The sequence below is a fragment of the Agrobacterium sp. 22-209-1 genome (assembly GCF_053522485.1).
The window spans coordinates 1-115,343 of record NZ_JBNWCH010000008.1; the positions used below are offsets into that span (position 1 = coordinate 1).

General features: G+C 57.9%; 96 protein-coding genes and 1 pseudogene (1 of these 97 running past the window's edge). 67 read left to right on the plus strand and 30 right to left on the minus strand.

Annotated features, from left to right (window positions below):
• Together ACQZ48_RS17260 and ACQZ48_RS17265 are read left to right on the plus strand one after the other, a co-directional pair.
• The coding region (locus ACQZ48_RS17260; protein WP_448729057.1) for a type IV secretory system conjugative DNA transfer family protein at nt 1-910 on the plus strand (910 nt) is incomplete at its 5' end.
• Nucleotides 911-1,156: 246 nt separating this feature from the next.
• Nucleotides 1,157-2,107, plus strand: a complete 951-nt coding sequence (locus tag ACQZ48_RS17265; RefSeq protein WP_448729058.1) for a bile acid:sodium symporter family protein — start codon at nt 1,157-1,159, stop codon at nt 2,105-2,107.
• A gap of 51 nt (nt 2,108-2,158) precedes the next feature.
• Here ACQZ48_RS17265 and ACQZ48_RS17270 read toward each other — a convergent pair whose 3' ends face one another.
• Entirely contained in the window at nt 2,159-3,202 is a 1,044-nt protein-coding gene (locus tag ACQZ48_RS17270; protein ID WP_448729059.1) for an aldo/keto reductase, read from the minus strand.
• 184 nt (nt 3,203-3,386) lie between these two features.
• On the opposite strand from ACQZ48_RS17270, the gene ACQZ48_RS17275 reads away from it, so the two are divergent.
• On the plus strand, nt 3,387-4,292 hold the full coding sequence (locus ACQZ48_RS17275) for a LysR family transcriptional regulator (RefSeq protein ID WP_448729060.1): 906 nt from the start codon (nt 3,387-3,389) through the stop codon (nt 4,290-4,292).
• Between the two features lie 364 nt (nt 4,293-4,656).
• Here the strand turns inward: ACQZ48_RS17275 and ACQZ48_RS17280 are convergent, their stop codons facing one another.
• The 4 genes and pseudogenes from ACQZ48_RS17280 to ACQZ48_RS17295 form a co-directional block, all read right to left on the minus strand.
• Nucleotides 4,657-6,027 (minus strand): hypothetical protein, encoded by a 1,371-nt coding sequence (locus ACQZ48_RS17280; RefSeq protein ID WP_448729061.1) that lies wholly within the window; start codon nt 6,025-6,027, stop codon nt 4,657-4,659.
• A 386-nt stretch (nt 6,028-6,413) separates the two neighbouring features.
• Nucleotides 6,414-7,199, minus strand: coding sequence for a 2-keto-4-pentenoate hydratase (locus ACQZ48_RS17285; protein ID WP_448729062.1), 786 nt, complete (start codon nt 7,197-7,199; stop codon nt 6,414-6,416).
• A 4-nt stretch (nt 7,200-7,203) separates the two neighbouring features.
• Nucleotides 7,204-7,455: pseudogene (locus tag ACQZ48_RS17290) on the minus strand (fumarylacetoacetate hydrolase family protein); the annotation flags it as partial.
• A gap of 46 nt (nt 7,456-7,501) precedes the next feature.
• Nucleotides 7,502-9,265 (minus strand): ABC transporter ATP-binding protein, encoded by a 1,764-nt coding sequence (locus ACQZ48_RS17295; RefSeq protein WP_080793738.1) that lies wholly within the window; start codon nt 9,263-9,265, stop codon nt 7,502-7,504.
• Between the two features lie 555 nt (nt 9,266-9,820).
• Between ACQZ48_RS17295 and ACQZ48_RS17300 the strand changes: the two genes are divergently transcribed.
• Both ACQZ48_RS17300 and ACQZ48_RS17305 read left to right on the plus strand, forming a co-directional pair.
• Nucleotides 9,821-11,581 carry a glycosyltransferase gene (locus ACQZ48_RS17300; protein ID WP_448729063.1) on the plus strand — a complete coding sequence of 587 codons (1,761 nt, stop codon included), beginning with the start codon at nt 9,821-9,823 and terminating at the stop codon, nt 11,579-11,581.
• Nucleotides 11,582-11,585: 4 nt separating this feature from the next.
• On the plus strand, nt 11,586-13,499 hold the full coding sequence (locus ACQZ48_RS17305) for an HAD family hydrolase (RefSeq protein ID WP_142913051.1): 1,914 nt from the start codon (nt 11,586-11,588) through the stop codon (nt 13,497-13,499).
• A gap of 181 nt (nt 13,500-13,680) precedes the next feature.
• Here ACQZ48_RS17305 and ACQZ48_RS17310 read toward each other — a convergent pair whose 3' ends face one another.
• Nucleotides 13,681-15,558, minus strand: coding sequence for a hypothetical protein (locus tag ACQZ48_RS17310; protein ID WP_448729064.1), 1,878 nt, complete (start codon nt 15,556-15,558; stop codon nt 13,681-13,683).
• A 232-nt stretch (nt 15,559-15,790) separates the two neighbouring features.
• Between ACQZ48_RS17310 and ACQZ48_RS17315 the strand changes: the two genes are divergently transcribed.
• The 9 genes from ACQZ48_RS17315 to ACQZ48_RS17355 all read left to right on the plus strand — a co-directional run bounded on the left by ACQZ48_RS17315 (nt 15,791) and on the right by ACQZ48_RS17355 (nt 28,423).
• Nucleotides 15,791-17,260: a UbiA family prenyltransferase gene (locus tag ACQZ48_RS17315; protein ID WP_448729065.1), complete on the plus strand. Its 1,470-nt coding sequence runs from the start codon at nt 15,791-15,793 to the stop codon at nt 17,258-17,260.
• Nucleotides 17,257-18,594: an FAD-binding oxidoreductase gene (locus tag ACQZ48_RS17320; protein ID WP_448729066.1), complete on the plus strand. Its 1,338-nt coding sequence runs from the start codon at nt 17,257-17,259 to the stop codon at nt 18,592-18,594. The genes ACQZ48_RS17315 and ACQZ48_RS17320 overlap by 4 nt, the downstream gene beginning before the upstream one ends.
• Nucleotides 18,595-18,604: 10 nt before the next feature.
• Nucleotides 18,605-19,342: an SDR family NAD(P)-dependent oxidoreductase gene (locus tag ACQZ48_RS17325; protein WP_271359005.1), complete on the plus strand. Its 738-nt coding sequence runs from the start codon at nt 18,605-18,607 to the stop codon at nt 19,340-19,342.
• Nucleotides 19,342-20,274, plus strand: a complete 933-nt coding sequence (locus ACQZ48_RS17330; protein ID WP_080793725.1) for an NAD-dependent epimerase/dehydratase family protein — start codon at nt 19,342-19,344, stop codon at nt 20,272-20,274. Before ACQZ48_RS17325 ends, ACQZ48_RS17330 begins: the two co-directional genes overlap by 1 nt.
• 12 nt (nt 20,275-20,286) lie before the next feature.
• Entirely contained in the window at nt 20,287-21,570 is a 1,284-nt protein-coding gene (locus tag ACQZ48_RS17335) for an NAD(P)/FAD-dependent oxidoreductase (RefSeq protein WP_448729067.1), read from the plus strand.
• Complete coding sequence (locus tag ACQZ48_RS17340) at nt 21,567-21,986, plus strand: GtrA family protein (RefSeq protein WP_448729068.1); 420 nt, start codon at nt 21,567-21,569, stop codon at nt 21,984-21,986. Before ACQZ48_RS17335 ends, ACQZ48_RS17340 begins: the two co-directional genes overlap by 4 nt.
• A gap of 267 nt (nt 21,987-22,253) precedes the next feature.
• The gene (locus tag ACQZ48_RS17345) at nt 22,254-24,158 is read left to right on the plus strand and encodes a class I SAM-dependent methyltransferase (RefSeq protein ID WP_448729069.1); all 1,905 of its coding nucleotides are present in this window, start codon (nt 22,254-22,256) and stop codon (nt 24,156-24,158) included.
• Between the two features lie 269 nt (nt 24,159-24,427).
• Nucleotides 24,428-27,478: a glycosyltransferase gene (locus ACQZ48_RS17350; RefSeq protein ID WP_448729070.1), complete on the plus strand. Its 3,051-nt coding sequence runs from the start codon at nt 24,428-24,430 to the stop codon at nt 27,476-27,478.
• 30 nt (nt 27,479-27,508) lie between these two features.
• A complete protein-coding gene (locus tag ACQZ48_RS17355; protein ID WP_271359001.1) occupies nt 27,509-28,423 on the plus strand; it encodes an NAD-dependent epimerase/dehydratase family protein in 915 nt (304 codons plus the stop codon).
• Nucleotides 28,424-28,449: 26 nt separating this feature from the next.
• Here the strand turns inward: ACQZ48_RS17355 and ACQZ48_RS17360 are convergent, their stop codons facing one another.
• The 6 genes from ACQZ48_RS17360 to ACQZ48_RS17385 form a co-directional block, all read right to left on the minus strand.
• Nucleotides 28,450-29,295 (minus strand): glycosyltransferase family 2 protein, encoded by an 846-nt coding sequence (locus ACQZ48_RS17360; protein WP_448729071.1) that lies wholly within the window; start codon nt 29,293-29,295, stop codon nt 28,450-28,452.
• Between the two features lie 121 nt (nt 29,296-29,416).
• The gene (gene rfbA / locus ACQZ48_RS17365; protein WP_443387767.1) at nt 29,417-30,283 is read right to left on the minus strand and encodes a glucose-1-phosphate thymidylyltransferase RfbA; all 867 of its coding nucleotides are present in this window, start codon (nt 30,281-30,283) and stop codon (nt 29,417-29,419) included.
• The gene (gene rfbD / locus ACQZ48_RS17370; RefSeq protein ID WP_448729072.1) at nt 30,280-31,173 is read right to left on the minus strand and encodes a dTDP-4-dehydrorhamnose reductase; all 894 of its coding nucleotides are present in this window, start codon (nt 31,171-31,173) and stop codon (nt 30,280-30,282) included. The genes rfbA and rfbD overlap by 4 nt, the downstream gene beginning before the upstream one ends.
• Before the next feature lie 4 nt (nt 31,174-31,177).
• Nucleotides 31,178-32,233, minus strand: a complete 1,056-nt coding sequence (rfbB, locus tag ACQZ48_RS17375) for a dTDP-glucose 4,6-dehydratase (RefSeq protein WP_448729073.1) — start codon at nt 32,231-32,233, stop codon at nt 31,178-31,180.
• A 2-nt stretch (nt 32,234-32,235) separates the two neighbouring features.
• A complete protein-coding gene (gene rfbC, locus ACQZ48_RS17380) occupies nt 32,236-32,805 on the minus strand; it encodes a dTDP-4-dehydrorhamnose 3,5-epimerase (RefSeq protein WP_271358997.1) in 570 nt (189 codons plus the stop codon).
• A 295-nt stretch (nt 32,806-33,100) separates the two neighbouring features.
• Nucleotides 33,101-35,167 (minus strand): ATP-dependent helicase, encoded by a 2,067-nt coding sequence (locus ACQZ48_RS17385; RefSeq protein ID WP_448729074.1) that lies wholly within the window; start codon nt 35,165-35,167, stop codon nt 33,101-33,103.
• Nucleotides 35,168-35,443: 276 nt separating this feature from the next.
• Between ACQZ48_RS17385 and ACQZ48_RS17390 the strand changes: the two genes are divergently transcribed.
• The 6 genes from ACQZ48_RS17390 to ACQZ48_RS17415 are packed head-to-tail and all read left to right on the plus strand — an operon-like array spanning nt 35,444 to nt 42,287.
• Nucleotides 35,444-36,514 (plus strand): LacI family DNA-binding transcriptional regulator, encoded by a 1,071-nt coding sequence (locus ACQZ48_RS17390; protein ID WP_448729075.1) that lies wholly within the window; start codon nt 35,444-35,446, stop codon nt 36,512-36,514.
• Between the two features lie 5 nt (nt 36,515-36,519).
• Entirely contained in the window at nt 36,520-38,121 is a 1,602-nt protein-coding gene (locus tag ACQZ48_RS17395; protein ID WP_448729141.1) for an FAD-dependent oxidoreductase, read from the plus strand.
• A gap of 49 nt (nt 38,122-38,170) precedes the next feature.
• Nucleotides 38,171-39,442, plus strand: coding sequence for an ABC transporter substrate-binding protein (locus tag ACQZ48_RS17400; RefSeq protein ID WP_448729076.1), 1,272 nt, complete (start codon nt 38,171-38,173; stop codon nt 39,440-39,442).
• 10 nt (nt 39,443-39,452) lie between these two features.
• Complete coding sequence (locus tag ACQZ48_RS17405; protein ID WP_448729077.1) at nt 39,453-40,385, plus strand: carbohydrate ABC transporter permease; 933 nt, start codon at nt 39,453-39,455, stop codon at nt 40,383-40,385.
• Nucleotides 40,375-41,217 (plus strand): carbohydrate ABC transporter permease, encoded by an 843-nt coding sequence (locus ACQZ48_RS17410; RefSeq protein WP_077983456.1) that lies wholly within the window; start codon nt 40,375-40,377, stop codon nt 41,215-41,217. Before ACQZ48_RS17405 ends, ACQZ48_RS17410 begins: the two co-directional genes overlap by 11 nt.
• A gap of 17 nt (nt 41,218-41,234) precedes the next feature.
• Nucleotides 41,235-42,287, plus strand: coding sequence for an ABC transporter ATP-binding protein (locus tag ACQZ48_RS17415; RefSeq protein WP_448729078.1), 1,053 nt, complete (start codon nt 41,235-41,237; stop codon nt 42,285-42,287).
• Nucleotides 42,288-42,383: 96 nt separating this feature from the next.
• Here the strand turns inward: ACQZ48_RS17415 and ACQZ48_RS17420 are convergent, their stop codons facing one another.
• From ACQZ48_RS17420 to ACQZ48_RS17435, 4 genes are all read right to left on the minus strand, one after another.
• Nucleotides 42,384-43,121 carry an ABC transporter ATP-binding protein gene (locus tag ACQZ48_RS17420; protein ID WP_142913035.1) on the minus strand — a complete coding sequence of 246 codons (738 nt, stop codon included), beginning with the start codon at nt 43,119-43,121 and terminating at the stop codon, nt 42,384-42,386.
• On the minus strand, nt 43,118-43,963 hold the full coding sequence (locus ACQZ48_RS17425) for an ABC transporter ATP-binding protein (RefSeq protein ID WP_448729079.1): 846 nt from the start codon (nt 43,961-43,963) through the stop codon (nt 43,118-43,120). The genes ACQZ48_RS17420 and ACQZ48_RS17425 overlap by 4 nt, the downstream gene beginning before the upstream one ends.
• Nucleotides 43,950-44,780, minus strand: coding sequence for an ABC transporter permease (locus ACQZ48_RS17430; RefSeq protein WP_374638333.1), 831 nt, complete (start codon nt 44,778-44,780; stop codon nt 43,950-43,952). The genes ACQZ48_RS17425 and ACQZ48_RS17430 overlap by 14 nt, the downstream gene beginning before the upstream one ends.
• 65 nt (nt 44,781-44,845) lie before the next feature.
• A complete protein-coding gene (locus ACQZ48_RS17435; RefSeq protein WP_077983451.1) occupies nt 44,846-45,874 on the minus strand; it encodes an ABC transporter permease in 1,029 nt (342 codons plus the stop codon).
• 206 nt (nt 45,875-46,080) lie between these two features.
• Here ACQZ48_RS17435 and ACQZ48_RS17440 point away from each other — a divergent pair, with 206 nt between their 5' ends.
• The 9 genes from ACQZ48_RS17440 to ligD all read left to right on the plus strand — a co-directional run bounded on the left by ACQZ48_RS17440 (nt 46,081) and on the right by ligD (nt 58,148).
• Nucleotides 46,081-46,794 carry a FadR/GntR family transcriptional regulator gene (locus ACQZ48_RS17440; protein ID WP_077983450.1) on the plus strand — a complete coding sequence of 238 codons (714 nt, stop codon included), beginning with the start codon at nt 46,081-46,083 and terminating at the stop codon, nt 46,792-46,794.
• Between the two features lie 67 nt (nt 46,795-46,861).
• Nucleotides 46,862-47,842, plus strand: a complete 981-nt coding sequence (locus tag ACQZ48_RS17445; RefSeq protein ID WP_448729080.1) for a mannonate dehydratase — start codon at nt 46,862-46,864, stop codon at nt 47,840-47,842.
• A gap of 124 nt (nt 47,843-47,966) precedes the next feature.
• Nucleotides 47,967-49,505 (plus strand): ABC transporter substrate-binding protein, encoded by a 1,539-nt coding sequence (locus ACQZ48_RS17450; protein ID WP_448729142.1) that lies wholly within the window; start codon nt 47,967-47,969, stop codon nt 49,503-49,505.
• Nucleotides 49,506-49,782: 277 nt separating this feature from the next.
• Nucleotides 49,783-50,886 carry a hypothetical protein gene (locus ACQZ48_RS17455; RefSeq protein WP_448729143.1) on the plus strand — a complete coding sequence of 368 codons (1,104 nt, stop codon included), beginning with the start codon at nt 49,783-49,785 and terminating at the stop codon, nt 50,884-50,886.
• Nucleotides 50,887-51,073: 187 nt separating this feature from the next.
• Complete coding sequence (locus tag ACQZ48_RS17460; protein ID WP_448729081.1) at nt 51,074-53,413, plus strand: bifunctional diguanylate cyclase/phosphodiesterase; 2,340 nt, start codon at nt 51,074-51,076, stop codon at nt 53,411-53,413.
• 185 nt (nt 53,414-53,598) lie between these two features.
• Complete coding sequence (locus tag ACQZ48_RS17465; RefSeq protein ID WP_077983492.1) at nt 53,599-54,492, plus strand: SDR family oxidoreductase; 894 nt, start codon at nt 53,599-53,601, stop codon at nt 54,490-54,492.
• 42 nt (nt 54,493-54,534) lie between these two features.
• Complete coding sequence (locus tag ACQZ48_RS17470; RefSeq protein WP_173991625.1) at nt 54,535-54,822, plus strand: hypothetical protein; 288 nt, start codon at nt 54,535-54,537, stop codon at nt 54,820-54,822.
• A complete protein-coding gene (ku, locus tag ACQZ48_RS17475; RefSeq protein ID WP_448729082.1) occupies nt 54,819-55,652 on the plus strand; it encodes a non-homologous end joining protein Ku in 834 nt (277 codons plus the stop codon). The genes ACQZ48_RS17470 and ku (ACQZ48_RS17475) overlap by 4 nt, the downstream gene beginning before the upstream one ends.
• Nucleotides 55,653-55,655: 3 nt before the next feature.
• A complete protein-coding gene (gene ligD, locus ACQZ48_RS17480) occupies nt 55,656-58,148 on the plus strand; it encodes a DNA ligase D (protein WP_448729083.1) in 2,493 nt (830 codons plus the stop codon).
• A gap of 12 nt (nt 58,149-58,160) precedes the next feature.
• Here ligD and ku (ACQZ48_RS17485) read toward each other — a convergent pair whose 3' ends face one another.
• The 3 genes from ku (ACQZ48_RS17485) to ACQZ48_RS17495 all read right to left on the minus strand — a co-directional run bounded on the left by ku (ACQZ48_RS17485) (nt 58,161) and on the right by ACQZ48_RS17495 (nt 60,687).
• The gene (gene ku, locus ACQZ48_RS17485; protein WP_448729084.1) at nt 58,161-58,952 is read right to left on the minus strand and encodes a non-homologous end joining protein Ku; all 792 of its coding nucleotides are present in this window, start codon (nt 58,950-58,952) and stop codon (nt 58,161-58,163) included.
• Between the two features lie 89 nt (nt 58,953-59,041).
• Nucleotides 59,042-60,043, minus strand: a complete 1,002-nt coding sequence (locus ACQZ48_RS17490; protein ID WP_077983442.1) for an inorganic phosphate transporter — start codon at nt 60,041-60,043, stop codon at nt 59,042-59,044.
• Complete coding sequence (locus ACQZ48_RS17495; RefSeq protein WP_448729085.1) at nt 60,043-60,687, minus strand: DUF47 family protein; 645 nt, start codon at nt 60,685-60,687, stop codon at nt 60,043-60,045. Before ACQZ48_RS17495 ends, ACQZ48_RS17490 begins: the two co-directional genes overlap by 1 nt.
• Nucleotides 60,688-60,800: 113 nt before the next feature.
• Between ACQZ48_RS17495 and ACQZ48_RS17500 the strand changes: the two genes are divergently transcribed.
• Nucleotides 60,801-61,343 carry an NUDIX hydrolase gene (locus tag ACQZ48_RS17500; RefSeq protein WP_077983440.1) on the plus strand — a complete coding sequence of 181 codons (543 nt, stop codon included), beginning with the start codon at nt 60,801-60,803 and terminating at the stop codon, nt 61,341-61,343.
• Nucleotides 61,344-61,370: 27 nt separating this feature from the next.
• On the opposite strand, the gene ACQZ48_RS17505 is transcribed toward ACQZ48_RS17500, so the two are convergent.
• Entirely contained in the window at nt 61,371-62,279 is a 909-nt protein-coding gene (locus tag ACQZ48_RS17505) for a hydrogen peroxide-inducible genes activator (RefSeq protein WP_077983959.1), read from the minus strand.
• A gap of 208 nt (nt 62,280-62,487) precedes the next feature.
• On the opposite strand from ACQZ48_RS17505, the gene katG reads away from it, so the two are divergent.
• Nucleotides 62,488-64,659, plus strand: coding sequence for a catalase/peroxidase HPI (katG, locus tag ACQZ48_RS17510; RefSeq protein WP_448729086.1), 2,172 nt, complete (start codon nt 62,488-62,490; stop codon nt 64,657-64,659).
• 155 nt (nt 64,660-64,814) lie between these two features.
• On the opposite strand, the gene ACQZ48_RS17515 is transcribed toward katG, so the two are convergent.
• Nucleotides 64,815-64,991, minus strand: coding sequence for a hypothetical protein (locus ACQZ48_RS17515; RefSeq protein WP_077983957.1), 177 nt, complete (start codon nt 64,989-64,991; stop codon nt 64,815-64,817).
• A 216-nt stretch (nt 64,992-65,207) separates the two neighbouring features.
• On the opposite strand from ACQZ48_RS17515, the gene ACQZ48_RS17520 reads away from it, so the two are divergent.
• Nucleotides 65,208-66,101, plus strand: coding sequence for a helix-turn-helix domain-containing protein (locus ACQZ48_RS17520; RefSeq protein ID WP_448729087.1), 894 nt, complete (start codon nt 65,208-65,210; stop codon nt 66,099-66,101).
• Between the two features lie 117 nt (nt 66,102-66,218).
• On the opposite strand, the gene ACQZ48_RS17525 is transcribed toward ACQZ48_RS17520, so the two are convergent.
• Nucleotides 66,219-68,339 carry a TonB-dependent siderophore receptor gene (locus tag ACQZ48_RS17525; RefSeq protein ID WP_448729088.1) on the minus strand — a complete coding sequence of 707 codons (2,121 nt, stop codon included), beginning with the start codon at nt 68,337-68,339 and terminating at the stop codon, nt 66,219-66,221.
• A gap of 221 nt (nt 68,340-68,560) precedes the next feature.
• Between ACQZ48_RS17525 and ACQZ48_RS17530 the strand changes: the two genes are divergently transcribed.
• The 6 genes from ACQZ48_RS17530 (at nt 68,561) to ACQZ48_RS17555 (ending at nt 73,167) form a co-directional block, all read left to right on the plus strand.
• The gene (locus ACQZ48_RS17530) at nt 68,561-69,571 is read left to right on the plus strand and encodes an iron-siderophore ABC transporter substrate-binding protein (RefSeq protein ID WP_077983954.1); all 1,011 of its coding nucleotides are present in this window, start codon (nt 68,561-68,563) and stop codon (nt 69,569-69,571) included.
• Nucleotides 69,568-70,611 (plus strand): FecCD family ABC transporter permease, encoded by a 1,044-nt coding sequence (locus ACQZ48_RS17535; RefSeq protein ID WP_448729089.1) that lies wholly within the window; start codon nt 69,568-69,570, stop codon nt 70,609-70,611. Before ACQZ48_RS17530 ends, ACQZ48_RS17535 begins: the two co-directional genes overlap by 4 nt.
• Nucleotides 70,608-71,648 carry a FecCD family ABC transporter permease gene (locus ACQZ48_RS17540; RefSeq protein ID WP_448729090.1) on the plus strand — a complete coding sequence of 347 codons (1,041 nt, stop codon included), beginning with the start codon at nt 70,608-70,610 and terminating at the stop codon, nt 71,646-71,648. The genes ACQZ48_RS17535 and ACQZ48_RS17540 overlap by 4 nt, the downstream gene beginning before the upstream one ends.
• Nucleotides 71,645-72,469: an ABC transporter ATP-binding protein gene (locus ACQZ48_RS17545; protein ID WP_448729091.1), complete on the plus strand. Its 825-nt coding sequence runs from the start codon at nt 71,645-71,647 to the stop codon at nt 72,467-72,469. Before ACQZ48_RS17540 ends, ACQZ48_RS17545 begins: the two co-directional genes overlap by 4 nt.
• A gap of 61 nt (nt 72,470-72,530) precedes the next feature.
• Nucleotides 72,531-72,812, plus strand: a complete 282-nt coding sequence (locus tag ACQZ48_RS17550; protein WP_020009805.1) for a type II toxin-antitoxin system RelE/ParE family toxin — start codon at nt 72,531-72,533, stop codon at nt 72,810-72,812.
• Between the two features lie 55 nt (nt 72,813-72,867).
• The gene (locus ACQZ48_RS17555) at nt 72,868-73,167 is read left to right on the plus strand and encodes a HigA family addiction module antitoxin (RefSeq protein ID WP_035264270.1); all 300 of its coding nucleotides are present in this window, start codon (nt 72,868-72,870) and stop codon (nt 73,165-73,167) included.
• Between the two features lie 19 nt (nt 73,168-73,186).
• On the opposite strand, the gene ACQZ48_RS17560 is transcribed toward ACQZ48_RS17555, so the two are convergent.
• Nucleotides 73,187-74,059: a helix-turn-helix transcriptional regulator gene (locus ACQZ48_RS17560; protein ID WP_448729092.1), complete on the minus strand. Its 873-nt coding sequence runs from the start codon at nt 74,057-74,059 to the stop codon at nt 73,187-73,189.
• A gap of 134 nt (nt 74,060-74,193) precedes the next feature.
• Here ACQZ48_RS17560 and ACQZ48_RS17565 point away from each other — a divergent pair, with 134 nt between their 5' ends.
• The 6 genes from ACQZ48_RS17565 to ACQZ48_RS17590 all read left to right on the plus strand — a co-directional run bounded on the left by ACQZ48_RS17565 (nt 74,194) and on the right by ACQZ48_RS17590 (nt 80,164).
• On the plus strand, nt 74,194-75,408 hold the full coding sequence (locus ACQZ48_RS17565) for an amino acid ABC transporter substrate-binding protein (protein ID WP_077983948.1): 1,215 nt from the start codon (nt 74,194-74,196) through the stop codon (nt 75,406-75,408).
• Nucleotides 75,409-75,478: 70 nt separating this feature from the next.
• Nucleotides 75,479-76,351, plus strand: coding sequence for a branched-chain amino acid ABC transporter permease (locus ACQZ48_RS17570; protein ID WP_448729093.1), 873 nt, complete (start codon nt 75,479-75,481; stop codon nt 76,349-76,351).
• Nucleotides 76,348-77,256, plus strand: a complete 909-nt coding sequence (locus tag ACQZ48_RS17575; RefSeq protein WP_448729094.1) for a branched-chain amino acid ABC transporter permease — start codon at nt 76,348-76,350, stop codon at nt 77,254-77,256. The genes ACQZ48_RS17570 and ACQZ48_RS17575 overlap by 4 nt, the downstream gene beginning before the upstream one ends.
• Complete coding sequence (locus ACQZ48_RS17580) at nt 77,253-77,981, plus strand: ABC transporter ATP-binding protein (RefSeq protein WP_077983945.1); 729 nt, start codon at nt 77,253-77,255, stop codon at nt 77,979-77,981. Before ACQZ48_RS17575 ends, ACQZ48_RS17580 begins: the two co-directional genes overlap by 4 nt.
• Nucleotides 77,974-78,696, plus strand: a complete 723-nt coding sequence (locus tag ACQZ48_RS17585; protein WP_077983944.1) for an ABC transporter ATP-binding protein — start codon at nt 77,974-77,976, stop codon at nt 78,694-78,696. Before ACQZ48_RS17580 ends, ACQZ48_RS17585 begins: the two co-directional genes overlap by 8 nt.
• 16 nt (nt 78,697-78,712) lie before the next feature.
• Nucleotides 78,713-80,164, plus strand: a complete 1,452-nt coding sequence (locus ACQZ48_RS17590) for an aldehyde dehydrogenase (RefSeq protein ID WP_149148151.1) — start codon at nt 78,713-78,715, stop codon at nt 80,162-80,164.
• A gap of 30 nt (nt 80,165-80,194) precedes the next feature.
• Here ACQZ48_RS17590 and ACQZ48_RS17595 read toward each other — a convergent pair whose 3' ends face one another.
• Entirely contained in the window at nt 80,195-81,091 is an 897-nt protein-coding gene (locus ACQZ48_RS17595) for a choline sulfate utilization transcriptional regulator (protein WP_448729095.1), read from the minus strand.
• A 94-nt stretch (nt 81,092-81,185) separates the two neighbouring features.
• Between ACQZ48_RS17595 and ACQZ48_RS17600 the strand changes: the two genes are divergently transcribed.
• The gene (locus ACQZ48_RS17600; RefSeq protein ID WP_149148149.1) at nt 81,186-82,139 is read left to right on the plus strand and encodes a choline ABC transporter substrate-binding protein; all 954 of its coding nucleotides are present in this window, start codon (nt 81,186-81,188) and stop codon (nt 82,137-82,139) included.
• A 15-nt stretch (nt 82,140-82,154) separates the two neighbouring features.
• On the plus strand, nt 82,155-83,669 hold the full coding sequence (gene betC, locus ACQZ48_RS17605; RefSeq protein WP_173991651.1) for a choline-sulfatase: 1,515 nt from the start codon (nt 82,155-82,157) through the stop codon (nt 83,667-83,669).
• Between the two features lie 60 nt (nt 83,670-83,729).
• On the opposite strand, the gene ACQZ48_RS17610 is transcribed toward betC, so the two are convergent.
• Complete coding sequence (locus ACQZ48_RS17610; RefSeq protein ID WP_448729096.1) at nt 83,730-84,191, minus strand: hypothetical protein; 462 nt, start codon at nt 84,189-84,191, stop codon at nt 83,730-83,732.
• Nucleotides 84,192-84,268: 77 nt separating this feature from the next.
• Nucleotides 84,269-85,156, minus strand: a complete 888-nt coding sequence (locus ACQZ48_RS17615) for an AraC family ligand binding domain-containing protein (protein ID WP_448729097.1) — start codon at nt 85,154-85,156, stop codon at nt 84,269-84,271.
• A gap of 197 nt (nt 85,157-85,353) precedes the next feature.
• Here ACQZ48_RS17615 and melA (ACQZ48_RS17620) point away from each other — a divergent pair, with 197 nt between their 5' ends.
• From melA (ACQZ48_RS17620) to ACQZ48_RS17670, 11 genes are all read left to right on the plus strand, one after another.
• Nucleotides 85,354-86,820 carry an alpha-galactosidase gene (melA, locus tag ACQZ48_RS17620; RefSeq protein ID WP_448729098.1) on the plus strand — a complete coding sequence of 489 codons (1,467 nt, stop codon included), beginning with the start codon at nt 85,354-85,356 and terminating at the stop codon, nt 86,818-86,820.
• Nucleotides 86,821-86,925: 105 nt separating this feature from the next.
• Nucleotides 86,926-89,013: an ABC transporter substrate-binding protein gene (locus ACQZ48_RS17625; RefSeq protein WP_077983928.1), complete on the plus strand. Its 2,088-nt coding sequence runs from the start codon at nt 86,926-86,928 to the stop codon at nt 89,011-89,013.
• Between the two features lie 145 nt (nt 89,014-89,158).
• Complete coding sequence (locus ACQZ48_RS17630) at nt 89,159-90,166, plus strand: ABC transporter permease (RefSeq protein WP_448729099.1); 1,008 nt, start codon at nt 89,159-89,161, stop codon at nt 90,164-90,166.
• A 1-nt stretch (nt 90,167) separates the two neighbouring features.
• Nucleotides 90,168-91,304, plus strand: coding sequence for an ABC transporter permease (locus ACQZ48_RS17635; protein ID WP_448729100.1), 1,137 nt, complete (start codon nt 90,168-90,170; stop codon nt 91,302-91,304).
• 12 nt (nt 91,305-91,316) lie between these two features.
• Nucleotides 91,317-92,984, plus strand: a complete 1,668-nt coding sequence (locus ACQZ48_RS17640) for an ABC transporter ATP-binding protein (RefSeq protein ID WP_448729101.1) — start codon at nt 91,317-91,319, stop codon at nt 92,982-92,984.
• Between the two features lie 22 nt (nt 92,985-93,006).
• Nucleotides 93,007-94,380, plus strand: coding sequence for an alpha-galactosidase (melA, locus tag ACQZ48_RS17645; RefSeq protein WP_448729102.1), 1,374 nt, complete (start codon nt 93,007-93,009; stop codon nt 94,378-94,380).
• Between the two features lie 442 nt (nt 94,381-94,822).
• On the plus strand, nt 94,823-95,887 hold the full coding sequence (locus tag ACQZ48_RS17650; protein WP_448729103.1) for an HlyD family secretion protein: 1,065 nt from the start codon (nt 94,823-94,825) through the stop codon (nt 95,885-95,887).
• 11 nt (nt 95,888-95,898) lie between these two features.
• Nucleotides 95,899-98,667 carry a ribosome-associated ATPase/putative transporter RbbA gene (gene rbbA, locus ACQZ48_RS17655; protein ID WP_448729104.1) on the plus strand — a complete coding sequence of 923 codons (2,769 nt, stop codon included), beginning with the start codon at nt 95,899-95,901 and terminating at the stop codon, nt 98,665-98,667.
• Entirely contained in the window at nt 98,664-99,782 is a 1,119-nt protein-coding gene (locus tag ACQZ48_RS17660; RefSeq protein WP_416172202.1) for an ABC transporter permease, read from the plus strand. Before rbbA ends, ACQZ48_RS17660 begins: the two co-directional genes overlap by 4 nt.
• A 137-nt stretch (nt 99,783-99,919) precedes the next feature.
• Nucleotides 99,920-100,522 carry a hypothetical protein gene (locus tag ACQZ48_RS17665; RefSeq protein ID WP_448729105.1) on the plus strand — a complete coding sequence of 201 codons (603 nt, stop codon included), beginning with the start codon at nt 99,920-99,922 and terminating at the stop codon, nt 100,520-100,522.
• Between the two features lie 215 nt (nt 100,523-100,737).
• Nucleotides 100,738-100,884, plus strand: coding sequence for a DUF1127 domain-containing protein (locus ACQZ48_RS17670; RefSeq protein ID WP_077983920.1), 147 nt, complete (start codon nt 100,738-100,740; stop codon nt 100,882-100,884).
• A gap of 404 nt (nt 100,885-101,288) precedes the next feature.
• Here the strand turns inward: ACQZ48_RS17670 and ACQZ48_RS17675 are convergent, their stop codons facing one another.
• Entirely contained in the window at nt 101,289-101,729 is a 441-nt protein-coding gene (locus tag ACQZ48_RS17675; protein ID WP_077983919.1) for a response regulator, read from the minus strand.
• A gap of 380 nt (nt 101,730-102,109) precedes the next feature.
• Here ACQZ48_RS17675 and ftsZ point away from each other — a divergent pair, with 380 nt between their 5' ends.
• From ftsZ to ACQZ48_RS17690, 3 genes are all read left to right on the plus strand, one after another.
• Nucleotides 102,110-103,072, plus strand: coding sequence for a cell division protein FtsZ (gene ftsZ / locus ACQZ48_RS17680; protein WP_003521714.1), 963 nt, complete (start codon nt 102,110-102,112; stop codon nt 103,070-103,072).
• A 276-nt stretch (nt 103,073-103,348) separates the two neighbouring features.
• Entirely contained in the window at nt 103,349-104,047 is a 699-nt protein-coding gene (locus tag ACQZ48_RS17685) for a GntR family transcriptional regulator (protein ID WP_077983918.1), read from the plus strand.
• A 108-nt stretch (nt 104,048-104,155) separates the two neighbouring features.
• On the plus strand, nt 104,156-105,121 hold the full coding sequence (locus tag ACQZ48_RS17690) for a dihydrodipicolinate synthase family protein (RefSeq protein ID WP_137411157.1): 966 nt from the start codon (nt 104,156-104,158) through the stop codon (nt 105,119-105,121).
• Nucleotides 105,122-105,372: 251 nt separating this feature from the next.
• Here ACQZ48_RS17690 and ACQZ48_RS17695 read toward each other — a convergent pair whose 3' ends face one another.
• Nucleotides 105,373-106,410: an Ldh family oxidoreductase gene (locus ACQZ48_RS17695; protein ID WP_173991659.1), complete on the minus strand. Its 1,038-nt coding sequence runs from the start codon at nt 106,408-106,410 to the stop codon at nt 105,373-105,375.
• A gap of 387 nt (nt 106,411-106,797) precedes the next feature.
• Here ACQZ48_RS17695 and ACQZ48_RS17700 point away from each other — a divergent pair, with 387 nt between their 5' ends.
• The 7 genes from ACQZ48_RS17700 to ACQZ48_RS17730 all read left to right on the plus strand — a co-directional run bounded on the left by ACQZ48_RS17700 (nt 106,798) and on the right by ACQZ48_RS17730 (nt 113,825).
• The gene (locus ACQZ48_RS17700) at nt 106,798-107,604 is read left to right on the plus strand and encodes an ABC transporter substrate-binding protein (RefSeq protein WP_077983916.1); all 807 of its coding nucleotides are present in this window, start codon (nt 106,798-106,800) and stop codon (nt 107,602-107,604) included.
• Nucleotides 107,605-107,676: 72 nt separating this feature from the next.
• The gene (locus ACQZ48_RS17705) at nt 107,677-108,342 is read left to right on the plus strand and encodes an amino acid ABC transporter permease (RefSeq protein ID WP_077983972.1); all 666 of its coding nucleotides are present in this window, start codon (nt 107,677-107,679) and stop codon (nt 108,340-108,342) included.
• Nucleotides 108,343-108,354: 12 nt separating this feature from the next.
• Nucleotides 108,355-109,008, plus strand: coding sequence for an amino acid ABC transporter permease (locus ACQZ48_RS17710; RefSeq protein ID WP_142913841.1), 654 nt, complete (start codon nt 108,355-108,357; stop codon nt 109,006-109,008).
• On the plus strand, nt 109,001-109,723 hold the full coding sequence (locus ACQZ48_RS17715; RefSeq protein WP_065657687.1) for an amino acid ABC transporter ATP-binding protein: 723 nt from the start codon (nt 109,001-109,003) through the stop codon (nt 109,721-109,723). The genes ACQZ48_RS17710 and ACQZ48_RS17715 overlap by 8 nt, the downstream gene beginning before the upstream one ends.
• The gene (locus tag ACQZ48_RS17720; protein ID WP_269824344.1) at nt 109,723-110,964 is read left to right on the plus strand and encodes an NAD(P)/FAD-dependent oxidoreductase; all 1,242 of its coding nucleotides are present in this window, start codon (nt 109,723-109,725) and stop codon (nt 110,962-110,964) included. Before ACQZ48_RS17715 ends, ACQZ48_RS17720 begins: the two co-directional genes overlap by 1 nt.
• A 112-nt stretch (nt 110,965-111,076) precedes the next feature.
• Nucleotides 111,077-112,786, plus strand: a complete 1,710-nt coding sequence (lhpI, locus tag ACQZ48_RS17725) for a cis-3-hydroxy-L-proline dehydratase (RefSeq protein WP_448729106.1) — start codon at nt 111,077-111,079, stop codon at nt 112,784-112,786.
• Between the two features lie 10 nt (nt 112,787-112,796).
• Nucleotides 112,797-113,825, plus strand: a complete 1,029-nt coding sequence (locus ACQZ48_RS17730; RefSeq protein WP_448729107.1) for a trans-3-hydroxy-L-proline dehydratase — start codon at nt 112,797-112,799, stop codon at nt 113,823-113,825.
• A gap of 204 nt (nt 113,826-114,029) precedes the next feature.
• Here ACQZ48_RS17730 and ACQZ48_RS17735 read toward each other — a convergent pair whose 3' ends face one another.
• Both ACQZ48_RS17735 and ACQZ48_RS17740 read right to left on the minus strand, forming a co-directional pair.
• Nucleotides 114,030-115,052, minus strand: a complete 1,023-nt coding sequence (locus tag ACQZ48_RS17735) for a LacI family DNA-binding transcriptional regulator (protein WP_269833888.1) — start codon at nt 115,050-115,052, stop codon at nt 114,030-114,032.
• A 157-nt stretch (nt 115,053-115,209) separates the two neighbouring features.
• On the minus strand, nt 115,210-115,343 hold the 3' end of the coding sequence (locus tag ACQZ48_RS17740) for a hypothetical protein (RefSeq protein ID WP_077983909.1). 187 nt of this gene lie beyond the right edge of the window; the window shows 134 of its 321 coding nt (coding positions 188-321); its start codon lies off the right edge, out of view; it ends in the stop codon at nt 115,210-115,212.

Genomic DNA, 115,343 nt, shown 5'->3' on the forward strand with positions numbered 1-115,343 from the left:
CCTGCAGAGGCCGAGGAACGATACTACGCCATGCTGGACGCACCAGCATTGGCCGCATAACTTAAACCAAACGGTCTCCGGTAAATCCGGTGCGGTTCACACCCTTGCTCCTGAACAGTTTACAGCACTGCTCAAGCGTATGCAGCAAAGCGATGCGGCAAGAGGTCTTGTCGCTCGTGCCGCAAACCGCCACCTCGGAAAATCCGATCGCGAAGCCGCAGGTGTTCTGTCGGCAGCACAACGCCATACGCATTTTCTTGATTCACCGCGCATGACGACCGTGCTCAGTCGCTCGGATTTCCGGTTTACCGATTTGAAGCGCAGCAACGTGACGGTGTTTCTCGTTCTTCCGCCTGATCGCCTTTCGACCTATTCGCGCTGGCTGCGCCTGCTTGTCTCGCAAAGCCTGACCGAAATGGCCCGTGATCCGGCAAGGCCGGCGACACCGGTTCTATATCTGCTCGATGAGTTCGCATCCCTTGGGCATCTGGCACCAGTCGAACGCGCGATGGGTCTGATGGCGGGTTATGGTGTCCAGCTTTGGCCCATCCTCCAGGACATCCATCAGCTGCGTGCCACATACGGTCACCGCGCCGGAACTTTCCTGTCAAACGCTGGCGTGCTGCAGGTTTTTGGCGTCAACGATCATGACAGCGCCCGCCTCATCTCTGATTTGCTCGGGCAGGAAACAGTCGTGTTCCAGATAATGGCGAGAGCCCTCGATTCCGACAAGACCGGGATCTCCTATAGCCAACAGCATACCGGCCGGCCGCTACTCACCCCTGATGAGGTGCGCAATTTGCCGGCGAAAGGACAATTGCTATTCCTGGCCGGGCAGCGGCCAATTTTTGCAGAGAAACTTGCCTATTTTGCTGATCGAGAGTTCAGGGAGATGTTTGATCCAGTCTAACGGGATCCACAACGAAAAGGCAGTCCGGTATCTGCATCGGACTTTGCATGTGAGGTCCTTCGGGCTTTGTTCGCCGCAACCGGACGCGGATAGATGAGCTTTTGTCCAATTGCAGTCCCGCGGCTACGGCGGCATCGCGGCCGAGGGATCGTTTTTCGACCGCGAAGTCTAGCAACGGAGTAATGACCTTGACAGGGCACCGTAGGAGTCTAGACGGGGTCCCATGATTATATTGGGAGTATAGACATGAAAACGCTGGCAGCCGTTTCGGCTTTCGTGGGCAAGACCTTTGCCGTCTGGGTCATCCTGTTTGCCGTGCTCGGCTTCTTTTTTCCGGATACCTTCAAGCAGATAGCGCCGTGGATCGTCACGCTTCTGTCGATCATCATGTTCGGCATGGGGCTCACACTGTCGGTCGATGACTTCAGAGAGGTCGTCAAAAGGCCGTTCGATGTGACGATCGGTGTCCTTGGCCAGTTTCTGGTTATGCCGCTTCTGGCGGTGCTGCTCACCCGGATCATTCCCATGCCGCCAGAAGTCGCCGCTGGCGTCATTCTGGTCGGCTGCTGCCCGGGCGGCACATCTTCTAACGTCATGACGTATCTCTCCAAGGGCGATGTCGCGCTGTCGGTTGCCTGCACCTCGGTCACCACGCTTGCCGCGCCGCTGGTGACCCCGTTCCTCGTCTGGTTGTTTGCGAGCCAGTACCTGCCGGTTGACGGCTGGGCCATGTTCCTCAGCATCGTCAAGGTCGTTCTGGTTCCGCTCGCTCTCGGCGCCGCTCTGCAGAAGCTGCTGCCCGGTCTCGTCAAGGCCGCCGTTCCGGCATTGCCGCTCGTGAGCGTCATCGGCATCGTCTTGATCGTCTCGGCGGTGGTGGGAGGATCCAAGGCGGCTATCGCCCAGTCCGGGCTGATGATTCTTGCCGTCGTAATCCTGCATAACGGTCTTGGTTATCTCATCGGTTATCTCGCGGCAAAGGCAACGGGCCTGTCGCTTGCCAAGCGCAAGTCCATCGCGATCGAGGTGGGCATGCAGAATTCAGGCCTTGGCGCGGCGCTTGCCACGGCTTACTTCTCACCTGTCGCTGCGGTGCCGAGCGCGATCTTCAGCGTCTGGCACAATATTTCCGGCGCAATCCTCGCGAACTGGTTCTCGGGCCGTGTGGAAGCTGGCTCTGACGACAAAGCCGCCTGAAGCTCCACATCTGTCGGGCCGCCTGCGGTTCAGGCGGCCCGATTAACCCTGTTACGGCATAGTGACGGCCGGTGGATTAAGCCGGGCAAAGCCCGCTTGCCGCTGATAAGGGAAATGCGGATAGGGAGCGGCCCTCGCGCTGGCCTCGTCCAGCTGCGCCACTTGCGTGGGCGTCAGTTCCCATCCCACGGCATCGAGGTTCTGGCGAAGCTGTTCCTCATTGCGCGCACCGATAATCACTGTGGAGACTGTGGGGCGTCTGAGCAGCCAGTTGAGGGCGACCTGCGGTACCGTCCTGCCGGTCTCTTCTGCAACAGCGTCAAGCGCATCGATCACGCGGTAGAGATCTTCATCATCCACCGGCGGGCCGAAGCTGGCGGTCTCGTGCAGGCGGCTACCTTCGGGCAGCGGCGTGCCGCGGCGGATTTTTCCTGTCAATCGCCCCCAGCCAAGCGGGCTCCAGACCATTGCGCCCAGACCCTGATCCGCGCCGAGCGGCATCAGATCCCACTCGTAATCCCGGCCGATCAGGGAGTAATAGACCTGGTTGACCACATAACGCGGCCAACCGTATCGATCCGCGACGGCGAGCGATTTCATGATCTGCCAGCCGGAAAAATTCGAGACGCCGGTATATCGCACCTTGCCCGACCGGACGAGCGCATCGAGCGTCGAGAGCACTTCCTCAACCGGCGTGAAGGCGTCGAAGGCGTGGAGTTGAAGGATGTCGATATAGTCGGTCTGGAGACGGTGCAGGGCGTCATCCACCGCCCGCAGCAATCGGAAGCGGGACGAGCCCGCCTCGTTCGGCCCGTCGCCCATCGGCAGGCTGGTCTTGGTCGAGATCAAAACGCTGTCGCGCCTGCCTTTGATGGCTTCGCCGAGCACGTCCTCCGATGCGCCATTGGAATAGACATCGGCGGTATCGAACAGGTTGACGCCGGCTTCCAGACAAATATCGATCAGGCGCCGGGCTTCTGTGGCGTCTGAATTGCCCCAGTTGCCGAAAAGTGGGCCGGAGCCGCCGAAAGTTCCGGTGCCGAAACTCAAGACCGGCACTTTCAGGCCGGATTTGCCGAGATAGCGATTTTCCATGGGGCGTTCCTTCTTGCTTCGAAATGGCTGCGGGCGGGGTTCTGGCATCACCACGCTCTATCCATCCCGTCGTGATTTTGCAGATGAAGATTGCGATGCGTTTCAATCGCTGTCTGAAGATAGACGCTCGCTCTTCAATGAAATAGAATGCCGAAAATACTTTCACTTGTGAGATCAAGTCATCATGGCACGACTGGAAATCAATCGGGCAGGGGAGATGGAAATCTTCGTGCGGGTCGTTGAACTCGGCGGTTTTTCCCGGGCAGCCGCGGCGGCAAACATGACGCCTTCAGCGGTTAGCAAGCTGATCGCACGGTTGGAAGGCCGCTTGGGCGCGCGCCTGCTCAACCGTTCCACCCGGCAGCTTCAGATAACACCGGAGGGCTGCGCCTTCTATGAAAGGGCCACCCGCATTCTCGCCGATCTTGAAGAGGCCGAACGCGCCGCCGGTGAGGGCGAACAGCCTGTCGGCCGCGTACGGGTCAATACCAGTGCTTCTTATGCAGCGCATATTCTTGCGCCCATATTGCCGCGGTTCCTGACGCTTCATCCCGGCATCACGCTCGATATCGTTCAGACGGATCTCGTGGTTGACCTTCTTGCAGAGCGCATGGATGTCGCGGTGCGCGCCGGGCCGCTCAAAAGCTCAAGCCTCGTCGCCCGGAAACTCGGTGAGACGAGGATGATCATTGCTGCCGCTCCGGATTATCTGGAGCGCTGCGGCGTGCCGCAAACAATCGCCGATCTGGAAAATCACAATCGGCTCGGATTTGGTTATGCCCGATCAGTCGACGGGTGGCCGTTGCGGGATGCCGGAAAGACTGTTGTCATTCCGGCGACGGGGCGCGTGCAGGTAAGCGACGGCGAGGGCCTTCGCCGTCTTGCCCTTGCCGGTGTCGGTCTGGTCCGCCTTGCTGCCTTCACCTTGCGAGAGGATATCGCCGCCGGTCGGTTGGTCTCCGTGCTCGATCATCTCGATACGGGTGAGACGGAGATGTTTCATGCCGTTTATGTAGGCCAACGGGGACCGCTTCCGGCACGTATTCGAGCCCTGCTTGATTTTCTCGGCGAATACGGGCGGGTGAAGTGACCTTCCCGGGATATTAAAAGTGCGGCCCGGATGGAGGCGGTATACTTTTCCACCAGTTACCGGAATCTCTGGGGCACGATCAAAATCACCGATAGGATAAACATGATGGGACCGGTGACTGACAGCTTGCTGCCAACATCTGGAAGCGGATGGTCAACCCCGTTTTGGTGTATGGATGAGAAAGATTTGTGGAGCTTCCGCGATCACTCGGCAGCGCAAATTCAGAAGGCTGGGGCTGACGGAAAGGCGCACGTTATCCAGTGCCAAACCACTCTCGATCGCCTCGTGGAACTCGTCAATAATGCGACCTCCGAAGAAGCGATCGTCGTTGGTGAGTGGCCTTCCACGTGATAAAAAACGAACTCTACGGTTTCCCACCGTAGAGTTCAGCGTGCGCTTTACGAAATGCGGCTATTCCTTCGGTGACCTCATGAATACCCGGCATTCCAGCGTGAAATTGCGTAATGTTTTCCTTCGCAATTTCCTCAATGGGCTTCTCGGATGCTAAATCCTGCAAGGCCTTCGCCTGAAGCGGATTATTGTGGTTGATATACCACATTCTTGTCTCGACATTCACCTGAAAGACCCAGATTCCGATGGTTAAGAGGATCGCACCAAGCAGCTCAACTGTATACTTTGGCGCGTTCTTCGAAACGATAATCCAAGAGAGGATCGGCACGAAAATTGTAAGTACCCCATAATGGATTGCGGACCCTGCCTCCCAACCACCTTGCATTTTTGCCCGACCGTAAGAGATCGCGGCCAACAGACAGACATAAATGGCAAGACATGCAAAGACCAGCAAGTCAGCGTCATCCAATTGCCTGCGTTTGAGCCGGAACACGATCGATATGATGGCAAAGATCATGAGAGATGTGACGACAACACGGGCCAGTGTCTCGTAACTTTGCAGGAAGAACGCAAACGATCCAGTGGTTAGGCCCATGGCATAGTCCAAGAACTCATAAGCGTTCACTGAAGACTGATCCCCGCCAGCGTAAGGGGTCCATGTTGCCAAGATGTGAGACGCGACGATCAAAGGGACGGCAAAGAGAAAGACTGTACCGAACGGTTTCCTTCGCCAAATTGCCCAAGCTGTAAATGCAATGCCGGCACCTAAGGCTGGAAGAACGCCGTTCATGCCGGTCAAGCACGCGATCGTCAGACTGAAGACTGCAAGAAACGCATGCGTGTTACTCTGGCTCCGAAGCCACAATAAAGTGGCTAGGAGGAACCCGGATAAACAAAGAATGGACGAAGTGAATTGGAAGTGGAAACCCCACTGGGTGTAGCCCATACCAAAGTTTAGGAAGATGAAGGGAATGGCCACATCGCCAATCGACCTTCTGCCTCGATAAACTCTTGCCGCTTCCACGATAAACACCGTGCTTATGAGAGCCATCAAAAAGTTGACGCCGACGAGCCATCGATAATCAAACCCGGACCACGACAAGATGAAAAAGTTTGTAAGCTTTTGGATCGGGATACGGTGGTCTACCTGCTGCTGCCAAAGCCACACCCACCATTCTCGCTGCGTTGTGAATTCGAGTGGCCGTGCATAAATCCAGTCATCCACCCAAGCGTACGGTCGAAAATAGGGAAGGATGTTGGCATAAAACAAATAGGCAATCGTTATGGCCACTGCATAAGGAGCAAGCGCCAGCAGACCACTTGCCACAGGAGTTGCCTGTGATCGAAAGCGTTCCGTCGCGCCATACAAGTTACTTTTATTCATTATTGCCCCCAACAAGCAAAAAAACGTAAAAAGCCCAGTCAATTGAGAATTGAATCAAGACGCTCCTTACCATCCGTAAGCTGCGTTTTCTACTTAAATGGTGCGCGCTCCCCACATTCATAGTGTGCCAATCGCAAAACGTTTCGTGGGCTCAGGAGGACACGAACAGCACGACATCCACACGGCTCATGCTCCTGATCTAACGGCGTCGGATTTGAGCCGCAGAAGAGTTCAACGGGCATCCAAAAATGGATTTTTGGCGACAGAACACGCCTTTGACCCGCTAATCTGGGGTTCTCAGAAATTCCGATTTTTCGTGTCAAAATTCCGAAAACGGGATAAAGGCGGCCGGTCGCAGGAAACGGAATTAGCTGGAGGGCGAACGTCTATTCTCTCGGACCTGAGAGTGTGAAGGTTTCAACCGGTTCCAGCCTTATGTGCGTCTCATTGGCAATCGTGCTTGGTATCGCACCGCAGAGACTGCCTGTCGTTACGACGTTACCAGCCTTGAGCATATTGCCCCTGTTGAACGCCGAGTTGGCAAAGGCGACCAGCGGCGCAAGCGGATCGCCATTGGGATGTTTTGCCGTAGCATCGAACAGCGATACCGACCCGTCGGTGACGGTGAGCTGCGGCAGGTTTTCGCCATTTCCGGCAAAGACATCCACGATGCCTTTATCGACTTCCGGTCCGATGACGAAGCCGTGGTTGGCGAGACGATCCGCGAGAAAAAGCGGAAACGGCACCTGGTTTTTCTCCGCCAGCCTGTAGCGGAGAAGTTCAGCGCCAAGATGGACCTTGTCGATAAATGCCATCAGGTCGGCCCTCGCCAGCGGCCCCGCCGCCGCCGCAGGAATATCCGCCGAAAGCGTAAAGCAGATCTCGACCTCGATGCCTTCGGTGCCGCCATGGGGAAAAGAAGCGGCATTGGCTTCATCGACCCGCACGCAATCGAACATGGGCGCCCCGACGGCCTCGCCGTCCGGGCGGATAGCCAGTTTCCAGCCGGCAACCGGTTCTGCCCAGCTCTCAGCAAAAGCCCGCTGGACCGCCATAGCCTCTGCAAGCGTACCCGGGATGAGACCCTCCGCCTGCACCGCCGCCAGAGAAATTTTCGCCCCGCCTCGGCTCGCGGTGGTGAAGCGTTCAACCAGCTTCTCGATTGCAGTCATTCCCTCATGTCTCCTGCTGATCTCGCGCGCTGAATGCCGTCACGATTTGACGTTGTGTGCAAAGGCCATCAATGCCGAGTTCGACCACGTCGCCGGCTTTTAGGAACACGGGCGGGTTCATTCCAAGGCCGACCCCTGGCGGCGTGCCCGTGGTGATAACGTCGCCCGGCATGAGGCGCATGAAGCGGCTGATGTAAGAAACAAGCATTGCGATCGGGAAACTCATCTTGGATGTCGAGACGGCTCCTTTTCGCTGTGAAATAAAATTCGAGCGGCAATGGCCGCCCGGTTTTATTTTTGTGTCACGCGACGTCTGCGTCGAACTGGATGCTGTGAAGTCGTTTATACAGACCGTCATTCGCTAGCAATTCACGCCGGCTTCCCTGTTCGGCCACTTCACCATTATCCATCACGACGATTTTGTCGGCGCGGTTGATTGTGGAAAGGCGATGGGCGATCACGATGGATGTCTTGTTGAGCGTCAGGCGCTCTAGCGCATCCCGCACGAGAGCCTCGGACTCGGAATCCAGTGCACTTGTCGCTTCGTCCAGGATCAGGATATCCGCGTCCCGAAGCATCGCGCGTGCAATCGCTACACGCTGTCGCTGGCCGCCAGACAGGCCGGAGCCGTTTTCGCCCAGCCTGGTGTCGTATCCGTTCTGCATCTTCATGATGAAATCATGCGCATTCGCAGCCTTTGCTGCCGCTATGATCTCTTCCTCTGTCGCATTGTCGCGGCCGACGGAAATGTTGTGCTTGATCGTTCCGGAGAACAGGAATGTTTCCTGACCGACATAAGAAACGTGTTCGCGCAGGCTGGCAAAGGAAACATCGCGCAGATCCATGCCGTTGATTTCAACGGAGCCGTTCTGTGGATCGTAAAGACGCATCATGAGGTTGATGATCGTAGACTTGCCACTGCCGGAGGGACCGACCAGCGCCGTCATCTTGCCGCCTTCGAAGAGGACGCTAACGTCGTTAAGAACCGGCTGGCCGGGCACGTACTCGAAGCTGACGTTCTTAAGCTCGACATCGCCGCTTGCCTTGGGAAGCGGGACTGCGTCCTTCTTTTCGGTGAGCGTTAGCGGCGCGTCCAGCACCTGAAACATCATGCGCACGCCTATCATCCCGCCCTCGATCTGCACGCGCATCCGAGCAAGCCGCTTGGCAGGCTCGTAGGCAAGGAGAAGAGCCGTGATAAAGGCCATCAGATCGCCGGGGGAACCGCCTTTTTCGAGCACAGTGTAGCCAGAGACGGCAATTACCACTGCAATGGCAAGGCCAGACAAGGTTTCCATGATCGGGCTGGTCGCGGCTTCCAGTCTGGCTATGCCATTGGCTCGCTGCTCGACATCGGAAACCGCTTTGTTCATGCGTTGTGCCATCAGCTTCTCTAAGGAAAAAGCCTTGATGACTCGCACGCCGATGCTGGTTTCCTGGACGACGTTGACGATTTCGCCCAACGAAGCAAGTTCCGCCTCCATGATCTTTCGGACGCGCCGCAGAACGAGACGAACGCTGAAGATTGCCAAAGGACCGATAATCATGGAAATCGCGCTCAGAAGGAAATTCTGGGCGAACATCACGATGATCAAGCCGAGGAGGGAGAAGAGGTCGCGAACGAAGGATGTGACGATTGTGTCGATGACGCTGCGGGCAGCTTGGGCGTTGTAGGTCACGCGGACCAGAAGTTCTGAAGATGGCAAATTTTGGAAAAAAGAGACGCCTTGCTTGAGGAGCCTATCGTATATTTTGCGCTGCTGCTCGGCGACGATGCTATTTCCCGCTTTGCTGAGGTAATAGCTCTGAACAAAGGTAGCAAGCCCCTTCACTATGAAGATGGCTGCAACTGCAAATGCAATCTCGAGGACGACATCGAAACCTTGCTTCAGGTAGACGCTGTTGACAATATCACGCATTATCCAAGCGCTAAGAGATGTCATGCCCGCGACAACGAGCATCGCCGCGATTGCCGCAGAATACCAGCCGACGTGTTTTTTGAAATTTTCCTTAAATAGCCGCGTTAACAGCTTTTTGTCGTCTGGCGACAAAAATGATCCGATCACTGCAATATCCTTGCGAATTCAAGATAAATATCGTTCCGAAGCAAGACCTGCTCACCACCCCATGGCAAAGGTAATTGTAGTGTCACCTAGTCAGCATGTCACTCGTATTCACCTTGTTGCATCATCCATCCGCGCTGCACGGAGATTTACGGAACTCGGATCAAGATAGTTCGGCAACGACTTGCGTTTACGAGGGCGACCCCCCCATTTCCAAGCCATGTGCGGCCCAAATTAGTGGCTAGCAAATAGTCCTCCTCATTCTGTCTGTCAATATCAGCGCTTTGGCTTCGTGCGCGTGTCGTGCGCGATCATGCCTCCCGTGTTTGGCTACACAGAATCATAATGTTCACTGGATGTGAGTTTTATCATGATTCCTGTATTTATAAGTATTTTTTGGATTTAATATTATTAATCAAAAGTGTAATTAATTAAGTATTGTCTAATCTTATTATTTTTACGAAATTTCTATAGACTATAAAAATTATAATGAGTATTAGTTGATTGGATTTTTTTAGATTTGGTATTTTTGCATGTTAATGGTTTTTAAGGTGCTCCTTGAGGAATAGTTTCGTTTATAATGAAATTGAGAAATTTGGATTGAGTCCGCCTGATATTGAGGCTTTGGCGCAGAGATATTATGCGCAATGCGCAGAAGATCTTATTGTTGTCAGTATACTGAAAGCGCTTTCCGCGCGTAGGCATTTTGATCTTTCGGCAGAGCGATATCTTGAGGTTGGCGCTAATCATCCTATTGCCACAAGTGCGACATATCTTCTTTCTCTCGAATTGGGAATGAGTGGGGTCCTGGTTGAGGCAAATCCGGCGCTTATAGCCGATCTGGAAAAGGTTCGAAAACAAGACCTTGTTTTGAACAAGGCGATTATTGTCGGTGATTCAGATACCGCAGAGCTTTTCGTATCAAATCAAAATGAACTCTCGTCTTTATCGAGGCGATTTGTCGAAGATTGGCAAGATGGCGCCGTCGGATTGAAAGATGTCATCACGGTTCAGGCGTCTCGTATGAACGATGTGCTTGAGGAGTTTTTTTCAGAGCGCGCACCCTTGTATCTGTCCATCGACACTGAAGGTTTGGACCTTGACTTGCTTAAGGACGTCGATTGGGACCGCTGGCGCCCTGCCGTTGTCCAAGCGGAGCCCTCTGAACATTTTATTGAAAACAATGCTGAACTGATCTCTCAGTTGCTGGAAAGCAAGGGTTATGTGCTCGTAGCTAAGACAGCGGTCAATCTTATATTCATGGATAGCAGCCTAGCCACGAAAAATAGCGCATCTCAAGTTGACGGAGACGGAGCGGGCGCGGAAAGCGTCTCTGGCCCTACTGGTGTGGGGATTGTCACTCGGACAAAGGATCGCGCCGTACTGCTTCGAAGGGCGCTGGAAAGCGTAAAGAACCAGACATATGAAGATTGGAGACTGGTTGTCGTAAATGATGGCGGGCAGGCTGAGTCCGTTGATTGGCTCGTTGGGCAGATCTTCGAGGGAGACGCGAGAGTGAGCGTTCTTCATCATGAGGTGTCCAAGGGAATGGAGGCGGCATCAAATGCCGGACTCGCAACGTTGAATACAGAATATGCCGTCATCCACGATGACGATGATAGCTGGGCGCCCGAGTTTCTGGCTTCGATGACCTCAACCATCGCTCGTCGTCAGAAAACATTCCCGTCAATCAAAGGAATTGTATGCCGCATCAACACTGTATTTGAAACTGTTGTCGGTAATGAAATAATAATAGAGCGGGTCGAACCATTCCGATCATGGCATTCCGACAATCTCGACGAAGGTTTGCTCTCCGTTCAAAAAATGTTGGTTCGTAACCAATTTCCTCCAATTGCATTTATGTTCAACTTACCCTCGGCTCGAGAGATTGGGCTTTTTGAGGAGAGTCTGCCTGTTCTCGGTGACTGGGATTTTCACTCGCGTTTTCTTCTCAAGCATGATGTTTGGGTGGTCCCTGAGTTTTTGAGCTTTTACCATCATCGGGTTTCATCGACGGGAGCGTTGGGAAATACGGTGCATGCCGGTGCAGATCGACATCGTCTTTATAACCAGAAAATCCGTAACGACCTCATACGCAAGGTCGCCGGACAAAATGGGGAAAACCGGATGGCGATCACAATTCCGATGGAAGTACAAGAGCTTACGCAAAACGAATTCAATCATGTTCTATGGCGATTGTGGCAAATGGAAGAGGCTGTAAAAAGTCTTCGGTACGAGCGTCCTCGTTGGCGTCAGACTATTTCCCGTTCGTTCCGGCGGTGGAGAAACCGCGTTCTCGGTCGTGCGATCGAAGGATAAGTCCATGTATGATTTGGTGACATTCGATATTTTCGACACGTTGGTACATCGTAAATTGCGTGCGCCTGTAGATGTATTTGAAGCGGTGCGCATAGCGGCGCTGCAGAATAATATCGCCCTTCTCAACCACGACATTCTCGCTTCATTTAGCCACCATCGTATGCGGGCAGAAAAGGAAGCACGAGATATTTTTGCTGCAGCCTCTAACGCTGAAGGTGAAATCAATCTCGATGAGATTTACCATCGTTATGAAGTGCTCAGTGGATGTGGTTCCGAGCTGAGGCAATTACTCCAAATGAAGGAGCTTGAGCTGGAAAAAACATTCCTTTTTGCCAGTAAAAAAGGTCTGGATATTTTCGAAGAACTCCGAAAAAAAACAAAAAAGATCGCATTCATTTCGGACATGTATTTGCCATCGTCATGGCTGAAGGAGATGCTTGAAGAGAAAGGATTTCCGAACCTGCGCGATATTCCTGTTTTTGTTTCGGGAGAACTCAGGAAAAGCAAGCATAGCGGATGGATATACCCGGAAGTTAGAGCCAGACTAAACATTCCTCAAGACGCGAACTGGTTGCATGTCGGCGATAACGATTGGTCCGATCTCAAACAGGCAGAGAAGTATTCAATCAAAACCCGTTGGGCGGATTGGGCGAAAGTCGATAATCAACGAATGCTTTGTGCTCGTCCGCGAAGTGACTATGTGATCAATAGCGTGATCGAGTTTCTTGCCATGCCGCAGTCGCAGCAGTTCGTGCCCCAGGACGACTATGAACGTGTTGGGTACCGGACATTCGGACCGTTGATTTTCGGATTCATGCTGTGGCTGTGCGCAAAAATTCGTGAATCAAAAGTCGAGCGGGTTGCTTTTGTCGCCCGAGATGGATGGCTTCCCCACCATTTGTTTGAAAATCTAAAAAAGGACGTGGGCTTGGACCACATCTCGAGTTCCTACGTGCATTTTTCTAGGCGTGTCGGTCATCAATTCGGAATACGAGAGTGGGATACTGAAAAGACTTGGGCGCCATTTGCAGGCAAAGTCTCTCGGCCAATAGAATATTCCCTTGAGACCGTTGGGTATGATGTAAGAACTATACCGCACCTGCTGGACCAATTCGGACTGACTGGTAGTGGGCCGGTTTTACATGAGAAGATTCATGCTGGACGGGATATGCTTGCCACAACTTTCGAGATCGGACTTAAAGCGGCCTCCGACAGGCGACGTAAATTCCGTCCGTATTTCGATCGTCATTTCTCCCCGGGGGTGAAAACGGCGCTGGTCGATATTGGCTGGAATGGTAATATTCAGCGTTACCTGTTGGGGACGCTAGATCAGAGTTATTCGAAAGAAGACTTTATCGGACTTTATTTGGGACTCCACTCATCCGCGACGACCAATCGAGATCTTGGGTTTTCGATGCAGGGCTGGTTGTCCCATTATGGCAGTCAGCCTGATATCCAAGAGTATCTTCAGTCCGGCGGTGTGGAACTTCTTGAATTCGCGTTGACCGCGGACCATGGAACGACGTTAGGTTACGAAATGACCGATAATGGCGAAATCGTTCCCAAACTCGAGGATATTCTGCCAGAGGAGCGAGACTATCGCGAGAAGGCGATGAAAGTACAGCAAGGCATAAAAAAATTTGTAGAGGATAACCGGTATCTTCTGAAAATCTATAGTCCTGCGGTGATTTCGTCACCAGCTTGGGCGGCTCCTTTCCAGCGGCTTGTTACCAATCCCCAGCAAGACGAATTGGATTTGCTCGCAGGACTTTCCCATTCCGACACTGCTGGCGTTACCTCGACGCGACTTGTCCTTGCGGCCCGACAGCCCGACAATATTCGAAAATCGAAACGACAGATGCGTTTAGCGAGAGATAACGCATTTTGGAAGGTCGCTTTTGATCGATTGAACAAGTGAAAATGATTGCCGGATGCAATATTTGCGTCATTGGCAGAATGGCATTGTGTGGCGACCTCGTGACAGAGGCGCCACAGCAACCCTGGCGGTGATGGTGCTTGACGACCGCCAAAAGCGCCGGACGTCCAGCAGTGAGTGAGAAATCGGTCCGTCAGTCTGTCGCCGATATTGGAAGTTTTTTCTAATGAGTGAGGCGGCAGATGTTTTTGACGTCTCCTCGCGAACGAATGATCACAACATCTTTAGTGTCCTGCTCGTGCTGAAGCGGAACCAAGGCTGAAAACCCGCTCAAATTTTCCGGCGGCATTTTCAATTGCGAATTAATCTCGTCTCTAGGGGTTCTCAATGCCTCGACATATAGTGGCTGTCCATTGGATCCTGGGAGTTGAATGTAAACCCGTTCGCGAATTTTCTTGTCGCCATCAACCGGGATAACCCACCCCTCCAGCCTGGCAACACGAGCACCGTTTTCCTCCGTGATCTCGTTGATATCAATCGCACCGTGGCATTCCATGGAATTAGCGCCGTCAGCCTTGAAAGCTGTTCCCGGGAAAGCGATTTTACAGCCGTTAACAATAGCAGTATTCCATTGTTTCCGCGCGACAAAATTAGTGAAAAGAGCAGGGTTCAGAGTATCGTTGCCGCAGAAGACAAAACCGCCAAGCTGGTCTGCATCGAGGTATTTTTCAGGATGCATCAAAACGTCATCGGTTTGCGTGAGCCAGCCGGGAATCGTAAAAGATTTACGCTCTGCGAAATAGGAGAATGTCGAGCTCCAGTCATTACCCAGTGCGATAAACTGCCCACCTTCTGTGGTGGCATTTTTAATCGATTTCCCAACCGCGATGTCGCGATCATAGCTGCTAAATTGTTGAGATATGGCCGGGTAGTATTTTATTCCGAAATAGACGTAGTTTGACGCCAAGATAAAAAGAAAAAATCCTGTGACTGCTTTAGGAGCGTGATTGTAGAACGTTCCAAGTGCCAAGGCTGCGGCAAATAGAAGGAAAGCAAGGTTGGCCGTCTGATAGTAGGTGTGCACTATATGCAGATTGGGGAACATAAAAAATGGCAGGAAACCAAGGGCAAGCGCGATGCAAAATAGCGTCAGCTCGGTTCTTCGACCGTTCTTCTTGCACCATATTGGAAAGTAGATGAACAAGCCCAGCCCAACGACAGCACCGAGATTTCCGACGAACATCCGCAGCAGAATGACTTTATCGTAGATCGTAGGTTCAAATCTCTGAGCCAGCGTGCCCCAGTTCCAGGAGTTCAGACGAGCGGATGTCAGATACTCGCCGAGTATGTTCAGCGATTTCTGGTCGTCGGTAAATTTTACCCACACGTAAGCGACTATGACGGGAATCAAGAAGCCGAAAACGGGGACAGCAAGTACTTTTAATTTGAAGAGCGATTTAAATCGTTCCGCCTGACGCAGGGTCACATAAGCATAGATCAACGCCGCCACGATCATCACGGGCAATGCCGTCGTTGACTTCTGCAGCAAAGCGAGCGTCGCACACAAAAGCAGAAATGCGTTGCAACGGATGCTAAAACCATAGCGCATGCCGAGTGAAAAATAGTATAGAAACGCGATGGTGAAGAAAAGCACCGTTGTCTCGATCATGAAGGACCGTCCCCAGTACAAATATACGGGGGATGAGAATAGTAAGGCCGAAAATATATAAAATGTCTCGCGCTTAAGCTTAAATATTCTAAATATTCCAGCGACAGGCCAGAGGCATGCTAGTAAAAATAGATAGCTCACAAGCCGGCCAACGGCATCAAGCGACAGGTTAAATGTTTTCGCTATTAAGGCTACTATCCCTTGGTAAAGCGGAAACTCAAACGGTATGGCCCAGGGTTTTCCACCTACCGGCGTTTGATAAGCGAGGGCGAATCCTTCCTTAATAAACCAGTAAGACGTTATAGCGGTCTGCGTCTGACGAAACGCATACATATCGAGCGGCTGTTGAGTTAAGTAATAAAGCGAAAAAAAGGCAGATATACACAGTGTGGCAAGTGCTATTAGCACCAGACGTTGATTGATGATTTTCATTATAAAACTTCTGCCTCTGCTTCAAACTCGCTGAGCTATCCCGTTTGGGCCGAAAATTGTCAAGCTGGTTGCATACCGGTCGGTTATGGGTTGGCGATGTCATATCTACGCCCGCAGCGTTGCCAGGAAAGGGTCTGCTGGCGCATTTCCAATTCTGCAAATGAGCGGATAGCAATGGCATGGTTATTTTCGTATAGGCTGTAGCGACGCGACGTGAGAGAGCAAGGGCATTATGAGTTTAAACCTTCCATCAGAGAGACAGAGTTCCAAAGCTGACGAGGCCCGGTCCGCTTTACCCATTGTCGTTGATTTGGATGGAACGCTTCTTTTATCGGATACGCTTTATGAGGCCGCGGCACTCTCATTGTTCCGAAAGCCTTTCGCACTGCTGTCGGCGCTGCCAACCCTTTCACGTGGCCGCCATGTCCTTAAAGCCTCCATTGCTAAACACTTGGATCTCACTTCGCTTGTTTTGCCCTTCAGGGAAGATCTAGTGAATTGGCTGCGCCAGAAAGCAGGTGAGGGGCACGCTCTGCATTTGTGTTCTGCCGCAGACCAGTCGATCGTTGATGTTGTTGCAGCGAAGGTTGGAATATTTGATTCCGCAGTTGGATCCAGTCAGAGCAACCTGAAAGGCCCTGCTAAAGCGAGCTATCTGGCCTCGCGTTTTCCAGAAGGGTTCATCTATGTCGGCGATAGCAATGCGGATTTGTCGGTTTGGGATGCAGCGGATGCGATAGTTTTGGCTGGTGCGAGTAGCGGCGTTGCTGCAAAGGCCAGGAAGCTGAACAAACCCGTGATTGCCGAGTTTTCTACCGCGCCTCTCGGTGTAAAAGAGTTTTTGAAGGCGATTCGTGTCCATCACTGGACAAAAAACGTTTTGATTTTTGTTCCGCTAATTCTCGCTCACCAATGGTCAAACGTATCTTTGATTGTCGAAACGCTTCTCGCGTTCATTTGTCTGCTGGCGGTAACCTCTGGTACGTATCTCTTGAACGATATTGCCGATCTGCATGCAGATCGACAGCATTGGTCGAAACGCAGCCGAGCTATGGCCAGCGGCCGCTTGTCGATCAGATCGGGCTTCGTGCTTGCAGTAGCACTTATTTTCGCGGGCTTTCTTGCGGCAGGTCTGCTTTCGTTGCAATTCGCTTCAGTGCTTTTGGGTTACTTTGTTGTCACAGGCGCCTATTCACTTGGGCTTAAGCGTATTCCTCTGCTCGATACGCTGATAATCGGCCTCCTCTTTACATCACGTGTGGTGATGGGCGCTGTTCTGTTAGAGCATTCGCGTCCGGCTTGGCTTCTGACATTTGCTGTTTTCTTTTTCTTTTCCCTCGCCGTTGCGAAACGCCATACCGAGATTGTTCGTGCGTCCACCAGCGGCGCCGCGAGCCTTAAGAGCAGAGGTTATGAGGTAGGGGATGCGCCGCTCACACTTTCGCTCGGCGTGAGTGCGGCGATGGCGTCGCTTGTCGTTCTGGTTATTTTTATCCTGATGGAAATGCTGGCGGGCAATGACTATGCGCGTCCAGAATTTCTATCCGCCATTCCTGTCCTGTTGTCGATATGGCTAGGCCGTATTTGGATATTGGCTCACAGGGGGAGGATGAACGACGATCCCGTCAGTTTCGCCATCAGGGACAATGTAAGTATCGGTCTCGGCGCGGCCATTGCGATCGTTTTTCTGGTGGCGTTATGAGCCGTTTTGCGTCCGCGTTTGGAGTTAGTTCGTGGGGCGGCGTGCTCAGGGCCCGGCATATGCTGTCGCGGCCGACCTGGCGAGACGAATTGCCGTCATTGATGAATGAGGCTCTTAAGCTGGATATTCCCTTGTTAGCGTGTGGTCTGCGCCGTTCCTATGGCGATAGCGGACTAAACCCGAACGGAGGGTTGATCGACATGACTTCCCTTGACAGGGTGGTTCACTTCGATCCTGAAACAAGGCTCCTGCGTGCAGAGGCAGGTTTGTCCATCGACACCATCCTCAGGATCATTGTTCATCAAGGGTATTTTATACCTGTCACCCCCGGCACCCGTTTTGTAACGATAGCCGGCGCTATCGCAAACGACGTGCATGGTAAAAACCATCACAGAACCGGCACTATAGGCCGTTGGGTAAGGCGCATTGGCCTATTGCGATCCGATGGAGAAGAAATCGAGTTGGCGGCGGACGACACGACCGGGCTGTTCGCCGCGACCGTCGGCGGATTGGGGCTGACAGGGCTGATAACATGGGTTGAGTTGGAGGTGATACCCATCCAGAGCGCTATCATCGACGTCGAAAACATTCCATTTGGTAATACAAAAGAGTTTTTTCACCTTGCCGAGGCGAGCGAGGCAGATTTCGAATATAGCGTCTCCTGGATTGACTGCCTTTCTGGCGGAGACAGGCTGGGGCGGGGTATATTTACGCGTGGAAATCACGCAAAACTTGGTTCCCGTCTGCTGGACAGCGGCAATACAGCGTTCACCATGCCCGTTAGCTTGCCGGCTGTGGCGATGAACAGCTATTCTATTCGTGCCTTCAATGCCGCTTACTTCTACCGGGGCAGCAAGAAAAGCGGGAAAAGCAGGGCTGGTATTTATCCTTTCTTTTATCCGCTGGACTCGATCGGCCGCTGGAACCGCATGTATGGGCGGAGGGGCATGTATCAATACCAATCCGTTGTCCCTCCATCTGTGCAGGAAGACGCGACGAATGAGATGTTGAAAACGATTGCCGCGAGTGGACAGGGCTCGTTTCTTGCTGTCCTTAAGACATTCGGTTCAATCCAGTCGCCCGGACTTCTTTCGTTCCCGCGCGAGGGGACAACTCTGGCGTTGGATTTTCCGAATCGGGGAGAGACGACTCTGAAGTTGATGGATCGGCTGGATGCTATTGTAATGGAAGCTAAAGGACGGCTTTATCCCGCCAAGGACGGAAGAATGCCGGCCAGGGTATTCCAGGCAGGCTATCCGGACTGGCGTCTCTTCTCAAAACATATCGATCCGGTATTTCGTTCGGGTTTTTGGACGCGCGTGAGTCAGGATTAAAGGAAAGAAATTGCGAATTATTCTCTTGGGAGCCACTTCCTCGATCGCTATGGCGACAGCGCGTATTTATGCCGCCGAAGGCGCATCCATTGTGCTTGTCGGTCGCGATAGGGGCCGTTTGGAACAAACGTCGGCCGACTTGAGGAGCCGAGGTGCAGGGCGGGTTGAGATTGCTACCTGTGATCTCGCAACACCGCATGACGCTGCTGGTCAACTCCGGGCATTCGCCGACCAGATCGGCGGAGTCGATCACATCATTCTGGCTTACGGCATTCTGGGTGATCAATATGAGGCTGAGCGCGACGCAGAAATTGCGGAAGAGATATTGAGGGTAAATTTCAATTCCGCTGCCGCCTGGTGCCTGGCGTCTGCAGATTTGCTCGAGCGACAGGCGAGAGGCACGTTGGTAGTTATAGGATCGGTTGCGGGAGATCGCGGGCGGCGTGCCAACTATGTTTATGGTGCAGCAAAGTCTGGACTGGCCGTGCTTGTGCAAGGGATTGCGCACCGTTTCGCCAACAAAGGGCCGCGTGCTGTCTTGGTGAAACCTGGTCCGACGATAACGCCAATGACAGAGGGCATGAACAGGAACGGCCTTCTTTGGGCGCGGCCGGAGAAGATTGCGGCGGTGGTTCATGCCAGCGCGCTTCGCGGCGGGCCAATCGCCTATGCGCCGGGATTCTGGCGCTACATCATGCTGATTATCCGCAATATCCCCAGCCGCATCTTCAATCGGATGGAGATCTAATGAGAAAGATTCTTATAACGGGCGCTGCGGGTCTGGTCGGCCAAAATATAATTGCGCGCCTCAAGGGTGTCGAAGGGCTTGAGATCGTCGGCATTGACAAACATCCCAGCAACACAGCTTTGCTGCGGCAGTTGAACCCTGAGATTGAAGTCATAGAAGCCGATCTGGCCGAGCCTGGGGAATGGCAAGATGCGTTCCGGGGTGTCGACGCCGTGCTGCTCAATCAAGCACAGATCGGTGGTCTGGACGAACGCGAATTCATAGAGAACAACGTCACCGCGACGGAAAACATCGTAGCGGCGATGCGTAAGCACAAAACGCCTTATTTCGTGCATATCTCATCTTCGGTTGTGAACTCAAAAGCCGATGATTTCTACACGCGATCAAAGACGGCGCAGGAACAGTTCATCGACACAGTGACGGATATTCCGCATGTGATTTTGCGGCCTACACTGATGTTCGGCTGGTTTGACCGCAAGCATCTGGGCTGGCTTCGCCGGTTCATGGATCGCGTGCCGGTCTTCCCGATTCCTGGTGACGGCAAGTTCATCAGGCAGCCTTTGTATGTCGGGGATTTTGCGGCGATCATCATCTCTTCCATGGAGAAAATGCCCACAGGTACCTACGATATTTCTGGGCTGGAGCAGGTATATTATGGCGATCTGATTAATCTGATCCATACCACGGTGAAGCCGAAGGCCCGGATTATCCATATCCCTTACACGGTGTTCTGGTGGCTTCTTTTCGTATACGGAAAGTTGAGTTCCAAGCCACCTTTCACAACGAGCCAACTTGAGGCGCTCGTGATACCCGAAACATTTCCAGTCATTGATTGGCCGGCGGTCTTTGGGGTGGAGGCCACCCCATTGCGTAACGCAATCACCGAGACCTATCTGCACCCGACATACAGCAAGATTGTGTTGGATTTTTAGGAGACATTACCAATGAGCCGCATTGTGGTGATCGGGGCGGGGGCCATGGGGCTTGCCGCAGCACATCGCGCCGTAAATTTGGGGCACGAGGTCGATTTGATCGAAAGCGACGCGGTAGCCGGTGGAATGGCCGCCCATTTTGATTTTGGCGGATTGTCGATCGAACGTTTTTATCATTTTGTCTGTAAATCCGACGAGCCAACCTTTGCGCTGATGCGGGAACTCGGCATCGCCGACCGGATGAAGTGGCGTGGAACGTCAATGGGTTACTTCATGAAGGGGAAAATTCATCCCTGGGGTGATCCGATCTCCCTGTTACGGTTCCCGCATCTGAGCTTGATCGCAAAATTCCGGACGGGGCTTCAAATGTTCCTGACGACGAAAGCGCGCGATTTCTCCAAGATTGAACATAAGACTGCGCGCCAGTGGCTTGAACAGGGTTCGGGCAAAGAAGTGTATGGCACACTTTGGAAGCGTCTGATGGAATTGAAGTTCTACGAGCTTGCCGACGATATTTCCGCCTCCTGGATCGCAACGCGCGTGCGTCGTATAGGCAACTCCCGGCGCTCGATATTTCAGGAGGAACTTGGCTATATTGACGGTGGAAGCCAGGTCTTGGTCGATGCGCTTGTCGACGCCTATACGGAAAAAGGCGGACGCCTGCATCTCGGCGCTGCCGCCGAGCGGATAGAATGCGCGGATGGCAAGGTGGCAGGAGTACGGACGAAGGAGCGGTTCTTTCCCGCCGATGCTGTCATTTCCACCCTGCCGACGCCGTTGGTCTCCCGCTTGGTGCCAGATCTCCCCGAGGCGTCGAAAAAGAAATACGATGATATTCGCAATATCGGCGTGGTTTGCCTTCTCTTCAAATTGAAGAAATCCATCAGCCGCCATTTCTGGATCAATATCGTTGATGACACCATCGAGATACCCGGGCTGATTGAGTTCTCCAATCTTCGCCCCGTGAGCGACACTGTCGTTTATGTGCCGTATTACATGCCGACGACGAATCGCAAATGGAGTTGGACCGACCAGCAGTTCATCGATGAGGCTCTGGGATACATCAAAAAAGTAAATCCCGATGTAAGCGACCACGATGTTATCGAAGCGAAAGTTGGCCGGCTCGCCTATGCGCAACCAGTTTGCGAGCCAAATTTCTACGATAAATTGCCGCCTGTTCAGACGCCCATTTCCGGGCTCCAGATTGCCGACACTTCCTATTATTATCCGGAGGATCGGGGCATTGCGGAAAGCGTGAGGCTTGGCAGAGCGATGGCTGAAGCCGTGCCGAAATGAGATCGATTTCCGGAATGATCTCATCACCTTTTGTTCGCTTCGTGTTGTCAGGTGGTATAGCTGCCGGCGTTAATGTTCTTTCGCGGGCAGCGCTATCCACAATCGCCAGCTATTCTGCTGCAATCGTGATGGCCTACCTCATCGGTATGACGACGGCCTATGGCCTCATGAAACTATTCGTTTTCGAGGAGTCAGGTCGCCGACCTGAGGCGGAATATCTGCGCTTTGGTTTGGTGAACATGGTTGCGTTGGCCCAGGTCTGGCTCGTGAGCGTCGGATTGGCCAGATGGCTGTTCCCACTCGTTGGGTTCGGTTTTCATCCAGAGGCGGTGGCGCATGTGATTGGTGTTTTGAGCCCGGTTGCAACAAGCTACGCTTTGCATAAGCACTTCACTTTTGCCTCTAGCAAAAAATAAGAGTAACGCGAAAATTTCGACGACTCACTTGTGGCTTGGCGGCGTGGACGGATTGCCTCTGATCGCAGACAGAAGAAATTTCAATGGCACGTCAAAAATGGTGTAATTTATGGTGCCCCTCAACGCGTGCATCGTGGGAGTTTGCATCGCATGGTCGTTGCACTTGAGCTTCTTGCATCGAGTTCGGCTAGATGCCATACAGCGCTCAGGTGGCGTAGCATGCAGTGAGGGCCGCGCGGTACTCCGAGAATTTTCTGAGGGGACGAAATGGAAGACAAAAAACAACTACAAAATCTAGGCCCCCATTATCAGTTCGATCAAGAGATGGGTATCTTCAAGCGTGAGGATTATGCCGGGATTGCTTACTCCGACGGTGACGAGGCTGAGCGCCAATTAGAGAAGATAATCGCCGCAACGACCGATCTGACAGTCTTGTCGAATTGCCTTAGGGAGCAATGTGTCGATTGGACGACGACTTATCATCTCTCTCCGTTGCGGGCAAATATTCTGCGACCGTTCACTGAATCACTTTCTGGCTCCGACGTTCTGGAGATTGGAGCAGGATGTGGGGCTATTACTCGGTTCCTAGGAGAGTGCGGCGCCTTCGTGGTTGCGCTTGAAGGCTCCATACGTCGCGCCAAGATCACACGGTTGCGAACGAATGACCTTGAGAATGTGTCGGTCTTGGCCGAACGCTTCTCAGATTTTCAAACCGATAAACGCTTCGACATAATCACATTAATTGGGGTCCTCGAATACGCTTGTCTTTACTCGCCGGCTCAAGATCCTGTTGCAGAGATGCTTGGCGCGGTGCGTCGGCTCCTGAAGCCGGGCGGTCAATTGGTCATCGCAATCGAGAACCAGCTGGGGCTAAAATATTTCGCTGGTTCAAAAGAAGACCATCTAGGTCAACGAATGTTAGGAATTGAAGACAGATATGAAAGTGGCGGCGTCCGAACATTTGGTCGCGCGGACTTGGAACGACGAGTTCTGGCCAGCGGGTTCGCTGAGACAGAACTCTTTCTGCCATTCCCGGATTACAAGTTTCCTGTATCTATAATCTCATCGCGCGGTTTTGAGTTTGAACGATTTGATGCCGCCGCCTTGGCAGCCCAAAGCGTAAAACGTGACCCGCAGTTGCCTCACACCCCTCTTTTCGCTCCTGAGCTCGTTTGGCGGCAACTCGCCAAAAATGGAATCGCATCTGACCTGTCAAATTCCTTTCTGTTGTTGGCTAAGACAAATATTGATAGCCCACGGCAACAAGAAGCTCTGGCATTCCATTATTCTACGGCTAGGAAAGGTATATATTGCAAAGAATCTATATTTTTGCCGAAGCAGAATGGCGATATTGTGGTCAGGTCGAAGCGGCTGCAGCTCAAAGATGAGGTGGGGAGTGAATGGTTGTCGTTCCACCCGCAGGAAGAAGCAGAATATATTGTGGGTCGCACGCTATCCAGTGAATTTCTGGACATCGTAAACAAGGATGGTTGGGAGGTCCGCGACGTAGTAGAGTTCTTTAAATTGTATGCTTCAATAATTATTGAATTGAACAGCAACAAAACAGACGTGCATAGTGATTCAACAAATTTTGATTTTTGCGTATCTGGAACACTTTTGGACGCAGTTCCCCAAAACCTTATGAGAAAAGAGGATGGTGGCTGGTACTTCTTTGACCAGGAATGGACGGCCTCTGAAGCCGTTCCATTTACATATTTAATATTTAGGTCCATCGTAACGTTGTGTAGTCATTTAACAGTCTTAGGTCGCCCAAGTGATCCTGAAATAAGGACTTGGGGAGATTTCATAACAAAGTTATTCGGCGAACTTCAACTACCTTCTTTTAATGACTTCAAGAGCGCGCTGATTTCCCGAGAAGTAGACTTGTACGAAGTCGTGTCTGGAAAATTTTCGGGTAAGAATTTTGTCGATTTTTTGGAGGGAAATTTGCCGGTCCGCGTGGATTTGTATGGTAGAGTTGAGTATTTGACGGCTCATCTTCACGAGATTAACGGTGAAGTGTCTATACTGCGTTCGGAGGTGAGTAGGCTCAATCGAGTTGTTCTAGATGCGCAACGTCTTGCAACTAAGGTGAGTAAATTCCCGTTTTCGATGTACTTTGGCGTAAAGAAGAAATATCGGGAGATTATTCGACAAATCTCTGGAGCTTAGCTAGCTGAATTTTCTCAGGAGCGAAATAAATACCGTCGCGCGATTAGTGTGGAGATTTATGTTTTTCAGTTCTTCGCGTACTTATCAACGTGATTTCGTGAGCTGAAATTTCATCAGATTATATAAGTTCAGCGGCGGAACTTCCAGCAATAACGATCTATAACTTCAGTCGTGGTTGAGCCGGTCTCAGTGTGTCAGCGCAGCCTCGACTTGACGCGTATAATGGTTTATCCCGCCACAAGCGCTGTCACGAATTTGCCGAGGAGTACATGGTTTACGAAACGAGTTTCACCGGCGAAAGCGAGTTGTCAAGAACCGACGCGAAATTGCCGTTCGAAGTGGTGCACAGGTATTACCTAGCGAAGAATCTTGTTGGTGGTAAAGATGTTTTAGACCTCAGAAGCGGCTTGGGTTTTGGCACGTCGATTCTTGCCCAAGCCGCCCAGTCAGCTATTGGTGTCGAGTTTTCCCATGAGTTAGTCAATTTAGCGCGAGAACGTTGCGGGTTCGCAAATACCAGTTTTGAGGTGGGATCATATTCGATGATACCCTTGCCTTCGGCTTCGGTCGATGTTGTCGTCGGCTTCGATGTGCTTGAGCAGGCTGACAATCCTAGCCTATTTTTAGCTGAAGTTAAGCGCGTTTTGCGGCCTAGCGGCATATTGATCACTTCAATGTCGGACGGCGAGGAGAGCTCCGGTGAGGGATTACCAGAGGAGTTTCTCGACGGTGACGGGACCAGCAAAGAAAAGCTGGCTAAGAAGTTGGGGGAGCATTTTGGCTATGTCTCTATTCACGGCCAAAAAGTTGGCTTCGGGTCAATAATTGCTTCTGCAAGTAACTCTACACAATTTTTTTATATAGATGCAGAAACTGGCTCGCTGACAATCGGGGTTGAGGCGCCCACACACATCGTCGGTATCGCATCTGATATCCCGTTGGGCGGATTTGAAACGATTAGTTTTTTTGCCCAAGACATTGAGGTATCCGAACCAGTCCTCAAACGGATCGAAGCCGAACACGCGCAATGGGCCGAAATACTGATGAAGGACATTGATCAGATTTCGGGCAAAGTCGACGGGCTTCAGCGCAACAACTGGATGAGTCGGGCTTCTTTGACAAAGTTTCTGAAGCGTTTGATTTATACTCGTTTATTGTACGCCTTGTCGGAAGTCAGTGTCTTCAGTACTCGAAGGCGAAAACGGTTTCTGAAATCGGCTGAAAAGCGCGATCCGATGTTGCTGTCGCGTAAGGTCGATCAGTTTTGCCTCGACTATTATCAGAGGATTGCTTCAAACAGGATTATCGCGGCGAGCCGCTCCAGTATCAGCGCCCAAACAGGCGTGAGGGTGACTGCGATCGTGCCGAACTTCAATCACGCGCGGTATCTTCCTCAGCGTCTGGACAGCATCCTGGCGCAGACCTATCCGCTTATCGATATTCTGGTTCTGGATGATTGCTCCAGTGACGACAGTCGCTCGGTAATCGACGCATATGTCAAGCGTTTCCCTGAGCGTATCAGAGCTGTCTATAATACTGAAAACTCGGGAAATGTGTTCCGTCAATGGCAGAAGGGTCACTCGCTGGCAAAGGGTGATTTGGTCTGGATTTGCGAAAGCGACGATTTTTGCGAGCCGACTTTCGTTGAAAGAATGATCAATGCATTTCGTGACCCAAGCGTGATGATGGCGTTCGGGCGAATCCAATTTGCGAATAGTCAGGGAGAGTATTTTGCCGGGCTGGATCATTACCGCGAGGATAGTGAGCCAGGGATCTGGGAAGCGCGCCTGACTCGCCCGGCCGCAGAGTGGTTTCGCGGTGGCTTTGGCGTCAAAAATGTGATTGCCAACGTCGGAGGAAGCCTCTGGCGGCGTTTTGAGATTTCCGATCAGGTATGGGAAGAGGCCAGAAGTTACAAAATCATGGGCGACTGGTACCTCTATTCGGCTATCGCAGCGGGGGGGCAGATCGCATACGAGCCGAGTTCTGTCAGCTATTTCCGTATTCACGATAGCAATACATCCGGTAGCAGCGCCCAATCGAAGCCAGAATATTATAAAGAATATGCGCGACTGATGACATCGTTGAAGAAACGATGGGATATTCCAGATGGCACCCTCAAACGCTTTATCGAGGTCTGTCGCAGCGTCTCGAAAAGTGCCGGAGTCCAGGCTGAAGAATTTCAAAAGCTGGTGAATTACCAAAGCCTTAGTGCGGTCCCGCGTGAACATATTCATGTTCTGGTCGGCATTTTGGGCTTTTCGTTCGGCGGTGGAGAAATATTCCCGATTCACCTCGCGAATGCACTTCGCCGCAAGGGGATCATGGTTTCCATTCTTCAGATGCACGACGCGGACGATCATAAAGACGTGCGGCGTATGCTCGACCCTGGTATCCCTGTCTATACGGCCAATGCGGTTCGCGACATGGGGATAGATCGTTTCATCACGAATGCAGGAATCTCGGTGGTTCATTCGCATGTTGCCAATGTCGAAGGGTTCTTGCTCGACGGACAAGGCATCTCAGCGCCCTTTATTTCGACACTGCATGGATCCTATGAGGCGATGGATGTTTCGACGAGCAGGATCGACCGCTGGAGCAAGAGAATTGATAAATTCGCCTATACTGCCGATCGGAACCTGGGGCCGTTCGATAATCTTCAGATCGGTAAAGAAAAATTCGTAAAAGTAAAAAATGCGATGCCTGTTGATGAAGTAGCGTTCCCCAAAACACGTGCTCAGCTGGGTGTGGCAGAGGATGCTGTCGTATTTTCGCTTGTTGCACGAGGGGCTGAAGGCAAAGGCTGGGTAGAGGCCGTCAGGGCATATCGTTTATTGCGGGAGCGGCGACCTGATGTCCCTATGGCGATGCTTATGGTGGGGGAAGGGCCAGCCACGGACGATGCCAAGCTCTTGGCGGCGACGGACGAGACCATTCACTTCCTTGGTTTTGTTAAGGAGATCTATGGTCTCTACCGTATTAGCGACGTGGCTCTGATACCGACACGCTTTCCAGGTGAATCTTATCCCCTGTGTTTGATACAGGCGCTTCAAGTTGGGGTCCCTTGCGTGTCCACGGATGTCGGTGAGATCAAGGCAATGTCACAGATTAATGGCCAACAAGCTGGAATTATCATCGCCAACGACAGCGACAACGACCGATTTGTGAATGAATTGAGTGACGCCATGGAAAAAATCTTGGAGAAAGATGTCCGTGACGGCTTTAGAGAAAAAGCGCAAATCCTTGGAGCGACATATGATATCGATGTGCTCGTTGGTGAGTATCTCGATCATTATCGTTCTGTGCTCGCAAGGAAGTGACGTTGGCGGCAGTAAGGTGATAGGCTTTTTATGAAGATATTGGTTCTCGGCGGCGGTGGGTTCATCGGCTACCATCTTGTCGAAGATTTGGTGGGCGCGGGACACGAGGTGAAGGTGCTGGGAAGAAGCCGTCTTCCTGGTCGTCCGCTGCCGGCAGGTGTGCAGTATGTTTCGGGAGAGTTGGCTGATAGCCAGCTGATGCGCGAGCTTCTGGTGGATGTCGACGCCGTGGCGCATCTTGTCAGCGGGACGGTGCCGTCCACGGGCGATAAGGACCCCGGCAAGGATGTTGAGCTTAATCTTCTCGGAACCCTGAGCCTCCTCGAGGATATGGCAGCATGCAATGTAACCCGCATTCTCTACCTATCGTCGGGTGGGACTGTATACGGCAAGCCGCAGGAGGTCCCGATTCCGGAGGGACATATACTCGATCCGATATGTTCGTATGGCGTAGTGAAGGTTGCGATAGAGTCCTATCTTAAACTCTATGAGATCAAGGCCGGTATACGGCCTGTTGTGATCCGAGCCTCCAATCCTTACGGTCTCTATCAGGGCAACCTGGGCGTCCAAGGCATAATAGGCACATATCTCAACCTTGCCCTGAAGCACCAGCCCATCGAAATATGGGGAGATGGCTCCACGATTCGCGACTATATTCACGTCAAAGACCTTAGCAGCCTATGCGTCACCGCGCTTCTCAGTGACAGGGTCGGCGTCTACAACGGGGGTAGCGGAACTGGGACTTCCGTCCTCCACATCGCGGAAATCGTACAGGAGATTACGGGTAATCCCATTCCAATAGTCTATAAGCCTCATCGAAGCCTCGACGTTCCGGTATCCGTTCTCGACATAGAGCGGGCAAAGATGGATTTTGACTGGGAGCCAAAGATAGGTTTGAGAGAGGGGATTGCCGGCGTCTGGTCATGGTTGAAGGAACACGAATAGCGATTGCTATTACGCACTCGTTCGCTTCATGGTTGATGTTTGATAGATTCGACTGCGCCCTTGAAAAATCCGGCGGCCTTGGCCCGCCGGCGTGCTGAGAATAGAGCGCTGGGCGACATGATCAGCGCGAAGGCTTGAACGAAAGTCGAAAGTCTTGGAAGCGGCCGCCGGTGCTTGATACCGGTATAAATTCTCGATTGCGCCATATGAAACGCCTTGAGCCGAGCGATTTCGGGAGAACGGCCCGACGAGTGCCCCGCCGCATGGGAAACAAGGGCATCGCGTGCAAATACGAGTTGCCCTAATTTTGCAAGGCGCAACGATAGGTCATCATCTTCGTGATAAAGAAAGATAGCCGGATCAAAGCCATCGACCGCGTCAAATTTTTGTCTTGAAACAAAAAAAGCGGCCCCGCTCAAAACGGGAACGACGGTATCGACTGCGGGCCAGCCCTTTTTCATGTAGCGGCGGCGTGGCAATAACCAGGACCGCCGCTTGAAATATTCACTTCCGTCCGAGTTGGAAATTCGTGGATTAAATGCAACACCCGACGGGTGACGATCAATGGCCTCCAGCAAGGCTTCAATCGCGCCTGCGGTCAATCGGGCGTCAGGGTTTAAAAACAGGATCCAAGGTGTCTGCGCCACCGCCGCGCCCGCATTGCAGCCGCGGCCGAAGCCCTGATTGTCCTCCAACTGAACAATCCTGATGTTCCTACCGGCAGGGAGGTTCGCAAAGCTATTCGTTTTTCCGTTGTCGACGAGAACTATTGGTGTTTCCTCAGGCACCGTCGCGATCATCTCCGCTATGAGCGCATCACTCTTGTAGCAAACAGAGATCACCGTTACGTCCGAGAGTGACAAACTAGGCATTTTGACTCCAGAGACCAGGCGCACGATCCTGCCTCAACTTGGCAACCTTTGATGAGTTGCTGTAGCGGAAGGTGTTAATGCGGTTTTGTTCAACTCGAAGCGGAGGCATATGACAGCGCACTTACGAGGAAGCGAGTCTCCTTAGATATACGCCATAATCACCTTTGCCGGCATTTTCTGCGAGTGTTGAGAATTCGGATCTCGTGATGAAGCCTTTGCTCAGAGCAATCTCTTCCGGGCATGCAATCTTGAAGCCCTGCCGCTTTTCAAGCGTCCGCACAAACTCGCCCGCCTCGAGAAGACTGTCCGGTGTGCCGGTATCAAGCCAGGCGTAACCGCGTCCCATGATGGATACTTTCAGCTTGCCGCGCTCGAGATAGGTCCGATTGACGTCCGTAATCTCGTATTCGCCGCGTGGCGACGGTTTGAGATTGGCGGCGATGTCGACAACATCGGCATCGTAAAAATAAAGACCCGTGACCGCCCAGTTGGATTTGGGTTTTGCCGGCTTTTCCTCGATGGAGAGCGCGCGCATTTCGCTATCGAAATCGACGACACCATAACGTTCGGGATCGTTCACATGATAGGCGAAGACCGTAGCACCGTCGCTAACGCTCGTACCGGCCTGCAGAAGTTCCGGTAATCCGTGGCCGTAATAGATGTTATCACCCAGGATGAGGCAGGATGGTGAACCCGCCACGAAATCGGCGCCGATCATATAGGCCTGCGCCAGACCATCCGGGCTGGGCTGGACCGCATATTCAATGGAAAGACCCCATTTTGAACCATCACCCAGAAGGGACTGGAAAAGCGGCATGTCATGGGGGGTCGAGATAATCAGAATCTCGCGAATGCCGGCCAACATAAGCGTGGTCAGTGGATAATAGATCATCGGCTTGTCGTAGACCGGCAGGATCTGCTTCGAGACCGCCAATGTCATCGGATGCAGGCGCGTGCCGCTGCCCCCGGCCAGAATGATACCCTTCATGGCGTTTCCTTTTTGCTCTGCGCAAGAGCGGTGACCACCGCGCGCGTTGATGTTTGCCAGCTCGGCAGTTTTATACCGTAGACCTCTTCAAGCTTGCTGCAATCAAGCCGGGAGTTTGCCGGACGCCGGGCCGGGGTAGGGTATTGTGCAGTCGTGATGTCGTTGACGATCATCGACTTTCCACCGTGTTCTTCCGCGAATGCGAATATTTGTTTCGCGAAATTCGCCCAGTTCGTTTCACCTGATCCAGACAGATGAAACACCCCACGAAGAGGGGCCGAGGCATCTTCCACGAGCTTTCTTGCGATTGTTACCACCGCGGCAGCGATATCGTTGGCCGAAGTAGGGCATCCGAACTGGTCCGCAACCACATTGATCTCGTCGCGGTTCTCGCTCAGCCTCAGCATGGTCTTCACGAAGTTGTTGCCATATTCCGAATAGACCCATGCGGTCCGCAGAACCACGTAATTGTCGGTGGCCTCCGAAACGGCTCGTTCGCCTTCGAGCTTCGAGCGGCCGTAGACGGAAGTAGGGCCTGTCGGATCGCTTTCGACATAAGCGGTGTCCTTGGCGCCGTCGAAAACATAATCCGTAGAAAGATGAATAAGGGGAATGCCGAGGTCACTTGCCGCTTGCGCGACAGCCCTTGCTCCATCCCGGTTAACGGCAAAAGCGATGTCAGGCTCGCTTTCTGCCTTGTCGACGGCAGTATAGGCCGCAGCCGATACCACGGCATCGGGTTTTACCTCGCGTAGCGCCTTCAGAACAGTTTCAGGCTGCGCAAGGTCGAGTTCTGGCCGACCGAGAGCCACGATCTCCAGCTCGGCGCTCGCCAGTGCTAGAAGGGCGCTGACGACCTGACCATTTTTGCCTGTAACTGCCAGCCGCATTGACTCAGCCCTTCGTCAGAACGCCGAGGCGTTCTCCGGCGTAAACCCCCTCGCGAAGCGGCTGCCACCACCACGCATTTTCGAGATACCATTCCACCGTCTTGCGGATGCCGGTAGCAAAGTTTTCCTGGGCTTTCCAGCCGAGTTCGGTTTCGAGCTTCGTCGCGTCAATGGCGTAGCGCGCATCGTGTCCGGGACGATCCGTGACGTATTTGATGAGCTCGGCATAGGGTTTGGATTGTGGGCGCAGTTCGTCGAGAATGGAGCAGATGCAGTTCACCACATCGATATTCTTCTGCTCGTTTCTGCCGCCGACGTTGTACTTCTCGCCGGCAAGACCTTTCTGGACGATAAGCCACAGGGCGCGGGCATGATCCTCCACATAAAGCCAGTCGCGGATGTTCGCGCCGTTTCCATAGACCGGCAGCGGTTTGCCTTCCAGCGCGTTGAGAATGATCAGCGGAATGAGCTTTTCCGGAAAGTGGAAGGGGCCGTAATTGTTGGAGCAGTTGGAAATGACGACCGGAAGGCCGTAGGTGCGCTGCCAGGCCGTGGCCAGATGATCGCTTGCGGCTTTCGAAGCGGAGTAAGGCGATGAGGGATCGTAAGGGGTTGTTTCTTCGAACAAACCGTCATCGCCGAGAGAGCCGTAAACCTCGTCGGTTGACACGTGGAGCATGCGGAAATTCGCCTTGGCGTCTTCCGCAAGGCCGCTCCAGTATTGCCGTGCGGCCTCAAGCATCGTGAATGTGCCGTTGATATTGGTTTGAATAAAATCAGCAGCGCCGGTTATGGAGCGGTCGACATGGCTCTCGGCGGCCAGATGCATCACGTAATCCGGCTGGAATGTCGCGAATGCCTCATTCATCGCCACCCGGTCGCATATGTCGGCCTGGAGAAAGCGGTGGTTAGGCGCATTTTCAATGGGCTTGAGGGAAGCCAGGTTCCCTGCATATGTCAGCTTGTCTACGGTGAGAACATCCGCGCCAACCTCGCTCACGAGATAACGTACGAGGGCTGAGCCGATAAATCCGGCGCCGCCGGTAACTAGAACGCGCATCATCAGTTTCCAGTTTTTTGGTAGGTGAAATATTCAGGCAATTCGGACAGAAGAGGCTGCTTTGTATCCTTGTCGGAAAGGATGCAGCCTTCCTGCTTCGGCCAGTTGATGCCTATGGCAGGATCATCCCATTTAACGCCGCGGTCATTGGCTGCGCTGTAAGGGGCCGTCACCTTGTATGCGATGACCGTGTCGTCCGCGAGCGTCATGAAGCCATGGGCAAACCCTGCCGGAACCCACAACTGTTCGCCATTTTCGGGCGAAAGCTCTACAGCGGCCCATTGCCCGAAGGTGGGCGATCCTGTTCTGATGTCGACAGCGACATCCAGCAGCCGCCCACGAATGCAGCGAACGAGCTTGCCCTGTGCAAACGGCTCTGTCTGGAAATGAAGCCCACGTACAGTACCCGCTTGTGCAGACAGGGATTCATTGTCCTGAACGAACTCCACGTCCGATACATTTTCGCGAAACCAGTCCTTCTTGAAAACCTCGCTGAAGTAACCCCGGCTGTCCCCGAAACGAGCTGGAGTTATCTTTTTCAAGCCTGGTATCGAGAATGCTTCTACTTGCACTATGCGGATCCTGTCTGGTCTGCCTACTCTGAGGTGATATGACTTTATCGGCAGGGACAGTCAATAACGCTTTATTGACCGCCCACACAAGAGAGATCGAATTTCGGCCGAACAGCAGGCGAAAGGCGTGTGCCAATGCCAGTTTTCATACTTTGATGATCGATGGCGGGGAGACGCCCTGAAGCTGAGCCTGCCGATATTGTCCGGCGGGCCGAAACGAGGGAGAGATCGAGTATTGATCAGGCCTTCGGTTTCGTTCGGTCGCGCGGTTTGAAAGTTGTGATTACCGGCATCCTTATTTCCACATCGCCCGCATCCGCGCGCCCACATCAATGCGGATCTGCTGCGCGCTGCGCTCGGAAGCGGCAGCCGACACCAGTGGCCAGGTTGCCGTCTCGAAAAATTGCAGCAAGGTCGCCGGGATGAAGCGGGTTCTTGCAGCGTAAACATGCCTGTCTCCCTGCTGGCTCTGGCCGCCGGTGAAGAAGCGTTGCGGCGTGATCAGCGCGAGGCTGTCCTTGGCGCGCGTCATGGCGACATAAAGCAGCCGGCGTTCTTCCTCCAGTTCCTGCGTGGTGCCGACCCCGAGATCGGAGGGGATGCAGCCGTCAACCACATTCAGGATGAAGACGGAGCGCCACTCCTGGCCTTTGGCCGAATGGATGGTCGAGAGGCTGAGATAGTCTTCGTCAAGCAGCGGCACCCCGGCCTGATCGCTGGTGGCGTCCGGCGGATCGAGCGTCAGTTCAGTCAGAAAACGTTCGCGTGACGGGTAGCCGCCGGCGATCTGTTCGAGTTGCAGCAGATCGGCCTTGCGGGTGTCTGCATCTTCGTGGATGCGCTCCAGATGCGGTTCGTACCATAGCCGCGCCTGCCCGATCTGGCCCGGCCAGTCATTCGGGGCCTGTCGCAGGCCCACCAGCATTTGCGTGAAGGCCACCCAGTCATCGCCGGTCTTCGGCGGCGGCGGAATTTCGGCAAGGGCAAGCAGCGGCTCGGGGTCTGTCGCAATCGTATCGAGAATATTGCCGGCCTTCTTCGGCCCGATGCCGGGCAGCATCTGCAGCAGCCGGAAACCGGCGACACGGTCGCGCGGGTTCTGCGCAAAGCGCAGGACGGCCAGCATGTCCTTCACATGGGCGCTGTCGAGAAATTTAAGTCCGCCGAATTTGACGAAGGGGATGTTGCGACGGGTCAGTTCCACTTCAAGCGGCCCGCTATGGCTGGAGGTGCGGAACAGCACGGCCTGCTGTTTCAGCGTCATGCCGGTTTCGCGGTTGGCGAGAATCTGGTCGATGATGAAATTCGCCTGTTCGGTTTCGTCCTTCACTGTCACGAGTTTCGGACGCTCCGGCGACTGCCGCTCGGTCCAGAGGTTCTTGGTGAACCGCTCGCGCGCCAGATCGATGACGCCGTTGGCGGCCGCAAGGATCGGCTGCGTCGAGCGATAGTTGCGGTCAAGCGTGATGATGTCGGCCGCCGGGCTGAAGGAAGCCGGAAAATCGAGGATGTTTCGCACCGTCGCCGCCCGGAAGGAATAGATCGACTGCGCATCGTCACCCACCACGGTCAACCCGCGGCCGCCGGGTTTGAGCGCCATCAGCACCGAGGCCTGCAGGCGGTTGGTATCCTGATATTCGTCGACCATCACATGGTCGAAGCGGTTGCCGATATCATCAGCCAGAATGGGATCGCTCACCATCTGCGCCCAGTAAAGCAGGAGATCGTCGTAATCGAGCACGTTCTGGACCTGCTTTGCCTCCACATAGGCTGCAAACAGCTCCTTGAGTTCGCTCTCCCAGTTGGCGACCCAGGGATAATGCTGGCGCAATATCTCCTTGAGCGGGGTCTGGGAATTCACCACACGCGAATAGATCGCGAGACACGTACCCTTTGTCGGAAAACGGCTTTCCGTTTTGGAAAAACCCAGTTCGTGCCGAGAAAGGTTCATCAGGTCGGCGCTATCTTCGCGGTCGTGGATGGTGAAATCGATGTTGAGCCCGATCTGTTCGGCATAGATGCGCAACAGGCGCGCGCCAATGCCGTGAAACGTGCCGGACCAGGCGAGCGCATCGGTCATGATTGCAGAATTCGCCCCGATAACGTGTTTGCAGATACGCTCGACCCGCCGCGACATTTCCGTGGCGGCACGTCTCGAAAACGTCATCAACAGGATGCGGCGGGGATCGGCGCCGTTCACGATCAGATGGGCGACCCGGTGGGCGAGCGTGTTTGTCTTGCCCGAACCCGCGCCAGCGATGATCAGCAAAGGCCCGGCCGTATGCCCGTCAGCGAGCCCAACGCCATGCTCGACCGCCCTGCGTTGCTGTTCGTTGAGTTTTTCCAGATAGGCAACCGCCATGCCAGCAATCCTTTAGATAACCTGCCTGTCCCCACGGATGAGAACCCTGTTCAGAGATGGCAGTCGTCGCGAAGCTCCGGCCAATGTCTGCTCGTTGTTGCAATGATTAGCAAAGACTCAAACAGCAATCCAGAACAAATGCTGAACGCGCCGTTGCGTGGTGTGAGGGGGCTGTCAGATACAGATTATCGCTTGACTCGGCGTCCCAAAATAGTGCTAATGCGCATTAGCAGCTAATACGTATTAGCAAATATCGAATGTCGGGGAGGGCATCGGTTGACTACTCACAGACGTCTCACCCAAAACGATATCGCCAAGCTCGCCGGCGTCAGTCAGGCAACGGTGTCGCTTGTTTTGAACGGTGCGCCGGCAGCGATCGCCCGCATCCCGGAGGAGACCCGGGAAAGGGTGCAGGCCGTCATTCGCCAGACAGGTTATGTCGCCGATCCGATTGCGCGGCGCATGGCCAAGGGGCTGAACCGCATCCTTGGCGTGTTCACCTATGAGCCGGCATTCCCAAGCGCGCAGGCTGACTTCTTCACGCCCTTCCTGCTCGGTATCGAAGAAGAGGCGCAGCAGCAGGCTTACGATCTTCTGCTGCTGACGAGCGCCGGTGTCGGCGATAACCGCAAGATATTTTCGGAAGGCAACAGGCTTCGGATTGCGGACGGCTGTCTGGTTCTGGGGCGCGAATTCGATCGCAAGGAACTCGCCCGGCTGGTTTCGGAAGACTATCCCTTCGTCGCGATCGGCCGGCGTGAAGATGCCGGTGGACCGGTTCCCTATGTCGGCGGCGACTACGCCGCGGGCACGCGTCAGCTCGTCGAAGACGCCATCGCGCTGGGGCACACCAAGCTTGCCTATATCGGCCCGCATGGTCCGGCAGAATCGATTGCGGATCGCTGGCGGGGTTTCAACGCGGCGCTGGGAGGCGTGACTGCGCTCGCCCTGCATATCAAGGCTGTCAACCGCCCGGCTGAGAAAATCCTCGATGCGATCCTTGAGAGCGGCGCCACAGTGGCCTTCTTCATAGAATTGGCCGATGCCGTGCGTGTCGAGGCGCTGGCGCGGGCGAGGGGGCTCGTGGTGCCGGACGCTTTTTCAATGATCGTACTCGGCAGCCATATCAGGGCCGCCCGCAGCCCGGTGCGCTTCACCTCCTATGAAATTCCCCGCGAGGAAATGGGGCGGCAGGCGACCGCCATGCTGGTCAACCGCATTGAGACCGGCAGCGCCGGAGGGCAGATCCTTCTCAAATGTGAACCGGTCAAGGGAGAGACGCTGGGGCCGGCCCCGACCGGCCCGGCAAACAAGTCCTCAGTCAACAAAACGGATGTGACGACGTGAAAGATATGCAAGCAGATATTCTCGTGGTCGGTGGCGGCCTTGGCGGCGTGGCGGCGGCACTGGCGGCTGCAAAGGCCGGAAAACGCGTGATCATGACCGAGGAATATGACTGGATCGGCGGCCAATTGACTAGTCAGGCCGTCCCTTCGGACGAGCATACTTGGGTCGAACAGTTCGGCATCACCCGGTCTTACCGGGCGCTGCGCAACGGTGTGCGGCAATTTTATCGCGACCACTATCCACTGACGGAAGGTGCGCGGGCGTGGAGCGATCTTAATCCGGGCGGAGGATGGGTTAGCCGCATCTGCGCCGAGCCGCGTGTCAGCCTGGCGGTCATGGAAAGCATGCTGATGCCCTATATCGGCGCAGGTCGCCTGATGGTCCTCAAACCCTGGCGTCCCGTCGCGGCTGACGTGGACGGCGACAGGGTTCGCTCGGTGACTGTTCGCCATCGTGACAGTGGTGCTGAAATCTCCATTTCCGCCGACTACATTCTCGACGCCACCGAACTTGGCGATCTGCTTCCGATGACCGGCACAGAATATGCCAAGGGTTTTGAGGCGCAGTCAGATACAGGCGAACCCAGCGCGCCGGCGGAAGCCCAACCCGACAATGTGCAGGCCGTCTCGATCTGCTTTGCCATTGACCATGTCGATGGCGACCAGACAATCGACAAGCCCGAGAATTACGATTACTGGCGCTCTTACCAGCCGCATTTCTGGGGCGGACCGCTCCTTGGTTTCACCGCGCCAAACCCACGCACGCTGGAGCACACCACCCGCTCCTTCACGCCCAATCCCGATGACGATCCGCTGCTGGTCGACGCCGACCAGCGCAAAGGCGGCGGCGATGAGAACCTGTGGATTTTCCGGCGCATTGCGGCGCGGAAAAACTTTACGTCCGGCTTTTACCAGTCGGATATCTGCCTCGTGAACTGGCCGATGATCGATTACATGGACGGCACGATCATCGACGTGACCGAGGAAGAAAAAGCGCGACATCTGAAGGCGGCGGCAGACCTTTCCTATTCGGTGTTCTACTGGCTGCAGACGGAAGCGCCGCGTTTCGATGGCGGGCAGGGGTTCCGCGGGCTGCGGCTGCGCGGCGATATCACCGGCACCGAACATGGGCTCGCCATGGCGCCCTATATTCGCGAGAGCCGCCGCATCAAGCCGGTAACGCGCATTGTCGAGCAGGACCTGTCCTACACGGTTCGCGGTGAAAGAGGCGCTGTCCGCTATCGCGACAGCATCGGCATCGGCATGTATCGCATCGATCTGCATCCATCCACCGGCGGCGACAACTATATCGACGTGCCGTCCTGCCCGTTTGAAATTCCGCTCGGCGCGATGATCCCTGAGCGGGTGAAAAACCTCATCCCGGCCGGCAAGAACATCGGCACGACGCATATCACCAACGGTTGCTACCGCCTGCATCCGGTCGAATGGAACATTGGCGAAGTGGCGGGAATGCTCGCGGCGCATTGCCTGGAGAATGGCCTCACGCCGCATCAGGTGCAGGAAGACGATAAGCACCTGCACGCTTTCCAGGCGCAACTGACCCGCGAGGGCATCGAGATTCGCTGGCCGGATATCGCAGCATACTAGGACGGCGGTTTGCCGTCTGATCGAACCCATCTTTGGAGGAGGACCGGGAATGAACAATCATTTTAAACTGAAATCCACGGCCTGTGCGCTTGCGCTTATCGGCTCGTTTACGCTTGGCGGTGCTGCCACTGCGCAGGATGCAGTCAATCTGCGCATGACGATCTGGAGTGCCAATGAGGCGCATCTGAAGCTCTTCAACGATATCGCAGCGGGTTTTAAAAAGGATCATCCAAATGTCAGCGTGACCTATGAGTCCCTGCCATTTGATACCTACACGACGGCGCTCACCACCCAGATCGCGGGCGGCAACCCGCCTGACATGGCCTGGATTTTCGAGACGTCGGCCTATGACTTCGTCAAGTCCGGCGCGCTCTACCCGCTCACCGACACGCTGAAGGCCGCGCCAGGCTATAATCTTGAGGAAGTCAGCGCCGGGGCCACGGAACGCTGGTCGCAGGACGGTACGCTTTACGCCTATCCGTTCTCGACGTCACCCTTTGCCGTCTTCGTCAACAATGATCTCATCAAATCCGCCGGCGCCAAAACCCCTGCCGACATGATCGCTGCCGGCGAATGGACCTGGGAAAACGCCATCGCCATGGCCTCGGCTGTCGCCAAGACCGGTAAGGGCGGGCTTGTCGTCCGCGATTTCAATTACCAGAGCTGGCAATATCTCACCTCGGTCTGGAATGGTTGGGGTGCTTCCCCCTGGAGCGCTGACGGCGCAACCTGCACCATGGCGGAAAAGCCGATGGCGGATGCCATTTCGTTCATCCACGACGCCATCTTCGACAAGAAGGCCATTCCTGGTCCCGGCGAGACGGTCGATTTCTTTGCAGGCAATGCGGCAATGACGATTACACAGATCAGCCGCGCCTCGCTTCTGCCGAAGGACAAGCCGTTCGGTTGGGACCTCGTGCCTCTTCCGAAGGGCCCTGCCGGCGAGTATGCGCTGATCGGCCAGGCGGGCATCGGCGTCATGCAGTCCGGCAAGAATGCGCAGACCGCGGCGGAGTTCGTCGCTTACATGACCAATCCGGAAAATTCCGCCAAGCTCAGCCAGTTCTTCCCTTCAGCGCGCAAGTCTTTGCTGAATGCGCAGGTGCTGAAAAAGACCAATCCGCTGCTCAGCGAGGAGCAGATTGAAAAGGTCGTCATATCGGGCATCGCGACCGGCAAGGTCATGCCCGGCCACACCGGTTTTGCCCAGATCCAGCAGATGGTGCGCTCAAACCTCGACGCGGTCTGGCGGCCGCAGGCCGATGTCGCCGGTGCGCTTCAAAAAATCTGCGGCCAGATCGGGCCGCTCTTGAAGCGCTGAGGAGGAAACGATGGCTGTCGCGCAGGAAGTTACCCGTCGTCCAGATCGCCCGGTGTCGGCGTTCTGGACCATCGCGCGGCGCGACAGCCTTGCAGGCTTCCTGTTCATTGCCCCGCAACTGATCGGGATTATCATTTTCGTGCTGATCCCGCTCGGGCTGGTGTTCTGGTATTCGCTGCATGAATGGAATGTGCTGGCCAACACCTTCACCTATACGGGCGCCCAGAACTACCGGATGTTGATGGAGGACGGCAATCTTCGTGAGGTGCTGGGCGCGACCGCGATCTTCTCCGCCGGGCTAGTCGTGTTCAACCTGTCGCTGGCGCTGCTTCTGGCCGTTTTGCTGAACCAAAAACTGGCCGGCATTGCCATCTTCAGGACCCTGTTCTTCTCGCCGGTCGTCGTGTCGCTGGTTGCCTGGACGATCGTCTGGGGTTTCCTGCTGCAGAAGAACGGCGGCATCAACGGCATGTTGCTGATGATCGGCATCGAAGGCCCAAATTGGCTGCGTGAGGAAACGACCGCGATGATTTCCGTCATCGTCGTGCAGGTCTTCAAGAATGTCGGGCTTAACATGATCCTGTTTCTGGCGGCCCTTCAGGGCGTGCCGAAGGAACTCTATGAGGCGGCCCGCATCGATGGTGCGCCCGTCTTCAAGCAGTTCCGTCGCATTACCCTGCCGCTGATCAGCCCGACGATCCTGTTGACCTCGATCATCACCATCGTCGGCTCGCTGCAGGTCTTTGCGCAGATCGCTGTCCTGACCCAAGGCGGTCCGGGTCTGTCGACAACGGTGCTGGTCTATTATCTCTACCAGCAGGCCTTCCAGTTCCATTTCTTCGGTTATGGCTCCACGCTTTCCATCCTGCTGTTCGTGATCGTCGCGGTATTGACCTTCGCCCAATGGCAGATGCGCAAAAGGATCGTCTTTTATGAAAGCTGACCTTTCCCCCCGTATGCAGGTGGCGCTCTACGGGCTGTTGTGCGTGCTGCTGATCCCCTTCGTCTTTCCGACCTGGTGGATGGTGACCTCGTCCATCAAGCCCATCAGCGACATCTTCGCCTTCCCGCCGCAGCTCATCCCGCAGAGCTATGACTGGACGACCTATTCGAAGGTCTTCGAGCTGCAGCCTTTCGTGCGGCAATACTGGAATTCCGCCTACATTGCCGCTGTAGTGACAGTGGGAACCATGATCATTTCCTCGATGGCGGGATATGCTTTTGCGCGGATCCGGTTTCCGGGTTCCAACGCCATCTTCATGATCGTGCTGCTTGGCCTGCTCATTCCGTCGGAGGTGACGATCGTGCCGCTTTTTCAGATGTTTCTGAAGGCGGGTATGGTCAACACACACTGGCCGCTCATCCTGGTGCCGATCTTCGGCGCGCCCAGTGTCTTTGCCACCTTCGTCATGCGGCAGTTTTTCGTGACGCTTCCGGGCGAGTTGGAAGAGGCGGCGCGCGTCGATGGTCTCGGGCGCTTCAAGATTTTCCGCAAGATCGCACTGCCGCTCGCCAAACCGGCGCTGGCCTCGGTCGCGATCTTCACCTTCCTGCACTCCTGGAACCTGTTCCTCGAGCCTATCGTTTTTCTTTCCAGCGCGGAAATGTTCACGCTGCCGCAGGCGCTGACCCAATATACCGACGCCTATGGCGGACCGATGTGGAATATCCAGCTTGCCGCAGCGACGCTGACGGCGCTGCCCGTGCTCATCGTCTTCGTGATTGCCCAGAAGCAGTTCGTCGAAGGCCTCGCCCATACCGGCCTCAAGGGCTGAAGAACCGGATTTAATCGATGGCTAATGTTTCCCTGTCCGACATCCGCAAAAGCTATGGCGCGGTAAAAACCATTCACGGCGTCGATCTCGACATCAAAGATGGCGAATTCGTTGTTCTTGTCGGCCCCTCCGGCTGCGGCAAGTCGACCCTGCTGCGGATGGTCGCCGGTCTCGAAACGATTACCGGTGGCGAACTCAGGATCGGCGAGCGGATAGTCAACGATCTCGACCCGAAGGACCGCGATATCGCCATGGTGTTCCAGTCATACGCTCTTTATCCGCATATGACGGTCGCCAGCAATATGGGTTTTTCGCTGGAGCATCGGGGTTCGAACAAACAGGAAATTGCCGAGAAGGTGAATTGGGCTGCCGAAATCCTTGGCCTTACCGCCTTACTCGACCGTTATCCACGCCAGCTTTCCGGCGGCCAGCGTCAGCGTGTCGCCATGGGCCGGGCTATCGTTCGCAATCCGCAGGTGTTCCTGTTCGACGAACCCCTGTCCAATCTCGACGCGAAACTGCGCGTCGTCATGCGCGGCGAGATCAAGGCGCTGCACCAGAAGCTCAAAACCACCACGATCTATGTGACGCATGACCAGGTGGAGGCGATGACGATGGCGGACAGGGTCGTCGTTCTGAATGGCGGCAGGGTCGAGCAGGTCGGCACACCGCTTGAACTTTACGACCGTCCGGCAAACCAGTTCGTTGCCGGCTTCATCGGTTCCCCCTCCATGAATTTCCTGCCTGGCGTGATATCGCAAGCCGGTTTTGAAACCGGCGGTGTGGTCCTGCCGCTGCCGGCCGCTGCCGCAGCTCTTGCGGGAAGAGGGGCCACTTATGGCATCCGCCCGGAGCACTTCGCGCTTGACCCTTCCGGCGTGCCGGCCGAAATCCTGCTCGTCGAACCGCTGGGATATGAAACGCAGGTCACCATGACGCTTGGTGGTTCACGGGTGCTCGGCGTCTTTCGCGAACGTATAGGACAGGCGGTCGGCGAGGAGATACGAATTTCACCGGCTCTGGACGGAATTCATCTGTTCTCGGACGAGAACGGCAATCGGCTGAACTGACTTTGGCGTCTGCGGCGGTTAGGAGCCGCAGACGCCGGACATGTCCGGGCAAGCCCGACCGCGCTTCAGGCGTTGCCGTCATCGCGATCGGTCATTTCAAAGAAAGCTGCTTTCGAACAGCTCGCCTGAATAGGCCGAATGGGTAATACCCGCTTCAAGGTCGGCCTTGGTCAACTCATCGACAAACACGCCGTTCTGCATCACCAGAACGCGGTCGCACATATGGGCGATCACCGCGAGGTCGTGGCTGACGAGGACAAAGGTCAGGTCGCGTTCTTCGCGCTGGTCGGCAAGCAGGTTCAGGATTTCCGCCTGAATGGAGACGTCGAGCGCGGATGTCGGCTCGTCGAGCAGCAGGATCGGCGGTTCGAGGATCAGCGCGCGGGCGATCGCCACGCGCTGGCGCTGGCCGCCGGAAAGTTCATGCGGGAAGCGCTCGGCGAAATGTGCGGGCAAACCCACCTGTTGCAGCGCGGCCGGAACCTTCGACCAGCCGTCGCCAAGCCCCATGGCGCGGATCGGTTCGGCGAGAGCCCGGCCGATGCGGTGGCGCGGGTGCAGCGAACCGTAAGGGTCCTGAAACACCATCTGGGCCAGTTTCAGTTCGTCCCGACTGCGGGTCTTGCCGACCGGTTTGCCATTAAAGCTGATGGAGCCGGTCCAGCCGGCCTCCAGCCCAGCCAGCGAGCGCAACAAGGTGGACTTGCCGCAGCCGCTTTCGCCGACGATGCCAAGGGTTTCCCCCTTGTTGACCGTGAGGCTGACGCCGCGCACGACGTGATTGCTCTTTTCCTTTACGCCGTAGACGACGTCGAGCTTGTCTACCGTGATCATCCCATCACCTCCGCATCGATTGCCTGACGATCCAGCACCTTGAGACGCCGCACCGGATTGCGGGGATCGGGCATGGCCGCGATCAGGCCCCGCGTATAGGGATGTTGCGCATCTTCCAGCTTCGTCAGCGTCTCCACGACGCGCCCGCCATACATGACCAGTACTCGTTCGCAGAAGGCCGCGACCATGCGGATGTCGTGGCTGATAAGAATAAGTCCGGAATTATTCTCGCGCACCATCTCGTCCAGCAGCAAGAGCACATCCTTGCGCACACTGACATCGAGGGCCGAGGTCGGCTCATCGGCGATGACGAGTTTCGGCTTGGCGAGCAGCATCATGGCGATCATCACACGCTGGCCCATGCCGCCCGATATCTGGTGCGGATAAAGCGCCATGACACGATCAGGATCGTTGATGCGCACACGCAGCAACATGTCACGGGCTGCATCTCTCGCCGCCTTCCCGGTCAGCGCCAGATGCAGTTCGGCGGCTTCCGCCACCTGTTTGCCGATGGGCAGCACCGGGTTGAGCGAATAACGCGGGTCCTGCATGATCAGCGCCATCTCGCTGCCGCGGATCGCGCCCATTTGCCGCTCGGATTTTGAAAGCAGCGGTTCGCCGAGAAAATCCATTCTCTCTGCCGTCACCGTTGCGCTTTTCGGCAAAAGCCGCATGGCGGCCCGGCCGGTGGTGGATTTGCCGGAGCCGGATTCACCGACGATACCGACCCTTTCTCGCCCGACATCGAAATTGACGTTGGACACGGCAGGAATGGTGTTGCGGCCAAAACGGACATGGAGGTCGCGGACCGAAAGGATGGGGGAGCTATCAGGAACGGGCATGACGCGGATCCAGAAGGTCGCGCAGCGTATCGCCGGCGATGTTGAAGGCAAGGCTCGTCAGCAGGATGGCGATGCCGGGCATGACGGCGACCCACCAGTAATCGAGCATGAATTTGCGGCCGCTGGAGATCATCGCGCCCCATTCCGGAAGCGGCGGCTGGGCTCCCAGGCCAAGGAAGCCGAGTGAAGCGGCGGTCAGGATGATGCCGGCCATATTCAACGTCAGGCGAACGATGACCGAGGGAATGCACATCGGCGCAATGTACAAAAACAGGATGCGCATCGGCGAGGCGCCATAGAGACGGGCGGCGGCGACATAGTCGGTATTGCGCACCACAAGCGCTTCCGCGCGGGCAAGACGCGCAATCGGCGGCCATGCGGTGAGCGAGATCGCAATGATTGCCGTGCCGAGACCGGCGCCCATGGCGGCCGCAAAAGCAAGTGCCAGTACGAGGGACGGGAAGGACAGGACAATATCCGTGGCACGCATCAGGATCGCGTCGGTGCGCCCGCCAAAGAAGCCGGCCATGACGCCGATGGCAAGGCCGATCGGACCGACGATAACCGAGACCGACAGCACCGTCTGGATGGTGATGCGGGTGCCGTAGACGAGTCGGCTGAAAATGTCGCGACCGAATTCGTCGGTTCCGGCCAGATGCACCCAGCTGGGAGGCTGGAGCGCGTTTTCGAGCGCCTGGCGCGCAGGATCGTAGGGTGCAATGAGTGGCGCGAAAATGGCAACCACGACCAGAATGGCCAGAATGGCGAAGCCGAACATGCCAAGCGGCTCGTCTGCGAGCTTACGAAGCGTCCGCATGGTTGTGGTCGAGAGGCGCGACAGGGCGCCGGGGCGATCAACGGTATTGTTATGCGCGATATCAGTCATCGTGCAGCCTCCCGTGTACGGGGATCAAGCGTGGTGTAGGCCAGATCGGCAAGGAAGTTGAGCAACATGAATATGAAGCCGATGACGATTGTGGCGGCGAGGATTGCATTCATATCGCCGATGAGCAGCGCATTCGTCATGTACTGGCCGATGCCGGGCCAGGAAAAAACGATCTCGGTCACCACGGCGCCTTCCAGCAGGTTGCCGTAGGAGATAGCCAGAACGGTGATGAGCTGCACGGCGATGTTGGGCAGTACATGCCGGGTTATGGTGCGTGCCGGGCTGACGCCCTTCGCTCGTGCTGCGATGACATAGTCCTGGCTGAGCTGTTCAAGGGTGAATGCCCTCGTCATGCGGGTGATGTAGGCCATGGCCATATAGGCGAGGATGATGGCCGGCAGGATGATATGCCCAAGCGCGTTCCAGAAGATTTCCGTCTCGCCCGCAAGCAGGCTGTCGACGAGCATCAACCCCGTCTTCGGCTCGACAATGCCTTCGTAGAAGACGTCGACCCGACCGGGCCCGGCGACAAGGTTAAGGTTCGCATAAAAGATCACCAGCCCGACGATGCCAAACCAGAAGACCGGTATCGAATGCCCCACAAGCGCAAAAACCCGCGCGAACTTGTCGATGAAGGTGTCGCGGAAGAGAGCGGCGGCAAGACCGAGTGGGACGCCGATGACCGTCGAGATGATGATCGCCAGCGTGGCAAGTTCGAAGGTTGCGGGAAAGGCCTGAGCCAGATCGCGGGTAACCGGGTTGCCGGTGAGGATAGCAATGCCGAAATCGCCATGCAGCAGTCCGCGCAGGTATATGAAAAATTGCTGGTAAAGCGGCAGGTCGAGCCCCAGCCGCGCCCGCATGGCCTCGTACGCCTTGGGGTCGGCAAGTTCGCCGACGATGGCACCGACCGGATCGGTCGGCATGACCCGGCCGATGATGAAGGTGATGCACAGAAGAATGAAGAGGCTGACGATCAGTTGCAGGAAACGATGTCCAAGCCCGCGCAGTGAGATCTCCGTCATTGCTGGCCGCACTTCCCTGTAAGAAAGCCGTCAGCGGCCAGGGTATTGCACGCTGCTCGCCGCAGACGCGCAATTCTCCTTTGCAAAAACTCTCGATGGTACTTCATCCCAACTCCTCCCTGAGTTAACATGAAAACATATGATGTGCGGTCATGTCATCATATGAGTAACGAAGGGATTCGTATTCTGCAAGAGGGAAGAGTGGCATGATGGGCGACAAGGCGAGGCCGCGGGAGAGGCGGGCGCAACAGATCATCGATAATCTCAGCGCAGAAATTCGCAGTGGAAAACTGAAGAATGGGGATCAGCTTCCCACCGAACCGGAGCTTGAGCGCAGCTATGGCGTGAGCCGCACCGTGGTTCGCGAGGCGATCGCGGATTTGCGTTCCGCCGGCTATGTCGTTCCCATCCAGGGCAAGGGGGTTTTTGTCAGCAACGCCAGTGAGTGGGCCGGCGTGAAGCTGACGCAAACCGAAGTCGGCACCATCGCGGAAACGCTGGAAATGCTGGAGTTCAGGCTTGCGACCGAAGGGGAGGCGGCCGCAATCGCCGCCTATCGCCGCACCGCCCAGCAGGAGGCCGCAATCTCTGCAGCGCACCGGAAAATGGCCCGCGCCATCGATGCGGGTGAAACCACCGTCGATGCCGATTATGAGTTCCATACGGCCATCGCGATCGCCACCAACAACCGCTTTTATCTGGAGGCTCTGCGTCAGTTCGGCTCGCGCTCGATACCGCGTGGGCAATTCCCGACGCTGCCGGAAACCGGTGATGCGAATTATCTTCGCAAAGTGCAGGCCGAGCACGAGGCAATCCTGCGCGCCATCGTCGAACAAGACCCGGATGCGGCGCGAAAAGCCATGCGCGAACATATGCTTGCCAGCCAGCGTCGATACAGGTTGCTGTCGGAAGCGCAATAGCATCTCGACACTCATCTTATTTCATGCGATGTCATATGATGACTTGTATGGAGAGAGGAGAGAATCGATGTATGTCGGCACCCAGGTTGCTGCGCGCGATGATGAGGATTTCAAGGTTTGGGCGCAGCTTGGCGTCAAAAATATCAATGCGGATCCGCCCGGAAAGCCCGCGAGCTGGACTTTCGAGGACTTCGAGCGTCACCGAGACAAGGTCGAAAGCTTTGGCCTCGTTCTCGACATGGTGCAATTGCCCCTGCCATCGCGGCCCATTGAAGAGGCGTCCTATCCCGATATCCTGCTTGCCGGGCCGGATCGCGACCGGCAGATCGATGCCGTCTGCACGATGATCGAAAATATCGGCAGGGCCGGAATCCCTGCGGCGAAATACAATCTCAACCTCATCGGCATTCCGCGCACGGAAATGGAGCGCGGACGTGGCGGTTCGCTCAATGAAGCCTGGCGTTGGGACAAGGCGGACCACGATGCCGCGCCGGGCCTCGCCGGCGTTCTTTCCGAAGATGAGAACTGGGAACGCATCGACTATTTCCTCGAGCGCGTGGTGCCGGTGGCTGAAAGCAACAAGGTGCGTCTCGCCTGCCATCCGCACGATCCTTATACCCCGCCGGGTTACAAGGGGGTGACACGCGTTCTCGGCACGGTCGAGGGGCTGAAGAAATTCGTGCAGATGCGCGAGAGCCCCTATCATGGTCTGAATTTCTGCCAGGGGTCGATCGGCGAGATGCTCGATAATCCGCGCGAGGAGATCGACGACATCATTCGCTGGTTCGGTAGTCGCGACAAGATTTTCAACGTCCATTTTCGCAACATCAGCGGCGGCAAGCTCTCCTTCATGGAGACATTCCCCGATGAGGGCGACATGGACATGGTGCGGTCGCTGAAACTCTATCATGAGCTCGGTTATCGCTACATGATCATGCCGGACCATGTACCGACGATTGCCGGGCGCGATCCCGTCGGCGTCGCTTTCGCCTTCTGTTACGGCTACATCGCAGCCCTGATCGAAGCGCTTGATAACAAACATCTTTGACCATTCTGGCTCGCGGCGCATCCGGCGTCGCGGCTTTTTCCTGAACATGAATTACCAATCTGTAGGAGGAGCAGGTATGAAAAGAACACTAATCCGTCTCGCATTCACCACCGTTCTGGGCGCAATGCTCGTGCAGGGATCGCCCGTCGCGGCCAAAACCCCCAACGACCAGCTGGTCATTGGAACGTCGCTGGCGCAGGTCCTGTCTCTTGATCCGCACCAGGCGACGGAGGCAAAGGCCAATGAAATCATGGCCAATCTCTATGACCGCCTGATTTCCGTCGATGGTTCGGGCAAGGTTTCCCCCCAACTTGCCGAGCGCTGGGAGACGGATGACAAGGGCATCACCTTTCATCTGCGCGAGGCCAATTTCGCTTCGGGCAATCCCGTAACCTCGGCCGACGTCGTCTATTCGCTCACTCGCCTGCTGAAGATGAACCAGGCCGCAGCCGCCAATCTGAAGCGCGTGGGTTATAACGCCGATAATATCGACAGGCTGGTCAGCGCACCCGATGAAAAGACGGTTCGCCTCGATCTTTCCGGCGAGACGACCTCCGAACTGCTCCTCTATCGTCTGGCCATGGTCATCGCCAGCGTCGTCGACAGCAAGGAACTCAAGTCGCATGAAAGCAATGGCGACTGGGGCAATGGCTGGCTGAGAACCAATTCCGCCGGTTCCGGTCCCTTTACGCTCAATCGCTGGTCGCCCAATGAGATCATCATTCTCGAGGCCAACAAGAACTACGTGGCCGGTAGCCCGAAAATGCGCCGCGTCATCGTGCGGCATGTGCCGGAAAGCCAGGTTGAGCGCCTGATGCTGGAGCGCGGTGATATCGACATCGCCAGTGCGCTGACGGCTGCCGACCTTGCAACCTTCAACAACAAGGAGGGTTTCCAGATCCAGCGCGTGCCGACGGGCGGCTTTTACGTCCTGTCCATGAATGCCGGCAAGGAGCCTTTGTCCAACCCCAAGGTCCGCGAAGCGATTGCCTATGGCATTGACTACAAGGGCATGGAAAAGACCATCATGGGTCCTTATGGCAAGGCGCGCACGGTGCCGGTGCCGCAAAACTTCGAATACGCCATTGCGAGCCCTGACTGGAAGCTCGATGTGGAGAAGGCGAAGGCTCTCCTCAAGGAGGCCGGTTATGAGAACGGCTTCACGCTCACTCTGAAAACGATTGCGCAGACGCCGCGCATCGATCTCGCCACCGCCATCCAGGCCTCGCTCAGCCAGATCGGCATCAAGGTCAACATCCAGCAGGGGAACGGTTCGGAGGTTATTGCCGCCCACCGCGCGCGGGATTTCGATCTGCTCATTCCGCAGACCGGCGCCTACATGCCGAATGTGCTGGGCTCGATGGAGCAGTTTTCGTCCAACCCCGATAATTCGCTGGCTGCCAACAATGCCGGCAATTTCGTCTGGCGCTCGGCCTGGGACATTCCGGAACTGACGGCGCTCACGGCAAAGGCGTCGCTGGAACCCGATGCCAAGAAGCGTGGCGAAATCTACACGCAGATGCAGGAAATGTTCGTCGCCCAGAAACCGGCGGTGCTGCCGATGTTTGAGAGGTTCGAGCCGATCGTGCTGAATGCGCGCGTCAAGGATTATGTGGGGCATCCCAGCCAGACGACGCGGCTTGAAAACGTAACGAAGGACTGAGGACAAACGACAGCCTTTGCAACAAGTGACGGGCGGCTTTACCGCCCGTTTTTATGAGGTTTTTGGCCCGTGCCCCGGAAGGCTTCCGCCGCAAGGTTCATCCGGCGCTTTGCGTTCACGAAGCAACGCGGCAACAGGCGATTGCCGCCGTCATCCCACAATTTCAGGGGGTTTTCTCAAGGACTTCATCGGTTTAGACCGTCCCGCAACTGTTCCTTCCGTCGTGCGAGAGTCGCGAACTCCGCTCACCCACCTCCCGAAGAATGCGTTGACGACAATGAACCTTGCACAGATAAAACTTCCGTCGCGGCCGCTGAGCCTCAAACGCGGCGTCATTTCGGCGCCTGCAGCCTATTATTTTTCCATTCCGGTGCTTCTGGCCATCACGGTCGTCATGCTTGTCGCCGAAGGCCCGGGCATATTGCGCGACTATCAGATCAGCAAAAATCCGCTGGAGATTGAAAGCGGCGATATCAGCGGCAGCTGCAAGACGCGCAAGGCGATCTTCACGACCTGCAAGGCCGATCTTTCCTATGACCATGCGGGCGTAAGCTACAAGAAAGATGTCGAGGTCATGTTCGTCGATTTCCATTCCGGCGATTATGAAACCGGACTGGTCATCTCCGCGAAGAACCCGGAACTCGCAACGATTTCGCTGGGTCTCGACATGCTCTGGAACCGCATCATCACGCTTGGCGTGTTCGTTGTCCTGCTCGGTTTCGGCAGTCTGGCGATGCTGTTCACGCTTCTGCGGATCCTGCGGGTTCGTCTGCAACTGCGCAAACCTGAGCCTTTGTCCGTCATTCCGGTGGCGCTGACGGCGGTTGCCGAAAAACGCAGCCGTCTCTTCGTCACCTATGCCGATACGGTGAGGGACGATAAAACCAAGCGGCAATCTTTTGCGCATCTGGAGCGGGGCCGCATTCCCGTTGTCATTGGTCACACCGGAAAACAGGATGTGGCGCTGGCGGTCCTGCATGGCGACAGCGCCTTGCCGGTTCTGCTCGACGACCGGCTGGAGCGGATCGACCTGACCGAGCAGGAAAGGGCGGAAGCCCTTGCATCAATTGCCCCGATGCTCGCCAGTGAGGCGCAGGAGGCTGCAACGGCCCAGGCCGCGGCGATGAAGAAGGGACCGGGCCTGCTGCGCAGACTGGGCATTTTCGCTGCGATCGTCGCCGTCATCGTCGTCGCGGTGTTCGGTTACTGGCTGTGGTATGTCACAAGCGCTCCCTCGCAGTTCAACTCGCCCGGAATGGACATCAACAACATGCTGCCGGCGGCGCTTAACGAATGGGGTTGCGCCCGGTTGCAGGAGCGTTTCGCCGATGGCGCGGCGCCTTTCGGATGTGCCGCGGCAGATTACCGAAGCTGGAAATAAAGTTTCGGTCGATGATTTTCCCGGGTCGGTTTGCCATAAGCGTGACAGCCTGGCGCGCCGGCCCGCTTTCTTTTTCGTGCGCGAAAAAATATTGAAACAATTATCAATGGTTGCATTAGAGATTTATAAATAAACCATTCCCATAGTGCCATCCTGAGCGGTTCTTCAGAGGCTGGGAGAGTGCGTCATGTTCACGGTTCTGGAATGCGTTGCCATACAGCACGACCACGCGGTCGTGCTTATCGCGGCTGTTATCTGCCTTCTTGGCATGTTTGCTTTTTTTCATCTTTTATTGCGCGCGGAAGAAAGTCCGGCTGGCCGCAAACCCTACTGGGTGCTGGTTGCGGCCTTTGCCGGGGGACTGAGCGTCTGGGCGACGCATTTCGTCGCCATGCTGGCCTACAAGGGTGCGGTCCCGATCGGTTATGATTTCGCCTTCACGGCTCTTTCTGCGGTTCTGGCCGTTTTCGGTTTCTGGTTTGCGCTCATTACACGCTCGCAGGCCGCTCACAGCCCGGTGATCGTCGGCACGCTCATCACCTTGTCGGTCGCCGTCATGCATTTCGTCGGAATGGCCGGAATGGATGTCGCAGCCACGATCAGCTACAGGTGGAGCGCGGTGGTGGGTGGTTTTGCGGTCGCCTGGGTGTCGTTTCTTCTGGCGTTTTTCCTTTTCCGTCGCCTCGGCTCCTGGCAGCGCATCGCCGCGCCGGCCGGATCGGCGATCTTCGCGATCTGCGCACTGCATTTCACGGCCATGTCGGCCACGGTGCTTTCGCCGGATCCATCCGTATCCGGGCCTGATCCCGACAATGTCGCCCGGCTGATCATGATCTGCGCCATTTCCGGCGTCACCTTCCTGATCCTGTCCACCACTGCCGCTGCTGCTCTTGTGGATCGTTACCTTGTCGATCTCAAGGGGCTTGTGGATGCGACGCTCGATGGTCTCGCCGTCGTGCGCGATGGGCGGATTGTGGAGCTTAACACCCGCTTTGCCGGCCTTCTGGGTCGGGAGGAAGCGTCGCTGATCGGACAAAATCCCGACGATCTTTTCAAGGCCATCGACGGACAGCCCGCCTATCTGCCGCGCCACACACCGGTGGAGGCGGTTCGCGAGCGCGCCGGCCAGGCGCAAATATTCGAGCTTAGTGTGCGCACGATCGAATTTCGCGGCCATCCTTGCGAGGTGATGGCCATTCGCGACCTGACGGAAAAGCGCGAAGCGCAGCGGGAAATCGAATATCTCGCCCGCCACGACGTCCTGACAGGCCTTTCCAACCGCACCATGTTCCAGACCCGCCTTCACCAGCAGATCGAGCTCTGCGACGAGGAGGACCAATTCGCGCTTCTGGCGCTCGATCTCGACCGCTTCAAGGCGGTCAACGACATATTCGGCCATGCCGAAGGGGACCGTGTTTTGAAAAAGGTCGCCGCTATTCTCGATGAATGTGCAAGGGCAGGCGATGTGGTCGCCCGCCTCGGCGGCGATGAATTCGTCATTCTGACCGCACGGCAAACCAGGGCGGAAGAGGCCCGTTTGCTGGCAGAGACGATCCTTGGCATGTTCGCGCTGAAGATGAATGTCGCCAACGATCCGACTTCCGTTGGCGTCAGCATCGGCATCGCCGTCTTTCCGCGGGACGGGAAGGACCACGAAAGCATCATGCATGCCGCCGATCTGGCGCTTTACCGCGCCAAGATGGGCGGGCGCGGCATATTGGCCTTCTATGACCCCCTGATGGACCAGGAAGCGCGCGAACGCCGCCAGCTCGAGACGGATTTGCGGCTCGCTATTAATCGCAACGAACTGCTGCTGAATTATCAGCCGGTCCTTTCGGTCGAATGCGGCCAGGTGGTCGGTTACGAGGCGCTGGTGCGCTGGCAGCACCCAACGCGCGGCGTCGTGCCGCCGGATGTCTTCATTCCGATTGCCGAGGAGAGCGGTATCATCATCTCGCTCGGCGAATGGGTGCTGCGCGAGGCCTGCCGCCAGGCAAGCACTTGGGCGCCACATCTGAAGATCGCGGTGAATGTCTCGCCGTTGCAATTCTCGTTGGCCAATCTCGGCCATGTCGTCTGCACCGCACTGATGCAGACCGGGCTTTCGCCGAACCGGCTGGAGCTGGAAATCACCGAAGCCGCGCTTTTGAAAGACCGCAAGGCGACGCTGATCATCCTCAACCAGTTGAAGGCGCTCGGCGTTGCCATCGTCATGGACGATTTCGGTACCGGTTACTCCTCGCTTAGCAACCTGCAGAGCTTCCCCTTCGACAAGATCAAGATCGACCGAAGCTTCATCGCCGCCATGAGCGACGATGACAATGCCCGCGCCATCGTGCGCGCGGTAATCGGGCTTGGCCGCAGCCTCGATCTGCCGGTGACGGCAGAGGGGATTGAAACGGATGCGCAATACCGCATGGTGGTCGATGAGGGTTGCGCGCAAGCGCAGGGCTATCTTTTCGGAAAACCGGATGTCGCGCCCGCGCCGGCGGCAAACCCTGCCAGACGGAAGAGACACCCCGTTTGATAAAACATGCGACGGCACAATGGTGCCGCCGCCCTCCTTTCCCGTGCCCGATGGAACGAGAGCCAAGGCAGATCGTTAGGTTAGCGTGTGGCGCGTCCATGCCGCTGTCAGCCCGACCGGGCGGTATGCCTGCCTGTCAGCGAACGCGCCACGGATGGATAAACCTATCTATGGGAGAGACCGCGATGACAGACCGCCTCGAGCCGCAAGACCCGCGCAGCCAGTATCCGCGCCCGCCGTTTTCCACCCCGACCCAGGAAATGCCTGGTCTGGTGACGAATATGACGCCTTTCCCGGACCATGGTGAGAAGACCTATCGCGGCGCCGGCAAGCTTGCTGGGCGCAAGGCGCTTATCACCGGAGGCGATTCAGGCATCGGCCGCGCGGTCGCTATCGCCTTTGCGCGGGAGGGCGCGGATGTGGCGATCTCCTACCTGCCGGAAGAAGAAGCCGACGCCGAGGAAGTTGTGGCGCTGATTGAGGCGGAAGGTCGAACAGCCGTGGCGCTGCCCGGCGATATTACCGATGAGGCGTGGTGCCGTGAACTGGTTGAGAAAGCAGCAGGCGATCTCGACGGACTGGATATTCTGGTCATCAATGCCGCAAGACAGCAGTATCGTGACGACATAGAGGAATTGTCGACAGCCGACTTCGACCAAACCATGAAGACCAATCTTTATGCGCTTCACTGGATTGCCCAGGCGGCTGTTCCCTATCTCAAGCCGGGGTCGTCGGTGATCACGACCGCCTCGATCCAGGCATATGAGCCCTCCGCAATCCTGCTAGATTACGCAACCACCAAAGCCGGTATCGTCGCCTACACAAAAGCGCTGGCCAAACAGCTCATCGAAAAAGGTGTGCGCGCCAATTCCGTTGCTCCCGGTCCGTTCTGGACGGTGCTTCAGCCAAGCGGCGGCCAGCCGGACGAGAAGGTGAAGAATTTCGGCAAGGACAGCGATTTCGGCCGTCCGGGACAACCGGTGGAACTGGCGCCCGTTTATGTGCTGCTGGCGTCGCAGGATGCGAGCTTCATCAATGGCGAAGTTTATGGTGTGACTGGCGGCAGGGGCATTGCCTGAGGCGATGCCCGCCATGCCGGACGAGCCCATGAGGATTTCCAAATGAAACGGCAGGCAGACCATTCAGAAAGGAATTTGAAGAGCTTGGATGTCCGCGACCGGCTGATACTGGCGCTTTATGCACAGTTGAAAGCCGAGCGGCAAACCCGCGAGGCGATGGAATGGGTCATCCGCAATGGCGGGCTGTCGCCGGAGGTGCTTGAAGCCATGGCGTCCGACCCGGTACCGGTTCTGGCAGAGGCGGACGTGCCCGCCATCGAGCGCATTCTGGCCAGCGGCCGACGCGGAGAAACGTCCTCCCACAGCGATGACGAGGGACGACGAGCATGAACCGGAGAGCGAGCTGGAGAGGCAAGCTGACCTTCGCCGATTTCAACTGCGAAGTCGGTCTTTATTCCGCACTGACCTCGGCGGAGAAAATCTCCTTCAATATCGTCAACCGCAAGACCGGCCACCGCGTCGAGCGGCAATATTTCGATAGCGATACCGGCGAGGCGGTTCTTCGCGAAGATCAGGTCAAGGGATACGAACTCGACAATGGCGACCATATCGTCATTGAGGGAGACGAGATCGCAAAGCTGATGCCGGAAAGCGACAAGGTTATCCGCATCAGTCACTTTCTGCCCTGTGACGAAATCGACAAGCTTTATTTCGACAAGTCTTATTATCTCGCGCCAAGCGGTGAGGGTGGTGAAGAGGCGTTGACGCTTCTGGCGAAAGCCATGAACGACGAGAATGTCGCAGCTCTCGGCGAAGCGGTGCTTTTCCGCCGCAACCGTGTCCTGCTGATCCGTCCGTGCGGTAAGGCTCTCGTCGCGACGACGCTGAATTTCAGCTACGAGGTCCGTTCGCAGACATCGGTCTTCAAGTCGATCCCTGACATCGAGTTCGATGAAGAAATGCTCGAGCTCGCCGGGCACATCATCGAAAAGCGCGCAGGCACCTTCGATCCCGCCGACTATAGCGACCGTTACAACGATGCGCTGGCAGAACTAGTGAAAGCCAAGATCGAGGGCCGGGAAATCGAGAAACAGCCGCCACGCAAGGAAGACAATATCATCGATCTCAAGGAGGCCCTGCGTCGCAGCGCCGGGGCCGAAAAGGACAGCAAGAAAAGAGCGACGGCAAAAGGCCGCAAGGCGCCGCGGAAAGCGAGCTGATCTATGGGATTGCAGACCTACAACGCCAAGCGCAGTTTCGACAAGACACCGGAGCCCAAAGGCACGAAGGCCGAAAAGCAAGGGTCGAGCTTCGTTATCCAGAAGCACGATGCCCGCCGACTGCACTATGATTTTCGGCTAGAAATGGACGGCGTGCTGAAAAGCTGGGCGGTGACGCGCGGCCCTAGCCTTAATCCCGAGGACAAGCGCCTTGCCGTGCATGTGGAAGACCATCCGCTCAGCTATGGCGATTTCGAGGGCGTCATCCCGAAAGGACAATATGGCGGCGGCACGGTGATCGTCTGGGATCGCGGTACCTGGCAGCCGATCGGTGATGCGCGCAAGGGTTATCGCAAAGGCCATCTGGAGTTCGAATTGGACGGCGAAAAGCTGAGAGGCCGCTGGCATCTGGTGCGCATGCATGGAAAGCCCGGAGAAAACCGGGAGAACTGGCTGCTGATCAAGGGCGATGACGAGGAGGCGAGGCATAAGGGTGGCGCGGATATTCTCGAAGAACGGCCGGAATCCGTAAAAACCGGGCGCAGCGTCGAGGAAGTCGCAGCCAAACCGAAGGATACGTGGAATTCCAAGCCGGTATCGAAAAAGGCCCTCGCTTCGACGTCGGGCAAGAAACAGGCGCATGTGCTGCCCAAAGGTGCACGCAAACTGACTATGCCATCTTTCGTTCCGCCGGCGCTCGCCACCCTGAAGCCTAAACCGCCGAGTGGAGATCGCTGGCTGCATGAAATCAAGTTCGACGGTTACCGGTTGCAGGCGCGTATCGATCAAGGCAAGCTTCAGCTGCTGACCCGCAGCGGGCTCGACTGGACGGAAAAATTCGGTGATGCCGTAGCATCCGCGCTGACGGCGCTACCGACAGAAACGGCGTTGATCGATGGCGAAATCGTCGTTGAAGGCGATAACGGCGCATCGGATTTCTCCGCCTTGCAGAAGGATCTGAGCGAAGGGCGCAGTGACCGCTTCGTATTCTATGCCTTCGACCTTCTTTATCTCGATGGCAGCGATCTGCGCGCTGCGGCATTGAGCGAGCGAAAGGCACTGCTGGAAAAGCTGTTGCCGGCAGGCGATCCCCATCTCCGCTACAGTCAGCATTTCGAAGAAAGTGGCGCGCTTGTCCTAGACCATGCCTGCCGGCTGAGCCTCGAAGGCGTCATTTCCAAGGTCAGGAACAGCAAATATGTTTCCGGCCGCATGGGCGAATGGGTAAAATCCAAATGTTCGATGCGACAGGAATTCGTCATCGGCGGTTATACCGTCTCCTCGACATCGGACCAAGCCATTGGTTCGCTTGCACTCGGCGTTTATGAAAAAGGCAAGCTGCGCCATGTCGGCCGTGTCGGGACGGGTTATACGGGCGACGTGGCGGAAATGCTGCTTGGCCGGCTGAAGCCGCTGGAACGCAAGGGCAGCCCCTTCGGTGACAAGCTCACCGCGCTTGCCCGCCGCAATCTCCATTTCGTGGAGCCGGAACTGGTGGCGGAAGTGGAGTTCCGCGCATGGTCGGGAGATGGCAATCTTCGTCACGCCTCCTTCCGGGGTCTACGGGAAGACAAGCCGGCTGGGGAGATCGAACGCGAGGAGAAGGTCGTGTCGAATAGCAAGGCGCCGCAGTCGAAGATCAAGTTCACTCACCCCGACCGGCTCTACTGGCCGGACGATGGCGTGACGAAGGAGGGACTGGCCGACTATTATGCGCAGGTCTGGCGGCACATGGCGCCCTTCGTGGTCAACCGGCCGCTCGCGCTGCTGCGTTGCCCGGAGGGCATAGAGGGCCAGCGTTTTTTCCAGAAACACGCCTGGCGCGGCATCAACAAGGCAATCGAGCAAATCAAGGATCCGAAGGACCGGGGCGGCGAACCGCTGATCCGCATCACCGATTTCAATGGCCTGATGGCGCTTGTGCAGTCCGCCGCGCTTGAAATCCACCCTTGGGGGGCAACCACCGCCAACTGGGAAAAGCCTGATATGATCACCATGGATATCGACCCTGGCGAGGATGTGGCCTGGGAGGCGGTGATCGAGGCGGCGCAGGAACTGAAGCGGCGTTTCGAAGAGGCGGGTCTTGCCGCTTTCGTCAAGACGTCCGGCGGCAAGGGGTTGCATGTCGTCGCACCGTTGAAGCCGCAGGCGGGCTGGGCGCCGGTCAAGGCCTTCGCGAAAGCCATGGCAACGGATATGTCGAAGGCCGAACCGGAGAAATATCTCTCCGTCGCCACCAAGGCGAAACGGCAGGGCCGTATCTTCATTGATTATCTGCGCAATGGCCGGGGCAATACGGCGGTCGCCGCCTATTCGACGCGCGCCCGGCCAGGGGCGGCCATTTCAGTGCCGCTCGAATGGTCGGAGCTGACGGCCGAGATCGGCCCGGCCCATTTCACCGTCAGCAATATCGCCGCGCGCCTTTCCGCGCTGAAAAGAGACCCTTGGGACGGCTTTTTTACTGCTGCCGAGCCGCTTCCGAAAAAGACCCGCTGAAGGCATCGAACCTCAGCGTCTTTTTTCGGAAGCAAGGCTTTTCTTAAGGGCATCCATGATGTTGATGACATTGCCGCCGCTGCGTGCCTTCGGGCCGGTTTTCTTCTTCGAGGAGGAGGCCTCCTCGCCCTTGGACTTCAGCAGGGACTTGATCTTTTTCTGAATGGGGTCCTGCACCAAAGCCGGCTTCCAACCCGTCACCTGTTTGCCGATGCGTTTTTCCATGGCCTCCAGCAGCGGCCGGTCGATTTTCATCCTCGGCTCCAAGGAGTCGATGCTTTCGCGCATTTCCTCACCGTAATGCAGCGTCCAGAGAATGATGCCCTTGCCTGAAGGTTCGAGGAGCACAGCCCTTTCGCGGCGATAGATCACCAGACGCGCAATGCCGAAAACATCGTTCACCTTCATGGCTTCGCGGATGACGCTGAAGGCTTCGGTGCCGATCTTGTCTTCCGGGCGCAGGAAATGTGGACGGTCGTACCAGATCCAGTCAATCGATCCTTTCGGCACGAAAGTCTTGATATCGATGGTGCGGGTGCTTTCCAGCGCTACCGCATCAATCTCGTCATCCTCCAGCAGAACGTAATCGTCCTCGGAGCGTGGAAAACCCTTCACCTGGTTTTTCGCCGCGACCGGCCTATGGGTGACGCTGTCGACATACCGGCTTTCGACCCGGTTGCCGGTTTTGCGGTTGAGTATGTGGAAACTGTATTTGTTGCCTTCCGTCGTCGCGGGTGTCAGCGAGACGGAGGCCGTCACCAGCGACAGCTTCAAATAACCCTTCCAAAAAACCTGCCGTGCCATGTCCGCGATCCACGTTGATCTCCCGGAACAACAGCCAAGGGCGGCGTTTGTTCCGGGAGAAGCGGCCCGTAGCGGCAGTAATGCAGCTATCAGAACAGCGAGGTCAGCCCGTAAACCGCAGCGGAGATCAGCGCAGCCGCCGGCATGGTCACGATCCACGCGATGACAATATTGCCGGCAAGGCCCCAGCGCACCGCCGAGACACGGCGGGCCGCGCCGACGCCGACGATGGCGCCGGTGATCGTGTGGGTGGTGGAGACCGGAATGCCGAGCCATGTCGCACCGAACAGCGTCAGCGCGCCGCCGGTTTCGGCGCAGAAACCCTGCATTGGGTTCAGCCGGGTGATTTTCGATCCCATCGTATGAACGATGCGCCAGCCGCCGAACAGCGTGCCAAGCGCCATGGCCGACTGGCAGGAAATCACCACCCAGAAGGGCACGTAGAAGCTTTCGCCGAGATGTCCCTGGCTGAAGAGCAGCACGGCAATGATGCCCATGGTCTTCTGCGCGTCGTTGCCGCCGTGTCCCAGCGAATAAAGCGAGGCGGAGATGAACTGCATGACGCGGAAGGTGCGATCCACGGCAAAGGGCGTCTGCCGCACGAACAGCCAGGAGACAGTCAGCACCAGAAGCAAGGCGAGGAAGAATCCGATGGCCGGCGACATGAAAATGGCCCCCACGGTCTTCAGCAGGCCCGACCAGACGATGGAATTGAAACCCACCTTGGCAAATCCCGCACCGACGAGCCCGCCGATCAGCGCATGCGACGAGCTGGAGGGAATGCCGAAAATCCAGGTGACGATGTTCCAGACGATGGCGCCGATCAGCGCCGCGAAGATCACCTGCGGCGACACGATGGCCGGATCGATGATGCCGGTGCCGAGCGTTTCGGCCACATGCAGGCCAAAAAACAGGAAGGCGATAAAGTTGAAGAAGGCCGCCCAGGCGACCGCATATTGCGGGCGCAGTACGCGGGTGGAAACGATGGTGGCGATGGAATTGGCGGCGTCGTGCAGGCCGTTCAGGAAATCGAAAAACAGCGCAATGGCGATGAGGCCGACAAGCAGCGGCAAGGCAAGTGCGACATCCATCAGACGTTCTCGATCACGATGCCGCTGATTTCGTTGGCCACATCCTCGAAGCGGTCGACGACCTTTTCGAGTTCGCCGTAGATCTCGCTGCCGATCATATAGGCCATGGCATTGCCGCTTGCGCCGTGGCGGCGGAAGAGGTCCTTGAGACCCAGATCGTGAAGTTCGTCGGAGCGACCTTCAACGCGGGTCACCTCTTCGGCGATGGATGACAGACGATGCGCATTCGTGCCGACTTTGTTGAGAAGCGGAATGGCTTCTGCGATGAGGCCGGCTGCGCGCACGATCTCATGACCCATTTCCTTCATCAGCGGATCGAATTCCGTTTGCTCGAAAAGACGGATGGTCTTGACGGTCTTGTGCATCATGTCGATGGCGTCATCCATCGACTGAATGAGATCCTTGATGTCGCCACGATCGAATGGCGTGATGAAGCTGCGTCTGACCGCAAGCAGCACATCGCGGGTGATGTCATCCGCCTGGTGTTCCAGCGCGACGATGAGGTCGCAGTTTTTCTCGACGTCGACGCCGCTCAAAAGTTGGTCAAGGGCCTCGGCCGCTTTGATAACGGTTTCGGAATGTTTGCTGAACATCTCGAAGAAACGGTCCTCGCGCGGCATCAGCTTGCGAAAAATACTCATCATGCGAATTGGCCCTCAATGGCGCTATATTAGTTGTGGGGGGTGATTGTCATAAAACTGTCATAAATGTACGCGGGGCATTGATGCAACCCGGAAAATCAGCACTATCAACGGATATGAAACCCACCAAGAAAAGCCGGAAAACCCGCCCGGCTCGTGCACTGACATTGCTACAGCAGCTTGCTGCGGTTCCGGAAAAGCTCTTCACTGGCGCTTTCCGGCAGCAATATGCCGCGCTCTGCTTCCGTTATGCCGGCAATGGCGAGGAGGTCGAAATCCTCCTTGTCACGTCCCGTACCAGCGGGCGCTGGATCATTCCACGCGGCTGGCCGATGAAACGCAAGAAGCCGCACGAGGCGGCGGCAATCGAGGCGTGGGAGGAGGCGGGCGTGCGCGGCCGGGTGAAAAAGAATGCCGTCGGCCGCTATACCTATCTCAAGATGCTCGACAATGGCGATGTCGTTCCCTGCATGGTCGATGTGTTCCAGATAGAAGTGACGGAGGCGGAAACCAGTTTCAAGGAACGCGGTGAACGCCTGCTGGAATGGGTGCGTCCGGACGAGGCGGCAAGGCGCGTTCGCGATATCGAGCTGAAATCGCTGTTGGTCGATTTTCGCCCGAAGGGCAAAAAGAAGCGTCAGAGCGGCGTAAAGCTCTAGGCCCCGCTACAAGGGAGGTGGATTTCTTCAGGCGGCGGCCGCCAGCTTCTGGAGGCCGCATTCGCGGACGATCTCCGCAATATGGGCGAACTGCGCCGAGAGCGGATTGCTCTTGCGCCACACGATGCCGATGGTGCGGGAAGGACGAGGCTCCGCCAGTCGGAACACAGAGACCGTGGATTGCCGTGTCTCCATGTCGACCGCCATCTGCGGAATGAGCGTGACGCCGATGCCGGCGCCGACCATCTGCACAAGGGTGGAGAGCGAGGAGCCTTCCATCAGCACGCGCGGCGGCGCATTGGTCGTGCTGCAGAAGGAAAGGGCCTGGTTGCGGAAACAATGGCCTTCTTCTAAAAGCAGCAGGCGCATTTCGCCCAGCTTGTCGGCGCTCGGCACCGGCATGCCCGCATCCTCCATCGGCCGCACAAGGATGAATTCCTCCGAAAACAGTGGAACTTCCTCCAGCGCCGGCTCCGAGACGGGCAGGGCGACGATCGCCATGTCCAGCCGGGCTTCCAGAAGGTCGTCGATGAGTTTCTGCGTCACCGCCTCGCGCGGGCGAGCCTCCAGTCCGGGATAATGTCGCGTGAGTGTCTTGATAATCTGTGGTAAAAGGTAGGGTGCGACGGTGGGAATGACGCCGATGCGCAGGCGCCCGCTGAGCGGCCCATGCCGCGCCCGCGCCAGATCCTGCAACTCATCCACCGAACGCAAGATCGAGCGGGTTCGTTCGGCGAATTCCTCACCAAGCGCCGTCAGCCGGATTTGGCGGCTGCTCCGTTCGACGAGCGGCGCGCCGATCAGTTCTTCCAGCTCCCGGATCTGCAGCGACAGCGCCGGTTGGGAAATCGCGCAAGCCTCCGCCGCCCGGCCGAAATGGCCGATCTTGGCCAGCGCATCGAAATAACGGAGATGTTTCATGGAGAGCGCAATCATAAGCTCAGCATATCGCAGCCTTTAGAATATACAATTGGAAATTATGGAACCCGGCTGTTAGTCATCTTCATGACAGAAAGAGGCTGTAGCTGTGAGAGGTTACCAGCGTCGCTGCACGGTTTCCCATGACCAACTGCTGGCTCTGGCTTCCACGCTGCACATGTCGAATTGATTATTGGTTTAATTGTCAAACCCATCGGAGGGCGAAATGGACGCAACTTCAAAACCGGCTGGCAAGTGTCCTGTCATGCACGGAGGCAACACGGCCTCGGGTAAATCGGTGACCGAATGGTGGCCGAACGCGCTGAACCTCGACATCCTGCATCAGCACGATACCAAGACCAATCCGCTCGGCACCTCCTTCAACTATCGCGAAGCCCTGAAGACGCTCGACGTCGAGGCGCTGAAGGCCGATCTGCGCGCCCTGATGACCGACAGCCAGGACTGGTGGCCGGCCGACTGGGGCAGCTATGTCGGCATGATGGCGCGTGTTACCTGGCATGCGGCGGGCTCCTACCGCGTGACTGACGGTCGCGGCGGCGCCAACACCGGCAACCAGCGTTTTGCCCCGCTCAATTCCTGGCCGGATAACGTCAACACCGACAAGGGCCGCCGCCTGCTGTGGCCGATCAAGAAGAAATACGGCAACAAGATTTCCTGGGCGGATCTTATCGCACTCGCCGGCACCATCGCCTATGACGTCGCCGGTCTGAAGACCTTCGGTTTCGCTTTCGGTCGTGAGGATATCTGGGCTCCGGAAAAGGACACCTATTGGGGTGACGAAAAGGAATGGCTGGCGCCGAGCGACGGCCGTTACGGTGATGTGACCAAGCCCGCGACGCTGGAAAACCCGCTTGCCGCCGTGCAGATGGGCCTCATCTACGTCAACCCGGAAGGCGTCAACGGCAAGTCCGATCCGCTGGCGACCGCCGCACAGATGCGTGAGACATTCGCCCGCATGGGCATGGACGACGAGGAAACCGTGGCTCTGACCGCCGGCGGTCACACCATCGGCAAGTCGCATGGCAATGGCAGCGCCGCCAACCTCAGCCCCGATCCGGAAGCCGCCGGCCCGGAATATCAGGGTCTTGGCTGGATGAACACCAAGGGTCGCGGCATCGGTCGCGACACGGTGGTGTCGGGCATTGAAGGCGCCTGGACCAGCCATCCGACCAAGTGGGACAACGGCTTCTTCGACATGCTGTTCAAGCATGAGTGGACGTTGACCCACAGCCCCGCCGGTGCATCGCAATGGGCGCCGATTACCATCGCCGAGGAAGACAAACCCGTGGACGTCGAGGACGCCACGATCCGCACCATTCCCATGATGACCGATGCCGACATGGCCCTGAAGGTCGATCCGATCTACCGCGAGATTTCGCTGAAATTCAAGGACGATCAGGACCATTTCTCTAAGGTTTTCGCCCGTGCATGGTTCAAGCTGACGCATCGCGACATGGGTCCGAAGTCCCGTTATTTCGGTCCGGACGTTCCGGCGGAAGACCTGATCTGGCAGGACCCCATCCCCGCAGGCTCCACCAGCTACGATGTCTCCGCCGTCAAGGCGAAGATCGCGGCGTCGGGCCTTTCGGTTGCCGATCTGGTTTCGACCGCCTGGGATAGCGCCCGCACCTTCCGCGGTTCGGACAAACGCGGCGGCGCCAATGGCGCACGCATCCGCCTTGCACCGCAAAAGGACTGGGAAGGCAACGAGCCCGCCCGTCTTTCCCATGTGCTCTCGGTTCTGGAGCCGATTGCCCGTGAAACCGGCGCGAGCATCGCGGATGTGATCGTTCTGGCCGGTAATTACGGTGTGGAACAGGCGGCGAAAGCGGCTGGCTTCGACATTGCCGTGCCTTTCGCGGCCGGCCGTGGCGATGCTTCCGCCGAGCAGACGGATGCCGACAGCTTTGCCCCGCTTGAGCCCCTGGCGGATGGTTTCCGCAACTGGGTCAAAAAGGACTATGTGGTCAGCCCTGAAGAACTGCTGCTCGATCGCGCGCAGCTTCTGGGCCTGACCGCGCCGGAACTGACCGTGCTCATCGGCGGCCTGCGCGTCATCGGCGCCAATTACGCCGGTACGGCCCATGGCGTGTTCACCGACAAGCCCGGCGCGCTGACGACGGACTTCTTCACGACGCTGACGGATATGGCCTATTCCTGGGTTCCGACCGGCAACAATCTCTATGAGATTCGTGACCGCAAGACCGGGGCAGCCAAGTATACGGCGACCCGCGTTGACCTCGTCATTGGTTCGAACTCCATCCTGCGCGCCTATGCGGAAGTTTATGCGCAGGATGACAGCAGGGAGAAATTCGTGCGTGACTTCGTCGCCGCCTGGACGAAGGTGATGAACGCCGACCGTTTTGACCTTCTCTAAGAAAAATCCGGCTGTTTGAGAATAAACACCTCCCCGAGAAATCGGGGAGGTGTTTTTCGTTCTATCGACCGCCAAGGCGCAACGTTTGCCGCGACGGTGAAAGATTGCGGGACGCCTTATAGGCCCGCATTATCTTGTTTGCGCGGACGGTTTTCCTATCGCCGGTCCGAGGACGGAACCGGTTTGCCGGTCGGGGTTTTTCCGGCGTCTGGCGACGGGGCTTTGCCGTCCTTCTCGTTTTCATGCGCGTCCGGCCCAGCCACGATCACGCCACGGCCGTTCTCTTCACGCTTCTTGTCTGCGAAGTCGCCCGGTTCCTTCTTGCTGTCCATGGTAATCTCCCTTGTTGCACTTCTGTCAGGAGTTCAACGGCCGTCATGAGCAGAGGTTCCAGCGCGGTCGCCGCAGCGAATGTTTCACTTTATAACGATCTTTGCTATTAACATGAATTGATAAGTCATGTTAATGGGGCGGAGCGCGATGACTGGCGTGGTGCGCGCGCCCTTTCATACGCTTACCCCAGACCCGACAACCGGACGGTACCCGCATTGAGTTTCTGGCATTCCATGACCTGGCACACGGAAGGCATCAGCGTCACCGCGCCGGTGAAATGGCGCCAGTTCGACGGACTAGTCAGTGCTTTCTGGGAAGCGGAAAGCCAGATGGGAGCCAAGGGTTATTATCTGGCCGCCGATCCGCGTATCATGATCTTTTTCAACGATGTCTCCTCGCGCATCAGCATGTCCAACCGCAATGGCGAATTTACCAACCATTCGCGGCCGATGACACGGGCGGTTTATGTGCCCGCCGGCGTGCCGATGTGGACGAGCAGCAGCGCTACCCATCGGTTCTCGCATCTCAACCTGCATATTCATAAGGACCGGTTGTTGCGCTTCCTGTCACCGTCGGTCGGCAGTTCCGCGGCGATGTCGGCGCTGCGTCGCCCGGTCGAGATACAGGACATCGGTTCGGTGGAAACCCTTGCCGGCCTGCTTGTCGATGAGCTCTGCGAACCCTCGAAACATGCGGTCTATGCGGAAAGTCTTGTCGGCAGCATCGTTGCCGGCCTGCTGGATATTCCCGGCCCAGCGCCGGAGCAGGCCAATGGCAGGCTGACGCAGGCGCAGTTGAACAAGCTTCTTGCCCAGGTCGAAAAAAGTGGCGACGACCGTATGACGGTTGCCGAGATGGCCGATATCGTCGGGCTTTCGGAAAGCTGGTTCGCCACCGTATTTCGCCAGACCACCGGCAAGACGCCGCTGCAATGGCAATTGGAGCGGCGCATCAATGCCGCCCAGAAACTTCTGCTGGAAGGCGATCTGACGGTGGCCGATATCGCCGCCCAGCTCGGCTTTTCCGATCAGGCCCATCTGACCAAGGCTTTCCGCCAGTCCGTGGGCAACACGCCCGCCGCCTGGCGACGTCTGCACAAGCTGCTTTGACGGGGCGAGATCGGTGTCTTGATGCGGGCTGGTTAGATCCTCGGGACAAGCCCGAGGATGACGTGATGTGTGAGGAAATATATGCAATATTCTGAAAAATATTGCTAATATAGATTTTCACCACGTTTTTCGCAAGGTCACGGAAAACGCCCGGCCGGGATTATAAAAGTCAGCGCCGAACCCGCCATAAGAGACGTGTTTTTCGTTGAAGATGTTGGAAACATTGACGTCCAGCGAGGCGGTTTCCTGAATCTTGTAGCTGAACGCGGCATCCACGGTCACGCTGCTTCCTGTTTCGACCTTGTTGGCATTGTCGAAATAATAAGCGCCGGTGTAGCGGCCGCCGAGACCGAAGGTCATGTCGCCGAAATTGTCGTTGCCCGCAAGCGTATAATTGACCCACAATGAAGCCTGATGCTCTGGCACGAATTGCGGCCGGTTGCCGACATTGCCGCCGGTGCCGTTTTCGGTGATTTCCGCGTCGAGATAGGAATAGGCCGCCGTCAGGCTGAGATTGTCGGTCACTTCCGCCTTGGCTTCGAGATCGAGACCGCGCACGCGTACCTCGCCGATGGTGGTCGGCAGGCTGGTGATCGGGCTGGTAACGGTAATGTTGTTCTTCTTCAGATCGTAGATCGATGCGGTTAACAGGGCCGGGAAAGCGTCGGGCCGGTATTTCACCCCGAGTTCGATCTGCTCGCCGCGTTCGGGCTCTACCGTCAGGCCGGATGCGGGCACTACCGATTCGGCATAGCTGATATAAGGTGCGATTTCGTTGGTGACCTTGTAGGACACGCCGATGCGCTTGGTCAGTTCGCTGATGTCGCCGCTGGCCGTCGTGCCATTCAGCCGATTGGTCTGCTCGGTGTCGATCCAGTCGTTGCGCAGGCCGGCGCTGACGATCAGCCTGTCGAAGAAGGTGAAGTCCTGCTGGAGATAGATCGCCTTGGTCTTCTGATCCGTCAGGGAGTCGGCATAGAGCGGCACGGACGCGGGTGCACCGGTATAGACCGGGTTCATCCAGTTGATGCTCGGCGCAGCACCGAAGTAGCTTTTGCTGCCTGAGGTGTAGTCATTGTAGAAGACGCCGACGAGGCTGCGGCTTTCGACATTCTCAAACCGCGTGTCATATTGCAGGCGTGTGTCGATCAGGAAGTTTTCGGTCTCGGTGTCGTTTCCGAAATAGGACCGGTTGGCGATGGTCGAACCGTTGGTCGGTGTCGACGAGATATAGGCGTAACCGAAGTCCGTATTCGCCTTGCTGTAGCGCGCATTGGAACTCAGCGTCAGGCCGGAGCCGAAATCGTGGTCGAACATCACGCTCAGCGAATTGCGGTTCGTGCCGCGATAATTGTAGTCCGGTTCGCCGAAGAAGCGGCTCCGGTCGAAATGCGAGCCGACGGGATGACCGCCCCCGCCCGGAACGCCATCCTTGTTCAGATGATCGTAAACCACGGTAAGGCTGGTGACGTCCGTGGGGCGCCAGGTTAAGCCGCCCATGAAGAATTTCTCGTCGTCGCGGGAATAGTCATATTCCGCATCGGCATTTCTGAGCTTGCCGGTCAGGCGATAGGACAGCGTGTCGTCGCTGGTGATATTGTCGCCAAAGTCGAAGCCGGTTTCGGCGCGGCCATAGGAGCCGCCGGTGACATAGGCTTCACCGAAACGGGTGCGTTTCGGCACCTTAGTGGAATAATTCACCGAGCCGCCGGGATCCGAGACGCCAAAGGTGGTGGAATTTCCGCCCTTCAGCACTTCCACGCGCTCATAGGCATAGGTTTCTTCGCGCAGCGCGCCGAAGGGACGGCCAAGCGTCAACCCGTCGCGATAGGTATAGGCGTCGAAACCGCGAATCTTGAAATAGTCGAAACGGTCGTCGGAGCCGTAAAAATCCGTTGTCACACCGGCGGTATATTGCAGCGCCTCTTCCACGCTCTGCACGCCGCGCTGCTGCATTTCCTTGGCGGTGATGACGGAAACGGAGGCCGGTGTGTCGAGAATATCGGTCGCCATCTTGCTGCCGCTCGTGGTGCGGGTGGCGACAATGGACTTCTGGTCATTGTCGCCGCTTTCGATGGTGATGCGCTCCAGAACCGTGCTGCCGCCCGTATTGGCAGCTTCCTGCGCCAGCAGGGAGCCGGGCAGGGTAGCGACAAGCGCCGTGCAGGCAAGCAGCGCCGCATCCTGATAACGACGTCGCGTGGTTTTGCGGTGTCTGCCTTCGGTTTCGATATTCATTGGTATGTTCCAGACCTTGATGCCCCGATCGCCGCTTGCACGGCCCACTCTCGAAGGGCCCAATAACTTGAGAAAGTTTGTCCGGTATTGTAACTTTTTGCGGTTTTGTACAAAACCCCGGAAATTTCACCGCTGTTGCGACGCCATTTCCTGCCCGGGCTTGACGGGGGCAATTGAAGCTGAGAGTTCAAGTCCACTTTTGAACTTTTGAGAGCTCGCCAATGCTTTGCCCGTTCCGCTGCCTCGTGCCGGTATTTGTGCTTTTCCTGTCGATGATCGCGCCGAATATGGCCTCGGCGGAGGAGACAACCCGCTATCCCATCGTCATCAAACATGCGTTCGGCACGACCACGATTGCGAAGAAACCGCAGCGGGTCGCGACTGTCGCCTGGGCCAACCATGAGGTGCCGCTGGCCCTCGGCATCGTGCCTGTCGGCTTTGCGGCGGCCAATTTCGGCGATGATGACGGCGATGGCCTGCTGCCATGGGTGGCGAAGCGGCTTACCGAACTCGACGCGGCAAAGCCTGTTCTGTTCGACGAGGGTGACGGTATAGATTTCGAGGCCGTTGCGGCGACGCAGCCGGATGTTATCCTTGCCGCCTATTCAGGCCTCAGCCGGTCCGACTACGATACGCTGAGCCAGATCGCCCCAGTCGTCGCCTATCCCGTTTCTCCCTGGGCAACGGACTGGCGCGAGATGATCCGGCTGAACAGCGCCGGGCTTGGCATGGTTGCGGAAGGTGAGGCGCTCATCAAACGCATCGAGGGTGAGATTGCTGAGGTCGTTGCCGGCCATCCGCAGCTGAAGGGCAAGTCGGCCATGTTCGTCACCCATCTCGACGCCACCAATCTCAGCGTCGTCAATTTCTATACGGCCAATGATACCAGGGTGAAGTTTTTCGCCGATCTTGGGCTTGCCTCGCCGAAAAGCGTCTTGGAGGCGACGAAGCCGGGGCAATTCGCAGCCGGCGTCAGCGCGGAGCGTGTGGATGCCTTTGACGATGTCGATATCGTCGTGACCTATGGCAGTGAGCCGCTGCTGAATGCTATGCGGGCCGATCCGCTTCTCGCGCGCATGCCGGCCGTTGCCAATGATGCGATCGTCATGCTGGGCCGCGATCCGCTTGGCACCGCCTCCAACCCCACGCCGCTGTCGATTTCGTGGGTGTTGAAGGACTATGCCGATCTTCTGGCAAAGGCTGCCGACAAATCCTCCGGGAAATCGCAGTGACATTGTCCGGCCCTGGCAAAGCGACGGCCGCGCTGCTCGCCGGCCGCTCCAACCGCGTGCGAACGGCCTGGCTCGGTGCGGTGCTGGCGCTTCTCGCACTGCTATGTGCGCTCTCGGTCGCCATCGGCACGCGTGAGGTCTCTTTTGCGGATATTGTTGGTGGGCTCAGTGGCCGCGTCGAGACGGTTGCCGAGGCGGCCGTCGCGGTGCGCCTGCCGCGCACGCTGCTCGCGCTCCTTTCCGGGGCTGCACTCGGGCTGGCCGGGGCCATCATGCAAGGCGTTACCCGCAATCCGCTTGCCGATCCAGGCATTCTCGGTGTCAACATGGGGGCGTCGCTCGCCGTCGTCATCGGCATCGCATGGTTTGGCATCGCCACGGCGCAGGCCTTCATCATGGTTGCGATTGCCGGGGCGGGGGGATCTGCGGTTTTCGTTTATGTCGTCGGTTCGCTCGGGCGAGGCGGGGCGACACCGCTGAAACTCGCACTTGCGGGCGCCGCCACCTCCGTCGCCTTTTCCTCGCTCGTCATTGCCGTCGTGCTGCCGCGTAGCGATATTGCCGGCGGCATCCGTTCCTGGCAGATCGGCGGCGTCGGTGGGGCGACTTTCGAGCGCATCGAGACCGTGCTGCCCTTTCTGGCCGCCGGCTTCATCATCAGCCTGCTTTCGGCGCGCAAGCTGAATTCTCTGGCGCTCGGAGATGAACTCGCCGCCGGGCTTGGCGAGAATGTTGCGGTGGCGAGAGCCGTGGCCTCCTTCGGCGCCATTCTGCTTTGCGGTGCGGCTACCGCCATTTGCGGGCCGATCGGTTTTGTCGGGCTGGTGGTGCCGCATCTCTGCCGCCTGCTCGTCGGGGTGGACAATCGCTGGCTTTTGCCGTTCTCGGCACTTGGCGGGGCGTGCCTGCTGCTTGCCGGCGATATTGTCGGGCGCATCGTGGCGCGGCCGTCGGAACTCGATGTCGGCATTGTCACCGCCCTTGTCGGCGCGCCTTTCTTCATCTGGATTGTCAGACGCCAGCGGGTGCGTGAATTGTGACCATATCCGCTCCCGTCATCGAAAATCTCGTCTTCAACCGCCATACACGTCAGCGCCGACGTCGCCTTGTCATCGCCGCCCTGTCGGTGATCCTGATTGCCGCTTTCGCAATTACGCTGATGCTCGGACAATCCTTCACGCCGCCCGGCGATGTCATTCGCGTTCTGTTGGGGGAGGACATTGCCGGCGTCACCTTCACCGTCGGGCAGTTGCGCCTGCCGCGCGCGCTGCTTGCGGTCCTCGCTGGCCTGAGCTTCGGGCTCGGCGGCGTCGCCTTCCAGATCATGCTGCGCAATCCGCTCGCCAGCCCCGATATTATCGGCATCAGTTCCGGCGCAAGTGCGGCAGCCGTTTTCGCCATCGTCGTTTTGCAGATGAGCGGGCCGCTAATCTCGGTCTTCGCCGTCACCGCCGGTCTCGGCGTCGCGCTTCTCGTCTATCTCCTGTCCTTCCGCAACGGCGTGGCCGGAACGCGGCTGATCCTCGTCGGCATCGGCGTTTCAGCCATGCTGGAAAGCTTCATCGCCTATATACTCTCCGTTGCGCCGGCATGGACATTGCAGGAGGCAATGCGCTGGCTGACCGGAAGCGTCAATGGCGCGAAAATCACGCAACTGCTGCCGCTCCTCATCGCGCTCATCCTGTTCGGCGGCCTGCTCCTCAGCCGGGCGCGTGACCTGGAAGCGTTGAGATTGGGTGACGACGCCGCTGCAGCGCTCGGCGTGCGGGTGGGACGAACCCGTATCATCGTCATCATCGCCGCAGTCGGCATGATCGCCTTTGCAACGGCGGTCTCGGGTCCCATCGCGTTTGTCGCTTTCCTCTCCGGGCCGATTGCGGCGCGCATTGTCGGCAGCAACGGCTCGCTGCTCCTTCCTGCGGCGCTGATTGGGGCGGCGCTGGTGCTGGTGGGCGATTATTGCGGCCAGTTTCTGTTGCCGGGCCGTTATCCGGTCGGCGTCGTTACCGGCGCGCTCGGTGCGCCCTATCTGATTTACCTGATCGTGCGGGTCAACCGCAGCGGAGGCTCGTTATGACCGGCCACTCCCTTTCCGTGAACGGCCTGTCGGCCGGCTACGGCGAAAACCTCATCATCGACGGGCTGGATCTCACCGTTCCGCGCGGGAAGATCACCGTCATCGTCGGCGCCAATGCCTGCGGCAAGTCCACCCTGCTGCGCAGCATGTCGCGGCTCATTGCGCCGCGCGCCGGTCAGGTTCTGCTCGATGGAAAATCGATCCATCGTCTTCCCTCACGCGACCTCGCGCGGCGCATGGGCCTTTTGCCGCAATCGCCGATAGCGCCGGAGGGTATCGTGGTTGCCGATCTCGTCAGCCGTGGCCGGCACCCGCATCACGGCCTGTTCGCCCGCTGGTCGCGGCAGGACGACGAGGCGGTCGCCGCAGCCCTTGTCGCCACCGATACGGTGGAACTGGCCGAGCGGCCGGTGGACGAGCTTTCCGGCGGCCAGCGGCAACGCGTCTGGATCGCCATGGCGCTCGCCCAGCAGACAGACATATTGCTGCTGGATGAACCGACCACCTTCCTAGATATCAGCCATCAGGTCGAGGTGCTGGATCTTCTGACCGACCTCAACCACGCCCGCGAGACCACCATCATCATGGTGCTGCACGACCTCAATCTCGCAGCCCGTTATGCCGATCATCTCGTCGCCATGAAGGACGGGAAGCTGCATGTGTTCGGCACGCCGGAAGAGGTGCTGACGGAAGAGAATGTCCGTCACGTCTTCGGCATCGAAAGCCGGGTCATCGAAGATCCGACCTCGGGCAAGCCGATGATGCTGCCGATAGGGCGGCATCGAACGGTGGCGGGGGTGGCAATAGGCGTATCTCTTTAAGATACGACCCTGTTGACTTCTGTGCGTATCTGTTTATGATACCAACATCACGAGGCCAGCAATGATCCGTTCCTTCAAAAACAAGCTGACCGCATCGATTGACGACGGATCTGTGAAGAAGGGCTTTCCCGCCGATCTGGTACGCCGCGCCCAGCAGCTGCTCACGATCCTGGATGCGGCGACCACGGTAGAAGACCTTCGCTCACCGCCCGGCAATCGTTTGGAAAAGCTGTCCGGCGATCGTGAGGGCCAATATTCGATCCGGATCAACAAGCAGTGGCGCATCTGCTTCGTCTGGACGGAAGCAGGACCGGAAAGCGTGGAAATAACCGACTATCACTAGTCTGGAATTCTCATCGAGAGGCTCATGAAAAATCGGCCAAGGAGGGCCAGCGAGCATGACAATCAGCAAATCGCCTCCGATCCATCCGGGCGAAATCCTGCGGGAACTCTATCTTGAGCCGCTGGGGATGTCGGCTTACGCTCTTGCAAGGCACCTCAATATTCCGCGCACCCGCATAGAACGGATTGCGGGAGAGAAACTTGGTATCACCGCCGACACCGCCTTGCGCCTTGCAAAATTTTTCAAGACCACACCGGAATATTGGCTGAACTTGCAGAACGCCTTTGACATTAAGGCGGCGGCTGCGAGGCTGGAAGCAGACCTTGCCAATATCAAAGAACTGGAAGCGGCCTAATTCTCAGCCGCCTGTCAGGTCACGGCCAGGCCGCATAAGATGGCGGCGGAACCTTCTGCATTCGCGTTGCCGTTCTCCTGAAACGGCCGGGAGATGTGCCCTCGTTGCGGGTGAAGAAGCGATTGAAGTAGCCGGGGTCCTGAAAGCCCAATCGGAATGCGATTTCAGCGACTTGCAGCGATGAGTTCACAAGAAGGTCGCGCGCTTCGGAGTGCAGTTCCCGGTGAATATAGGCCTGCGGCGAAAGCCCCGTCGCCTTGCGCACCGCAAATCCCAGCCGTTCGCGATTGACGCCGAGTTGCCTTGCATAGTCTTCCACGCCCCATTGATCACGTTTGTGCTGGCTGACCAGCAGCACAAAACGCTCGGTGAGGCTGCCAGGCGTGGAGACGGCTGCGGCAATATCGGCGATGGCGTGCTGGCATATGCGAATGAGGGTGACGGAGAGGAGGCTGGTGATGATCGTGTCTGAACCGGTTGTCGCGCGGACATTTTCGCTGGCGATGGTCTCGAGATAACCCGCCAGTTCCTGCCGGTCCCTCTCCGCCGGCGTCTGCGTCAGAACACGTTGCAATATATTGCGAACAGCGCTTGCGCTCGTGCCGGTGGGCATCGCATGGGCAAGCCCGATTTCCGTCGTCTTAAGCAGCGATCCACGGCTTCCGGCATTCAGCCGTAGGCGGCCGTTAGGACCGATGGGCAGCCAGATCAGCCCTGGTGCCGGGACAGGCAGCGTCTTTTCACCCTGTATGATTTCCGCTTCCCCGGCGGACAGGAGAAGGAGATGGGCGCTATCCGATTCCAGCCGGAACTCGGATATGCGCAGCGTCGAGGCGAGGGTGCGCGCCGTGATCTCCACGCGATTGCCGGCGATCTGGCTGTGCAGCGGCATTAGACCTCCAAAAGTACAATAATGCGCTACATTAGTGCATTTTATATGCGGCTGTCATTGCTAAACTTCGATCAGCGCAGGGGAAAGCCTTGAGGAGAACGGCAACCCCGACAACGCGCTTTGGGAGGAACATCATGAATAATCTGAAGCGCAGAACGCTGTTCTGCCTGCTCTCCAGTGCTGCCCTGTCGGCGGTATTTTTCGGTCACGCCAATGCGCAGGACCGCACCTCGGTGAAGATCGGTTACGCCGTCTCAAAAAGCGGCGCCAACGCCACGGGCGCCGGCATCACCACCATTCCCAACTACAAATTATGGGTGAAGGAGGTCAACGATGCCGGCGGCCTCACCCTGCCGGATGGCAAGCGCCTGCCGGTGGAAGTGGTGGAATATGACGACCGCTCCTCGGCCGAGGATGCGGTGCGGTTCACCGAGCGTCTGGCCAGCCAAGACAAGGTCGATTTCATTCTGCCGCCCTGGGGAACGGGCTTCAATCTGGCCGTCGCTCCGCTCTACGACCGTTTCGGTTATCCGCAGCTTGCGGTGACGGGCGTCACCGACAAGGCACCCGATTTCGCGGCACGCTGGAAAAAGAGCTTCTGGATGCTCGGCGGCGGCCATGACTATGCCAATGCACTGGCCGATGTTTTGAAAGCCGCACGCGATGCCGGCCAGATCAACGACAAGGTCGCGGTGATTTCCGTGGCTGACGGTTTCGGCATCGATCTCATCAAGGCCGCGCGGCCGGCGCTGAAGGAAGCGGGTTTCACGCTTGCTTACGACAAGACCTATCCGGTCGGCACCTCGGATTTCGCAGCACTTGTGAACGAGGCGGCGGCGAGCGGCGCGGACAGCTTCATTGCCTTTTCCTATCCGCCCGACAGTTTCGCGGTGACGAAACAGGCGCAGACCGCGCGATTCAACCCGAAGGTTCTTTATGTCGGTGTCGGCGGTGCTTTTCCGATCTTCCCGAAGGTCTCCGATGGCAAGCAGGAAGGCGTGATCAGCATCGGCGGCGTCGATGGCAGCAGCGACAAGATCGAGGATTATTTCAAGCGCCACGAAGCCTTCATCGGCGCCAAGCCGGACAGCTGGGCAAGCGCCATCACCTATGCGAGCCTCGAAATGCTGGCCCAGTCCGTTCAACGTGTCGGCCTTGATAAGGCGGCGGTGGCAAATGAGCTTTCGACGGGAAGTTTCGAGACCGTCATCGGCCCGGTCAAGCTTGAAGACAACCAGCTTCGCCAGCTCTGGTGGGCGGGACAATGGCAGGGTGACCGTTTCGTGGCGATTGCGCCCGCAGACCGCCCGGGCGCAGCGAAGCCGGTCATTCCGAAGCCGCAATGGTGAGCCTTTGCCGGCCGGGGCCGTAAACCCCGGCCGGAAGGCTTCGGCCATGTTCCATACTGGAGACATTCCCTTGTTTTTATCCACCCTCATCTTCGGTTTGATTCTGGGAGGGACCTATGCGCTGATCGCGCTTGGACTTTCGCTGCAATATGGCATCGCCCGCATCATGAACCTTGCCTATGGCGAAGTGCTGATTGCGGCTGCTTTCATCACCTTCGTGCTGTTTTCCGCCTATGGCCTGTCGCCGCTCTGGTCGCTTTTCATCATCGTTCCGCTCGGTTACGCCCTGTCTTTCGTCATCTACCGGGTCATGATGCGGCCGCTGGTGCGCCGTTCGGGCGCGTCCGGCCGTCTGGAAGTCGATTCCATTCTGGCGACCTTCGGGCTGCTCTTCGTTATCCAGGGCATCATGCTCGTGGCGTTCGGCGGCAACTACCATTCCTATTCCTACCTCTCCGATGGCGTCGACGTCTTCGGCACGACAGTGGCGCTGAACCGGCTCTTGTCCTTCGGCCTGTCGGTCGCAATCGGTGGCGGGCTTTATCTGGCGCTCACCCACAGCCGCTGGGGCCTCAACCTGCGGGCGGTTGCGCTGGCGCCGAGGTCGGCTCCGCTGGTCGGCATCGATGTGAACCGCGTGGCCTCGATCGGTTTTGCGCTTGGCGGCGCACTCGCCGTGGCAGGCGGGATGATGATCTCTATGTATCAGACTTTTTCCGCCTCCTATGGTGTTGTCTTCACCATGAAGGCGCTTGTCGTCGTCATCATGGGCGGTGTTGGCAATCTGCTCGGCGCGCTGGTTGCCGGCCTGATGCTCGGCCTCGTGGAGACCTTCGTGCTTGTTTATGTCGATCCCGGCCTCACGCTTGCCGCCACCTATCTGCTTTTCCTTGTGGTGCTGCTCTGGCGTCCGGAAGGCATTTTCGCAAGGAGGGGCAAATGATCCCGCTTCTCATCGGCCTTGCCGCAACCGCGCTGCTGGCGCTTTCCCCCTTCTTTTTCGATGCCTATGGCGTCGGTGTTATCATCGGCCTTCTCGGTTATGCGACGCTTGCCTCCGCCTGGGCGATGTTCTCCGGTCCGACGCGGTATATTTCGCTCGCCACCGTCGCTTTCTTCGGTGTCGGGGCCTATACGGTTGCGGTGCTGAGCGAAGTTTTACCATGGCCGCTCGTCCTCCTGAGCGCGGCCCTTGTCGGCGCGTCGCTGGCGCTCGTCGTCGGGCTGTCCACACTGCGCGTCGCCGGCATTTATTTCGTGATCTTTTCCTTCGGTCTTGCCGAACTCATCCGCCAGCTCATCACCTGGTACGAGGTGAATGTGACCGGCACGCTCGGCCGCTATATCTTCCTGCCGCTGGAGCCGCAGCATGTGCTCTGGCAATTGCTGGCGTTGGCTGTCATTACCCTCCTGCTGTCGACGCTCATCGACCGCAGCAAGCTCGGACTGGCGCTGAAGGCAATCGGCGACGACGAGGTTGTGGCCGCCCATGCCGGCATTAATCTCGCACGCACCAAGCTGACGCTTTTCGTGCTGTCGGCCACGATCATCACGCTTGTCGGTGCCATTCAGGCCCCGCGCTGGGTCTATATCGAGCCGGCCATCGTCTTCAATCCGCAGGTCTCGTTCCTCACCGTCATCATGGCACTGCTTGGCGGTGCCACACGACGCTGGGGACCGATCCTCGGTGCGGTGCCGCTTTTCCTGCTGTTCGAGTGGCTGGGTGCCAACTTCCCCAATCATTTTTCCATCATTCTCGGCGCTCTCTTCATCCTCATCGTGTTCGTGCTGCCGGATGGCGTGCTCGCGGCGCTCGAGAAGTTGCGCAAAAAGGAGAAAGCTGCATGAGCGCCGTTCTCGAAATCACCGATATCCGCAAGACCTTCGGCGGGCTGAAGGCGGTGGATGGCCTTGGTCTTACCATCGAGGCCGGCGAAGTCGTCGGGCTGCTTGGGCCGAACGGTTCCGGCAAGACGACGCTGATGAATCTCATCTCCGGGGCGCTGAAGCCGACCGAAGGGTCGATCCGGCTCAAAGGGCAGGAGATTGCGGGCAGACGGCCGGATGTGATTGCGCGCGCCGGCGTGGCGCGCACCTTCCAGCTCGTGCGGCTTTTGCCTTCGCTTTCCCTACTCGAAAACGTTGCCGTATCGGCCATGTTCGGCCCGCAACGGCTTTCGCGTTCCGAGGCGGAGAAGGTTGCGCGCGCCTGCCTTGAAAGGATTGGTCTTGCCGGGCGGGAGACGATGCCGGCTGGCGATCTCACCTATATTGACCAGAAACGCCTTGAACTGGCGCGTGCGCTGGCGGGTGAACCGAAGCTTCTGTTGCTGGATGAATGGCTCGCGGGCCTCAATCCCACCGAACTTCAGGAGGGAATAGCGCTGATCCGGCGGCTGGCATCGGAGGGTACGACGATCTTGCTGGTGGAACATATCATGGCCGCCGTGCGCGCCCTTTGCTCGCGCTCGGTGGTCATGGCGGCCGGTCGCAAGATTGCCGACGGGCCGACGGCGAGGGTGCTTGACGATCCGCACGTCATTTCCGCCTATCTGGGAGCGGCACATGCTTGAAATAGACGCACTGACAATCCGCTACGGCAAACATCTCGCGGTTGACGGCATATCGCTCAATGTCGCCAAGGGCGAAACGGTGGTGCTGCTCGGTGCCAATGGAGCCGGCAAGTCGTCACTGCTGAAGGCGGTCGGCGGCATGGTTGCGGCAGCCGCCGGCGACGTGCGCGTCAATGGCGAGTCGCTTGCCGAGGTTCCCGCCCATCAGATCGTGGAGCGGGGTGTGGCGCTGGTGCCGGAGGGGCGCGGAATTTTCGCGGCGTTGACGGTGGAAGACAATCTCCGTCTCGGAGCCAATCCCCGCCATGCTCGTTCAGCGGAAAAGACGACAAGAGAGCATATTTTTTCGCTGTTTCCGCGGCTTGCGGAGCGGCGGCAGCAGCTTGCCGGCACCATGTCCGGCGGCGAGCAGCAGATGGTCGCCATCGGCCGCGCGTTGATGTCGGCACCAGATTATCTGCTGCTGGATGAACCGAGCCTTGGCCTTGCGCCCATCGTTACACAGGAACTTTTTGCCGCTTTGGCGGAGATCAAGAAAAGCGGCCTTTCCATTCTGCTCGTAGAGCAGAATGTGCGCGAAAGCCTCGCGCTTGCCGATCGCGGTTATTTGCTGGAAGCAGGGCGGATTGTCGGGGCAGGCACGGCTGAAGCCCTGTCCGCCGATCCCGCCGTGCAACGGGCGTTTCTTGGCGGCACCACCGCCGCCATTGTCTGAATTCAGGAGGAAGATCATGCAGACTGTCAATCTTTTCATCGGTGGCGACCATTGCCCGGCCACAAGCGGCAAGCGCTTCGAACGCAGCAACCCCATTACCGGCGACGTGGCGACGAGTGCTGCGGCGGCAACAGTGGAGGACGCTACCCGCGCGGCCGATGCCGCGGCGGCCGCTTTCCCGGTCTGGTCGGCAACGCCGCCCGGTGAACGCCGTCGCCTGCTTCTGGCCGCTGCGCAGGCGCTTCTGGCTGCAGGGCCCGATATTACCCAGGCGATGAAGGAAGAAATCGGCGCAACCGACGCCTGGGCCGGTTTCAACGTCAAACTGGCAAGCGATATGCTGGTGGAGGCCGCAAGCCTCACCACCCAGATCAAGGGCGAGATCATTCCGTCCAACCGTCCGGGAACCATGGCGATGGCGCTGCGCCAGCCGGCGGGCGTTGTGCTGTCCATCGCGCCGTGGAACGCGCCGGTTATTCTCGGCGTGCGCTCCATCGCCACTCCGCTTGCCTGCGGCAATACGGTGGTGATGAAGACCTCGGAACTCTGCCCACGCACCCATGCGCTGATCATTGAGGCGGTCGCTTCCGCCGGTCTGCCCAAGGGTGTGCTCAACGCCGTCTCCAACGCGCCGGAAGATGCCGCAAAGATCGTCGATACGCTGATCGCACACCCCGCCGTCAGACGCGTGAATTTCACCGGCTCGACCCGTGTCGGCCGGGTGATTGCCGAAACGGCCGGCCGTTACCTGAAACCCGCTCTGCTGGAGCTTGGCGGCAAGGCGCCGTTCATTGTGCTTGACGATGCCGATATCGACGCGGCTGTCGCGGCCGCCGCTTTCGGCGCATACATGAACCAGGGCCAGATCTGCATGTCGACGGAACGCATCATCGTGCTCGACAGCGTCGCCGATACATTTGTGGAGGCCTTCGCGAAAAAAGCCTCGAGCCTCACGGCTGGCGATCCGCGTGAGGGCAAAACACCGCTCGGCTCGCTGGTCAGCGCCGAAGCAACCTCGCGCATTCGGGCGCTGGTGGATGACGCCGTCTCCAAGGGTGCACGGCAGGTCGCCGGTGGCGGCGGCAACGGCACGATGCTCGATGCGATTGCCGTCGATGGCGTCACCCCCGCCATGCGGCTATATTCGGAGGAAAGTTTCGGTCCGGTCGTTTCCATCATCAGGGCCGGCAGCATCGATGAGGCGGTAAGCATTGCCAATGAAACCGAGTTCGGCCTCTCCGCTGCGATTTTCGGTAGGGATCAGGCACGGGCGCTGTCCATTGCCGCCCGTATAGAAAGCGGCATATGCCACATCAACGGTCCAACCGTTCACGATGAAGCGCAGATGCCCTTCGGCGGGGTTAAGGCCTCCGGCTACGGCCGCTTTGGCGGCACGGCGGGCATTGCGGAATTCACAGAGCTACGCTGGGTCACATTGCAGGACGGACCGCTGCATTATCCGATCTGAACAGGAAACGGTACAAGCCGGCGGGCGGCGTTACCGCCGCTCGTCGATCAGCCAGCCGGTGAGTTTTCTCACCGCGGTGTCGCTGCTTTTCGGTCGCATCAGCCAGTAGCCGCGCCCCGGTGCATCGAGGCTTGGGCCTGCCGTCACCAGCACGCCGGCCTGAAGCAACGGATCGACCAGTCCGGCCCAGCCGAGCGCGAAACCCTGCTCGCCAATGGTTGCCTGCACCACCATGGTGTAATTGTTGAAGCTGATGTCGCCGCCATCGTGGTCGGCCGGTCTCTGCACGCCGAAATGCTTGAAGTAGGAAGGCCAGTCGAACCAGTGCGCTTGCGAGGTGTTTTCGAGGTGAATGAGCTTCCGCCGCGAAAAATCCGCAACGGTTGCGGGTGCCGGTGTCTCGGTCAGCAGGGCAGGCGAGCAGACCGGCGTGACCTTTTCTGAAAGCAGCAGCACCGCGCCGTCGCCGGCCTCCTGCCGCGTGCCGAAAATGATCATCACGTCGCTATCGTGCTTGCCCTGGCCCAGCGGATCCTGCGTGGCGACGATCTGGATATTGATATCCGGATTGAGCGTTCGAAAGCCATGCATGCGCGGGATGAGCCATAAGGAAGAAAAGGCATAGTCCGTGTGCAGGCGGATGGTCTGCCGTTCCTCCGTCCGGCGAAGCTGCTGTGCGAGATGGTCGATGGCGTCGACATTGCGTGAAACAATCTCGAATAGTTTTTGTCCCTCGGCCGTTAGTTCGATGCCGCGATGTCTGCGCTGCACGAGCGCTACGCCCAGTTCCTCCTCCAGGCGGCGAATCTGATAGCTTACGGCCGGTTGCGTCAGCCGCAGGGATGCCGCCGCCGCCGTCAGGCTGCCGCGGCGGGCAACCTCGGTGAAAATGCGCATCCATCCCAGATCGAGCGGCCGGTCTGACATTAAAATTCCTTATATCAACCATCGAAAAATACCCGCTTCACAGGCAAAAGCAACGTGGTGTTCAATAAACTGGATTGATAAAAGGGGAGCCGCAATGAAAACCATTTCTCATCTGCATCGCATCGCCGCCGGTCTCATTCTGTCGGTGGCAGCCTTCTCCACCCCACTTCAGGCGGCCGATGACGCGGCCTGCAAGACCATCCGCCTCAGCGATCCCGGCTGGACCGACATCACCGCCACCAATGGTGTCGCGTCCGTGCTGCTGGATGCCTTGGGTTATGAAGCCGACGTCAAGACGCTGTCAGTGCCGATCGGCTATCAGGCGATGAAGAACGGTGAAATCGACGTTTTTCTCGGCAACTGGATGCCGGCGCAGAAATCCTTCGTGGATGATCTTGATGCCGCCAAGGCGGCAGAGGTGATGACGAAGAACCTCGAAGGCGCCAAGTTCACGCTGGCGGTGCCGGCCTATATGGCGGAAAAGGGCGTGAAGGATTTCGCCGATCTCGCCAAACACGCCGATGAGTTCGAAAGCAAGATTTACGGCATCGAGCCGGGCGCGCCGGCCAACCAGAATATCCAGAAGATCATCGACGCCAATGATTTCGGCCTGAAAGGCTGGCAACTCGTCGAATCCGGCGAGCAAGCCATGCTGGCGCAGGTGGAACGGGCAGGCAGGGACAAGAAGGCCGTGGTCTTCCTTGCCTGGGCGCCGCATCCGATGAATGAGAAGATCGATATCGCCTATCTCTCCGGCGGGGACGCCTATTTCGGCCCGAATTTCGGCGGCGCGGAAGTCTACACGCTCGCCCGCACCGGCTGGCCGCAGCAATGCCCGAATGCGGCGACGCTGTTCAAGAACCTCAAATTCGATATTGGCATGGAAAACAGCCTGATGGGTTCCATCCTCGGCGGCGAAGATTCCAAGGCCGCGGCGACGGCCTGGCTGAAGGCCAATCCCAAATCGCTGGATGGCTGGCTGCAGGGTGTCACCACGCTGGATGGCAAGCCGGGTGCGGACGCCGTCAAAGGCAAGCTTGGCCTCTAAAATCGGAAAGTGGAAATGCCGCGTCCCAATATTCTGATCCTGATGGCCGACCAATTCAACGGGACGTTTTTTCCCGATGGCCCGGCCGATTTTCTCCACGCACCACATCTCAAAACATTGGCGAAGCGCTCTGTGCGCTTCGCCAATACCTATACGGCAAGTCCGCTCTGCGCGCCGGCGCGCGCCTCCTTCATGTCCGGGCAGTTGCCAAGCCGGACACGGGTCTATGACAATGCCGCCGAATTCGCTTCCGATATTCCGACCTATGCGCATCACCTGCGGGCGGCGGGTTACTACACCGGTCTTTCGGGAAAGATGCATTTCGTCGGCCCGGACCAGCTGCATGGCTTCGAGGAGCGCCTGACGACGGATATCTATCCGGCTGATTTCGGCTGGACGCCTGATTATACCAAGCCGGGCGAGCGGATCGACTGGTGGTATCACAATCTCGGTTCGGTGACCGGCGCTGGTGTCGCGGAAATCACCAACCAGATGGAATATGATGACGAGGTGGCCTACAACGCCACCCGCAAGCTTTACGACCTGTCGCGCCGCCTCGATGAGCGGCCGTGGTGCCTGACTGTCAGCTTCACCCATCCGCACGATCCCTATGTGGCGCGGCGCAAGTTCTGGGATCTATACGAGGACTGCCCGGCGCTCGATCCGCAGTCGCAGGCGATTGCCTTCGAGGAGCAGGACCCGCATTCGAAGCGGCTGCTGGAAGCCTGCGATCATGGGGCATTCGAGATCACAGGCGAGCAGATACGCCGGGCACGGCGCGGTTATTTCGCCAATATTTCCTATATCGACGAAAAGATCGGCGAGATACTCGACGTGTTGAAAGCGACACGGATGGAGGAAAACACCATCATTCTCTTCCTGTCGGACCACGGCGATATGCTGGGCGAGCGTGGCCTGTGGTTCAAGATGTGTTTCTTCGAAGGCTCCGCTCGTGTACCGCTGATGTTGGCCGCACCCGGCTGGCAGCCGGCTTTGATCGACACGCCGGTCTCGACACTCGATGTCACGCCGACGCTGTGCGGGCTGGCGGGTCTCGATATCACTTCGCTCAAACGCTGGACGGATGGCGAGGATCTGGCGGCGCTTGCCAAGGGAACCGGCGGGCGTGGCCCGGTGCCGATGGAATATGCCGCCGAAGGCTCGATAGCACCGCTCGTTGCCCTTCGCGATGGGCGCTACAAGCTGTCGGTTTGCGAAGCCGATCCGCCGCTGCTTTACGATCTTGAGGCTGATCCGGAAGAGCGCACGAACCTTGCCGGCGATCCGGCTTTCACCGATGTGCTTTCATCGCTTTCCGCCGAGATTGGTCGGCGCTGGCAATTGCCGGTCTTCGACGCTGCCGTTCGCGAAAGTCAGGCGCGGCGCTGGGTGGTCTACAAGGCGTTGCGCAACGGGGCTTATTATCCATGGGATTACCAGCCCCTGCAGAAAGCCTCGGAACGCTACATGCGCAACCACATGGACCTCAACGTGCTGGAGGAAAACCAGCGTTTTCCGCGGGGAGAGTGATGATGCGTTAACGGGCTGCCACAGCCTCCTGCCGTTAATCGCAAGGAAGTTCGCAAGTCCTCACGGTGTTTGAACCCTGAGCCGGATCCAGCTCAGAGCCGAAGCCTTGATGCGATCATAAAAGGCGCGGGCAAAGCGCACGTAGCGCATAATCCAGGCGAGCCAGCCATAGGTGAGCAGCTTTTCCTTACCTGCATGGTAGATGCGCTCGACAATCAGAAAGGTCGAGAGATGGGCAACGATCGTCAGAACCACCCCGGACTTGAAAGCGCCATGGGCGATAAGGAGGAGACCGACGATCTTCATCGGCTCGGCGATTGCAAAGGGAACGGCAAGGCAGATAAGAATGGCAAGACGTGGCAGTTCAGCGATGCGATTTTCCAGTCGCTGAATGAATGTCAGGTTTGATATGGCCCGGATGACCGGCCGATAGAGCGGGCGAACAATACCGTCGAGGATCAGGGCGAAAACGATGATCGCCCGAAGCGGAAAGACGAGGATCGTCCGGATTATGCTCTTCACCTCGGCGGGTCTCCAAAAAGGGGCGTAACGCCCATCCTTAATCGCCTGAAACATGTCAAAACGAAGTCGCGTTGCGTTCAGCCCTGCCGCACGCTCGCATACATGCCGGTGGTGCGGAATTCGCTGGGGTTGGTGCCGTAGAGCCTGCGAAAGACCTTGGAGAAATAGTTCGGGTCCTCGAACCCGCACAGCACCGACACTTCCTTGATGGGAAGGTCGGCAGCCGAGGTCAGAAGCTTGGCCGCTCGGCGCAGGCGTCGCTGCAGCACGAATTCCGCCGGCGACAGGCCTTCGCTTGCCGCGAAGATGCGGGAAAAATGTGCGCGGCTGAGGCCTGCCACCGCCGCAAGGTCGCTGACCGAAAGCCGTTCGCCGAGATGGATGTCGATGTAGCTCAGCACCTGCTGCATGGTGCGATATTCGCCCCCGAAAGATGGATGGGAACCGAAGACATCGTCATAAAGCGTCATTGCCGCCTCATAGGCAACGGCGGAGGCAGCGCCTGGCGTTTCCGCGCCATTGACGAGGCGGGAACAGCATTCGGCGAGATGATCCACGGTTTCGGGCTGAAGCTTGAGGATCGGGCCGGTAACGGAAAGGATATTGCGGTGAATGCGCAATGCTTCCTCGCCATTCATGGAAATCCAGAAGAATTCCCATTGCTTGCCCTCCTCAAGCCAGTAGCGGTGATTGTGAGGAATGAGCAGCAGCAGGATTTCGCCCGGCCTAACGACGTAATGGCGGTTTTCGTAACGCAGGTTGCCCTGTCCGCCGATACAATATTGCATCACGGTGAACGGCGTCTGGCCGCGCTTGCGCCCGTCCCAGTCGTAATTGCCGCTGCGGCGGATTTCATAACCGCTGCTGGTCGGCATGGTGTGCAGCGTCTGGCGGCCGCGCGGCAGCGAAACTGTTCGCATACAGGGTCCCTGGGCGATCAAATCTTGCAGCACAAAATTACCCATGAAAGCATAATCCTTCTCTGGCCCTCACCGATATTATACGCATAATCCCGATCCGAGGAGACAGCCAGCAGGATATTGTTGCTGAAAAATTGGGATGAAGGCCGGTTTTCCGGGATTCTTAACGGTATTTTTCTGCAATGCCATTTTACGATCCTTCGGCCCGTTTCACCCGTTCGATTTGCAACAGAGGTGGCGTTATGAGTTTCAAAATCGCTATTATTGGCGCAGGCAGCGTCGGTTTCACGAAAAAACTGTTCACCGATCTCCTGTGTGTGCCGGAGTTTCGCGATATTGAAGTCGCGCTCACGGATATCAGCCAGCACAATCTGGATATGATCAGGGCGATCCTCGACAAGATCGTTGAGGCTAATGGTTTCCCCGTCAAGGTGACGGCCGATACCGACCGCCGCCGGGCGCTGGAGGGCGCGAAATATATCATCAGCTGCGTGCGGGTCGGCGGTCTGGAAGCCTATGCCGACGATATCCGCATTCCGCTGAAATACGGCGTCGACCAGTGCGTGGGCGATACGATCTGCGCTGGCGGCATTCTTTATGGTCAGCGCAACATTCCGGTCATTCTGGATTTCTGCAAGGATATCCGCGAAGTCGCAGCACCGGGTGCGAAATTCCTGAACTATGCCAACCCCATGGCCATGAACACTTGGGCGGCCATCGAATATGGCAAGGTGGACACGGTCGGTCTCTGCCACGGCGTGCAGCACGGCGCGGAACAGATTGCCGAAATCCTCGGCGCGAAATCGCCTGGAGAACTCGATTATATCTGCTCCGGCATCAACCACCAGACATGGTTCATCGATCTGAAGCTCAACGGTCGCAAGATTGGCAAGGAAGAGCTGATCGCTGCCTTCGAGGCGCATCCGGTCTTCTCGCAGCAGGAGAAGCTGCGCATCGACGTGCTGAAGCGTTTCGGCGTCTATTCGACCGAAAGCAACGGTCACCTCTCCGAATATCTGCCGTGGTATCGTAAGCGACCGGAGGAGATCAGTCGCTGGATCGACATGTCCGACTGGATTCATGGCGAAACCGGCGGGTATCTTCGCCACTCCACGGAAACGCGCAACTGGTTCGAAACCGAGTTTCCGCAGTTTCTGGCGTCTGCCGCCAAGCCGATCGATCCGGCCAAGCGCTCCAACGAACATGCGAGCCATATTCTCGAGGCGCTGGAGACGGGGCGTGTCTATCGCGGCCATTTCAACGTCAAGAACAATGGCGTCATCAGCAATCTGCCGGCGGATGCCATCATCGAGTCACCCGGTTTCGTCGACCGTTTCGGCATCAACATGGTCTCGGGCATCACCTTGCCGGAAGCCTGTGCGGCTACCTGCATCGCCTCCATCAACGTCCAGCGCATGTCGGTGCATGCGGCGGTCAGCGGCGATATCGATCTTTTGAAGCTCGCCGTGCTGCATGATCCGTTGGTCGGCGCCGTCTCCACGCCAGAGGAGGTCTGGCAGATGGTGGATGAGATGGTTGTCGCGCAGGCGCGCTGGCTGCCGCAATATGCCGATGCCGTTCCGGCAGCAAAGGAGCGGCTTGCGAAATCAACCGTCAAGACGCGTGACTGGGCGGGGGCCGCCCGCCGCAATGTGCGTTCCATCGAAGAATTGCGGGCCGAAAAATCGGCACTCAAGAAGGCTGTCTGAGGAAAAAGCATGAAAACAGGCCGGTGGCGAAAGGGAGTTCGCCGTCCGGTCTTAACGATCACAGAGGGTGGGCGCTCGAAGAGCTGCCATTTGGGAGGAAAAACGATGTTACTTCAACACAGGATCGGTATCATCTCGGCACTGGGTCTCGGTGTTTCGATGATCGCACTCAATGCGAATGCCTTCGAGACCACCACGCCGCCCGAGCCGCCGCAATTTCCGGCCGAAGGCAAGATCAATTATGTGGCGCGCGACTCGATCCTCGAATTCAAGGCGCTGCCGGACTACAGCGAACCTGACTGGATCACAGAGAAATTCGAAAAGACCGGCAAGCTGCCGCCCTTGAAAGAGCGCCTGCCGGAAGAGCCTCTGGTCTACAAGACCGGCAATATGCCCGACGGCATGGGTGTTTACGGCGACACGATGCGCCATGTGGTGGGCGGCAGGCCCGAGGGCTGGAACTACATTGCCGGCCAGAGCCAGGGCTGGGGCGGCATCGATATCGCCCTTTCCGAATGCCTGACGCGCACCGCGCCGCTCTTCCAGGTGGATGCCAAGGATACCGAACCGCTGCCCAATCTGGCGAAAAGCTGGGAATGGTCCGAAGACGGCCACAAGCTGACGATGCATCTCGTCAAGGGTGCCAAGTGGTCCGACGGCGAGCCCTTCAACGCCGATGACGTGATGTTTTACTGGGAAGACGCCGTCATCGATCCCAATGTCTCACCGCTTGGCGGCGGTGCATCACCGGAGGCTTTCGGCGAGGGAACGACGCTGAAGAAGGTCGATGATTACACCGTCGAATGGACGTTCAAGGCGGCGTTTCCCAAACAATATCTCTACACCATGGCCTATCCGAGCTTCTGCCCCGGGCCGTCGCATCTCTTGAAGCCCCAGCATCCCAAATACTCCAAGAACACCTATAACCAGTTCAAGAACGCGTTCCCGCCGGAATATATGAACATGCCGGTCATGGGCGCATGGGTGCCGGTGTCATACCGGCCGGACGATCTCATCGTTCTGCGTCGCAACCCCTATTACTGGAAGGTCGATGAGAAGGGCCAGCAGCTGCCCTATCTCAACGAAGTTCACTACAAGCTCTCCACCTGGGCAGACCGTGATGTGCAGGCCGTGGCGGGATCTGGCGATTTCTCAAACCTGGAACAGCCGGAAAATTTCGTCGCTTCACTGAAACGCGCCGCCGAGCCCAATGCCCCGGCCCGCCTTGCCTTCGGGCCGCGCCTCATAGGCTATAATCTGCAGATGAACTTCTCCGCCAATGGCTGGGGCAATCCGGACGAGCGCGGGCAGGCCATTCGCGAGCTGAACCGCAACGAGGTGTTCCGGCAGGCCGTTACATCGGCCATCGACCGCAAGGCCGTCGGCGACTCGCTGGTGAAGGGTCCGTTCACGGCGATTTATCCGGGCGGAATTTCGTCTGGCACCAGTTTCTATGATCGCGCCTCCACGGTCTATTACCCCTTCGACCTTGAGGGAGCCAAGGCCGCACTCGCCTCGATCGGCCTGAAGGACACGGATGGCGATGGTTTCCTGAATTTCCCGAAGGAAACGCTGGGCGGTCGCAACGTCGAAATAACCCTTCTCGTCAATAACGGTTACGCGACGGACAAGAGCCTCGCGGAAGGTCTTGTTGGCCAGATGGCGAAACTCGGCCTGCGCGTCGTTATCAACAGTCTCGATTCCAACCAGCGCGACGCCGCCCATTATGGCGGACAGTTCGACTGGCTGGTGCGGCGCAACTCCACCGAGCTTTCATCCGTGGTGCAAAATACCGAGCAGCTTGCCCCTGTCGGCCCGCGCACCAGCTGGAACCATCGCTCGCCCGAAGGCAAGGAACTCGATCTGATGCCGTTCGAGAAGGAGATGGCCGACATCGTTCGCAAATTCATCTCGTCGCAAGACAATGCCGAGCGGGCGGAACTGATGAAGCAATATCAGAAGGTCTATACGCAGAACCTCTATACGATTGGCCTCACCGAATATCCCGGCGCACTGATCGTCAACAAGCGGTTCTCGAATGTGCCGCAGGGCACGCCGATCTTCATGTTCAACTGGGCCGAAGATTCCATCATCCGCGAACGCCTTTGGGTCGCAGCCGACAAGCAGGGCAAATACGAACTTTTCCCGCAGCAGCTTCCCGGCAAGCCGGGAGAGGGCGGGCCGATCAACTAAAGCATTTCCAGGAAGAGCGGACACTGCTTTTTCGTCTGAAAATGCCAAGACCCTGAAGAACTCCTCCCGGAGCACACCCGGTACCGGTCGCGCGTAAAGCGCGGCCGGCAACACACGGCCCATCCAAACCGAGGAAGACCGTTCGATGCTGAGATTTCTAACGATACGCGTTGCATCCGCCATTCCGGTGCTGCTGATCCTGAGCGTGGTGACCTTCGCCATCATTCAGGCGCCGCCCGGCGATTATGCCGACTACATCCGCTCGCAGCTGATGAACCAGGGTGGGGCATCCTTCGAGCAGGCGGAAGCGCAGGCGCAGGCTTACCGTATCGAACATGGCCTCGATAAGCCGCTCGTCATTCAATATTTCAACTGGATCGGGGGCATCGTCACCCGCGGCGATTTCGGCTACAGCTTCTATTACAACAAGGCGGTTGCCGATGTGGTTGGCGAACGCCTGCCGCGCACCATTGCGCTGGCGCTGGTCTGCCACATCTTTGCGTCCATTCTCGGCATCGCTTTCGGCATCTGGGCGGCCACACGGCAATATTCCTGGGTCGACAACCTTCTCTCCACCATCGCCTTCCTCGGCATGACGATCCCGCGTTTCCTGATGGCGCTGATCCTTGTTTATCTCATGGTGTTTCATTTCGACGTGTCGGAGATCGGCAGTTTCTTTTCGCCGCAATATGGCGGGGCGCCCTGGTCGTGGGCAAAATTCGTCGATCTCGTCAGCCATGTCTGGCCGGTGGTCGCCATCGCCGTCTTCGGCGGCCTTGCCTACAATATGCGGGTCATGCGCGGCAATCTGCTCGATACGCTGAATGCGCAATATGTCGAGACGGCCCGCGCCAAGGGGCTTTCAGAAGGCGCCGTCATCATGCGCCATGCGGTGCCGAATGCCGTGCACCCCCTCGTCATGTATCAGGGCGTGGTGCTGCCCTATATGTTGAGCGGTGAAATCGAGACCGCGATCATCTTCGCGCTGCCGACCGTCGGCCCGGCCATTGTCGGCTCCATGGCGGTGGGAGATGTTTATGTCACCGCCACCTTCATGATGGTGCTGGCTGCAACGCTGATCGTCGGCAACATCATCGCCGACATGCTGCTCGCCATGCTCGACCCGCGCGTCCGCGAATTCGGGAGGGCCTGAGATGATGGCGTTTGACGACGTGAAAACCGAAACTGCCACCGCGGCGAAACCCGACCGCTCCACCCATGGCAACGAGACCTATCTCGCACTGGTCTGGCGGCGTCTCCGGCGCTCGTTTACCGGCATCATCGGGCTGGTGCTGGTAGCGCTGTTGATCCTGGTTGCCGTCTTTGCGGATTTCTTCGCGCCGATGAACCCGCTTGAAACCAATGCCAGCTTCTCGCCGCCGCAGGTGGTCAGTTTCTTCGACAAAGACGGCAATTTAAGCCTTGCACCGCGCGTCTATGCCATCGCCGAGACGGAAGAACTCGATCCCGTCACCTTCCAGCCCATCGTCGGGCCGGATTACGACAATCCCGTCTATCTCGGCTTCTTCGTCAAAGGTGCGGAATACAGGCTGTTGGGCCTTATCCCGATGAGTCGGCATTTCTTCGGCTCGACCGATGGCCAGCCTGTCCATTTTCTCGGCACCGACAAGTTCGGGCGCGACGTGCTGTCGCGCGCCATTTACGGCTCGCGCATCTCGCTTGCCATCGCCTTAAGCGTCGTCGCCATCGTCACCGTCATCGGCACCAGTGTCGGTCTGATATCAGGATATTTCGGCGGGCCGCTGGATGCCTGGGTGCAGCGTTTTGTGGAAGTGGTGCTGGCCTTTCCCCAATTGCCGCTTTATCTCGCGCTAACCTCGCTCATTCCGGTCACCGCACCGACGACCGTGTTCCTTGTCTTTGTGGTCGGCGTTATGTCGGCGCTTGGCTGGGCGCAGATGTCGCGCGAGGTGCGCGGCAAGACGCTGGCGCTCGCGCGTATCGATTATGTGCGCGCGGCGATTGCCGTTGGCGCGACCGACCGGCGCATCATCTTCCAGCACATCCTGCCGAATGTGATGAGCCATGTGATCGTTGCCGTGACCTTGCATATTCCGAGCGTCGTTCTGCTCGAATCCTTCCTGGGGTTCCTTGGCTTTGCGGTCAAACCACCGCTCATCTCCTGGGGCCTGATGCTGCAGGATACGGCGACCTATTCCGTCATCGGCTCCTATCCGTGGATCCTTGCCCCGGTCGGCTTCGTGCTGGTCACCGTCTTTGCTTTCAACGCGCTCGGCGACGGCCTGCGCGATGCCGTCGATCCCTATTGAGAGGTGCGTGAAATGGAAGCTGCCCAGAACAAGGCCTACGCCCCCGCCATCCGCTTCGATGCCGTTGACCGTCACGACGACGCCATCATCGACGCCCGCAACATTGCCGTGACCTTCAAGGTGGAGCACGGCACGGTGGAGGCGGTGAAGGACATCTCCTTTCAGCTTTACCGGGGCGAGACGATTGCCATCGTCGGCGAGTCCGGTTCGGGAAAATCCGTCACGGCCCGCACGATCATGGGGCTTCTGACGAAGCGGGCTTCGGTTTCGAAATCCGCGACCGTGCGGTTCAACGGTGACGACATATTGAAATTCTCCAGCAGCAAACGCCGGGCGCTGCGCGGAAACCGCATCTCGATGATCTTTCAGGAGCCGATGAGTTCATTGAATCCGATCTATACGATCGGCAGCCAGATCGTCGAGGCGATCCGCGTCCATTCGAAGCTCAGCCGCAAGGAAGCCGAGGCGAGGGCGCTCGATCTGCTGCGGCAGGTGCAGATACCGGAGCCGGAAGCGCGGCTGAAACAATATCCGCACCAGCTTTCCGGCGGCCAGCGGCAGCGTGTGATGATCGCCATGGCGCTTTCCAACGATCCGGATGTGCTGATTGCCGATGAGCCAACCACTGCGCTCGATGTGACGGTGCAGGCGCAGATTCTCAACCTCATACGCGATCTGCAGAAGAAGCGCGGCATGGCCGTGGTTCTCATCACCCATGACCTGACGATCGTGAAGCAGTTTTCCGATTACGTCTATGTCATGCAGCACGGCGAGATGCGCGAGCACAACACAACGGAAAAGCTCTTCGAAGCGCCGCAACACCCCTATACGAAAAAGCTGCTTGCCTCCGAACCGCATGGCACGGCAAAACCGCTGCCGGAAAAGTCCGGCGTGCTGCTGACGGCAAGCGGCGTGCGCGTCTCTTTCATGATGCGTTACGGCGGGCTGTTCAAACCGGAACTGAAGGAACTGATCGCCGTCGATGGTCTGGGGCTCACCCTCAGGCGGCACGAGACATTGGGCCTCGTCGGTGAATCCGGTTCCGGCAAGACGACCTTCGGACAATCCCTGCTTCGGCTGAACGAGCCGGCGGGCGGCGAGGTGGTCTTTGACGGCGAAAGGGTCGATGGCCGCTCCCGCGCCGAAATGCGGCCTTTGCGTTCGCGCATGCAGATCGTCTTTCAGGACCCATTCGCCTCGCTCAATCCGCGCATGACAATCGGTCAGATCATCGAGGAAGGTCTTGTCGTCAATGGCCTTGGCCGGACGAAAGCCGAAAGGCTGGACCGGGTGCGCGATGCCCTTAAGGCGGCCGGCATGCCCGGCAACATCCTCTCCCGTTTCCCGCATGAATTCTCCGGCGGCCAGCGCCAGCGCATCGCCATTGCCCGTGCGGTGGCGCTGGAGCCGGAATTCATCCTGCTCGATGAGCCGACCTCGGCGCTCGATCTTTCCGTTCAGGCACAGATTATCGACCTTCTGCGCAAGCTGCAGGATGAGCGGGGCTTAAGCTACCTGTTCATTTCGCACGACCTGAAAGTGGTCCGCGCGCTCTGCCACCGCGTCATCGTCATGCAGCGCGGGCAGATCGTTGAGCAAGGCCCTGTCGAGGATGTGCTGAGCAACCCTAAAACCGAGTATACTCAGCGGCTTGTACGGGCCGCCTTTGAAATCGCTTGAATTCACAATGCCGGAGGTAGACATGGCAAGAGATCCCAAGATCACATTCATCGGTGCAGGCTCCACGGTGTTCATGAAGAACATCATCGGCGACGTGCTCCAGCGTCCGGCCCTTTCGGGCGCCACCATCGCGCTGATGGATATCAATCGTGAAAGGCTGGAAGAAAGCGCCGTCGTCGTCAACAAGCTGATTTCGACGCTGGGGGCAAAGGCGAAAGCCGAGACCTACACCGACCAGAAAAAGGCGCTTGCCGGTGCTGATTTCGTTGTCGTCGCCTTCCAGATCGGCGGGTACGAACCCTGCACGGTCACCGATTTCGAGGTGCCACGCAAATACGGCCTGCGCCAGACCATCGCCGATACGCTCGGCGTCGGCGGCATTATGCGCGGCCTACGCACCGTGCCGCATCTGTGGAAGATTTGCGAGGACATGCTGGCCGTCTGCCCCAACGCCATCATGCTGCAATATGTGAACCCCATGGCGATCAATACCTGGGCCATTGCGGAAAAATACCCGACGATCCGGCAGGTCGGCCTTTGTCATTCCGTGCAAGGCACGGCCATGGAACTCGCCCACGATCTCGATATCCCTTACGAGGAAATTCGCTACCGTTCGGCCGGCATCAACCACATGGCGTTTTTTCTCGAATTCGAACACCGCCAGCCCGATGGCAGCTACAAGAACCTCTATCCGGACCTCGTGCGCGGCTACCGCGAAGGCCGGGCGCCGAAGCCTGGTTGGAACCCGCGTTGCCCCAACAAGGTGCGTTACGAGATGCTGACGCGGCTTGGTTATTTCGTCACAGAAAGTTCCGAACATTTCGCCGAATATACGCCCTATTTCATCAAGGAAGGGCGCGAGGATTTGATCGAAAAATTCGGCATCCCGCTCGATGAATATCCTAAGCGCTGCATCGAGCAGATCGAGCGCTGGAAGGACCAAGCGGCTGCCTATCGTTCGGCCGACACGATCGAGGTCAAGCCATCGAAGGAATATGCCTCCTCCATCATCAACTCGGTCTGGACCGGCGAGCCCTCCGTCATCTATGGCAATCAGCGCAACAATGGCTGCATCACCTCGCTGCCATTGGATTGCGCGGCGGAAGTGCCCTGCCTGGTCGATCATAACGGCGTGCAGCCCACCTTCATCGGCGAATTGCCGCCGCAGCTCGCCGCGCTGATGCGCACCAACATCAATGTGCAGGAACTGACGGTGCGGGCGCTGATGAGCGAAAACCGCGAGCACATCTTCCATGCGGCGATGATGGACCCGCACACGGCGGCGGAACTGGATCTCGACCAGATCTGGTCGCTGGTGGACGATCTGCTGCTCGCCCATCGCGACTGGCTGCCGGAATGGACGCAGGTGGAGGTGAAGCGGGCGCGCGCGGTGTAAGGCGCGGTTGCTGCGACAAAATACGAAGGTGCAGACCATCTCCTCCGTCATGCCGGACTAGATCCGGCATCCAGCCACGACGCGTCTGCGTCGTGAGAAGACTCTTTCGCGATCAAGGACTTGATCGCGCTGGACCCCGGATCAAGTCCGGGGTGACGGGGTGCGGATGATGCGGCTTTGCCAAACGAGGCCGTTTCATAGGGCTTTGCAACCCATGGGGCTTGCCATCATCAGCCGGTATAGGCGTCTGTCCGAAACCCTCAAAGCATTTGACTTGTGTCAAGGCTACAAATCACCTTGACGTCTAGACATCACCTGAACCCGATCTATCTCCCTCTCAAACAGGAGAAATGTCGGGTGCGAATACTAAACGCAATGGTGGCTGGCTTCTTTGGTTTCATCGTATTAGGGTTGAAATTCGAAGGGTTCATGGGGAAGACGGATGTCTAAAAAAGGCTTGCTCGTTGGTCTGGTGATTCTGGTTATTGCCGGTGTCGCCTATTTCTCCTGGTCAAAGCTGAAGGGTGAGGGACTTCCCGCCGGTTTCGTGGCCAGTAACGGCCGTATCGAGGCCGTCGAGATCGACATTTCCACCAAAACCGCCGGTCGCCTTCAGAACATCATGGTGCGTGAAGGCGATTTCGTGAAGGCCGGGCAGGTGCTTGCCCAGATGGATACGGCGCAACTGGAGGCGAGGAAGCGTCAGGCGGAAGCACAGTTTCGCCGCGCGAAAATAGCAATCGATACGGCCCACAGCCTCGTCGCCCAGCGGGAGGCGGAAAAGACCTCGGCGCTGGCGGTGGTGGAACAGCGCAAGGCCCAGCTCGATTCCGCCTCCAAGACCTATGCACGCTCGAAACAGCTGCTGACCGGCAACGCCGTTTCGCAGCAGATCGTCGATGACAGTGAAGCCGCCGAGCAGTCCGCCCGCGCCACGCTTGCCTCCGCCCAGGCCTCGCTTGCCGCCTCCGATGCCGCAATCAACGCGGCCAAGGCGCAGATCGTCGATGCCGAGGCGGCGGTGGACGCCGCGCAGGCCGATATTGAAAGCATCGAGACTGATATCGCCGATGCGACGCTGAAATCACCCCGCGACGGCCGCGTGCAATATCGGATCGCCCAGCCCGGTGAGGTGCTGTCCGCCGGTGGACGGGTTCTGAACCTCGTCGATCTCGGCGATGTCTATATGACGTTCTTCCTGCCGACAGCCGAGGCCGGTCGCACGTCCATGGGCTCGGATGTGCGCCTGATACTGGACGCGGCCCCGCAATATACCATTCCGGCGAAAGTTTCCTTCGTCGCCGATGTCGCGCAGTTCACGCCGAAGACCGTTGAAACTGAAGAGGAACGTCAGAAGCTCACCTTCCGGGTGCGGGCGCAAATCCCGCAGGAACTGCTGCAGAAATATATCCAATATGTCAAAACCGGGCTGCCCGGCATGGCCTATGTCCGGCTTGATCCACAGGCCGCCTGGCCGGAAAACCTCGAACGCAATCTTGTCAAGTGAGGGGGGCCGCGATGGTCACGCCCTCCGCAACGAATGACAGAAATGCACCGGTCGCGCGGCTGACCGATGTGCGGCTGACCTTCGGAAGCACCATCGCGCTGGCCGATATATCGGTCGAGATCCCCGCCGGGCGGATGATAGGGCTTATCGGGCCGGACGGTGTCGGCAAATCGAGCCTGTTGTCGCTCGTCTCTGGCGCGCGCGCCATCCAGAAGGGCAAGGTGGAGGTTCTGGGTGGCGATATGTCCGATCCGCGTCACCGCGAGGATACCTGCCCGCGTATTGCCTACATGCCGCAGGGTCTTGGCAAAAACCTTTATCCCACCCTGTCCGTCTTCGAGAATATCGACTTTTTCGGCAGGCTGTTCGGGCAGGGCAGTAGGGAGCGGCAGGCGCGCATTGCCGAGCTACTGAAAAGCACTGGCCTCGAGCCCTTCGCCGACCGCCCCGCGATGAAGCTTTCCGGCGGCATGAAGCAGAAGCTCGGGCTCTGCTGCGCGCTGATCCACGATCCTGACCTGCTCATTCTCGATGAGCCGACCACCGGCGTCGACCCGCTGTCACGCCGGCAATTCTGGGAGCTGATCAGCTCCATCCGGGCCGGGCGTCCGGGTATGAGCGTCATCGTTGCCACGGCCTATATGGAAGAGGCCGCAGGTTTCGACTGGCTGGTCGCCATGGACGGCGGCAAAATACTCGCCACCGGCTCACCCGCCGAACTTCTCGAGCGCACCTCCGCACCCAATCTCGACGCCGCCTTCATCGCGCTTCTTCCCGAAGAAAAGCGCAAGGGTTACCACGAGGTGCATATCGCGCCGCGCAAGGTGGCGGGTGAGGCCGATTATGCCATCGAGGCGTCGCATCTCAGCATGCGCTTCGGCGATTTTACCGCCGTCGACAATGTCAGCTTCAAGATTCCGCGCGGCGAGATTTTCGGCTTTCTCGGCTCCAATGGCTGCGGAAAATCCACGACCATGAAGATGCTGACCGGGCTTCTGGCGGCTAGCGAAGGCGAAGCCAAGCTCTTCGGGCACAAGGTGGATGCCAGCGACATGGCAATCCGCCACCGCGTCGGTTACATGAGCCAGGCCTTCTCGCTTTATTCAGAACTGACCGTGCGGCAGAACCTCGATCTTCACGCTCGCCTGTTCAAGCTGCCGGAAGACACCATTCAGCCGCGTATCGCCGAAATGGCCGAGCGTTTCGATCTCGGCGCTGTCATGGAAACACTGCCGGACGACCTGCCGCTCGGCATCCGGCAGAGGCTGTCGCTTGCGGTGGCGATGATCCATTCGCCTGATATTCTCATCCTCGACGAGCCGACCTCCGGCGTCGACCCGGTGGCGCGCGACGGGTTCTGGCAAATCCTTGCCGATCTCTCGCGCAACGACAATGTCACCATCTTCATCTCCACCCATTTCATGAACGAGGCGGAGCGTTGCGACCGCATTTCGCTGATGCATGCCGGTAAGGTGCTGATCAGCGATACGCCTGACGCGATTACCAGGAGCCGCAATGCCGCAACGCTTGAAGAGGCTTTCGTCGCCTATCTCGAGGATGCCTCGGGTGTGAAGAAGGGAAAGCCCGCGACACAGCCCACACCGGCAGCTGAGGTGCCAGTGACGCAACATGCCGCACCCACGCGCAAGAGGTTTTTCGATTTCCGGCGCATGTTCAGCTATACCCGCCGCGAGGCGCTGGAGCTGCAGCGGGACCCCATTCGCGGAACGCTGGCGGTGCTCGGCAGCGTCATCCTGATGTTTGTCATCGGATACGGCATCAATCTCGATGTCGAGGACCTGACCTTCGCGGTGCTGGACCGCGACGATTCCACCATCAGCCGTGACTACGTGCTCGATATTGCCGGCTCCCGTTATTTCATCGAAAAGGAACCGATCCGCGATTATGCCGATATGGATCGGCGGATGCGTGACGGGGAACTCAGCCTCGCCATCGAAATTCCCCCCGGTTTCGGCCGGGATGTCTTGCGCGGCAAAACCGTGGAGGTGGGCGCGTGGATCGACGGCGCCATGCCGCAGCGGGCGGAAACCGTTCGCGGATACGTGCAGGGCATGCACCAGACATGGCTGGCGCGCAAGGCCGTCGAGATATATGGCAGCGCAGCGACGCAGAGCAGTTTCAGCATCGAAACGCGCTATCGTTACAATCCTGACGTCAAAAGCCTCGTCGCCATGGTGCCGGCGGTCATTCCGCTGCTGCTGATGCTCATTCCCGCCATGCTTTCGGCACTCAGCGTCGTCAGGGAAAAGGAGCTCGGCTCCATCGTCAATCTTTACGTGACGCCGACCACGCGGCTGGAATTCCTGATCGGCAAGCAGCTTCCGTATGTGGCTCTTGGCATGCTTAATTTCCTGCTTCTGACGGCTTTCGCCATCTTCATCTTCCAGGTGCCTTTCACCGGAAGTTATCTCGCCTATGCGACGGGAGCGCTGCTCTATGTCATCATTGCCACCTCCATCGGCCTACTCATGTCGTCCTTCATGAAAAGCCAGATCGCGGCAATCTTCGGCACGGCCCTGCTGACGCTTATTCCTGCAACGCAGTATTCGGGCATGATCGATCCCGTTTCATCGCTACAGGGGGCGGGCGCCTTTATCGGCAACATCTATCCCGCTACCTATTTCATGACCATTTCGCGCGGCACCTTTTCGAAGGGGCTGGATTTCGCCGGGCTCTCCGGCTCTTTCCTGCCGCTTCTCATCGCCATTCCGCTGCTTCTCATTGCCGGCGCCGCACTTTTGAGGAAGCAGGCGTCATGAAGCTGTTTTCGTCCAACATCTTCCAGCTCGGCATCAAGGAACTGCGCGGCCTTGCGCGCGACGGCATGCTGCTGCTGCTCATTGTCTACGCCTTCACGCTGCAAATCTACACCGGCTCCAGCGCGCTGCCAGAAACGCTGAACAATGCCGCCATCGCCATTGTCGACGAGGATCAGTCGCCGCTTTCCGGCCGCATCAGTACGGCGTTTTATCCACCCTATTTCGCACCGCCGAAGCAGATTTCCATTGCGGAAATGGACAAGCGCATGGATGCGGGTCTCGATACTTTCGCGCTCAACATCCCGCCGGATTTCCAGCGCCGGCTGATGGCCGGGCAGCAGCCGGCCATCCAGCTCAATATCGACGCCACCCGCATGAGCCAAGCCTTCAGCGGCGGCGGTTATGTGCAGAACATCGTAACCAGCGAAGTTCAGGAATATGTCAACCGCTCTCGCGGAGCGACGTCGGCGCCTGTGGACCTGACATTGCGATCCCGTTTCAACCCGGAGCTGGACAAGTCGTGGTTCGGGTCGATCAACAACATCATCACCGCCATCACCATGCTGTCGATCGTGCTGACGGGGGCGGCGCTCATTCGCGAGCGTGAGCATGGCACGGTCGAGCATCTGCTGGTAATGCCGGTCACGCCGCTGGAAATCATGCTCAGCAAGGTCTGGTCCATGGGCCTTGTCGTGCTGGTGGCCTCGGCATTTTCCCTGTTCGTGGTCGTCAGGGGGCTGCTCGCCATTCCGATCGAAGGCTCGCTTTCACTTTTCCTGCTTGGAACGGCATTGCAACTCTTCGCCATGACGTCGATGGGCATCTTCCTTGCGACCGTCGCAGGTTCCATGCCGCAATTCGGCATGTTGCTGATCCTGTTCCTGCTGCCTTTGCAGGTGCTCTCCGGCGCGATGACCCCACGTGAAAGCATGCCTGATATCATCCAGTACATCATGCTTCTCGCACCCAACACCCATTTCGTCATTCTGGCGCAATCGGTGCTCTTCAGGGGGGCGGGGCTGGATGTGGTCTGGCCGCAACTGCTGGCGTTGCTCGCCATCGGCTTTGCGCTTTTTGTTTTCGCGCTTCGCCGTTTCAGGCGGTTCCTGCGCTGACCCCAGCGTGACCATGCGCCTGTTTCACCCGTTTCCGCGCGCGTTGAATTTATTGTGTTCGGTAACGGTATGTTCGCCTTCCGTGAATATGCCTATGAGGACGACTGGGTAAGCGGGCTTTGTTCAGGAGTAGCAAAATGAATATTGCAGCACGTCTGCCACTGGCAGCCATGATCGCACTGGTGGCAACGCCATCCCTCGCGTCGGAAGATATGACGTTGCAGACGAGCGAAGCGATATTCGGCTTTGGCGGCGTCCTGACGAAAGAAGACATGCTGAAAAGTGCAGCCCTCATTCCGGTGGAATATGAGCGCAACGCCATTCTGGGCGTCGGCTATCAGTTCTACCCCTACCATATCGGCAATGTGAAACTCGGCGGCGAAATCGGCGTTGCCGCCAGGTTCGGCAAAGGCTTTACGGGTGAAGTCTGGGCGGGTCCCGTCGCGCGTTACGAGCAGATCAGGCTGGGAGAGCGTCTGTTCATCACGCCAAGCTTTACCGCCGGCCTCAGCCTTGTCACGGATGCGCAGCGGGGTCGCGAGCGTGAACAGGAAATCAAGGACGACGGCAACGCCAATGTCCTGTTTTATCTGGGGCCGGAAATCAACGTGTCCTTCAGCGAGGATTCCCCGACGGAATTCTTCTGGCGGCTGCACCACCGCTCCGGCGGCGGCAAGACGCTGGGCAATATGAAGGGTGCGACGAACGCCAATGTCTTCGGCGTCCGCTATAAATTCTAGGCTGCCCGACGGGGTCCGGGTCTGCAGGCGGCCAAAACTTCAGCCGCCTTTCTCATTTTCGCACGCCACAGGTCGGAACCCGTGCATGCAGCGCATGGGTGGATTGCCTTATTCTGCCTGTTAATTCGTCATCGGAAAGCGCATATAGAGCGCATCAGAAGACGCCGGGACGAAAATGTTACTGACGTCACCTTAACCTCAGAAAGGGTAATGTCATGAACGTAGCACGCAGCTTCAATAACTGGCGCAAATATCGTCAGACCATCAACGAACTCGGCCGTATGAGCACCCGTGAACTGCACGATCTCGGTATCGATCGCAGCCAGATCACCAGTGTGGCCCGCGCCGCCGTTGGCAAATAATCAAGGCCATATCGCCTCATTTGAATATACGAACGCCCGCTCAGCGGGCGTTTTTTGTTTTGGGGATATCGAAAGCTTCGCGGTGAATGTCCGCCAGATACTCAGGCGGCGATGAAATCGGATGCAAAGGGCGATGATAGTCGCCATGCGTTCAGTGCATATCTGCGCTGCAAGCTTATGCCTATCAAATGCGCAGAAAAATGCTATCTTCCAATCATCGAAAGCGATGTACCTCCTCCCACATCCTTTTGGTAATGCGGGTGATCCTACTCCTCCTCCCAATGGATTGCCCCGGGGACAGCGGTTTTCCTCCTCCCATATCGCTGTTCATCTTTTCAGAAAGCCTGCCGCACCTCCTCCCGCGGCAGGCTTTTTTGTTTTACCGGGAGTTTCCAGCGTCAATCTCAATCGAATGGCAGCATCCCGATGGGGGTGACGGCATGTGTGCCGGCCCGTTTGGCTATGGCATAGGAGAGGCACTGCTCCACCGCATCTTGCGGTACAGGCTTGGAAATAACGCCAGCGCCGACACCAAGGTTGACAACGACTTCTGGATTGGCCGTCATGAAAATGACGACGACGCCGTTTTCCGACAGTCTGCGTCCGATTTCCGGTCCGGTCTGCCCGTCCGCAAGGTTGACGTCGACAAAGGCGACGTCAGCGCTCCTGCCGAGCGCGATCGCGTCATCCAGACGGTTGGCAATCCCGATGACGTCGGCTTCATCTTCGGCCTGCATGATGGAATCTTCTATATCCATGGCAATCAGGAATTCGTCTTCAACGATCAGCACGCGCGGCTGCTGCGTGCTGTAACCCGTTTCTCGTTGTAAGACGTCTGCCAACATTTGCCTGCCTCCGTTTTGCGCGCCGCCGGGCGCTGTTGGCTAGCAAACACCCTGAGCGACAACTCGTTCCAAAGTGAGATAAACATAGTGAATAGAGTGTAAACGGCGTGCCTTTTCGGCTATCACGAAGCAATGGCGAAGCATTTGATTCGGTTTGCTTTTCATCTGGGGAAGGGGTGGAGGAACGCGGCCGTAGCGCATCTTTCGCCGCTGGAGCGCAAGTCTTTTGGCCGCAATTTGTCCTTAAGGCCCGCATGGAATTCAAGATGTTACGGCGTCATTCCTTTGCCTGGAGTGGAACGCCGAGACGCCGCCGATCATTCGCGTGCCCCGTTCAGAAACGGTGCCGGACCCGATGAGTTTAGAAAGAGAATAAGACGATGACCCAGTCTCCGCGCGCCACCATTGCCCGCAACACACCCAACATCGCCGTCGTCGGCGTCGGTGGCGGTGGCGGTAACGCGATCAATAACATGATTGCCGAGGGCATTGGCGGCGTCGATTTCATCGCTGCCAATACGGATGCGCAGGCGCTGAAGAAAACCAATGCGCCGCGGTTGGTGCAACTCAGCTCCGAACTGACCGGCGGGCTTGGAGCGGGCGCCGATCCCGAGGTGGGCCGACAGGCGGCGATCGATTCCCTTGACGAGATCATGGATCACCTGAGCGGCTACGACATGTGCTTCATCACCGCCGGCATGGGCGGCGGCACCGGCACGGGTGCTGCCCCCGTTATTGCCGAAGCCTGCCGGGCAAAGAACATCCTGACCGTCGGTGTCGTCACGCTTCCCTTCAGCTTCGAGGGCGCACGCCGCATGCGGGCTGCCGAATATGGCTTCGCCAACCTGCTCAACACGGCCGATACCGTTATCGTCATTCCAAACCAGAACCTGCTGCGCATTGCCGATGCCGGCACGACCTTCGAAAATGCGCTGAAGACGGCCGACAAGGTCCTGTCACTTGGCGTGCGCTGCATCACCGATCTCATCCTGCGCGAAGGTCTGGTCAATCTCGATTTTGCCGATGTGCGCTACGTCATGAAAAATGGCGGCCGGGCTTTGATGGGCACGGCACAGGCCAAGGGTGAAAAACGCGCCTCGGAAGCAGCGGCCGCAGCCATCGCCAACCCGCTTCTCGGTGAACCGTCTCTGAAGGAAGCGCGGGGTGCGCTGGTTTCCATCTCCGGCGGCAACGATCTGACGCTTTACGAGATCGATGAGGCAATGACGCTGGTGCGTGAGGCGGTCAGCGAAGAAACCGATGTGGTGATGGGCGCTTCCTTCGACCCGACGCTGGACGGCGCTTTCAAGATTTCCGTCGTCGCCACTGGCCTGCGCAACTGATGATGCTGGCTTGAGACGGGACACTGCTGGGCGTTTCTTCTCCCTGGCGGGGGAAGAGGCACGCGGCGTGCTCCTCGCTTCCCAAGATCAATCGTCGTTCGTTTAAGCACCCGCGCCACAAACTGAACGATCAAAAGCCGTCGTGTGGAATTTTCGCGACGGCTTTTTGTTGTTTTCGAACGATTATTCCGCCATTCAAAAAAGCGGCGGTGCTGCGCGGCGTTGATCGGGGGAAAATATAATAGTACTCTTTATGTCGACAAGAGGGATTTGATAATGTCTGATATTATTGCTTCTGCCGAGCGTAAGCGCGGCTCTGGCGTGAAGATGGTCTATGACCTGCTGCGCGACGAGATTCTCGATCTGGTTCTGCCGCCGGGCAGCCCCATTGATGAGGTGCAGCTTGCCGAACGGTTCAAGATGTCGCGCACGCCGATCCGCGAGGCGCTGGTGCGGCTTTCGGGCGAGGGGCTGATCGATACGCTGCCGAACCGTTCGACCATGGTGTCGAATATCGACTTCCTCAACATGCACACTTATTTCGATGCGCTGGTGCTGATGTATCGGGTAACGACGCAGCTTGCCGCGCAATATCACCGTCCGGAGGATCTGGCCGGCATCCGCGCCCATAATGTGGAATTTGCCATTGCAGTCGAGAAGCAGGATGCGTTGGCGATGATTTCCACCAATGCCGCCCTCCACCTTTCCATCGCCGAAGCCGGGCGCAATCCTTATTTCACCAGCCTGTTCAAGCGGCTCCTGGATGAGGGACGGCGCATTCTCAGGCTTTATTACCAGTCCTATGATGATCGTCTGCCCAAGCGCTTCGTCGATGATCATGAAGAGATGATTGCGGCGATTGCCGCTCGCGATATCGCTCTTTCCGAACGGCTGGCGCGGGAGCACGCCGAACAGATCGTGCGGCAGGTGCAGAAACTTCTGGTGCGAAACGAACGGCTGGAAATAAATCTGTAGCTTGTCGATTTCTTGTCGACAAATAAAATACAAGATAGTAATGTCCTTGCTGAAAGGGTGGCGCGGAGGTGCGTCCATTCCCGAAAAACTGTCCCTTAGGAGCTATTAATGACGGCCAGCATTTTTTCCGGCGTGATTCCCGCCTTGATGACCCCTTGCAAGGATGACCGCAGTCCTGATTTCGATGCGCTTGTCCGCAAGGGCAAGGAACTGATCGCCGATGGCATGTCGGCGGTCGTTTATTGCGGCTCCATGGGCGACTGGCCGCTCCTGACGGACGAGCAGCGCATGGAAGGCGTGGAGCGTCTGGTGAAGGCCGGTATTCCTGTTATCGTCGGCACCGGCGCGGTCAACACGGCATCCGCCGTTGCTCATGCCGCCCACGCCCAGAAGGTTGGCGCCAAGGGTCTGATGGTCATTCCGCGTGTTCTGTCGCGAGGTTCGGTCATCGCTGCTCAGAAGGCTCATTTCAAGGCCATTCTTTCGGCTGCACCGGAAATCCCGGCCGTCATCTACAACAGCCCCTATTACGGTTTCGCCACCCGCGCCGACCTCTTCTTCGCGCTGCGCGCCGAACACAAGAACCTCGTCGGCTTCAAGGAATTCGGCGGCCCGGCGGATATGCGTTATGCGGCCGAGAACATCACCAGCCGCGATGACGACGTGACCCTGATGATCGGCGTTGATACGGCAGTCTTCCACGGTTTCGTCAATTGCGGCGCCACCGGCGCCATCACCGGCATCGGCAATGTTTTGCCGAAGGAAGTCATTCACCTCTGCAAGCTGTCGCAGGCCGCCGCCAAGGGCGATGCCGATGCCCGCGCCCGCGCGCTGGAACTGGAACAGGCGCTGGCCGTTCTCTCGTCCTTCGATGAAGGCCCGGATCTGGTTCTCTATTTCAAGCACATGATGGTTTTGAAGGGCGACAAGGAATACACGCTGCACTTCAACGAAACCGACGCCCTGACCGACAGTCAGCGCGGTTATGTCGAGGCGCAGTTCAAGCTTTTCAACAGCTGGTATGCCGATTGGAGCAAGCTTCCGGGCGCGGTGCAGGCCTGCAAGGCTGCCTAAACCAGCCGCTGATGTGAAAACAAGAGGCCCGCAATTGCGGGCCTTTATTTCATTTATGAGGTTTGAGCGTTTCTTGGCTTCGACGTCACCCCGGACTTGTCCCACGGCTGTCCGTTTAAATTTTTTTGCCAGCTACAATCCCCACGAAGCTGGTGATGAAGAGTGGATATTCTCTCGGCGTCGTCAACTCTGCACCGGGCCGCGGGCCTTATATATATATATATATATATATATATTGTTCTCTGACACAGTCAGGAGACCGCCGCCAGACCATTCTCCAGCAACCGCTCGAGGCCGGCCATTTCTTCTGCGGTCAATGTAATGCCTTCATTTTCAGATTTGGCGCGGGCAGTGAAGCGGCGGCCGGAGGGCAGGCGGGCGCCTTGGCCGATGATGGCGTCGAACAGTGCTTCCGCGCGCTGGAAGGGATCCCCCGGGCGCCCCTTGGCGAAGGCTTCCGGCGAGAAGGCGACGATCAACTCACCATGGAAGGGCGCAAGCGTGGTGGTGCCGAGATAGTCCAGCACTTCGGGGCTGGTGAGGTCGCCGATCATGATGCCGGCGAGAAGCTCGATCATCGTGCCGATGGCAGAACCCTTGTGGCCGCCAAAGGGCAACATGGCACCGGCAAGGGCCGCCTCGGGGTCCGTCGTCGGATTGCCATCGGCGTCGACCGCCCAGCCTTCGGGTAGGGATTTCCCCGCGCGTCGATGCAGTTCTATCTCTCCGCGGGCGGCAACGGATGTCGCAAAATCGAAGACATAAGGCGAAGTGCCTTTGCGCGGCCAGCCGAAAGCGAAGGGGTTGGTGCCGAGCAGCGGCTTGGTTCCTCCCGTCGGCGCGACGGTGGAATAGCTCGGGCACATTACCAGACCGGCGAGCCCGTTCGAGGTCAGCCCCTCCACTTCAGGCCAGAGCGCCGAAAAATGGGTGCAGTCATTGATGACGAGCGCGGCAACGCCCAGGCGCTTTGCGCGTTCCGCCAGAACCGGCAGGCCGAGTTCGAAGGCAGGGTTGGCGAAGCCGCCATTGGCATTGACCTTCACGATGGCCGTGCCATCGTCTTCAGCCACCTCAGGTATCGCATCGGGCTTTACCTTGCCGGCCTTGACGGTGCGGAGCGCGCCTTCGATACGGTAGATTCCGTGGGACTTGCAGGCGTCCCGCTCACCGGCTGTAATGACGCGCGCCAGCGCTCCCGACTGCACGGCGTTGAGACCGGCCCTCAAGAAAATCGACTCGACCCGCTGGAAAAGCGCCTCAATGGTCAAGGTGGTCGTGTCGCTCATCATAGTCCTCCGATAGGGTTCGCACATTTTGAATACATAAAGTATACAAAGGTGTGAGTATTGCAATGGGTCTTTTCTGTGAAGCTCGGTCAGAGCAAAAGGCCAGCCCGTCAGATATGAAGATACCCTAACCATCATTCTGGTGCTTGTCGCAAGAAACCGGCCGGCGCGCGTCTGGGTGTCGGAAAGAGTGTTTCAGTCCAAGGACTTGGGCTGTTGTTCCCTCCATGCGCAAGCTTACTTGGGCAATCCGTGCCGCCTCACTCGTTCGCACGTGCAAAAATTCTTTTTGTATACTCGTTGTATTTTTGTGTTGATTTATCGCTTTCATGGGGAAATAGTGACCGCGCCTTCAAAGGCAGACCAATTGATGGGAGCAAATCAACAATGAAAAAATCGGTCATCATCGCCGGCCTTCTGGCCGCCACTTTCGCTATTACGCCGGCCAAGGCCGACAAACTCGACGACATTATTTCCTCCGGCACGCTGCGTTGCGCTGTTGTGCTCGATTTCCCGCCCATGGGCGCGCGTGATGATGCCAATAACCCTGTTGGTTTTGACGTCGATTATTGCAACGATCTGGCCAAGGTGCTTGGCGTCACGGCTGAAATCGTCGAGACCCCGTTCCCCGAGCGTATTCCGGCGCTGATGTCCGGACGCGTCGACGTCGGCGTTGCGTCGACCTCCGACACGCTGGAGCGCGCCAAGACGGTCGGTATGACCGTACCTTACTTTGCCTTCGAAATGGCCGTCACCGCCAACGATAAGTCCGGCATCAAGTCCTTCGAAGACATGAAGGGCAAGACGGTTGGCGCAACCGCCGGCACTTTCGAAGCCATCGCGCTCGAAAAGACAGTCAAGGAATGGGGCGTGGGCGAGTTCCGTCCTTACCAGACGCAGGCTGACGTGTTCCTTGCGCTTAGCCAGGGCCAGATCGACGCCACCGTCTCCACCTCCACCGTTGCGCAGTCGACCGTCAAGAGCGGCAAGTTCGCAGGCGTCTCTGTCGTCGGCAAGGCGCCTTATGACATCGACTACGTGTCGCTGTTCACCAACCGCGATGAATACGGCTTCATCAACTATCTGAACCTTTTCATCAACCAGCAGGTTCGCACCGGCCGTTACGCCGAACTCTATGAAAAATGGGTTGGCGGCGAAGTTCCCTCGCTCACCGTCAACGGCGTTTATCGCTGATCAGGACTTTTCGTAAACGGCGCGGTCAAAATGATCGCGCCGTTGATCGTTTCTGAAAAGGCGGGACGCTTCATGTTCAACTATACATTCCACTGGAATCAGGCGCTGAAGGCTTTGCCGCAGCTTCTGGACGGTGCGGTGGTGACGCTGCAGATCGCCATTCTGTCGATGGTGATCGGTCTTTCTTGCGCCATCGTGCTGACGTTGTGCCGGCTCTCCGGCAACCGCATTCTCGGCGCTTTCGCCGCCGTCTGGGTGGAAATCGCCCGCAACACGCCGGCGCTGTTCCAGATTTACATGGCCCATTTCGGCCTTGGCAATTTCGGCATTCACTTGAGCCCTTATACCGCGCTTCTGGTCGGTATCGCTTTCAACAATGCCGGTTATCTCGCGGAAAATTTCCGCGGCGCGCTAAAGGCCATTCCCGATACGCAGACGCGGTCGGGCCGTTCGCTCGGCATGACCTCGATGCAGACCTTCCGGCTGATCATCCTGCCGCAAATGCTGCGCGTTGCGTTTCTACCTGCCACCAACCAGATGATCTGGGCGATCCTCATGACCTCGCTCGGTGTCACCGTCGGCATGAATACGGATCTCGCCGGTGTCACGCAGGCCTTGAACGCCCGTTCGTTCCGCACTTTCGAATTTTTCGCGCTCGCCGCGGTCATCTATTACGTGATCGCCAAAATCGTCACGCTCGCCGCCAGATTGCTGGCCGCGCGTCTGTTCCGTTATTGAGAGAGGTGAGCCATGTTTGAAACCGCTCTCACCTGGAGTGATCTCGCTTTCCTGGCCAAGGGTGCCGGCATGACGCTTGCCGTCACCGCCGTTGCCGTCACGGCCGGCACTATTCTGGGTATCATCTTCGGCATCATCCGTTTCCAGTTCGGACCCTATTGGTCGCTGCCGCTGACCTTCGTTCTGGATATTTTCCGTTCCGTACCGCTGCTGATCCAGCTTGTTCTCGGCAACGCCTTCCAGTCGATCGCAAAGCTCGGCTGGCCGCCGTTCACAACGTCCTGCGTGGTTCTGTCGCTTTATACCGCTGCCTACTGCACCGAGATCGTGCGCGGCGGCATCGAAGCAGTACCGTCGAACACCCGCCGCGCCTGCCGGTCGCTCGGCATGACCTGGTCCCAGGACATGCGCTACATTGTGCTGCCGCTCGCCACGCGCGTGTCATTGCCGGCGTGGATCGGGCTCACGCTCGGTGTCATGAAGGATTCGGCGCTCGTTCTTTGGCTCGGCCTCATCGAACTTCTGCGCGCCTCGCAGATCCTCGTCACCCGCCTGCAGGAGCCGCTGACCATCCTGATGATCTGCGGCGCCATCTACTTCCTTATCAGTTTCCCCATCGCCCGTTTCGGCGGGTATCTCGAAAGACGGTGGTCCCCCAATGATTGAGATCGAAAACGTCCGCAAATCCTTCGGCCCGCTGGAGGTTCTGAAAGGGATCAACCTCACCGTCAACAAGGGCGAGGTTGTCACCATCATCGGCGGCTCCGGTTCCGGCAAATCGACCCTGCTGACCTGCATCAACGGCCTTGAGCCGATCGACAGCGGCAAGATCGTCATCGACGGCACCGAGGTGCACGCCAAATCGACAGACCTCAACAAGCTGCGCCGCAAGGTCGGCATCGTCTTCCAGCAATGGAACGCCTTTCCGCATTTGACGGTGCTGGAAAACGTCATGCTCGCGCCGCGCAAGGTGCTCGGTATCTCGAAGGAGCAGGCCGAAGAGATTGCGGTCAAACAACTGACCCATGTGGGTCTTGCGGAAAAGCTGAAGGTCTATCCGAACCGCATGTCGGGCGGTCAGCAGCAGCGAATGGCGATTGCCCGTGCGCTTGCCATGTCGCCGGAATATATGCTGTTCGATGAAGTCACGTCTGCGCTCGACCCGATGCTGGTGGGCGAAGTGCTTGATACGCTGAAGATGCTGGCGGATGAGGGCATGACGATGATCTGCGTCACGCACGAAATGGCCTTCGCCCGCGATGTCTCGAACCGCGTCGCCTTCTTCCATCAGGGCGTCATGGCGGAAATCGGCACGCCGGATCAGCTCTTCGGCGCACCGCAGCATCCTGAAACGCAGAAGTTTCTGGCGAGCGTGCGGTAATGCCAGCCAATGATGTCATCGTCATCGGGGCCGGCGTTGTCGGCCTCTCGGCGGCAATCGCGGCGCAGGGCCGCGGCCTGTCGGTCACGGTCATCGACCGTGAAGGACCGGCGGCGGGCGCGTCCGCCGGCAATGCCGGCGCCTTCGCCTTTACCGATATCCTGCCACTTGCATCCCCCGGTATTCTCTGGAAAGCGCCCAAATGGCTGCTCGACCCGCTGGGGCCGCTCAGCGTGCCGCCGGCTTATGCGCTGAAGATCGCGCCTTGGATGTTCCGTTTCTGGCGGGCCTGCGCCGCATCGAAAGTCGAGCATTCCACCGCCGCGCAGACGGCGCTGATGGACCTTTCCAAAGCAGAGCTGGAGCCGTTTCTCAAAAAGACGGACACGATTGCGATGCTGCGCAAGGAGGGGAACCTTCAGGTCTATGAAAGCGAGGCGGAATTCGAAGCCTCGCTTGCCGGCTGGAAGGCGCGCGAACGTCACGGCATCGAGTTCCGGCATCTCAATGCCGAACAGATGGCCGAGATACAGCCCGGCATCGCGCCGCGTTTTACCTGCGGCACCTTTACGCCCGGCTGGTATTCCATCGCCGACCCCAAGCTTTATACGCTGGCGCTGGCCGATCATTTCCGCACCATCGGCGGGCGTATCGAATGCCTCGATATCGCTTCGCTTCGACCACTAGAAGACGGTGTCGAGGTGGTAAGCCATGATGGGCGCACCCGCAAGGCCGCCAAGGTGGTGCTGGCGGCCGGCGCCTTTTCGCATCGTATCGCCCGTTCGCTCGGGGAAAAAATTCCGCTGGAAACCGAACGGGGGTATAATACAACCCTGCCGTCTGGCGCCTTCGATCTGCGCACGCAGGTGACTTTTGGCGGCCATGGTTTTGTTGTTACCCGCCTTTCCTCCGGTATCCGCGTTGGCGGTGCCGTGGAACTGGGCGGGCTCGAGCTTCCGGCGAATTTCGCCCGTTCCGAGGCGCTGCTGACCAAGGCGAAAGCCTTCCTGCCGGGCCTGAAAACCGAAGGCGGCAAGCAGTGGATGGGCTTTCGCCCCTCGCTGCCGGACAGCCTGCCGGCCATCGGGCAAGCACGGCACACGGCGCGGGTGGTCTATGCATTCGGCCACGGGCATCTGGGGTTGACGCAATCGGCGGGCACGGCCCGCATCGTCGCCGATCTGCTGACGGGGCAAAAACCCGCTATCGATACACGGGCATTTTCGCCGCAACGGTTCTAGAGAATTTTGGCTTTTCTCCGAAACGCAAAAATTCTCGAGTTCTTTTTTTCACGCATTTTCCGGGCGTAGAACCGCTACGACTTTTACTGGAAATGCTTTAGGGAGATTTTCGATGTCTTCTTCCCTCTCGACAACAGCCGTTCCTGAAGCCCGCAGCATTTTGGCCGGTTCGGCCGAAGGTCCCGTGATTGCGACGACCGAAGCGCTGAGTTTCTGGGGTGGGGTCGATCCCGCCACCGGCAGGGTAATCGACGTGCACCACCCGTTGCATGGTGTCTGTCTTACCGGCGGCGTGCTGTTCATGCCAACCAGCCGCGGTTCGTGCACCGGTTCGGGCGTGCTGCTCGATCTTATCCTGACGGGCCGTGCTCCCTCGGCGCTGGTCTTCTGCGAGGCCGAGGACGTGCTGACGCTTGGCGCGCTGATCGCCGCTGAAATGTTCGGCAAGCCTTTGCCGGTGCTGCGGCTTGACGCGGAAAATTTCGCCCGGTTCTCCAAGGCAGCTCATGTCCGTATCGATGAGACTGCCATCGAAGCCGATGGCGTTTCCCTTGGCATTGCGCCGCCGGCGACGGCGCATCTCGATCTTGGGGATGACGACCGGGCCATGCTCGAAGGGCGCGATGGCGTCGCCGTGCAGCAGTCCATGCGTATCACCGTCGCCATGGCCGCCCAGCAGGGGGCGTCGGCGCTTGTCGATGTCACGCAGGGCCATATTGACGGTTGTATCTACGCCAGCCCCGCCAATCTCACCTTCGCGGAAAAAATGGCGGAGATGGGCGCGAAGGTTCGGGTGCCGACGACCATGAACGCCATTTCCGTGGACAAGGCGCATTGGCGTTCACAGGGCATGGCGGAGGATTTCGGCGACCCGGCCGCAAGGCTGGCAGATGCCTATGTGCGCATGGGCTGTCGCCCGACTTTCACCTGTTCGCCTTACCTGCTCGACAGCGCGCCGCAGGCCGGCGACATGATCGCCTGGGCCGAGTCGAACGCTGTGATCTTCGCCAATACGGTTCTTGGCGCGCGTACGGCGAAACATCCGGATTTTCTCGATCTCTGCATCGCACTGACGGGCAGGGCGCCGCTGGCCGGCGTCTATCTGGAGGAAAATCGCCGTCCTCAGCGCATCGTCAATGTGGCGTTGCCGCAGGGCGTGGATGATGCCTTCTGGCCGCTCGTCGGTTATTTGGCGGGCAAGGCGGCGCCCGATTGCATTCCCCTGTTGCGCGGCCTTGGCCCCGCAAAGCCGTCGCGGGATGATCTAAAGGCGCTTTGCGCCGCTTTCGGCACCACCTCCGCTGCGCCTATGCTGCATATAGAGGGCGCAACGCCGGAAGCCGGTCTTGCCCCTCTCGAAACTGCCGACACCGTCTCCATTTCGCTGGCTGACATGGCCGCCGGCTGGTCGCTGCTCAACGAAGGGCCGGAAGAGGTTCAACTCGTCGCCATCGGCAGTCCGCATGCCTCGCTGGAGGAGTGCCAAGCGCTTGCGGCTGAATTTGCCGGCCGCCGGCGTCACGCGGATGTCGCCGTCATCGTCACCGCCGGTCAGCATGTCATCGATGCTGCTGTGCAGGACGGCACGCTGCGGAGATTGAAGGACAGCGGCGTACAGGTGCTGCCTGATCTCTGCTGGTGCTCCATTTCCGAGCCGGTTTTCCCGACGAAGACCCGTGCGCTCATGACCAATTCAGGCAAATACGCCCATTACGGCCCCGGCCTCAGTGGTCGCGCGGTGCGCTTCGGCAGCCTTGCCGATTGCGTCGGCAGCGCGCTGACCGGCCATGCTGTTTCCCGTCTTCCTTCCTGGCTTTCGTGAGGATAAATGAATGCGCAGTATCAAGACAGTTCATGTGATTTCCGCCCATGCGGAAGGCGAGGTGGGAGATGTGATCGTTGGCGGGGTGAAGCCGCCGCCGGGTGAGACGATCTGGGAGCAGAGCCGCTTCATCGCCCGTGATGAAACCCTGCGCAACTTCGTGCTCAATGAGCCGCGCGGCGGCGTGTTCCGCCACGTCAACCTGCTGGTGCCGCCCAAACATCCTGACGCGGATGCCGCCTTCATCATCATGGAGCCGGAAGATACGCCGCCCATGTCCGGCTCCAACTCCATCTGCGTTTCCACCGTGCTTCTGGATGCCGGCATCGTGCCGATGCATGAGCCGGAAACCCATATGCTCCTGGAGGCTCCCGGCGGATTGGTAAAGGTGCGCGCCGAATGCCGCAACGGCAAGGCCGAGCGCATTTTCGTGCAGAACCTGCCGAGCTTTGCCGCACAACTCAATGTGGATCTCGAAGTCGAAGGTCTGGGTAAGCTCAAGGTGGATACCGCTTATGGCGGCGACAGCTTCGTCATCGTCGATGCGGAAGCGATGGGCTTCAGCCTGAAGCCGGAAGAGGCGCATGAGATCGCCCGCCTTGGCGTGCGCATCACCAATGCCGCCAACAAGGCTTTGGGCTTCGACCATCCCGAGAACCCGGACTGGCGGCATTTTTCCTTCTGCCTGTTCGCCGGTAAGGTGGAGCGCACGGCTGAAGGCTTGCGGGCAGGTGCGGCCGTCGCCATCCAGCCGGGCAAGGTGGATCGCTCGCCGACAGGCACAGCGCTTTCAGCCCGCATGGCCGTGCTGCATGCACGAGGCGAAATGAAGGAGGGCGAAACGCTGACGGCGGTTTCGCTGATTGGCTCTACCTTTACTGGCCGCATTCTCGGGACCACCAAGGTTGGCGACCGTCTGGCCATCCTGCCGGAAATTTCCGGCCGCGGCTGGATCACCGGCATTCACCAGCACATGCTCGATCCGTCCGACCCTTGGCCGGAGGGGTATCGGCTGACGGATACCTGGGGCGCGCGGTAGGGGCTTTACGGGTCACTCAGGGGAAATGTTGAGACCACGGCGGTGCCGCGTCTTTCTTCTCCCTGCCGGGGAGAAGGTGGCCCGAAGGGTCGGATGAGGGGGCACCGTTGCCGGATTTCGGAGAGCTTGCCCCCTCATCCCGCTGCCGCGGACTTCTCCCCCTCGGGGAGAAGAAACAAGCGGCTCCCGCTCCCTCCAATAGGGTTAGACGTTCAACCGCCTCGTCGTTTCCCGCACGATCAGCTCGAAACCGACATCCACCCGCGCCCCTTCGGGAACAGCGGCATCCTTTTCCGCTTCCAGTATCGAAAGCAGCAATTCGCCCGCCTTGCGGCCGATCATCTGGGCATCGACCCGGATAGTCGAAATCGCCGGATAACATTGCCGGCCGATATCGAAATCGCCGAAGCCGAGGATGGAAATGCGGTCTGGGACACTGATTCCCCTTCGATGACATTCCATCAGTGCGCCAACGGCGGAAATATCCGACACGGCGAAGATGGCCTCGACATCAGGCGCCTTGGCCAGCAGCGAGCCGAGGGTCTTTGCCCCGTGGTCATAGGAGACCGGGGCGCTGCCTTCGCGGATGATGAGATCGTCGGCAATGCCCGCTTCACGCAGGGCCGCACCGAAACCGAGCAGGCGGCTTTCGCCGCGCCAGTCCTTCACATCGCCATCGGCCCTGGAGCCGAGCGCGCCGATTCTTTTGAAACCGAGCGATATCAGATGTTTGGCGGCGGTTCTTCCCACTTCGTAATTGGAAAAGCCGACCGCATGGTCGATGGGATGTTCGGGAACATCCCAGATTTCCACGATCGGGATACCGGCGCGCATCAACACTTCGCTTGCCATCTTGGTATGCACCGTGCCGGCAACGACAATGGCGTCGGGACGGCGCTCCATCATGGTGCGTATGACGCGTTCTTCTTCCTGTAGATCGTACATGGTGTAGCCGATCAACAATTGGTAATCGGCGGCGCGCAGCGCATTGGCGAGCCCCTGCGCGCTGTCGGCGAAGTTGGAGTTGGTGAGCGTCGGCAGGATGGCGGTGATGAAATTGGTGCGCCGGGATGAGAGTGATCCGGCAATTCGATCCGGCACATAGCCAAGCTTCTCGATCGCCTTCATCACCTTCTGGCGCGTGTCTTCAGACACCAGCGCCGGGTCGGCCAGCACCCGCGAAACGGTCATCTTGGAGACGCCCGCGAGTTTCGAGACGTCGCTCATGGTTGCTTTTTTCGACGTGACTAACGCTGCGGCCAAGGGCGTGCGCTCCACCAAAGCATGTCTCCCTAAATTCGAACCGGTTCAGGACAAGACATACACGAAGATATCAAGGGAAAGCACGCCGCATGATTGCATATCGCTGCGGCGTGCACCGGATTTATGCGATGCGGCTATAAACCAGATGGTAAAAACGTCCGTCGCACATGCTCATCATCTCATCCGTCAGCACCCGGCCTTCCAGCCGGACCGGTGAAACCAGTGCTTCCTCCACAGCTTCCATCGAAGGATAGT

Bases quoted from the DNA above. Each gene is read 5' to 3' on its own strand.
- ACQZ48_RS17555 (WP_035264270.1), top strand. From the start codon at position 72,868: ATGACAATCAGCAAATCGCCTCCGATCCATCCGGGCGAAATCCTGCGG.
- ACQZ48_RS17420 (WP_142913035.1), bottom strand. From the start codon at position 43,121: ATGATCACGGTAGACAAGCTCGACGTCGTCTACGGCGTAAAGGAAAAG.
- ACQZ48_RS17400 (WP_448729076.1), top strand. From the start codon at position 38,171: ATGAACAATCATTTTAAACTGAAATCCACGGCCTGTGCGCTTGCGCTT.
- ACQZ48_RS17665 (WP_448729105.1), top strand. From the start codon at position 99,920: ATGAATATTGCAGCACGTCTGCCACTGGCAGCCATGATCGCACTGGTG.
- ku (WP_448729082.1), top strand. From the start codon at position 54,819: ATGAACCGGAGAGCGAGCTGGAGAGGCAAGCTGACCTTCGCCGATTTC.
- ACQZ48_RS17360 (WP_448729071.1), bottom strand. From the start codon at position 29,295: ATGCCTAGTTTGTCACTCTCGGACGTAACGGTGATCTCTGTTTGCTAC.
- ACQZ48_RS17690 (WP_137411157.1), top strand. From the start codon at position 104,156: ATGACGGCCAGCATTTTTTCCGGCGTGATTCCCGCCTTGATGACCCCT.
- ACQZ48_RS17280 (WP_448729061.1), bottom strand. From the start codon at position 6,027: ATGAATAAAAGTAACTTGTATGGCGCGACGGAACGCTTTCGATCACAG.
- ACQZ48_RS17445 (WP_448729080.1), top strand. From the start codon at position 46,862: ATGTATGTCGGCACCCAGGTTGCTGCGCGCGATGATGAGGATTTCAAG.
- ACQZ48_RS17530 (WP_077983954.1), top strand. From the start codon at position 68,561: ATGCTTTGCCCGTTCCGCTGCCTCGTGCCGGTATTTGTGCTTTTCCTG.
- ACQZ48_RS17425 (WP_448729079.1), bottom strand. From the start codon at position 43,963: ATGCCCGTTCCTGATAGCTCCCCCATCCTTTCGGTCCGCGACCTCCAT.
- melA (WP_448729098.1), top strand. From the start codon at position 85,354: ATGAGTTTCAAAATCGCTATTATTGGCGCAGGCAGCGTCGGTTTCACG.
- ACQZ48_RS17650 (WP_448729103.1), top strand. From the start codon at position 94,823: ATGTCTAAAAAAGGCTTGCTCGTTGGTCTGGTGATTCTGGTTATTGCC.
- ACQZ48_RS17640 (WP_448729101.1), top strand. From the start codon at position 91,317: ATGGAAGCTGCCCAGAACAAGGCCTACGCCCCCGCCATCCGCTTCGAT.
- ACQZ48_RS17410 (WP_077983456.1), top strand. From the start codon at position 40,375: ATGAAAGCTGACCTTTCCCCCCGTATGCAGGTGGCGCTCTACGGGCTG.
- ACQZ48_RS17720 (WP_269824344.1), top strand. From the start codon at position 109,723: ATGCCAGCCAATGATGTCATCGTCATCGGGGCCGGCGTTGTCGGCCTC.
- ACQZ48_RS17440 (WP_077983450.1), top strand. From the start codon at position 46,081: ATGATGGGCGACAAGGCGAGGCCGCGGGAGAGGCGGGCGCAACAGATC.
- rfbB (WP_448729073.1), bottom strand. From the start codon at position 32,233: ATGCGCGTTCTAGTTACCGGCGGCGCCGGATTTATCGGCTCAGCCCTC.
- ACQZ48_RS17310 (WP_448729064.1), bottom strand. From the start codon at position 15,558: ATGAAAATCATCAATCAACGTCTGGTGCTAATAGCACTTGCCACACTG.
- ACQZ48_RS17590 (WP_149148151.1), top strand. From the start codon at position 78,713: ATGCAGACTGTCAATCTTTTCATCGGTGGCGACCATTGCCCGGCCACA.
- rfbA (WP_443387767.1), bottom strand. From the start codon at position 30,283: ATGAAGGGTATCATTCTGGCCGGGGGCAGCGGCACGCGCCTGCATCCG.
- ACQZ48_RS17435 (WP_077983451.1), bottom strand. From the start codon at position 45,874: ATGACGGAGATCTCACTGCGCGGGCTTGGACATCGTTTCCTGCAACTG.
- ACQZ48_RS17550 (WP_020009805.1), top strand. From the start codon at position 72,531: ATGATCCGTTCCTTCAAAAACAAGCTGACCGCATCGATTGACGACGGA.
- betC (WP_173991651.1), top strand. From the start codon at position 82,155: ATGCCGCGTCCCAATATTCTGATCCTGATGGCCGACCAATTCAACGGG.
- ACQZ48_RS17515 (WP_077983957.1), bottom strand. From the start codon at position 64,991: ATGGACAGCAAGAAGGAACCGGGCGACTTCGCAGACAAGAAGCGTGAA.
- ACQZ48_RS17505 (WP_077983959.1), bottom strand. From the start codon at position 62,279: ATGATTGCGCTCTCCATGAAACATCTCCGTTATTTCGATGCGCTGGCC.
- ACQZ48_RS17585 (WP_077983944.1), top strand. From the start codon at position 77,974: ATGCTTGAAATAGACGCACTGACAATCCGCTACGGCAAACATCTCGCG.
- ACQZ48_RS17660 (WP_416172202.1), top strand. From the start codon at position 98,664: ATGAAGCTGTTTTCGTCCAACATCTTCCAGCTCGGCATCAAGGAACTG.
- ACQZ48_RS17625 (WP_077983928.1), top strand. From the start codon at position 86,926: ATGTTACTTCAACACAGGATCGGTATCATCTCGGCACTGGGTCTCGGT.
- ACQZ48_RS17565 (WP_077983948.1), top strand. From the start codon at position 74,194: ATGAATAATCTGAAGCGCAGAACGCTGTTCTGCCTGCTCTCCAGTGCT.
- ACQZ48_RS17525 (WP_448729088.1), bottom strand. From the start codon at position 68,339: ATGAATATCGAAACCGAAGGCAGACACCGCAAAACCACGCGACGTCGT.
- ACQZ48_RS17615 (WP_448729097.1), bottom strand. From the start codon at position 85,156: ATGGGTAATTTTGTGCTGCAAGATTTGATCGCCCAGGGACCCTGTATG.
- ACQZ48_RS17270 (WP_448729059.1), bottom strand. From the start codon at position 3,202: ATGGAAAATCGCTATCTCGGCAAATCCGGCCTGAAAGTGCCGGTCTTG.
- ACQZ48_RS17700 (WP_077983916.1), top strand. From the start codon at position 106,798: ATGAAAAAATCGGTCATCATCGCCGGCCTTCTGGCCGCCACTTTCGCT.
- ACQZ48_RS17340 (WP_448729068.1), top strand. From the start codon at position 21,567: ATGAGATCGATTTCCGGAATGATCTCATCACCTTTTGTTCGCTTCGTG.
- ACQZ48_RS17495 (WP_448729085.1), bottom strand. From the start codon at position 60,687: ATGATGAGTATTTTTCGCAAGCTGATGCCGCGCGAGGACCGTTTCTTC.
- ftsZ (WP_003521714.1), top strand. From the start codon at position 102,110: ATGACCCAGTCTCCGCGCGCCACCATTGCCCGCAACACACCCAACATC.
- rbbA (WP_448729104.1), top strand. From the start codon at position 95,899: ATGGTCACGCCCTCCGCAACGAATGACAGAAATGCACCGGTCGCGCGG.
- katG (WP_448729086.1), top strand. From the start codon at position 62,488: ATGGACGCAACTTCAAAACCGGCTGGCAAGTGTCCTGTCATGCACGGA.
- ACQZ48_RS17670 (WP_077983920.1), top strand. From the start codon at position 100,738: ATGAACGTAGCACGCAGCTTCAATAACTGGCGCAAATATCGTCAGACC.
- ACQZ48_RS17675 (WP_077983919.1), bottom strand. From the start codon at position 101,729: ATGTTGGCAGACGTCTTACAACGAGAAACGGGTTACAGCACGCAGCAG.
- ACQZ48_RS17450 (WP_448729142.1), top strand. From the start codon at position 47,967: ATGCTCGTGCAGGGATCGCCCGTCGCGGCCAAAACCCCCAACGACCAG.
- ACQZ48_RS17265 (WP_448729058.1), top strand. From the start codon at position 1,157: ATGAAAACGCTGGCAGCCGTTTCGGCTTTCGTGGGCAAGACCTTTGCC.
- ACQZ48_RS17285 (WP_448729062.1), bottom strand. From the start codon at position 7,199: ATGACTGCAATCGAGAAGCTGGTTGAACGCTTCACCACCGCGAGCCGA.
- ACQZ48_RS17430 (WP_374638333.1), bottom strand. From the start codon at position 44,780: ATGCGGACGCTTCGTAAGCTCGCAGACGAGCCGCTTGGCATGTTCGGC.
- ACQZ48_RS17470 (WP_173991625.1), top strand. From the start codon at position 54,535: ATGAAACGGCAGGCAGACCATTCAGAAAGGAATTTGAAGAGCTTGGAT.
- ACQZ48_RS17500 (WP_077983440.1), top strand. From the start codon at position 60,801: ATGAAACCCACCAAGAAAAGCCGGAAAACCCGCCCGGCTCGTGCACTG.
- rfbD (WP_448729072.1), bottom strand. From the start codon at position 31,173: ATGCGGCTGGCAGTTACAGGCAAAAATGGTCAGGTCGTCAGCGCCCTT.
- ACQZ48_RS17715 (WP_065657687.1), top strand. From the start codon at position 109,001: ATGATTGAGATCGAAAACGTCCGCAAATCCTTCGGCCCGCTGGAGGTT.
- ACQZ48_RS17575 (WP_448729094.1), top strand. From the start codon at position 76,348: ATGATCCCGCTTCTCATCGGCCTTGCCGCAACCGCGCTGCTGGCGCTT.
- ACQZ48_RS17695 (WP_173991659.1), bottom strand. From the start codon at position 106,410: ATGAGCGACACGACCACCTTGACCATTGAGGCGCTTTTCCAGCGGGTC.
- ACQZ48_RS17635 (WP_448729100.1), top strand. From the start codon at position 90,168: ATGATGGCGTTTGACGACGTGAAAACCGAAACTGCCACCGCGGCGAAA.
- ACQZ48_RS17385 (WP_448729074.1), bottom strand. From the start codon at position 35,167: ATGGCGGTTGCCTATCTGGAAAAACTCAACGAACAGCAACGCAGGGCG.
- ACQZ48_RS17545 (WP_448729091.1), top strand. From the start codon at position 71,645: ATGACCGGCCACTCCCTTTCCGTGAACGGCCTGTCGGCCGGCTACGGC.
- ACQZ48_RS17275 (WP_448729060.1), top strand. From the start codon at position 3,387: ATGGCACGACTGGAAATCAATCGGGCAGGGGAGATGGAAATCTTCGTG.
- ACQZ48_RS17710 (WP_142913841.1), top strand. From the start codon at position 108,355: ATGTTTGAAACCGCTCTCACCTGGAGTGATCTCGCTTTCCTGGCCAAG.
- ACQZ48_RS17415 (WP_448729078.1), top strand. From the start codon at position 41,235: ATGGCTAATGTTTCCCTGTCCGACATCCGCAAAAGCTATGGCGCGGTA.
- ACQZ48_RS17595 (WP_448729095.1), bottom strand. From the start codon at position 81,091: ATGTCAGACCGGCCGCTCGATCTGGGATGGATGCGCATTTTCACCGAG.
- ACQZ48_RS17465 (WP_077983492.1), top strand. From the start codon at position 53,599: ATGACAGACCGCCTCGAGCCGCAAGACCCGCGCAGCCAGTATCCGCGC.
- ACQZ48_RS17455 (WP_448729143.1), top strand. From the start codon at position 49,783: ATGAACCTTGCACAGATAAAACTTCCGTCGCGGCCGCTGAGCCTCAAA.
- ACQZ48_RS17355 (WP_271359001.1), top strand. From the start codon at position 27,509: ATGAAGATATTGGTTCTCGGCGGCGGTGGGTTCATCGGCTACCATCTT.
- ACQZ48_RS17490 (WP_077983442.1), bottom strand. From the start codon at position 60,043: ATGGATGTCGCACTTGCCTTGCCGCTGCTTGTCGGCCTCATCGCCATT.
- ligD (WP_448729083.1), top strand. From the start codon at position 55,656: ATGGGATTGCAGACCTACAACGCCAAGCGCAGTTTCGACAAGACACCG.
- ACQZ48_RS17330 (WP_080793725.1), top strand. From the start codon at position 19,342: ATGAGAAAGATTCTTATAACGGGCGCTGCGGGTCTGGTCGGCCAAAAT.
- ACQZ48_RS17345 (WP_448729069.1), top strand. From the start codon at position 22,254: ATGGAAGACAAAAAACAACTACAAAATCTAGGCCCCCATTATCAGTTC.
- ACQZ48_RS17630 (WP_448729099.1), top strand. From the start codon at position 89,159: ATGCTGAGATTTCTAACGATACGCGTTGCATCCGCCATTCCGGTGCTG.
- ACQZ48_RS17560 (WP_448729092.1), bottom strand. From the start codon at position 74,059: ATGCCGCTGCACAGCCAGATCGCCGGCAATCGCGTGGAGATCACGGCG.
- ACQZ48_RS17705 (WP_077983972.1), top strand. From the start codon at position 107,677: ATGTTCAACTATACATTCCACTGGAATCAGGCGCTGAAGGCTTTGCCG.
- ACQZ48_RS17315 (WP_448729065.1), top strand. From the start codon at position 15,791: ATGAGTTTAAACCTTCCATCAGAGAGACAGAGTTCCAAAGCTGACGAG.
- ACQZ48_RS17335 (WP_448729067.1), top strand. From the start codon at position 20,287: ATGAGCCGCATTGTGGTGATCGGGGCGGGGGCCATGGGGCTTGCCGCA.
- ACQZ48_RS17305 (WP_142913051.1), top strand. From the start codon at position 11,586: ATGTATGATTTGGTGACATTCGATATTTTCGACACGTTGGTACATCGT.
- ACQZ48_RS17320 (WP_448729066.1), top strand. From the start codon at position 17,257: ATGAGCCGTTTTGCGTCCGCGTTTGGAGTTAGTTCGTGGGGCGGCGTG.
- ACQZ48_RS17730 (WP_448729107.1), top strand. From the start codon at position 112,797: ATGCGCAGTATCAAGACAGTTCATGTGATTTCCGCCCATGCGGAAGGC.
- ACQZ48_RS17460 (WP_448729081.1), top strand. From the start codon at position 51,074: ATGTTCACGGTTCTGGAATGCGTTGCCATACAGCACGACCACGCGGTC.
- melA (WP_448729102.1), top strand. From the start codon at position 93,007: ATGGCAAGAGATCCCAAGATCACATTCATCGGTGCAGGCTCCACGGTG.
- ACQZ48_RS17405 (WP_448729077.1), top strand. From the start codon at position 39,453: ATGGCTGTCGCGCAGGAAGTTACCCGTCGTCCAGATCGCCCGGTGTCG.
- ku (WP_448729084.1), bottom strand. From the start codon at position 58,952: ATGGCACGGCAGGTTTTTTGGAAGGGTTATTTGAAGCTGTCGCTGGTG.
- ACQZ48_RS17685 (WP_077983918.1), top strand. From the start codon at position 103,349: ATGTCTGATATTATTGCTTCTGCCGAGCGTAAGCGCGGCTCTGGCGTG.
- ACQZ48_RS17580 (WP_077983945.1), top strand. From the start codon at position 77,253: ATGAGCGCCGTTCTCGAAATCACCGATATCCGCAAGACCTTCGGCGGG.
- ACQZ48_RS17350 (WP_448729070.1), top strand. From the start codon at position 24,428: ATGGTTTACGAAACGAGTTTCACCGGCGAAAGCGAGTTGTCAAGAACC.
- ACQZ48_RS17735 (WP_269833888.1), bottom strand. From the start codon at position 115,052: ATGAGCGACGTCTCGAAACTCGCGGGCGTCTCCAAGATGACCGTTTCG.
- ACQZ48_RS17600 (WP_149148149.1), top strand. From the start codon at position 81,186: ATGAAAACCATTTCTCATCTGCATCGCATCGCCGCCGGTCTCATTCTG.
- lhpI (WP_448729106.1), top strand. From the start codon at position 111,077: ATGTCTTCTTCCCTCTCGACAACAGCCGTTCCTGAAGCCCGCAGCATT.
- ACQZ48_RS17395 (WP_448729141.1), top strand. From the start codon at position 36,520: ATGCAAGCAGATATTCTCGTGGTCGGTGGCGGCCTTGGCGGCGTGGCG.